This is a genomic window from Nocardioides sp. AX2bis, assembly GCF_902506435.1.
In the GTDB taxonomy this organism is placed as follows: domain Bacteria; phylum Actinomycetota; class Actinomycetes; order Propionibacteriales; family Nocardioidaceae; genus Nocardioides.
Genome location: NZ_LR733215.1, coordinates 2,519,509 through 2,603,541 on the forward strand (window position 1 = coordinate 2,519,509; position 84,033 = coordinate 2,603,541).

The following is an 84,033-nucleotide window of genomic DNA, read 5'->3' on the forward strand; positions in this document are numbered from 1 at the left end:
CAGCGAGGTCGTCGGCGACTCCCCCGCCGCGCCCGCCGCCGCTCCGGCCCCCGCCGCTCCCGCTGCCGCGGCTCCGGCCGCCGCCGCGGGCGGCCAGCGCCGCCGCCTGGTCGCGGTCACCGCCTGCCCGACCGGCATCGCCCACACCTACATGGCGGCCGAGGCCCTCGAAGCCGCCGCCGAGCGTGCCGGGGTCGAGCTGGCCGTCGAGACCCAGGGCTCGGCCGGCTCCAAGCCGCTGGCCCCCGGCGTCATCGCCGCGGCCGACGCCGTCATCTTCGCCGTCGACGTCGGGGTCCGCGACCGGTCCCGCTTCGCGGGCAAGCCGCTGGTCTCCTCGGGCGTCAAGCGCCCGATCGACGAGGGCGACGCCATGATCGCCGAGGCGCTCCGCGTCGCCGACGACCCGCACGCCTCCCGCGTCGAGGGTGCGGCCGGCAGCGGCGGCGAGGACCGCGGCAGCGCCGGCGAGAGCTTCGGCGGCACGGTGCGCCGGGTGCTGATGACCGGTGTCTCCTACATGATCCCGTTCGTCGCCGCCGGCGGCCTGCTGATCGCGCTGGCCTTCCTGCTCGGCGGGTACGAGATCGTCTTCGGCGGCACGAAGGACGGCGTCGCGGTCAACATCGCGCAGGACATGGTCCTGAACAACAGCCTGTTCAACCTGCCCGACCCCTCGGCCTACACCGACCTGCCCAACGGCGCGGAGCTCCAGAACGGCGCCCTGCTGAGCTACCTCGGCGCGCTGCTCTTCGTGCTGGGCGGGGCCGCCTTCGGCTTCCTGGTCCCGGCCCTGGCCGGCTACATCGCCTACGCCATCGCCGACCGCCCGGGCATCGCGCCCGGCTTCGTGATGGGCGCGATCGCGGTCACCACCCAGTCCGGCTTCATCGGCGGCATCATCGGCGGCGTGCTCGCAGGCATCATCGCCAAGTGGATCGCCGGCTGGTCGATCCCGGCCTGGGCCCGCGGCCTGATGCCGGTGCTGGTCATCCCGCTGCTCACGGTGATCCTGGCCGGCTTCGTGATGGTCGTCGTGCTCGCCAAGCCCCTGGCCCTGCTGATGACCTCGCTCAGTGACGGTCTGACCTACATGGGCGAGCGTCCCGGCCTCTCGGTCCTGCTCGGCGCGATCCTCGGCCTGATGATGGCCTTCGACATGGGTGGTCCGCTGAACAAGACCGCCTACGCGTTCGCCACCACGGGCCTGTCCGCCGCCGCGACCGCCACCGACGCCCCGGAGCTGCGGGTGATGGCCGCGGTGATGCTGGCCGGCATGGTCCCGCCGATCGCGCTGGCGCTGGCCACCGTCATCCGCCCGCGCCTCTTCTCGGCCCCCGAGAAGGAGAGCGGGAAGGCCGGCTGGCTGCTCGGCGCCTCGTTCATCACCGAGGGCGCCATCCCGTTCGCCGCAGCCGACCCGCTGCGGGTCATCCCCTCGATCATGGTCGGCAGCGCCGTCACCGGCGGGCTGTCACAGCTCTTCGGCGTCAGCCTGCGCGCCCCCCACGGCGGGATCTTCGTGCTCTTCGCCGTCGACGGCGTCCTCGGCTTCATCGTGTCGCTGGCCGCCGGCGTGGCCGTGGCCGCCGCCATGGTGGTCCTGCTGAAGTCCACCGCCAAGGTCAAGGACCCCGACGCGCTGGTCGCGGCGTGACCTGGGCCATAGGTTCGCACCCGTAGGTTCTGCACCACGTCCGCACCACGCGCGCACCACGCGTACCACGATCCGTGAAGGAGCTCCCATGCCCAGCAAGTCCGTCACCGTCGGCTCTGCCGTCGGTCTGCACGCCCGCCCCGCCGCCCTGATCTCGGAGGCGGCCGGCGACCTGGACTCGGACGTCTTCCTCGGCCTGCCCGGCGGCACCCCCGTCGACGCGGCGTCGGCGCTGATGATCATGACCCTGGGTGCCGGCAACGGCGACACCGTCGAGGTCTCCGGCGACGACCAGGGCGACGTCGACGCGATCGCCGCGCTGGTCGAGAAGGACCTCGACGCCTGACCGCACGCCAGCCACGACCCGCACGACCCGTACGACCCGCAGCCCCTGCTCCCGCCCCGACGGGTCAGGGGCTGCGGCGCGTCCGCAGGGCGAGGTAGACCGCACGCATCCCGACCGCGGTGCGCAGCTCGCTGACCACCGAGGCGAAGAAGTGCTCGCGGTAGGTCTCGTCGGTGACCGTCGAGACCGTCAGGTAGAGCGAGGAGAACGCGGCGAGGAAGAGCGAGACCTGGAACAGCGGCACCGAGACGTTGCTCAGGCCCGGGAGCTGGCGCAGGTCCGCCGGGTCGAGCCCGGTCCACGCCAGCTGGACCTCCTCGTTCATCGCCAGCGTGCCGAAGAGCAGGAAGAACAGCAGCACGGTGCCGGCCAGCAGCAGGACCTGAACGGCCTGGATGACCAGCAGCACGATCACGAGGTTCCAGCGCTCGAAGCCCTCGACCTGCGCCAGCGCCACCACCTCGGCGCCGCGCCCGTCGTCCAGCACCTCCTCGCACGCCTCCTCCAGCGGCGTCCCGGCGCACGCCCGGCGCAGGAAGGCGTCGTCGACCGCGTCGTCGACGAGGTCGACCTCCTCGGGGAGGCGGACCAGCAGGAACCCGAGAGCCAGGCCGACGAAGAGCAGCACCACGAGCCACAGCGTGCCGGTGGTGAGCGAGGCGGAGAGCTGCCACACCTCGGCGTTGATGAACAGGAAGGTGACGAAGACCAGGAGCAGCGGGAGGGCCCTCGTCATCATCGGCAGCAGGGACCGCAGGCTGCCGAAGGTGCGCCCGAGCGCCCAGGTCACGATCGGCCCGGCGCGCAGCACGGTCAGGGCGTACGCCGCCGCGCCCGCCGCGCCCAGCGAGAGCAGGACCGCCGGGGCGGTGCTGATCTGCCCGGTCGCCCAGGCCAACAGGCCGGCGGCGGCCGCCGAGACGAGCAGGACCAGCACCGCCAGCGGGAGGAGCCGTCGCGGCCGCAAGCCGTCCCGGACGCGGCCGCGCACCTCGGGGACGAAGTAGGTCAGCCCGTGCGCGAGGAACCAGGCGTCGGCCGCGGCGAGGACGTCGGGGGTGGAGCGGCGGGAGCGGCGGCGCGGCGTCGGCGCCACGTCAGCCACCGAGCAGGCCGCGGGCCTGCTCGACGTCCTCGGCCATCTGGACCAGCAGCTCCTCGACCGAGTCGAAGGCGGCCATCCCGCGGAGGTGGTGGGCGAGGTCGACCTCCACCTCCGCGCCGTAGAGGGACAGGTCGGTCCGGCCGATCACGTACGCCTCGACCCGCCGGGTGCGCTCGCCGGCGAAGGTCGGGTTCGTGCCGATCGAGACCGCGACGGCGAAGCCGTCCGGGTCGTCGGGACGGGAGGTGCCCGCCGGGCCGCCCAGGACCCGCATCCGGCCCGCGTACACGCCGTCGGCGGCGACCGCGACGTCCGGGCCGACCTCGACGTTGGCCGTCGGGTAGCCGAGCTCGCGGCCGCGCTGGTCCCCCTGCACGACCGGCCCGCGGACGGCCGGGGGCCGGCCGAGCGCCTCGGTGGCGCCGGCGACGTCGCCGGCGGCCAGGCAGGTCCGGACGTAGGTCGAGGACCACACCTGGGGTCCACCGTCCAGGACGACGCCCTCGGCGGTGAACCGGCGGTCCGCCTCCTGCTCGCGACCGAGACCGACGAGCGCCGCGGTGTCACCGGCGGCGCGGGCGCCGAAGCGGAAGTTGGCGCCGACCACGACCGCGCGGGCGTGGAGCCGCTCGACCAGGACGCGGCGCACGAACTCCTCGGGCGTCCAGGCCGCCATCGCCCGGTCGAAGGGCAGGGCCAGGACCTCGTCGACGCCGATCGCGCCGAGCAGCTCGGCCCGCCACGGCACGGGGGTCAGCACGGACGGGGCGTGGTCGGGCCGCAGGACCGCCATCGGGTGCGGGTCGAAGGTCACCGCGACCAGGGGCAGTCCCTCGCGGTCGGCCACGGCGCGGGTCCGGGCCACCACGGCCCGGTGCCCGCGGTGCACGCCGTCGAAGTTGCCGATGGTGACCGCGGTCGGCCCGAGGTCGTCGGGGATCTCGTCGAGGGTGCGCCACACGCGGCCCAGGGTAGTGGCCGTCTCAGACGAGGACGGCCACCGGGCGGGCCCGGCCCTCGCGCGGCTCGTAGAGCGCCAGCAGCCCGCCGGCACCGTCGAGCAGGGCGGTCAGCCCGGCCAGCTCGAGGTCCAGGGGGCGCCCCACCCGCACGTCGCGCTCGGCGTCCTCCCCCAGCTCCAGGACCGGGAAGGCCAGCCGCGCGGCGTCGCCGGGGGCCAGGACGTCGTAGGTCTCCGACAGCTCCTCGATCGTGCGGGCCTCACTGAGCCCGAACGGCCCGACCCGGGTGCGCCGGAGCGCGGTCAGGTGCCCACCGACCCCCAGGTCGTCACCGAGGTCGCGGGCGATGGCCCGGACGTAGGTGCCGCTGGAGCAGCGGACGGTGACGACGACGTCCACCCGCCCGCCCTCGGGCGTCGTCACGGCGGCGACGTCGTGCACCTCGATCGCGTGGATCGTCACCCGACGCGGCTCGAGGACGACCTCCTCGCCGTCGCGCACCCGGGCGTAGGCCCGGCGCCCGTCGACCTTGATCGCGGAGACCGTGCTCGGCACCTGGTCGCGCTCGCCCACCTGGGTCGCGAGGACCGCGCGCACGCGCTCGGGGTCCAGGGCCGCGACGGCCGCCGCCACGGCTTCCGGGTCCGCGGGCGGCAGCGGCTCGCCCTCGGCGTCGTCGGTCGTGGTGCCCCCGCCGAGCCGGATGGTGGCCTCGTAGGTCTTCTCGGTCAGCACGAGGTGGCCGAGCAGCCGGGTGGCCCGCCCGACACCGAGCACCAGCACCCCGGTCGCCATCGGGTCGAGGGTGCCGGCGTGCCCGACCTTGCGGGTGCCGGCCAGCCGGCGTACGCGGGAGACGACGTCGTGGCTGGTCATCCCGCCCGGCTTGTCCACCACGACCAGGCCCGGGACGGGCTCGGGCCGGGGCGTGCTCACCGGCGGTCGGCCGGGTCGTCCAGCCCGTCGGCGTCGTCGAGGCCGGTGTCGTCGGGGTCGGCGTCGTCGGTGTCGTCGGCGTCGCCCTCCTCGCGGGGCTTCTTGTACGGGTCGGCCTCGCCGGCGTACTGCTCGACGCGGCGGGCAGCGAGCTCGGCGTCGAGCTCGCGGGCGCGGGCGAGGACCTCGTCGAGCTTGCGCGCGGTCTCGGGGACCGCGTCGGGCACGAAGGTCAGCGAGGGCGCGTGGCGGGTGCCGAGCTGCTTGGCGACCTCGGAGCGGAGCAGGCCCTTGGCCGACTCCAGCGCCTCGGCGGTGCTCTCGAGGTCGGCGTCCTCGCCGAGGACGGTGTAGTAGATGGTGGCCTGCTGGCTGTCACCGGTGACGCGGACGTCGGTGATGGTCACGAACCCGAGACGCGGGTCCTTGACCCGGCGCTCGAGCATCTGGGCCACGACGACCTGGATCCGGTCGGCGATGCGCCGTACGCGGGGGTTGCTCATCCTCTGCTCCTTCGGGCCGGGGCGGCACCGGAGGCCGACGCACCCGCACGGCCGGAGCCGTGCGGGTGCGTCGTGACCTGCGGTGCTGCAGGGTCGTGCTGGTGGTGCGGTGCGCGTCAGGCGCGCGGGATCTCGCGCATCTCGAAGGACTCGATGACGTCGCCGATCTTGATGTCCTGGAAGTTGCGCAGGACCAGACCGCACTCGAAGCCCTCGCGGACCTCGGACACGTCGTCCTTCTCCCGGCGAAGCGACGCCAGGTCGAGGTTGTCGGCGACCACGGCGTTGTCGCGCAGCACGCGGACCTTGGACCGGCGCTGCACCGTCCCACCGATGATCATGCAGCCCGCGATGTTGCCGAGCTTGGAGGAGCGGAAGATCTCGCGGATCTCCGCGCGCCCCAGGGACGACTCCTCGAACTCGGGCTTGAGCATGCCCTTGAGCGCCGCCTCGATCTCCTCGATGGCCGAGTAGATGACCGAGTAGTAGCGGATCTCGACGCCCTGCTTGTCCGCCAGCTCCGTCGCCTTGCCCTGGGGCCGGACGTTGAAGCCGATGATGATGGCGTCGGAGGCCGCGGCCAGGTCGACGTTGGTCTCGGTGATCGCACCGACACCGCGGTCGATGACCCGGATCCCGACGTCGTCGCCGACGTCGATCTGGGACAAGGCGTCCTCGAGCGCCTCGACCGAGCCGGACACGTCGCCCTTGAGGATGAGGTTGAGCTCCTGGCTCTCGCCCTTCTCCATGGAGGCCATGAAGTCCTCGAGCGTGCGACGGACGCGACGCTTGGCCTGCATGGCCGCCCGCTCGCGCGCCTCACGCTTCTCGGCGATCTGACGGGCCATCCGGTCGTCGTCGACGACGATGAAGTTCTGGCCCGCGCCGGGGACGGCGGAGAGACCGAGCACCATCACCGGGCGCGACGGGTCGGCCTGGGCCAGCTCGTTGCCGTGCTCGTCGAGCATCGCCCGGACGCGGCCGTGGGCCGGACCGGCGACCAGGGAGTCGCCCACGCGCAGCGTGCCGCGCTGGACCAGCACCGTGGCGACCGGACCGCGACCGCGGTCCAGGTGCGCCTCGACGACGAGGCCCTGTGCGTCCTGCGTGGGGTTGGCCCGCAGGTCGAGGGAGGCGTCCGCGGTGAGCACGATCGCCTCGAGCAGCCCCTCCATGTTGAGGTTGGCCTTGGCCGAGACCTCGACGAACATCGTGTCGCCGCCGTACTCCTCGGGCACCAGGCCGTACTCGGTGAGCTGGCCACGGACCTTGGTCGGGTCCGCGTCGGGCTTGTCGATCTTGTTGACCGCGACCACGATCGGCACGCCGGCGGCCTTGGCGTGGTTGAGCGCCTCGACCGTCTGCGGCATCACGCCGTCGTCGGCCGCGACGACCAGCACCGCGATGTCGGTCGCCTGGGCACCACGGGCACGCATGGCGGTGAACGCCTCGTGGCCCGGGGTGTCGATGAAGGTGATCGGACGCTCGTTGCCGTCGACCTCGGTGACGACCTGGTAGGCCCCGATGTGCTGGGTGATCCCACCGGCCTCCTTGTCGACCACGTTGGCCGAGCGGAGGGCGTCGAGCAGCTTGGTCTTTCCGTGGTCGACGTGACCCATGACGGTCACGACCGGCGGCCGGATCATCAGGTCGGCCTCGTCGCCCTCGTCCGAGCCGAACTCGAGGTCGAAGGACTCCAGCAGCTCGCGGTCCTCGTCCTCGGGCGAGACGACCTCGACGTTGTAGTTGAGCTCCTCACCGAGCAGCTCCAGCGTCGCGTCGTTGACCGACTCGGTCGACGTCACCATCTCGCCCAGGTGGAACAGCATCTGGACCAGCGCCGCGGCGTCGAGCCCCACCTTGTCGGCGAAGTCGGTCAGCGAGGCGCCGCGCGCCAGGCGCACGGTCTCGCCGTTGCCCTTGCGGACGCGCATCCCACCGAGGGTGGGAGCCTCCATCTGCTCGAACTCCTGGCGACGCGCCCGCTTGGACTTGCGCCCACGGCGCGAGGGACCACCGGGACGCCCGAAGGCACCCTGCGTGCTGCCCCGCTGGGGCGGACGGCCACGGCCGCCGAACCCACCGGTGCGCGGCGGCCCACCGGGCGCACCGCCCGGTGCGCCACGACCCGGGGCTCCGCCCGGACCGCCGCGACCCGGGGCACCGGCGCGGCCGGGGGCACCCGGACGACCGGGGGCACCGGTACGACCACCGGGGCCACCACCGAACGCGGCCGGGGACTTCGGCATCATCGCCGGGTTCGGGCGAGGCATGCCCGGGCGCGGCGGAGCGCCGTCGCGACCGGCGGGCGGACGCGGCGGACGGTTGTCGCTCTCGGTCCCACCGGCGGCCGGGGGTGCGCCGGCGGCCGGGGGTGCGGCAGGCGGCGCGGCGGGCTTGCGGCCCATCCCCTGGTTGGAGGAGAACGGGTTGTTGCCGGGACGCGGCGAGCCGCTGCGGCCCACCGGACGCGGGGCCGGGGCCTTGGGCGTCGGGGGAGCGATGCGGGGGCCGGCGCGGCAGCCGGCGCTGCGGGGGCGGCGGCGGGTGCGGCCGGGGCCTCCGACGTCGCGGGGGCCGCTGCCTTCAGCGAGGCGCCGACCTCCTTGCGGAAGCGCACCTCGGCAGGCATCTCGACGGTCGAGCTCGCCGACTTGACGAACTCACCCATCTCCTTGAACTTCTCGAGAACGAACTTGCTCTCGACTCCGAACTCTTTGGCGAGCTCGTGGACTCGGGTCTTAGCCACGTTTCTCCTTCTGGCCCGACCCGCGTCCTGCGTGCGTCGGACCGTTATTGGCGGTGCAAACTCATCGGGAGTTACTCATCGAGTGCTCATGAGCTGCTGCTCCAGTTCCTGGTCGGTCCTTCTCTGGTCTGTGCCGAGCTGGTGAGCCACTCCCCCACCGGCGCCGCGTCCAGCCCCGCCGGGGCCCGGAGGGCCCTGGCGAACGCCTTGCGCCGCACCGCGAGGTCGTAGCACCGGGTCGTGGGGTGGAGGTGCGCCCCGCGTCCCGGTGCGGTGGCGTCCAGGTCGGGCACCGCGGCCGGTCGGCCGACGGGGTCCGAGCCGGTCGTCACCCGCACCAACTCGCGCTTGGCGGCCCGCTCCCGACAGCCGATACAGGTGCGGACCGGGCCCTCGGAAGGGTCCGGACGTGCCTGTGCTGTCGATCGACGTGCCACCGTTGCACCACCCTACCTCCCTGCTCGGCAGGGGAGAAACGACGTCGCCGCGAGCCCTACGACCTGGCCGGGTCCGCCGGCGTCTCCGCGGCGGCGGCGGCGGGCGGAGCGACGGGCGGAGCGACGGGCTCCTCGTCCTCGGCCGGCTCCTCGTCGGAGTGGATGTCGATGCGCCACCCGGTGAGGCGGGCGGCCAGGCGGGCGTTCTGGCCCTCCTTGCCGATCGCCAGCGACAACTGGTAGTCCGGCACCACGACCCGTGCCGAGCGGGCGGCCAGGTCGACGACCCGGACCTCGCTGACGCGGGCCGGCGACAGGGCGCTGGCCACGAGGCGGGCGGGATCCTCGGCCCAGTCGACGATGTCGATCTTCTCGCCGTCGAGCTCGGCCATCACGTTGCGCACCCGCTGACCCATCGGGCCGATGCAGGCGCCCTTGGCGTTGATCCCGGGCACCTTGGTGTGCACCGCGATCTTCGTGCGGTGCCCGGCCTCGCGCGCGATCGCGGCGATCTGCACGCTGCCGTCGGCGATCTCAGGCACCTCGAGGGCGAAGAGCTTGCGGACCAGGTTGGGGTGCGAGCGCGAGAGCGTCACCTGCGGCCCACGCATCCCCTTGCGCACCGACAGCACCAGGCACTTGATCCGGGTCCCGTGCTTGTAGGTCTCGCCCGGGGAGCGCTCGGCGACCGGGAGGTGCGCCTCGAGCTTGCCGAGGTCGACCAGCACGTCGTCGGGGTTGCGGCCCTGCTGGATCACCCCGGAGATGACGTCGCCCTCGCGACCGGCGAACTCGCCGAAGCGGCGGTCGTCCTCGGCGTCGCGGAGCCGCTGCAGCATGATCTGCTTGGCGGTCGTGGTCGCGATCCGGCCGAACCCCTCGGGGGTGTCGTCGAACTCGCCGACCTTCGCACCGTCCTCGTCGAGCTCGGGGGCCATCACCGCGACGTGGCCGCTCTTGCGGTCGAGCGCGACCCGCGCACCGGTGCTGGCGCCCGGTGACTTCAGGTAGGCCATCAGCAGCGCCTGCTCGATCGCCTCGACGAGCACGTCGAAGCTGATCTCCTTCTCGCGCTCCAGCATCCTCAGGATGCTCAGGTCGATGTCCATCAGTCGTCCTCCTCGCTCGAGGCGACGACGTCGTCGCCCTCGTCGTCCGTGCCGTCGTTCTCGTCGTTCTCGTCGTTCTCGTCGCCCTCGGGGTCCGTGGGCCTGGCCCGGCGGTTCAGCTCCACCTGCACCAGGGCGCGGGCCACGTCGGCGTACGCGAGCGTGGTGGGGGTGCCGTCGACGTCGAGGTCGACCGAGTCGGGGCCGGCGGCCACGACCCGCCCGGTGACCGGGTCGCCCTCGTGCAGGGTCACCCTCACCAGGCGGTCGACGTTGCGGCGCCAGTGACGCTCGAGGGTCAGCGGGCGGTCGACGCCGCGCGAGGTCACCTCGAGGGTGTAGGGGTGCTGGCCCATCACGTCGGAGGCCTCGAGCACCTCGTCGACGCGACGGGTGGCCTCGGCGACGTCGTCGAGGGTGACGCCACCGTCCTGGTCGACGGCCACGCGCAGCACGCGGCGCTTGCCGGCCGGCGTCAGCTCCACGGCCTCGAGGTCGAGCCCGAGCTCGAGCAGGGGGCCTGCGAGCTCGTCGGCGATCCGGTCCTGGGGCGCGTTCACGGTGCCGTCCTCCTGTGCTGTTGTGGTCGAGCCCGCGGCGCGCGCGGGCAAGGGACGATCCTAGGGCATGGCGACGTCCTCGCCGGCCGGGCCGTGGAGCCGGCGCGGGTAGGCTCACCGCCCGTGACCCCGACCGCCGCCCCGACTCCGGCACGGGTGCCGGCACGGGTGCCGGCCTCCCGCCGGGGGCTGCTGCTCGGCGGCGCGGGCCTGAGCCTGCTCCTGGTGGGCTGCAGCGCCGGCAGCGACGCCCCGGCCTCGCGGGAGGGTGCCCTGAGCCCCGCCACGACGGGGACGCCGGACGGGGCCCCGAACGGCGCGCAGGAGCCCACCGACGACGCCGACCTGGTGGGCACGGCCCGCGAGGCGCTGGCGGCGGCGGCCACGCTGGTGACGGTGGCTCAGCGCTCGGTGCCGTCCCTGCGGGGCGTGCTCGCCCCGCTCCTGGCGCTGCACGAGGCCCACGCGGAGGCGCTCGGCCAGCCGCTCGACCTGCCCCGGGCCACCCGGCGGGCCGCCCCGGCCGACCCGCTGCTGGCCCTGGTGCGCGACCGGGAGGAGCAGCTGCGGATCCGTCTCGCCGACCTCTCCGTCGCCGCCGACAGCGGTGCGCTGGCCCGGCTGCTGGCCTCGATGTCGGCCGGCCTCGCCCAGCGGTTGGCGGTGCTGCCGACCACCGCGCCCGCTGCTGCACCCGGCGCCGGTCGCCGGGGCCGGTCGTGACGCCCCGCGAGGCGCTGCAGGACGCGCTCGCCGCCGAGCACGCCGCCCTGTGGGTGCACGGTCTGCTCGGGGCGCAGACCTCGCGGACCACGGACCCCGCGCTGGCGGGCCTGCTCGACGAGGCCTACGCCGCCCACCGGGAGCGGCGCGACCGGCTCACGGAGCTGCTGGTCGCCGACGGCGCCGAGCCCGTGGCCGCGCTGGCGGCGTACGACGTGCCGGGCGACCTGGGCACGGCCGCCGGCATCGAGCGGGCGGCGCTCGACCTGGAGCGCGGGTGTGCCGCCGTCTGGGCGACGGTGGTGGAGAGCACCGTGGGCGAACGACGTCGCCTGGCGGTGGCGGTGCTGACGGAGACAGCGGTCCGCGAACTCGACTTCCGGGGAACGCCCGAGATGTTCCCCGGATCGTCGAGCACGCGGACCGCTGAGGGCCCGGGACAGGAGCCATGAGGTCCGCGGCCGGTGTGGGCTCCGACCGCTTCCCTCGAGGAAGACTGTGCCCCAGGACGAGGCCCCCCGCGAGAGCCTCCGCTCCTCACGTCTTCGCATTGCAGGAACCTGCAGAGACGGGGTCGTGGCGGCCGCGGAGCCAGGACGCCGGGGCTCAGGCCCGGTAGGCGGCGAACGCCGACCGCATCCGGGCGACCTGGCCGTCGCTGAAGCGCTCGTAGCAGGCGTCGTCGCTGTAGTCCATGTAGTTGTGCACCGGGTCGTTGCCCGGCAGCCGGCAGGAGTCGCGCCCCACGGGGCAGCCGCTGCTCTCGCTGCGCTGCGCCGGGGTGTCGCGGACCAGGTCGTTGCGGCGCGTGCAGCCGCCCTGGAACGTGTGGTAGAGCCCCAGCCAGTGCCCCACCTCGTGGGTGGCGGTCCTGCCCTGGTCGAACCGCTCGAGGTCGCCCCCCGGAAGGGAGCCGACGTTGACCCGCACCCCGTCGATCCTCGGTCGGTCGGCCTGGTCCCAGGGGAAGGTGGCCACCCCGAGGTACTCGAAGTCGACCAGCCAGATGTTCAGGGCACGGGCCCCGCCGCGGTGGGTCTCGGCGCGGTACTCCTCGCTGAGGCGGTCCTGGTGGTAGCGGTCGTCGTAGGTCCGGTCGATGCCGGACAGGTCGAAGTCGAACCCGGAGCCGGCGTACGTCCGGTCGAGCACCCGGACCTGCCGGCGGACGGCGTCGCGACCGACGTCGCCCTCGCCGTCCTCACCGGCCATCACGTGGACGTAGGTCGGCACGTCCCGCGCTGCGGCCGCGCCCGGGGCCCGCTGCGCCAGGAGCAGGTCGGTGCGCGCCTCGATCGCGCGCTGCTCGGCCGGCGTGACCTCGCGGTGGTCGGGACCCTGGGTCGCCCGGCTCGTCCGCGCCGCCGGGCCTGCGGAGGCGTCCGCGGACGTCTCGCGCCCGGGACCCTGCTGGTGCCCACCGGCGCGGCAGCCGGTCTCCGTGGAGCTCGCGACGGCCGAGGACGGCTCCGGGGACGGGGAGGGCGCCGGCGCCGCGGTGGCGGCCGGACCGGTGGCGATCAGGGCCGCGGTCGCGAGGGCCACGGCGGCGAGGGGGCGCAGGGAGCTGGTCAGGCGCACGAGGTGTGCCTCTCCGTCGGGCCGCGGGGGCGGCAGGGGCTCCCGGCGGCGCCGGGAGCGGACCCGCTCAGCCTGCCTCACGGGTGGCCCCCGCGGCCAGGACGCCCCGGTCCGGGCCGGGCGGGAGGACGCCGAGGGCGTCCGCCAGGACGCGGGCCACGGCCGGCACGCCCAGGTAGAGCTCGGCGCCGTGGCGTGCCGGCGGGAGCCGCACCGGGAGGTCGACCGCTGCGGGGAACAGGCGTGCGCTGCCCCGGCCCAGCGGGACGAGGTCGCGCGGGCTGTGCAGGTTGACCCAGGACCCGACCCGGTCGTAGGGGAAGGACGCCTGGGTGCGTCCCGGGCCGCGGTGCAGCGACGGCCAGCCGGCCGGGCTGCCCAGGGTGACCAGGCGCGGCACCCGGACACCGGCGGGCAGGTGCGGCAGCAGGTCCAGCGCCACCAGCGAGCCGAGGCTGTGGGCGAGGACCACCACCTCGTCGTCGTCGCCGGTCGCCGGGCGGGCGCGGGCATCCAGCCCGGTGAGCACGCGGTCCAGGACGCGGTGGCGCAGGGCCGGGTCGCGCCGGTAGTGCTCGACGTGGCGCATGGAGGCGCTCACCGCGCCCCACAGGTGGCGGCCGGCCTCGTAGACCGGCGACGGCACGAGGTGCCGACCGGCCACCGGCGCTCCCAGGACGTCGGCGAGCCGCTGCCGCTCGACCATGAAGGCACCCCGCGCCGCGGCCGCGCCGACGGCGTCGTAGGTCGGTTCGCACGCGGGAGGAACCGGCAGCACGCGGTCCCCGGCGAGCAGGTCGACGTAGTCCGGCACCAGGAGGTCCTCGCCCTGCCGGAGCGGGGCGAGGCCGTGACTCGCCAGGGCACGGTCGAGCGCGGACCGCCACCGCCCGCCGCGTACCCGCTCCCCCACCCCGTGCAGGTAGAGGACCCTCCGGCCCATGCGTGCCCTCAGCCGCGGACGAGGGCGACGAGGTGGTCGACGACGTGCTCGGCCGCGACGTCCTCCCGCACCCCGGTACGCCGGTCCTTGACCTCGATGGTGCCGTCGGCCAGGGACTTGCCGACCACGACGATGGTCGGCACGCCGATCAGCTCGGCGTCCTTGAACTTCACCCCGGGGCTGACCTTGTGCCGGTCGTCGTAGATCACCTCGACGCCGGCGGCGTCGAGCGCGTGCGCGACCCGCTCGGCGGCGGCCTTGACCGCCTCGTCCTTGCCGGCCGCGACCAGGTGGACGTCGGCCGGGGCCAGCTCGCGGGGCCAGCACAGGCCCTGCTCGTCGAGGGTGCCCTCGGCCACCACGGCCACGGCGCGGGTGATGCCGACGCCGTAGGAGCCCATGGTGACGGTCACCAGCTTGCCGTTCTCGTCCAGCACCTGGAGGTCCAGGGCGTCGGCGTACTTGCGGCCGAGCGCGAAGATGTGGCCCATCTCGATGCCGCGCGCGGTCTCCAGGACGCCGTCGTCGCACACCGGGCAGGCATCGCCGTCACGGACCTCGGCGGCCTCGATGGTGCCGTCGGGGGTGAAGTCGCGCCCGGCGACGAGGTCGACCACGTGGCTGCTGTCGACGTTGGCGCCGGTGACCCACCGGGTCCCCTCGACGACCCGGGGGTCGACCAGGAAGCGGATGCCGGACTCGCTCTTCTCGCCGAGCACGGGCGCACCGGTGGGCCCGGCGCCGGGGCCGATGTAGCCCTTGACCAGGCTGGGGTGCCGGGCGAACTCGGTCTCGTCGAAGGCGTGGACCTCGATCGGCTCGAGCTGGCCCTCCAGGCGCTTCTGGTCGACCTCGCGGTCGCCGGGGACCCCGATCGCCAGGGGCTCACGGGTGCCGTCGGGGTGCTGGAGGGTGACCAGGACGTTCTTCAGGGTGTCCGCGGCCTCCCAGGCCCGGTCCTCGCGGGGGAGGGCGGCGTTCAGGTGGTCCACCAGCGTGGCGATCGTGGGCGTGCCGGGCGTGTCCTCGGCGTGGGCGGCGGGCGCGTCGTCGTACGCGACCGCCTGCGGCGCACGGACCTCGACGGCCTCGACGTTGGCGGCGTAGTCGCAGGTCGTGCAGCGGACGTAGGTGTCCTCGCCGACCGCGGCCTTGGCCAGGAACTCCTCCGAGCGCGAGCCGCCCATGGCACCCGAGGTGGCCTTGACCACGACGTAGTCGAAGCCGAGCCGGTCGAAGATCCGGACGTAGGCGTCGCGGTGGGCCTGGTAGCTGACGTCGAGCCCGGCGTCGTCGACGTCGAAGGAGTAGGAGTCCTTCATGATGAACTCGCGTCCGCGGAGCACGCCGGCGCGAGGACGCGCCTCGTCGCGGTACTTGGTCTGCACCTGGTAGATCGACAGCGGCAGGTCCTTGTAGGAGGAGTAGAGGTCCTTCACGATGAGGGTGAACATCTCCTCGTGCGTGGGCCCGAGCAGGTAGTCGGCGCCCTTGCGGTCCTTCAGCCGGAAGATGCCGTCGCCGTACTCGCTCCAGCGCCCCGAGGCCTCGTAGGGCTCCTTGGGCAGCAGCGCGGGGAAGGACAGCTCCTGGGCGCCGATGGCGTCCATCTCCTGGCGCACGATCCGCTCGACCTTGCGCAGCACGCGCAGGCCCAGCGGCAGCCAGGTGTAGATGCCGGGGGCGGCGCGGCGGATGTAGCCGGCGCGGACGAGCAGGCGGTGGCTCGGCACCTCGGCGTCCGCGGGGTCGTCCCTCAACGTGCGCACGAACAGGGTGGACATCCGCGTGATCATGCGCTCAGCGTAGGTGGCGGGGACCTCGCCGCACGAACCAGTTCCCGCCGGGCTCAGCGTCCGCGGGCCACCCGGAGCGCGACGCCGACCAGCGGCGCCTGGAGCGGGACGCGGGCGAGCGTGCCGATCCGCCAGGCACGGCTGCGGGCACGGCGACCGTCCAGGGCCATCTGGACGTTGCCCGGCAGGATCGCCAGCAGCAGCGCGGCGGTGGCCCAGCCACCTGCCTGCCGGGTGGCGGGGTGCAGCACCGCGGCGGCGCAGGCCAGCTCGGCCACCCCCGAGAGGTGCACGGTCCGCCGCGGCCCGACCGGCACCCACGAGGGCACCAGCGGCTCGAAGACCTGCGGGCGCGCGAGGTGGAGCACGCCGCTGGCGGCGAACGCACCGGTCAGCGCGCGGGCGGGCAGGGTCAGCGGAGCGGCGGTCACGCGCCCACCGTAGGGGGCCGGTCCCGCGCCCGGGTCCCGGCTCAGAACATGACGGTCGAGAACCGGGCGGTCTCGACGAAGCCGGCGCGGGCGTAGGCGCGGCGGGCGGTGGTGTTCCACTCGTTGACGTAGAGCGAGACCGTCGGGGCGATCTCGGCCTGGACCAGCGCGGCCACGGCGGCCATCCCGGCGGTGGCCAGGCCGCGACCGCGGTGGGCGGGCGGGACCCACACCCCCTGGACCTGCGCCGCGGCGCCGGTCGCGCAGGCGACCTCGGCCTTGAAGACCAGCTCGTCACCGTCGTAGCGGGCGAAGGACCAGCCGCGGCTGACCAGCTGGGCCACCCGGGTGCGGTAGAGGTCGGAGCCGCCCTGCTCGGGCGAGATGCCGACCTCCTCGGTGTACATCGCCACGCACGCCGGGTAGAGCGTCTCGAGGTCGTCGCGCGTGGTGCGCCGCACCCCGGGGTCGGGCTCGACGGCGGGAGCACCGCGCAGCTCCAGGTGCGGCTGGAGCCACCGACGCTCACGGGGCCGGCCCCAGGTCCGGGCCGCCTGGTTCCAGAACGCCCGGACCGGCTCGTGCCGCCCGACCAGCGTCGAGGCGGTGCGGTGCACGCTCAGGGCCTTCTCGGCGAAGACCCGCGCGTCGTCCTCGTCGGCCTGCACCGGCACGATGTTGGCCCCCGCGTGGCAGGCCGCGACCAGCTCGCCGTCGCGGTAGCGGCCCCACATCTCCCCGCCCAGCCAGCGCGGCTCGAGGCGGGTGGTCGCGGCCCGGTGCAGGACGAAGACGTTGACGACGGGGTCGCGGCCCGCGAGCGCGCCGAACTCCTCGAGGTCGTCGGACCCGAGCACGCGGACCCCGTGACGGGTGGACACGCGTCCGAGCCTAGTGGGCGCCGCCCGGGCGGCGCCCACCGAGTCGTACGGGACGGGTCGGGGCTAGCCCGCGGTGGACGGGGTCGTCGCCGAGGACCCCACCCGGCCGGCCGGCGAGGAGCGCTCGGCCTCGTACTCGTCGTCGACCATGTCGCTCTCGTCGAACGGGTGCAGGCCGTCGAGCACCTCGTTGAGCCGCTGCTTGTCGAGGCCGCCGGTCCACTGCCCGACCAGCAGGGTCGCGATCGAGTTCCCGGCGAAGTTGGTGACCGCGCGGGCCTCCGACATGAACCGGTCGATGCCGACGATGAGGCCGACGCCGTCGAGCAGCTCGGGCCGGTGCGAGGCGAGCCCGCCGGCCAGGGTGGCCAGGCCGGCGCCGGTGACGCCGGCGGCGCCCTTCGAGGCGATGATCATGAAGACCAGCAGGGAGATCTGCTCGCTGATGCTCAGCGGCAGGCCGAGCGCGTCCGCGACGAAGATCGAGGCCATCGTCAGGTAGATCGCGGTGCCGTCGAGGTTGAAGGAGTAGCCGGTGGGCACGACGACGCCGACGGTGGTCTTCTCGACCCCGGCGTGCTCCATCTTGGCGATCAGGCGGGGCAGCGCCGACTCCGAGGAGGACGTCGAGACGATCAGCAGGAACTCGCGGCCGAGGTAGCGGAACAGCTTCAGCACGTTAACCCCGGTGACGGCCTTGAGGATCGTGCCGAGCACCAGGAACACGAACAGGAAGCAGGTGACGTAGAACCCGATCATGATCGTGGCCAGGCTCTTCAGCGCGTCGACGCCGGTCTCGCCGACCACGCCGGCGATGGCGCCGAACGCGCCGATCGGGGCGGCCCACATGATCATCGCCAGCACCTTGAAGACCACGCGCTGCAGGTGGCCGATGCCGGTCAGGATCGGCTGACCGGCGCGGCCCAGGCCCTGGATCGCGAAGCCGACCAGGAGCGCCACGAGCAGGGTCTGGAGGACCTCGCCCTCGGTCAGCGCCGAGAACAGCGAGGTCGGGATGATGCCGAGGACGAAGTCGGTGGTGCTGCTGGCCTCCCCGGCCTGCTCGGCGCCCGCAGCCGCGGTGTCGGGCGTCAGGTTGAGGCCCTCGCCCGGGTCCAGGATGTTGCCGACGACCAGGCCGATGGCCAGGGCGACCGTCGACATCGACAGGAAGTAGACCAGGGCGAGGATGCCGACCTTGCCGACGTGGGCGGCGCTGCGCACCGAGCCGATGCCGAGCACCAGCGTGCAGAAGATGACCGGCGAGATCATCATCTTGATGAGGTTGACGAAGGCCTCGCCGATGGGCTTGAGCTGGACGGCGAACTCGGGGGCGACGAAGCCCACCACGATGCCGAGCAGGACCGCGGCGATCACCGCGAGGTACAGGTAGTGCGAGCGGTCGCGACGCTTCGTGGGCGTCGCGGTGCTGTCGGCCCGCGGGGACGCGGTCGGGTCGTGGCTCATGGCTCTCCTCTGGTCGGGCGCTGCCGGCCCAGTCTCGGGCGGCCTGTGACCGGCGTCACCGTTGTGGTCGTTGTGGTCGCCGCCACGGCGGGTGGGACAGGATGGGCGGGTGGCCGGCGACCTGAAGGACCCCGACGGGTCCAGCCCGGTCGCCCGGCAGATCCTGGCGCTCCAGGTCCTCGTGGTCCTCCTGGTCGTCGTCGGGGCCTGCGCCCTGGCCTGGACCGACGCGCGACGGTCCCAGGTCGAGGACGCCCGGACCCGGGCACTCGCCGTGGCCGAGACCGTGGCCGACAACCCGCTGGTGGCCCGGCTGCTGGCCGGTCCCGGGGTGGGTGCCGACCCGGTGGCCGACGCCGGGGTGGTCGCCCGGCTGCAGCCCTACGCCGAGGTGGTGCGCGCCGACACGCGTACCGACTTCGTCGTGGTGATGGACACCGACCGGACCCGCTTCACGCACCCCGACACGACGTTGATCGGCCAGGAGTTCATCGGCGACCTCGGCGACGCCCCGGCCGGTGGCACCTTCACCCAGGAGTACACCGGCACGCTCGGGCCCTCGATGCGGGCCGTCGTCCCGGTCGTCGACGTCGGCGGGAGCATCGTCGGCCTGGTCGCGGTGGGGATCACCACCGACCGCATCCAGGACGACCTGCTCGCCCGGGTGCCCAGCATCCTGCTGGCCGGCGCCGCCGTGCTCGGCGTCGGCCTGGCCGGCGCCTGGCTGATCAGCCGTCGCCTGCGCCGCCAGACGCACGGGCTGGGCGAGGGCGAGATCACGCGGATGTACGAGTACTACGACGCCGTGCTGCACGCGGTGCGCGAGGGCCTGCTGCTGCTCGACCCGGACGGGCGGGTGCGGCTGTTCAACGAGGAGGCGCGGCGCCTGCTCGACCTGCCGGACGACGCGGTCGGCCGCCCCGTGGCCGAGCTGGTCCCGCCGGGCCTGGCCGGGGCCGCGGTCGACGCGGAGCCGGGCACCGACGAGATCCACCTCGCCGACGCCTCCGTCCTGGTCGTCAACAGTGCCCCGGCCCGCTGGGACGGGCGCGAGGTCGGCCGGGTGGTGACCCTGCGCGACCACACCGAGCTGCGGGCGGTCACCGGCGAGCTCGACACCGTGCGCGGCCTGGCCGAGTCGCTGCGCTCGCAGAACCACGAGGCGGCCAACCGGCTGCACACGGTGGTCTCGCTGGTCGAGCTCGGCCGGACCTCGGAGGCCGTCGCGTTCGCCACCGAGGAGCTGGCCCAGGCGCAGCTGCTCGCCGACCGCGTCGTGGCCTCGGTCGAGGACCCGGTCCTCTCGGCACTGCTGCTCGGGAAGACCGCGCAGGCCGCCGAGCGCGGGCTGACCCTGGTGATCACCGACGAGACGCAGGTCGAGGCGCTGCCGCTGGACTCGCGTGCCGCCGTCACGGTGGTCGGCAACCTCGTCGACAACGCGCTGGACGCCGCCGCCGGCAGTGAGCGACGTCTGGTCGAGGTCGCGATCAACGCCGACGCGGACCACCTGCACCTGCTGGTCGGCGACTCCGGCCCTGGCATCGAGGACGACGTCGTCGAGCGGGTCTTCGAGCGCGGCTGGTCGAGCAAGGAGCCCCACGACGGCACCGGGCGGGGTCTGGGCCTGGCGCTGGTCGTCTCCACCGTGCGCCGGGCCGGGGGCGACGTGCGGGTCGGGCGCTCCGCGCTCGGGGGCGCGTCGTTCGAGGTCCGGATCGGGGACGGGCGGTGAGCGGGGCGGGTGACGTCGCGGTGCTGGTCGTGGAGGACGAGGAGCTCGCTGCGGCCGCCCACGCGGCGTACGTCGGGCGCACGCCGGGCTTCGCCCTGGCCGGTGTCGCCCGCTCGGCGCGGGACGCGCTGGTGCGGCTGCGCCAGGGCGGCGTCGACCTCGTCCTGCTCGACCTGAACCTCCCCGACGGCCACGGTCTCGACCTGGTCGGCCGGATGCGCGCCGAGGGCCTGTGGTGCGACGTGATCGCGGTGACCGCGGCGCGGGACGTGGAGGTCGTACGACGCGCGGTCTCGCAGGGCGTCGTGCTCTACCTGCTCAAGCCGTTCGCGTACGCGACCTTCCGCACCAAGCTCGAGCAGTACGCCGACTACCGCTCGCGGATGGCCGCCGAGGCGACCGGCGCGGGCCAGCTGGGCCAGGAGGAGGTCGACCGGGCGCTGGGCACCCTGCGTCCGGGCTCGGACTCCCCCGGCTCGCTGCCGAAGGGGATGAGCGCCGACACCCTGCGCGAGGTGGTGGCCGCCCTGCGGGCCGCGGGCACGGCGCGCTCGGCCTCCGAGCTCGGCGAGGTCACGGGCGCCTCGCGGGTCACGGTGCGCCGCTACCTCGAGCACCTCGCCGCGGAGGGGCTGGTGCGACGCGGGACGCGGTACGGCGGCAGCGGCCGCCCCGAGGTGGAGTACCGCTGGTCCGGGGCCTGACCCGCTGTCGGTGCCGGGTGCTTGGCTGGGGTCATGAGCAGCCCCGTCTCCGGTCCTCCCGTCGCCCTCGTCGCCGGGGCGACCCGGGGCGCCGGTCGTGCACTCGCCGTCGAGCTGGGCCGGGCCGGTTTCCACGTCTACGCCACCGGCCGGTCGAGCCGGGCCGGCGGGCCGTCGGAGATCGGGCGGCCGGAGACGATCGAGGAGACCGGCGAGCTGGTCGAGGCCGCCGGGGGGTCTGCGAGCGCGGTGGTGGTCGACCACGAGGACGCCGAGGCGGTGGCCTCGCTCGTGGGCCGGGTCGAGGCCGAGCACGGGCGTCTCGACGTGCTGGTCAACGACGTCTTCGGCGGCGACCGCTACGCCCAGTGGGACACGCCGCTGTGGGAGCACGACCTCGCCGGTGGCGCACGGATGCTGCGGATGGGCGTGTGGACCCACCTCGTCACCGCCCACCACGCGCTGCCGCTGCTGCTGCGGACCGCGGCGGCGACCGGACGCGACGGGCTGCTGGTCGAGATGACCGACGGCACCGCGGAGTTCAACGCCGCCTACCGCGAGTCGGTCGGCTTCTACTACGACCTGGTCAAGGCCGGGGTCGGCCGGATCGTGCTGGGGCTGACCCACGAGCTGCGCGACCACCCGGTCACCGCGCTGGCCGTGACCCCGGGCTGGCTGCGCTCGGAGCAGATGCTGGAGGGCTTCAAGGTCACCGAGGCGACCTGGCGGGACGCGCTCGTCCAGGTGCCCGGCTTCGCCATCTCGGAGTCACCGACCTACGTGGCGCGGGGAGTGGCTGCGCTCGCCGGCGACGCGGCTCACGAGCGCTTCGCGGGGCGGACGCTGACGTCGTACGACCTCGCGACCACCTACGGGCTCACCGACACCGACGGGTCCCGGCCCGACTGCTGGGGCTACCTCGCCCGGCACGGCCTCAGCGAGCAGAGCGGGGCGGGCGTGGCGGAGTTCCGCTGAGCCGGCTGGTGCCTCGGAGTCAGCTGACGGAGACCTGGGCGCCGGCGCCGTCGACGGCCTCCATGCCCTCCGCGATCCGCATGGCCTCCTCGATCAGGGTCTCCACGATCTGCGACTCGGGCACGGTCTTGACGACCTCGCCCTTGACGAAGATCTGGCCCTTGCCGTTGCCGGAGGCCACCCCGAGGTCGGCCTCGCGGGCCTCGCCGGGGCCGTTGACGACGCAGCCCATGACGGCCACGCGCAGCGGGACCTCGAGGCCCTCGAGCCCCGCGGTCACCTCGTCGGCGAGCTTGTAGACGTCGACCTGGGCGCGGCCGCACGACGGGCAGGAAACGATCTCGAGGCGGCGGGGCTTCAGGTTGAGCGACTCCAGGATCTGCAGGCCGACCTTGACCTCCTCGACCGGAGGCGCGGACAGGGAGACCCGGATGGTGTCGCCGATGCCCTGCGAGAGCAGGTGGCCGAAGGCGACCGAGGACTTGATCGTGCCCTGGAACGCAGGCCCGGCCTCGGTCACGCCGAGGTGCAGCGGCCAGTCGCCCTCGGCGGCGAGCAGCTCGTAGGCGCGGACCATGATCACGGGGTCGTTGTGCTTGACCGAGATCTTGAAGTCGCGGAAGCCGTGCTCCTCGAAGAGCCCGGCCTCCCACTTGGCCGACTCCACCAGCGCCTCCGGGGTCGCCTTGCCGTACTTCTCCAGCAGGCGCTTGTCGAGGGAGCCGGCGTTGACACCGATCCGGATGCTCGTGCCGTGGTCCTGCGCGGCGCGGGCGATCTCCTTGACCTGGTCGTCGAACTTGCGGATGTTGCCCGGGTTGACCCGGACCGCGGCACAGCCGGCCTCGATGGCGGCGAAGACGTACTTGGGCTGGAAGTGGATGTCGGCGATCACCGGGATCTGCGACTTGGTCGCGATCGCGGTCAGCGCGTCGGCGTCGTCCTGGCTCGGGCACGCCACGCGGACGATGTCGCAGCCCGACGCGGTCAGCTCGGCGATCTGCTGCAGGGTCGCGTTGATGTCGCTGGTCAGCGTGGTGGTCATCGACTGAACCGAGATCGGGTGGTCGCTGCCCACCCCGACCTTGCCGACCTGGATCTGGCGGGTCTGACGGCGCGGCGCGAGCACCGGCGGTGGTGCTGCGGGCATGCCCAGGCTCACGGTGCTCATGTCTCCGAGCGTACTGCCCGACCGTCGCCACCCCTCCCCCTGCGGCGGACGTCATACCCGCCGCCGGACGTCATCCCTTCCGCAGGGACGTGTCCTCGATCTGGATGACGTCCTGCGACGACCGACCTCAGGCCGCGGCCCGGACCCAGCCGCCGTGTCGCAGGGCGTCCTCCACCTGGTCGAGGAACTCCTCCGGCTGCAGCCGGAGACCCAGCAGCGGGATCCGCAGCACCGAGTCACCGCTCAGCACCAGGGCGTTCTGGCGCAGGGCGTCAGCGGCGACCTGGTCGACCCAGGTGTGGTGGATGCCGTCGACCTCGACCACCACGCGGAAGGTCGTCCAGTACAGGTCGAGGTAGTAGCGACCACGGGCGTCGCGTCGCAGCACCTGGCGGTCGGGTGCCGGCAGGCCACGGGCCCGCAGGGCTCGTACGACGTCCAGCTCGCCCAGCGACCGCACGCCCTCCAGCAGCTCGAGGACCACCTCGTGGAGCAGCAGGCGTCGTCGGTCGCGTCGGACCCGGAGCGCCTCGCGACCGAGGAGCTCGGGCGTGGTGAGGCCCTGCTGCACCGTGGCGGTCAGCAGGTAGGTCGCCTGACGCTCGGTGGTCGCCCACAGCGCCGCCCGGACCGCGGCCACCTCCGGCCGGGTCCGGGGCGGCCCGCCGCGGGTGATGACGTCCTCGGCGCACCACCGGCGGGTCTGGCGGACGTCGTACGCCGCGGAGCGCCGCACCCGGGCACCGCGCGGCACGGACACACGGACGCGCTCGACGTCGAACCGCTCGAGACCCGAGGCGACGAGGGAGGCAGCCCCGTCCAGGCAGGCGCGCGGACCACCCTGGAACACCGCGGCCCAGTGGTGCGCCGTGACCTCCATCGGCCCGGTGTGCAGGCACACCGACTGGTCGCCGACGGCCACCCAGCGCCGGGCGCGTACCTCCCCCTCGACCTGCCAGCGCGTCACGCCGAGGCGGTAGAGGTCGCGCCGCGAGACCACCCCTGGTTGCCGTGCGGCCAGGGCGCGCGCGTCGCGGAGGGCTCGGGAGTCGAGGCGGGAGGTGAGGACCATGCCGGCAGCGTCGCCGCCGGTGGGCGGCCCCGGCAGTCGTCGGCACCCCACCTGGGGACGACGTCGGCGTACGGCCCACTGTGGACACCTCCCGGCCGGTCCATCACCCGGCGCGACCGCAGGACGTCATCCGTCCCGCGGACACGGGTCCTCGATACGGATGACGTCCCGGGCGGGCCCGGAGCAGGACTCAGCCGGCGAGGGAGATCGGGGCCACCACGTCGCCGAGGATCAGCACCACGCCCATCACCATCAGCACCAGCCCGAAGCCGTACGCGATCGGCAGCATCCGGGCCACGTCGACGTAGCCGGGGTCGGGGCGACGGCGCAGCCAGGCGAGCCGGCGGCGTACGGACTCCCACGCCGCGCCGGCGATGTGGCCGCCGTCGAGCGGGAGCAGCGGGACGAAGTTGAAGACGCCGATGAACAGGTTGAAGCCGGCCACCAGCGACAGCAGGCTGAACGCCCGGTCGCCCGCGGGCACCTCGGTCGTCGATGCCGTCTCCCCCGCGATCCGGCCGCCGCCGACGATGCTCACCGGGCTGTCGGCCTGGCGCTCCTCGACCCCGACGATGGCCTGGCCGACCTCGAAGACCTTGATCGGGAGGGTGCCGATCGCCTGCACCGTGTCGACGGTGAGCGAGCCCATCCGCTCGATCGTGTAGAGCGGGCCGCCGGTCGGCACGACCAGCTCGGCCTCCGGCGAGACGCCGAGGAAGCCGACCTCGGTCAGGGTCTCGTCCTCGCCGGTCAGGTCGTCGGGACGCAGCTCGACGGTGGTGCTGGTGCGCCCGACCTCGCGCTGGCCGTCGCGCTCGAAGCCGATCACCGCCGCACCGGAGGCGTTGTCGCGGATCAGCCCGCGCAGCTGATCCCAGCTGGTCACGGCGGTGCCGTTGAAGTCGGTGATGGTGTCGCCCGGGAGCAGGCCGGCCTCGAAGGCCGGCGCGTCCGGGTCGCCCTCGCGGCAGTCCGTGCGCTGCTCGGAGTACGGGATGACGCAGCGCGACACCTCGGCGACCACGGGCCGACCCGGGGCCGGCTCGGCGCTCGCGGCGCTCATGTCGCCGTAGGTGCTGAAGACCGTCCAGAACAGCAGGAACGCGATCAGGATGTTGACGCTCGGCCCGCCGGCCATCACCACGATCTTCTTCCACGGCGGCATCTTGTAGAACAGCCGGTCCTCGTCGGCGGCGGTGATCGTCTCGTACTCCGCGGAGCGGGCGTCGGAGACCAGCTGGGTGAAGAGCCCGGTGTTGGACTTGCGCACCTTGTGGACCTCGCGGCCCTGCTCGTCGAGCTCGACCGGCCCGGCCAGCTCCTCGGCCCCGGGCGGGAGCATCCCGACGATCTTGACGTAGCCGCCGAGCGGGATCGCCTTGACGCCGTACTCCGTCTCGCCGACCTGCCGGCTCCAGACGGTCGGGCCGAAGCCGATGAAGTACTGCGTGACCTTCCCGCCGAACCGCTTGGCCGGGATCATGTGACCGAGCTCGTGCAGGCCGATCGAGACCAGGATCGCGCCGACGAAGAAGACGACCCCGGCGGTGTACAGCAGCACGGTCGTCACGTCGCGCTCCTCTCGATGACCCGGGTGGCCTCGGACCTCGCCCACGCGTCGGCGGCGAGCACGTCGTCGAGGGTGAGGTCCGCCGCTGAGCCTACGTCGTGGCGCGTGACGACCTCGGCGACCGCATCGACGATGCCGGTGAAGCGCAGCCGCCCGTCCCGGAACGCCGCGACGCACACCTCGTTGGCCGCGTTGTACGCCGCCGGCGCGGTCCCCCCGCGGCGTCCGGCCTCGCGGGCCAGCGCCACGGCGGGGAACGCCTCGTCGTCGAGCGGGGCGAAGTCCCACGTCTGCGGGCGGGTCCAGTCGACCGGGGGCGCGGCGTCGGAGACGCGCTCGGGCCAGGACAGTCCCAGCGCGATCGGGATCCGCATCGTCGGGGGGCTGGCCTGGGCCAGGGTCGAGCCGTCACGGAACTCCACCATCGAATGCACGACGCTGGTCGGGTGCACGACCACCACGATGTCGTCGTAGGGGACGCCGAAGAGCAGGTGCGCCTCGATCACCTCGAGGCCCTTGTTGACCAGGGTCGCCGAGTTGATGGTGATGACCGGGCCCATGTCCCAGGTGGGGTGGTCCATCGCCTGCGCGACGGTCACGTCGTGGAGGTCGGCGCGGGTGCGCCCGCGGAACGGCCCCCCGCTCGCGGTCAGCACGAGCCGTCGTACGTCGGCCGCGGTCCCGGCGCGCAGGCACTGCGCGAGCGCGCTGTGCTCGGAGTCCACCGGGACGACCTGGTCGGGCGCGGCCCGGTCCAGGACCAGCGGGCCACCCATGACCAGCGACTCCTTGTTCGCCAGCGCCAGCGTGCGGCCGGCCTCGAGCGCGGCCAGGGTGGGGCGCAGGCCGACGGACCCGGTGATCCCGTTCAGGACCACGTCGCACGGCAGGGTGGCGGCCTCCACCGAGGCCTCCTCCCCCAGGCCGGCGAAGAACGTCCCGCCCAGCTCGGGCGCCGCGGCCCGGCACCGCGCGACCTGCTCCTCGAAGAGCTCGGGGTTGCTGCCCCCGGCGGTCAGCCCGACGACCCGGAAGGCCTCCGGGCTGGCGGCGACCAGGTCGAGCGCCTGGGTGCCGATGCTGCCGGTCGAGCCGAGGATGACCACGTCGCGTCGCACGCGCCCAGTGTCGCAGCCTGCCCGCAGCGGCGGATCGGCCGTAGCATCCGACCATGACGCAGACGATCACCGGCGGACCGGGTCTCACGCAGGAGCGCAACCTCGTCACCGAGGTCCCCGGGCCGCGCTCGCGGGAGCGGCTGGCCCGCAAGAAGGCCCACGTGGCCGACGGCGTCGGCACGGCGCTGCCGGTGTTCGTGGAGGCCGCCGGCGGCGGGGTCCTGCGCGACGTCGACGGCAACACCCTCATCGACCTCGGCTCCGGCATCGCGGTGACGACCGTCGGCAACAGCGCCGAGGCCGTCGTCCGCCGGGTGCGCGAGCAGCTCGACGCCTTCACCCACACCTGCTTCATGGTCACGCCGTACGACGCCTACGTCGACGTCTGCGAGGCCCTCGCCGAGGTCACCCCCGGCGACCACGCCAAGAAGTCGGCCCTGTTCAACTCCGGCTCCGAGGCCGTCGAGAACGCCGTCAAGATCGCGCGCGTGGCCACCGGCCGCGACGCGGTCGTGGTCTTCGACCACGCCTACCACGGGCGCACCAACCTGACGATGGCGATGACGGCGAAGGTGATGCCCTACAAGCACGGCTTCGGGCCGTTCGCCGGTGAGGTCTACCGCGCCCCGATGTCCTACCCGCTGCGCGACGGGCTCAGCGGCGAGCAGGCCGCCGCCCGGGCGGTCGAGGTGATGGAGAAGCAGGTCGGCGTCGACAACCTGGCCTGCGTGGTCATCGAGCCCGTCCAGGGGGAGGGCGGCTTCGTCGTGCCCGCCCCCGGTTTCCTGCCGGCACTGGCCCGCTGGTGCCGCGAGCACGGCGTCGTCCTCGTCGCCGACGAGGTGCAGTCCGGCTTCTGCCGCACCGGCGACTGGTTCGCCTGCGACCACGAGGGCGTCGTGCCCGACCTGGTGACGACCGCGAAGGGCATCGCCGGCGGGCTGCCGCTGGCCGCGGTCACCGGTCGCGCCGAGCTGATGGACGCCGTGCACACCGGCGGTCTCGGCGGCACCTACGGCGGCAACCCGCTGGCCTGCGCCGCCGCCCTCGGGGCGCTCGAGGAGATGCGCACCCACGACCTCGTCGGCCGGGCCCGTGAGGTCGGCGTGATCCTGCACCAGCGGCTCGGCGCGCTCGCCGCCGCGCACCCGGTCGTGGCCGAGGTGCGCGGGCGCGGGGCGATGGTCGCGGTCGAGCTGTGCGTGCCCGGCACCACCGAGCCGGACGCCGCACGGACGGCCGCCGTCGCGGCGGCCTGCCACGCCGCCGGCGTGGTCGTGCTGACCTGCGGGACCTACGGCAACGTGATCCGGGTGCTGCCGCCGCTGTCGACGACCGACGCGCTGCTGCACGAGGGCCTCGACGTGCTCGCCGAGGCGTTCGCCGCCACGGCCTGACCCCACCCCACCCGACACCTGACGTGTGTCGGTCGTCACGGCTAGCCTCGGGCCACCGTCGGCGACTCCCCGCCGGCGCACGACCCCCGGGGGACCCATGCTCCGCACCCTGGCCGCGACCGCCACCGCAGCCCTCGCCCTGACCCTCCTGCCGGCCGCCACGGCGACCGCGGCCGCACCGGGCGCCGACGACCGGGCGCAGCGCACCGCTGCCCGGGCGGCGACCGCCGCGGCCGTCGCCGGCGGCTTCTACACCCCGCCCGCCGACCTGTCCGGGCCTCCGGGCCGGGTGCTCAAGCAGCAGCCGACCGAGACGGTCCTGACCCCCGGCGACGTCCCCGCCCGGGCCCAGCGGCTGATGTACACCAGCCGTGGTGCCCACGGCGAGCGCACCGCGGTGACCGGCACGCTGCTCACCCCGGCTGCGGAGTGGGTCGGGCCGGGCGAGCGGCCGCTGGTCTCGTTCGCCGTCGGCACCCAGGGCATGGCCGACCGGTGCGCGCCCTCACGGCAGCTGCAGGCCGGGTCGGAGTACGAGTCGGCCTTCATCGGCGGGCTCGTCGCCCGCGGCTACACCGTCGTCGTGACCGACTACGAGGGCCTCGGCACCCCGGGCACCCACGCCTACGTCAACACCGTCGCGCTGGGGCGCAACGTGCTCGACGCCGCCCGGGCCGCGACCCGCGTCGAGACCGACGCCGTGCCGACCTCGGCCCCGGTCTACACCGCCGGCTACTCCGAGGGCGGCAACGCCTCGGCCGGCGCACTCGAGCAGGCGGCCGACTACGCACCCGGGCTGAACCTCGCCGGCGGGTACGCCGGGGCGGTCCCGGCCGACCTCGCGAAGGTCGCCGGCCCGCTGGACCGCTCGATCTACGCCGCGTTCCTGCTGTACTCCGTGGCCGCGCTCGACGCCGACTACCCGCGGCTGGGCATCTCGGACCTGCTCAACGCCGAGGGGCGTCGTACGGTCCGGGCCGCCAAGCAGACCTGCACCTCCGACGGGATCGGCGAGCTCGCGTTCACCGACTCGCGCGACCTGACCCGCAGCGGCCGGCCGATCACCGAGTTCCTCGCCCGCCCCGACATCGCCCGGGTGCTCGAGCGGCTGCGCGTCGGCGACCAGGCGCCCGAGGTCCCGGTCCTGATGGCCCACACGCGCCTCGACGACGTCGTCCCCTTCGCCCAGGCCCGCACTGCCGCCACGCAGTGGTGCGCCGGGGGTGCCACCGTCGCCTTCCGGGCCGGGATCGCCCCGACCCACGTCGGCGGCGCGGTCGAGTCCTACCCGAAGGCACTGGCGTGGCTGGAGGGCCGGGTGCAGGGCCTTCCGTCCCCCAGCACCTGCTGACCCAGCACCTGCTGGACGGGCCGCGATAACCCGTTGCGCCGCGCGCCCGGCCGGCCCCACCCTGGGGTCGAGCCGGGCGCGTGGTGCGCCCGCCCGAGAGGAGCACGACATGTCGACGACTGCCCGCGGCCTGCCCGCAGACCCGACCCTCCTCTCCCGACGGAGCACCCCACGCGATGACGCACGACCACGCAGCACCGGCGGCACCCGCCGCTGACCCCCGCTTCACCTTCTCCTTCACCGCCTACGACGACCTCCCCGACGGCGCCCGCTGGTCGACCTGGCTCGACGTCGACCCGCTCTGCCGCGGACCCGAGCCACGCCCCGGCTGGGTGGTGACCTCCCAGGGCGCCGTCGACACCGAGCTCGGTGTCCTGAAGACCGGCAAGGAGGCCGACGTCCACCTCCTCGAGCGCGCCGACCCCCACGACCCGGCGCAGTCGGTGGTGATGGCGGCCAAGCGCTACCGCAGCCCGGAGCACCGCAGCTTCCACCGCGCGGCCGGCTACACCGAGGGCCGCAGCGTGCGGCGCTCGCGCGACGAGCGGGCGCTCAAGCGGGGCAGCACCTGGGGCCGCCAGGTCGCCGCCGGCGAGTGGGCGACCGCCGAGTGGGACGCGCTCGTGCGCTGCCACCTGCTCGGGCTCCCGGTGCCCTACCCGGTCCAGGTGGACGGGACCGAGCTGCTGATGGAGTGGGTCGTCGTCGACGGCGAGGACGGCCCGGTCACGGCGCCGCGGCTCGCCCAGGCCCGTCCCTCCCCCGCCCTGCTGGCGTCGTACTTCGACCAGCTGCGCGAGGTCATGACGACCCTGGTGCACAGCGGCCTGGTGCACGGCGACCTGTCGGCCTACAACCTGCTGGCCGCGGGCGATCGCCTGGTCGTGATCGACCTGCCGCAGGTGGTGGACCTCGTCGGCAACCTGAACGGCGCGGACTACCTGATGCGCGACTGCACCAACGTCTGCACGTGGTTCCGGGCCCGCGGCCTCGAGGTGGACGAGCACGCGTTGTTCGGCGACCTGATGGCCCACGCCTTCTAGCCGGTCGGACGGTGTTGGGCGGGCGTTCACCCGGGGGCGGTGGGATCCGCGCGTGACCCTCTCCTGTCCCCGGCCCCGTCCCGTGCTGCTCGCCGCGGCGGCCGTGCTCGCCCTGTCCACCGCCGCCCCGGCGCTCGCCGCCCCGGCCGACGACGGGGTGGCCCTGACCCCCCGCGGCACCCACGTGACCGGCCAGTTCGACGAGTCGGCCGCCGAGATCGTCGAGCACGACCCCCGCACGCAGCGGTACTTCGTCGTCAACGCCCTCTCCGGCGCCGTCGACGTGCTCGACGCCCGTGACCCCGACCGGCCCACCCGGGTCGGCGGGGTCACCGTCGCGGGTCTCGCGTCGGCGGACGGCTCCACGATCGACGCCGACGCCCAGGTCAACTCGGTCGCGGTGCAGGACGGGCTGCTGGCCGCGGCGGTCGAGGCCGGCGACAAGGTCTCGCCGGGCTGGGTCGCGTTCTTCCGCACCCGCGGCGACGTCGCCTTCCTGGGCGCGGTCCGCACGGGCGTGCAGCCCGACAACCTCACCTTCACCCCCGACGGCGCGCAGGTCGTCACGGCCAACGAGGCCGAGCCGGCCGACGACTTCTCGGTTGACCCGGCCGGTTCGGTGGGCGTGGTCGACGTCGAGCGGGCCCTCGCCGGCAGGCAGGGTGCCTCGCGCCTGGCCGGCTTCCGCGCCTTCGGGGGCGACGCCCTGCCCGACCGTGTCCGGGTCTACGGCCCCGACGTCGCGGTGCCGGAGGGCCAGCGGCCGGCCGGCCGCGTCGCCCGCAACCTCGAGCCGGAGTACGTCACCGTCGATGCCTCCTCCCGCACCGCCTACCTGACCGTGCAGGAGGCGAACACCGTGGCCGCCGTCGACCTGCGCCGGGCGCGGGTGCGCGAGCTGATGCCCCTGGGCACCAAGGACTGGACCGCCTCGGGGGCAGGCCTCGACGCCAGCGACCGCGACGGCGCCGTCAACCAGCAGCCGTGGGACGTCAGCGGGCTCTACCTGCCCGACTCGATCGCGTCGTACGAGGTGCGGGGCACGACCTACCTGGTCACCGCCAACGAGGGCGACGCCCGCGAGTGGGGCGACTACGTCGACTCCGAGCGCCTCGCCGACAGCCGCTACCCGCTGTGCGCCGACGCCTTCCCCGACGCCGAGGAGCTGCTCGCCGACGAGGCGCTCGGCCGCCTGAACGTCTCCGAGGAGGACGGCATCCGTGGCGAGGGCGAGGCCGCCTGCCGCGAGGAGGTGGTCACCCTCGGTGGCCGGTCCTTCAGCATCTGGACGACCGACGGCGAGCAGGTCTACGACTCGGGCAGCCGGTTCGAGTCCCTCCTGGCCGGCGGCGCCGGGGGCGTCGACCCCGCGGTGGCCTTCAACGCCACCAACGACGACAACGACTCGTTCGACAACCGCAGCGACGACAAGGGCCCCGAGCCCGAGGGCGTCACGCTCGGCAAGGTCGGCGGCCGGACGTACGCCTTCGTCGGTCTCGAGCGGGTCGGCGGCGTGATGACCTTCGACGTCACCACGCCGCGTCGCGCCCGGTTCGTGGACTACGTCAACGCCCGCGACTTCTCCGCGGCTGCTGAGACGCCCGAGGCCGGCGACCTCGGTCCCGAGGGCCTGGCCTTCGTCTCCCGCAAGGACAGCCCCGTACGCCGGCCGCTGCTCGCGGTCGGCAACGAGGTCTCCGGCACCACGACGGTGTTCTCGGTGGGCCGCGGCCGCTGACCGGTCCGGGGCCGAGTGGTCCCGGGCCGAGTGGTCCGGGGCCGAGCGGACCGGGGCGTCTAGGGAGTCATCTCCTGGACGCCCCACGGGGCGCCGTACTCGGTGAGCAGGTCCAGGAACGGCACCGCGTCGAAGGCCTCGGGGCCGAGCACGCCGGCGCCGCTCCAGGTGCCGCGCGCGAGCAGCTCGAGGGCGACCACGGGGTTGACCGCGGTCTGCCACACCACGCACTGGTGGCCGTACTCGCGCATCGTCCACTCGTTGTCGACCACGTGGTAGAGGTAGGTCGAGCGGGGCTCGCCGTCCTTGCCGGTGCCGGTGACCCAGAGGCCGGCGCAGGTCTTGCCGGTCATCAGCGGGCCGATGGTGGCGGGGTCGGGCAGGCAGGCGGCGACCACGTCGCGCGGGGAGACCTCGACGCCCTTGACCCGGACCTTCTCGGTCGAGTCCAGGCCGAGGGTGTGCAGGGTGCGCAGGATGGTGATCATCTCCTCCCCCAGGCCGTACTTGAAGGTCGCGCGACGGCAGTCGACCCAGCGCGGCATGAGGAGCACCTCCTCGTGCTCGACGTTGACGCACTCGACCGGCCCGATGCCCTCGGGGAAGTCGAAGACCTCGGGCTCGCTGAACGGCGCGGTCGTGTGCCAGGCGCCGTCCTGCCACACCACCGGCGGGTTCAGGCACTCCTCGATGGTCGTCCACATCGAGAACGACGGCGCGAACACCTCCGCCCCGCTCTCGTCCCGCACCACGAGGTTGGCGCCGTCGCGGGTGCCGAGCTCGTCGATCTCGGAGAACAGGTGGTCCGCGGCGTAGCGGGCGAAGACGTCGGAGAGGCCGGGCTCGACCCCGATCCCGACCAGCGCGAGCCGGCCCGCGTCCTCCCACGCGCCCGCCCGGGCGAACTGCTCGTCGCCGAGCTTGACCCCGGGGGTCTCGTACGGCGTCTCGGGGTGCGGGCGCGAGAGCGACATCGCCATGTCGAGGTAGTCGGCGCCGGCAGCCAGCGCGCCCTCGAAGAGCGGCATGTCGAAGACGGGGTCGACGGCGTTCATCAGGTGCGTGACGCCGTGCTCGCGGCACAGCGCCGTCACGGCGTCGGCGTCCGAGGCGTCGAGCTGCGCGGCGGTGAACCGCGCGTCGACCGCCGCGGCGCGCTCGGCGCGGGCGAGGTCGTAGTCGGCGACCACGATGGTCTCGAAGAAGTCGCGGCGCGCGGCGATGGCCGCGAACGCCCCGCCGACGCCCCCGGCGCCGGCCAGCAGGATCCTCATGCGTCCGTCTTCCTCACTCGCCGATGTAGGACATGACGTGCTTGAGGCGCGTGTAGTCCTCGAGGCCGTACATGGACAGGTCCTTGCCGTAGCCGGAGTGCTTGAAACCGCCGTGCGGCATCTCGGCCACGATCGGGATGTGGGTGTTGATCCACACCGCACCGAAGTCGAGCCGCTTGGCCATCCGCATGGCGCGGCCGTGGTCGCGGGTCCAGACCGAGGAGGCCAGGCCGTACTTCACGCCGTTGGCCCAGCGCAGCGCCTCGCCCTCGTCGGAGAACCGCTGGACGGTGATGACGGGGCCGAAGATCTCGTCCTGCACCTGCTCGTCGTCCTGGCGCAGCCCGGAGAGCACCGTGGGCTCGTAGAAGTAGCCACGGTCGCCCTGCCGGCTGCCGCCGGCACGCACCTCGGCGTGGTCGGGCAGCCGGTCGACCATGCCCGAGACGCGGTCGAGCTGGTCGGCGTTGTTGAGCGGTCCGTAGAGGACGTCCTCGTCGTCGGGCATGCCGGTACGGGTGCCTCGCGCCTGCTCGGCCAGGGCCGCCACGAAGTCGTCGTGGACGCCGGGCCCGGCCAGCACCCGGGTGGCGGCGGTGCAGTCCTGGCCGGCGTTGAAGTAGCCCGCGGCGGCGATGCCCTCGGCGGCGGCCTCGACGTCGGCGTCGTCGAAGACGATCACCGGCGCCTTGCCACCGAGCTCGAGGTGGACGCGCTTGAGCTGGTCGGCCGCGGAGTGGGCCACCTGCATGCCGGCGCGGACCGAGCCGGTGATCGCGACCAGCTGCGGCGTCGGGTGCTCGACCAGGGTGCGCCCGGTCTCGCGGTCACCGGTGACGACGTTGAACACCCCCGGCGGCAGGAACTCCTGGCACAGCTCGGCGAACAGCGTGGTCGAGGCCGGCGTGGTGTCGCTCGGCTTCAGCACGATCGTGTTGCCGGCGGCGAGCGCCGGCGCGATCTTCCAGACCATCATCATCAGCGGGTAGTTCCACGGCGTCACCTGGCCGACGACGCCGATCGGCTCGCGGCGCACGAACGAGGTGTGGTCGGCGAGGTACTCCCCGCCCGACTTCCCCTCGAGCACCCGGGCCGCGCCGGCGAAGAAGCGCAGCTGGTCGATCGCCGGCGGCAGCTCCTCGGTGGTGGTGAAGCCCAGCGGCTTGCCGGTGTCGCGGCTCTCCACCCGCACGAACTCGTCCGCGCGGCGCTCCAGGGCGTCGGCGATGCGCAGCATCGCCAGCTGCCGCTCGGCCGGGGTCGTGTCGCCCCAGGTCTCGAAGGCCGTCTCGGCGGCGCGGAAGGCACGGTCCACGTCCTCCGCGCCGGAACGCGGCGCGGTGGCGTACACCTCGCCGGTGGTGGGGTCGAGGACGTCGGAGGTCTCGCCCGAGGCGGCCTCGACGAGCTCGCCCCCGACGACGTTGCGGAAGGTCTGGTTCGCCATGCTCCGACCCTAGGGCACTTCCCCACGGATTCGGTAGGGCGAAACGTGGTCGTCAACCGATTCCGTCGTCATGCGGCGTGCGGCCGTGAGTATCGACCCGCGCCCTCAGGTCGGCAGGAGGGCCTGCAGCTCCACCAGCCGGGCCCGGGGGTCGGACCACCGCACCAGCCCGAACACGTCCGTCAGCCGGTCCAGCGCCGCCTGCTCGGAGCTGCTCAGCTCCTCGTCGGCGTCCGGACCGTCCGCCAGCTCCTCGGCCGTCTCGTCCCGGTCGTAGGCGAGACCGCCGACCTGGGCGCCGTTGCCGTGGAGCAGCAGCCCGAGGAACTCCCGCAGGTCCGCCCCCACGACCACGTACGGATCGTCCGAGAGCGGCGTGTACAGCAGGACGGCTCCGTTCGGGAGGAGGCAGAACTCGTGCTCGCTGCCGTCACGGGCGAACGGTTCCCCGACGCGTGGTGCGGCATCGACCCAGGGGGCGAAGTCGTCCGCGTCCGCGACCAGCACGCAGTACTCGTCCAGCCCCTCCTCGACCACGGGGTCGGAGCGGAGGAGCGCCTTGAGCGCCCCGAGGTCGGCCTGGCTGCTCATGCCCCGGACCCTACCGACGGCCCCTCCCCGGTGCGGTCCGGCGGACCGTAGGGTCGACGCATGACCGAGCAGGCCCCCGCGGGGCCCCAGGGACGCGTCGAGACCAACGGCATCAACGTGATCGCGGAGGGCGAGCGCAAGGGCCGCCCCCACGACCTGTTCTGGCCCTGGACGGCCGCGTCGATCTCCGTGTTCGGGATCAGCTACGGCGCGTTCGCGCTGTCGTACGGGATCAGCCTCGGCCAGGCCGTGGTCGCCTCGGTGGTCGGGATCGTGGGCGCCGGGCTGCTGGCGGGCCTGGTCGCCACGGCCGGCAAGCGGGGCTCCGCGCCCACGCTGGTGCTCTCGCGCGCGGCGTTCGGCGTCGAGGGCAACCGGGTGCCCTCCGCGGTGTCGTGGCTGCTGACCGTGGGCTGGGAGACCGTGCTGACCTCGCTGGCGGCCCTGGCCACGGCGACCGTCTTCCGCGAGCTCGGCTGGGGCGGCGGGGACGTCACGCTCGCGATCGCGCTGGCCGTCGTGGTCGTGCTGATCGTGGCCGGCGGCGTCATCGGCTTCGACCTGATCATGCGGGTGCAGACCTGGATCACCGGGATCGGCGTCGCCCTGACCGCGGTCTACCTGGTGCTGGTGCTCGACCGGATCGACCTCGGCGCGGCCACCGCACTGCCCTCCGGCACGACGGCCGGGGTGGTCGGTGCGATCGTCCTCGTCGCCACCGCCACGGGGCTCGGCTGGATCAACGCCGCCGCCGACTACTCCCGCTACCTGCCCCGGGGCGCGTCGACCTTCGGTGTCGCGGCCTGGACCACGGCCGGCCTGTCGGTGGCCAACCTGGTCCTGATCGGGCTGGGCCTGCTGCTCGCCGGCTCCGACCCCGCGCTGGGCGAGGCGATCGGTCTCGACCCGATCGGTGCGCTCGCGAGCCTGCTGCCGACGTGGTTCCTGGTCCCGTTCGTCGTCGTGGTCGTCCTCGGCCTCGTCGGCGGGGCGCTGCTGGACATCTACTCCTCGGGGCTGTCCCTGCTCGCCCTGGGCCTCCCGGTCTCACGACCGGTCGCCGCCGGGATCGACGGGCTGCTGATGGTGCTGGGCTCGGTCTACGTGCTGTTCTTCGGGGAGGACTTCTTCGGCCAGTTCCAGGGGTTCCTGATCACCCTCGGCGTCCCGATCTCCGCCTGGGCCGGGATCATGCTGGCCGACCTGCTGCTGCGTCGCGGCGACTACGACGAGGCCGCGCTGAGCGACCGGAGCGGCCGCTACGGCGCCGTCCGCTGGCCGACCCTCGGCGTGATGGTGGTGGGCACCGCCGTCGGGTGGGGCCTGGTCACCAACACCTACGCCGGCTGGCTGTCCTGGCAGGGCTACCTGATGGGCCCGTTCGGCGGCAAGGAGGGCGAGTGGGCCTTCGCCGCGATCGGGGTGCCGGTCGCGCTCGCGATCGGGTTCGCCGGCTACCTGCTGCTGCAGCGCGGCGCGGTGGCCCGCACCGAGGGGCGCTGACGGTGCCGGCAGGGCGTACCGGCCCGCGCGACGAGCCGTGGCTGGTCGTCATCGACCTCCAGCACGTCTTCGCCGACCAGGTCAGCCCGTGGTGCGTACCCGGCTTCGCCGAGGTCGTGGACCGGCTCCCCGGCCTCGTCGAGCAGCACCGCGGCCGGGTCGTGGCGACCCGGTTCGTCCCGCCGGTCGCACCGCAGGGCTCCTGGGCCGAGTACTACCGCACCTGGCCGTTCGCCCTCGACCCGGCGCACACCGGGCTGTGGGAGCTGGTGCCGGAGGTGACGGCGCTGCTGCCTGCGACCGTGCCGGTCGTCAGCCGACCGACGATGGGCAAGTGGGGCGAGGAGCTGCTCGCGGCGACCGGGGGCTCCCGCCACCTCGTGCTGTGCGGCGTCGCCACGGACTGCTGCGTCCTCTCGACCGCGCTCGCCGCGGCCGACGCGGGCGCCTGGGTGCGGGTCGAGTCGTCGGCCTGCGCCGGCGGCACCACCGCGGACCACGAGCGCGCGCTCGCTGCGATGGCGCTCTACGCCCCTCAGGTCGAGGTGGTCTGAGCAGCCGTCGTCGCGGCGATCCGGTCGCGGACGATGTGCTCGACCAGGAGCGGGACGTAGGTCTGGATGCGGGCGCCGGTGAACCCCGTCGACGCGTCCTCGACCCACCGCTCGACGGTGGCGATCCAGTCCGGGTCCCGGTCCGAACCATGGGTGGCCAGACGGGTCGCCACAGCACGCAGGCGGTCGCCGTCGGTCGCGCGCGCGGGGTGGGAGAGGGTGCTCACACCGTCACGCTCCGGGACCCCGGGCGTGCCGTCCAGGGCCGAACGGCACCTGGTGCTCGTCCCGGCAGGATCGGAACCAGGACGGGCCCGTGGCCGTCCCACCGGCACCGACCCCCCGAGGAGGACCCGTGCGACACCGCTCGTCCCGCACCGCCGTCCCGGCCGCCCTGACGGCCCTGCTGCTCGCGACCATGTCCGCCTGCGGTGCCGACACCGGCGCCGACACCGGCGGCGACGCGCCCGACCCCGGCGGCACCACGACCGACCTGGCCCGCACCGACCCGGCCGTCGACGAGCTCGCGGCGCAGGACGGCCGCCCCTGCCCCGCCCGGCTGCCCGGCCGGGACGACGACGCCTTCGGCGGCACCGACCCGGCGGCCTCCGCCCCGGACCTCGCAGCACCGGACCGCGCCTGGGTCTGCCGCTACCAGCTCGCGGACGGCGCGGAGGGCGCGGCCTGGACCCGGCAGACGCGCCCGCAGCAGGTCGCCGCCGACCGGCTGCCGGACCTCGCGGCCGCGTTGGCCGAGCTCGCGCCGGCGGACGACGGTCGGCTGTGCACCGAGGAGCTCGGCCCGCGCTACCTGCTCGTGCTCGCCGCCGACGGCGACGCCGGCACGGACCTGACCGGTGTCGCGGTCGACGGCTTCGGCTGCCGCGACGTGCGGCTGACCGACGACCCGTCCACGACTGCGCCGGGCGAGGCGTCGGCGCCCGGTGTCGTCCCGGGCGTGCTCACCGCGCCCGACGACCTGGTGGAGGTGCTCACGTCGGGCGGGCTCACCGGTCGTTGACGGATCAGGATCCGAAGACCCGCTCCCCCGCCACCCACGTCCCGACGACCTGCGCCGCACCGATCTCCGTGACCGGACCGGCGAACGGGTCCCGGTCGAGGAGCACCAGGTCGGCCTCCCTGCCCGGGGCCAGGGTGCCGACCTCGGCCTCGCGGCCGTTCACCCAGGCGCTGCCCGAGGTGTATGCCGCCAGCGCGGTCACGAGGTCCACCGCCTGCTCGGGCAGGAACGCCTCGGTGCCACCTCGCCCGTGCTCGCCGTAGGACGTGCGGTTGACGGCGGTGTGGATCGCCTCGAACGGCGCCGGGCTGCTCACCGGCCAGTCGCTGCCCATCACCAGCCTCGCGCCGTGGCGGACCAGCGCGCCGAACGGGTACTGCCACCGGGCCCGCTCCGCGCCGACGAACGGCAGCGTCAGCTGAGTCATCTGCTCGTCGAGGCACGCCCACAGCGCCTGGGCGTTGGCGGCGACGCCGAGCTCGGCGAAGCGCGGCAGGTCGACGGGGTCGACCATCTGCAGGTGGGCCACGTGGTGCCGCCCGACGCCCCGGCGTCCCACGGGGACGTCCGCGAACGCGTCCAGCGCCTCGCGCACCCCCCGGTCGCCGATGGCGTGCACGTGGACCTGGAACCCCGCCGCGTCGAGCGCCACGACGGCCTCGCGCAGCGCCGCCGGGTCGACGAAGGAGTGCCCGTGGTTGGCCGTCGCGTGACCGCAGCGGTCGAGGTACGGCGCCCCCAGCGCCGCGGTGCCGTTCTCGGCCACCCCGTCCTGCATCACCTTGACGCTGGTCGCCCGGAACCGGCCCTGGGAGTAGGAGTCGCGGCGGGCCAGCAGGTCCGGGAGCTGCTCGACGCCGCGCTCCCGGTCCCACCACAGCGCCCCGACGACGTGGGCGGTGAGAGCACCGCGCCCGGCCGCGCGCCGGTAGGCCGGGCCGGGGTCGTCCAGGCCGGCGTAGTCGCCGACGATCGCGTCCTGCCAGCCGGTCACGCCCAGGGAGTGCAGGTAGGCCTGCCCGGCCAGCAGCGCCGCGTCGTACTCCGCGTCGGTCGTCGGCGGGACCAGTCGCGACACCAGCGCCATCGCGCCCTCGTGCAGGGTCCCGGTCGGACGCCCGCGGTCGTCCCGCTCGATGCGTCCGTCGGGCGGGTCGGGCGTGCGCTCGTCGACACCGGCCATCGCCAGGGCGCGGCTGCTGACCCAGGCGCCGTGGTGGTCGCGGTTGGGAAGGAATACCGGCCGGTCCCCGACGACGGCGTCGAGGTCGGCGGCGGTGGGCGTACCGCCCGGGAAGGCCGACATGGACCACCCGCCGCCCAGGACCCAGGGAAGGTCCGGGTGGGCCGCGGCGTACGCCGCGACCGCGGCCAGGGTGGCGGGCCGGTCGGTGTGCGCGGTGAGGTCGCAGCGGATCCGCTCGAGCCCGCCCTGGACGGCGTGGACGTGGGCGTCGACGAGGCCGGGGAGGACCAGCCCGCCCCCGGCCTCGACGACCTCGGCGTCGTCCGCCCACCGCTCGGGCTCCCCCGGGCCGAGCAGGGCGACGATCCTGGTGCCGCGCACGACCACGGTCCTGGGCCCGCGCAGGCGGTGTCCGTCGAAGACCCGCCCGTCCCGGATGACGAGGTCACGCATGCGACAGGTATACACCGACGAGACAGCCCTCAGCGACGGATTTCGTCACAAATCGATCGGATCGCCACGAATCCGCTTGCATCCGGGCCGGACCAGCGCGCACCATGGACCCATGCACCCGGACTACGACCACCTCCAGCAGGCTGCCAAGGACCACCTGTGGATGCACTTCACGCGCCACGGCTCCTACGACCACGCAGACGTGCCGATCATGGTCCGGGGCGAGGGGGCGTACCTCTTCGACGCCCAGGGCAAGCGCTACCTCGACGGCCTGGCCGGGCTGTTCGTCAGCCAGCTCGGCCACGGACGCGAGGAGCTCGCCGAGGCCGCGGCCAAGCAGGCGCGCGAGCTGGCGTTCATGCCGCTGTGGTCCTACGCGCACCCGACCGCGATCGAGCTCGCCGAGCGGCTGGCCGGCTACGCCCCCGGCGACCTGAACCGGGTCTTCTTCACCTCCGGCGGCGGCGAGGCCGTCGAGAGCGCCTGGAAGCTGGCCAAGAACTACTTCAAGCTCACCGGCAAGCCGATGAAGCACAAGGTCATCAGCCGCGCCATCGCCTACCACGGCACCACCCAGGGCGCGCTGTCCATCACCGGGCTGCCGCTGCTCAAGCAGCAGTTCGAGCCGCTGGTCCCCTCGACCTTCCGGGTGCCGAACACCAACATCTACCGCGCCGCCGAGATCACCGGCGGCTTCCTCGACGGCAGCGACCCCGAGGCCTTCGGCCGCTGGGCCGCCGACCAGATCGCCGTCGCCATCGAGAACGAGGGCCCCGACACCGTCGCCGCGGTCTTCCTGGAGCCGGTGCAGAACGCCGGCGGCTGCTTCCCGCCGCCCCCGGGCTACTTCGAGCGGGTCCGCGAGATCTGCGACGAGTACGACGTGCTGCTGGTCTCCGACGAGGTCATCTGCGCCTTCGGCCGGCTGGGCTACTTCTTCGGCGCCGAGCGCTTCGGCTACCAGCCCGACATCATCACCTGCGCGAAGGGCATCACCTCGGGGTACGCCCCGCTCGGCGCGATGATCGCCAGCGACCGCCTGATGGAGCCGTTCCTGGCCGACAAGGTCTCCTTCGCCCACGGCTACACCTTCGGCGGGCACCCGGTCTCCACCGCGGTCGCGATGAAGAACCTCGACATCTTCGAGGACGAGAAGGTCTTGGAGAACGTCCGGGACAACACCGACGCGCTGCGCGCCACCCTCGAGCGGCTCAAGGACCTCCCGATCGTGGGCGACGTCCGCGGCGACGGCTACTTCTTCGGCATCGAGCTGGTCAAGGACAAGGACACCCTGGAGTCGTTCACCTCCGAGGAGTGCGAGCGCCTGCTCTACGGCTTCGTCTCCAAGCAGCTCTTCGCCGAGGGCCTCTACTGCCGCGCCGACGACCGCGGGGACCCGGTCGTCCAGCTCGCGCCCCCGCTGGTCTGCACCCAGGAGCACTTCGACGAGATGGAGCAGATCCTGCGCGTCGTGCTCGACAAGGCCGGCTCGCTCATCTGAGACCGCGCCGAGGCGCGGCGTGGGCGGGCATGATGGGGCGATGACCTCCCGACCGCTCCGCTGCCGCCTCGGCCTGCACTCGTTCCGGCGCAACCAGCGCGACGCCGAGGGGCGCTACTTCTGCCGCCGGTGCGGCGAGCAGGGGCGGGACGAGCACTTCGACGCGGAGCGGATGCCGCCCGGCAACGGCGGCAACGGCGCCTGACCGACTGACGAGGGAGTCCTCCGCGCGATCCAGGGGTCGGGCCGGATCGGCCGCGCCGGCAACCCGTACCGGGCGTGCCGTGACCGACCGCTCAGGGCTCAGTGCAGCGGATCGGTGCCGGATACGCGTACCGATCCGCTGCACTGCTCACGCCCGCGACGCGGACCGCCTCACGCCCGGTCGGTCCGCGGCAGCGGCAGCTCGTCGGCGACGTACCAGTGCACCCAGGTGAGCGGGAAGACGAGCCCGGCGAGCACCGCCAGGGCCCACGGGTTGCCGCGGCGCCGCGCACCGAGCGCCGTCAGCGGACCGAACGCCACCAGCGGGACGACGAACCAGACGAGGACCTCGGTCACGCCACCAGTGTGGACCCGGGCAGCCCGCGACGGAAGAGTCGTCGCGACGCACCGCACCGGACACCGCTAAACCGAACTAATCCAGTAGCCTTTGTCGAGAACCGACCTGAGGAGGCCTGGGTGACCACGATCTCGATCATCGGGGGCGGGGCGAGCGGCACGCTCACCGCCGTCCACCTGCTGCACGCCTCGCGCGGCAGCGACCTGCGCGTCGTGCTCCACGAGCGCGGCGCGGCCGTCGCGCGCGGGGTGGCGTACGGCACGACCGACGAGCGGCACCTGCTGAACGTGCGCAGCCGCGACATGAGCGCCTTCCCCGACGACCCCGGGCACCTCGTGGAGTGGGCGCTGGGCGCCGGCCGCCCGGTCGACCCGCTGGGGTTCCTGCCCCGCGCGACCTACGCGGCCTACCTCGACCACCTCCTCGCCGAGGCCGACGACGGCCGCCTGACCGTGCGTACCGAGGAGGTGGCCGACGTCCTCCCGGCACCGGTGGGACCCGGCTACTACGTCCGGGGCCCGCAGGGCACGACCCGGGCCGACGGTGTCGTCCTGGCCTACGGCAACCTCCCGCCCCGCGCGCTGAGCACGACCGACGGGCCGCTGCCGGAGACCTCCTGGCACCTGCCGAGCGCCTGGGACACCGCGGCCCTCGACGCGCTGGCCGACGACGCCACCGTCGTCCTGGTCGGCAGCGGCCTCACCGCGGTGGACGCCGCCATCACCCTGCTCGACGGCGACACCCGGCGGCGCGTGGTGATGCTGAGCCGGAACGGGCTGCTCCCCCGCGCGCACCTGCCCCTGCCCTGCTCCACCAGCTGGGTCACCCAGGCACCGACCGGCCCGCTCAGCGCCGACGGCCTGGCCGCGCTGGTCACCGCGCAGGTCGACCGGGCCCGGGAGCGGGGCGTCTGCTGGCGCTCGGTCGTCGACGGGCTGCGCGGGACCACCCAGCGGCTCTGGCTCCGGCTCGACACCGCGGAGCGCGCGAGGTTCGTGCGCGAGCACGCCCGCGGCTGGGAGGTGCTGCGCCACCGGATGGCGCCCGGCGTCGCCGAGAGGATCCGGTCGTACGCCGACCAGGGCCGCCTCGAGGTCGTCGGCGGCGGCCTCACCGCCGTGGAGGACCTCGGTACGCAGGCGCGGGTCGCCCTCGCCGGCGGGCGCAGCATCGAGGCCGACGCGGTCGTCAACTGCACCGGCCCGTTGACCGACCTCGACGCCACCGCCGTCCCGCTGCTCGCGGCACTGCGCCGTCGCCGGCTGCTGGCCCGGGACGCCCTCGGGCTCGGCGTGGCCTGCCTGCCCGACGGCACGGTGCTCGACGACCAGGGCCTGGTCGTCCCTGACCTCCACGTGGTCGGCCCCCCGCGCAAGGGCGCGCTGTGGGAGACCACGGCGGTGCCGGAGATCCGTACCCAGGCCGCCGAGCTGGCCGAGCGGCTGGCGGCTCGCCACGTCAGGGTCGCCGTTCCGGCCTGACCGCCCGCCGTCTGGCTGTCTGGCCGGGCGGCCGGGCGGCCCGCCGCCCGGCCGCAGGTCCACCTCAGCGGCGCAGGAGCTCGATCTCCTCGAGCGTCCCGTCGTCGTCCAGGTCGACCTCGACGACCTCGGTGCCGACGGTCAGGTCGGCGGTCGAACCCTCGTCGTCGCGGTCCTCGTCGCTGTCGCGGTCCCCGTCGCTGTCGCGGTCCCCGTCGTCGTCGCGGTCCCCGTCGTCGTCGCGGTCGTCGCGGTCCTCGAGCTCGATCTCGGTGTCCGCGGTGACGATGAAGCTCAGCGTGTTCTCGCCCGCGGCGATCTGGAGCTCGCCGGTGGTCTCGTCGAAGGACGTGACGAGCCCGAGCAGGTCGCCGTCGTCCTCGCCGTCGTCGAGCGAGCAGTCGTCCCCCTCCTCGTCGTCGTCGTCCTCGTCGTGCTGACCGTCGCCGTCGTGGTCCTCGTCGCCGTCGAGGACACCGTCGTCGTCGGAGTCGTCGTCGTCGGCGCGGTAGCCGAAGTCGTTCTCGTCCTCGTCCGAGACGTGGTCGTCGTCGGCGTCGTCGTCGTCCTCGCGGCAGGACTCGGAGGCGTCGTCCTCGTCCTCGTTGTCCACGCCGTCGCGGTCGGAGTCCTCGTCGCCGTCGCGGATGCCGTCGTCGTCGGAATCGCGGTCGTCCACGTCGGTGTCGCGGTCGTCGTCGAGGACCTCGTCCCCGTCGTCGTGGCCGTCCCCGTCGGAGTCCTCGTCCTCGGGCAGCGCGCCCCGGCGGAGCTCGGCGAGGTTGCGCAGGCCGTCCCTGTCGAGGTCGGCGCGGGCGTCGGCACGCTGCGGGTCGAGCCCGTGACGCGCCTCCCAGCGGTCGGGCATCCCGTCGTCGTCCCGGTCCGCGCCGGCGGCGTAGGTCGGTGCGGACGCGAGGATCAGGGAGGACAACGTCAGGGCGCCGGACGTGGCCAGGAGGGCGGCGCGGCGGGTCGGGTTCTGGTGGAAGACGGACATGGGGGGATGCCTCTCGTCGGTGCTGGGGGGACGGTCCTCGGGCAGGACCGGTCACATCATCACCAGCGCCGCGGCCGCGCACGACGCATCGCCGAACATTCCCCGGGGTCCGTTGGTCCCGGTTCGTTGCTCCCGGTGGGTCAGGAGTCGAAGCCGAGCCCGGCCCGGTCGAGCCCGCGCAGCCACAGGTTGCGGCGCCCGCCCCGGGCGTCGGCTGCGGCCAGGGAGTGCCGGGTGGCGGTGATCCCGCCCCAGCGCAGCGGCTCGGGAGGGAAGGGCAGGGGCTTCTCACGCACCATCCGCAGCGCGGTCCGCTCGGTCTCCTCCCCCGCCAGCAGGTCGAGGACCACGTCGGCGCCGAACCGGGTCGCGGCGACGCCGAGCCCGGTGTAGCCGGCGGCGTACCCGACGCGCCCACCCAGCGCGGTGCCGAAGAACGCGGTGAACCGGGTGCAGGTGTCGATCACGCCGCCCCAGCGGTGCGAGATCCCCACGTCGGCCAGCGCGGGGAACGTGTCGACGAGCTGCTCGGCCAGGAGGGCGTGCGTCCGGCCCTGCTCCAGCGACCGGTCGATCCGGCTGCCCCAGTGGTAGACCGCGTCGTAGCCGCCCCACAGCAGGCGGTCGTCGCGGGTCAGCCGGGAGTAGTGGAAGAGGTTGCCGGCGTCGGCCAGGCCCTCCCGCCCGGCCCACCCGATCGCCGCGCGCTGCTCGGCGTCGAGCGGCTCGGTCATCAGCACGTGGTCGTAGACCGGCACCGTCATCAACCGTAGTCGGCGCAGCAGCGACGGGAAGGCGTTGGTGGCCAGCACGACGTGCCGCGCCGTGACGCTCCCGCGGACGGTACGCACCCGTACCCCGGCGCCCTCGCGCGCCAGCCCGGTGGCGGGACTGCCCTCGTGGACCACGCCGCCCAGGCCACGGACGGCCTCGCGCAGGCCCCACGCCAGGCGGGCCGGCTCGACCAGGGCGGTCCCGCCGGGCTCGTGCAGCCCGCCGAGCCAGGTCGGGGAGTCGACGCGCGCCCGGGTCGCGGCGGCGTCGAGGACCTCGACGTCGTGCCCGGCCGCCGCCATCGCCTCCCCCAGCGCGGCCAGCTCCTCGACCTGGTGCGGCGCGGTGGCCGCGGTGAGCTCGCCCGAGACGCGGAAGTCGCAGTCGACGGCGTACCGCTCGACCGTCTCGCCGATCGCGGCGAGGTTCTCCGCCCCGAGCCGGTCCAGCTGCGCGAGCTCCTCGGGCCACCGCTCGAGGCCGTTGCCGAAGCCGTGGGTGAGGCTGGCCGAGGCGAAGCCGCCGTTGCGCCCGCTCGCCTCCTGGCCGCACGAGCCTGCCTCGAGCACCACGACCGTGCGACCGGGGTCGCGCTCGAGGGCCCGCAGCGCGGCCCACAGCCCGGCGTACCCGCCGCCCACGACGACCAGGTCGGCGGTGACGTCCTCGAGCAGCGGCGGCAGCGGGTCCGGGCGGGCCGGGTCGTCGAGCCAGTAGCAGCGGGGGGCGGCGTCGGCGAGGGTGTCAGGCAACGGGGACCTGCCGCCTCCGGTTGCGGACCTCGACGCCGATCACGACCGCGATCGACAGCACGAACATCAGGGTCCCGATCACGTTCACCTGCATCGGGATGCCCACCCGGGCGACGCCCCAGACGTACATCGGGAACGTGGTGGTGTTGCCAGAGTTGAGGTTGGTGACGATGAAGTCGTCGAAGCTCAGCGAGAAGCTGAGGAGCGCGGCAGCCAGGATGCCGGGCAGGACCAGCGGGAAGGTGACCCGCCAGAAGGTCTGCGCCGGGGTCGCGTAGAGGTCCATCGCGGCCTGCTCCAGCGCGTCGTCCATGCCGGCCAGGCGGGCGCGCACCGTGACGACGACGAAGGACAGGCAGAACATCACGTGCGCGATCAGGATGGTCCAGAACCCCAGCTGACCGGCCAGGCCGGAGGCGACGAAGAGCGCCAGCAGCGAGCTGCCGAGCACGACCTCCGGGGTGGCCATCGGCAGGAAGATCAGCAGGTTCGAGGCCGAGCGACCGCGGAAGCGGTGCCGCACCAGGGCGAAGGCGGCCAGCGTGCCGAGCACGGTCGACCCGGCGGTGGCCAGGGCACCGATCCGGATGCTGACCCCCAGCGCGGAGCACAGGTCGGGGTCGGCGCAGGGGTTCAGCCAGTTGTCGAGGGTGAACCCGTCGAAGCTGTAGACCAGCCGCGAGTCGGGGGCGTTGAAGCTCATCAGCACCACCACCGCGATCGGCACGAACGTGTAGACCAGCACCGCCAGCCCGAGCAGCAGCACGAGGTTGTCGCGGACCCACCTCACAGCAGCTCCTCCGTCCCGGCGCGGCGCACGTAGACGAGCACCATCACCACGATCAGCACCGACAGCAGCACCGACAGCGCGGCGGCGACCGGGTAGTTGTTGGCGTCGGTGAACTGGCTCTGGATGACGTTGCCGATCACCCGGTTGTTGGTCGAGCCCAGCAGCTCGGCGTTGATGTAGTCGCCGGTGGCCGGGATGAAGGTGAGCAGGGTCCCCGAGACGACGCCGGGCAGCGAGAGCGGCCAGGTCACCTTGAAGAACCCGGCGACGGGGTTGGCGTAGAGGTCGCTGGAGGCCTCCACGAGGCGCGGGTCGAGCTTGTCGAGGCTGGCGTAGAGCGGCAGCACCATGAACGGCAGGAAGTTGTAGGTCAGCCCCGCGATCACCGCGAACGGCGTGGCCAGCAGCCGGCCGTCGTCGCCGAGGAGCTGCAGCACCTGCAGCGTGTTCACCACGAACCCGTCGTCGGCCAGGATCAGCTTCCAGCTCAGGGTGCGGATCAGGAAGCTGGTGAAGAACGGGGCGATGACCAGCACCAGCATCAGGTTCTTCCACCGCCCGGCCTTGAAGGCGATCGCGTACGCCAGCACGTAGCCGAGCACCAGGCAGGCCGCGGTGGCGGCGGCGCCGTACGCCATCGCGCGCAGCAGCGGGCCCCAGTAGTCGCGCACGACGTCGACGTAGTTGCCCCACGCGTAGGTCATCTCGTAGCCGCGGAAGTCCGAGCCCGACGGGTCGAAGAGGCTGGTCGCGACCAGCGAGTAGAACGGCACCACGAAGAAGGCCAGCAGGAAGATCCCGGCCGGCGCGAGCAGCAGGTAGCCGGTGACCGACCCGCGGGGCCGGCGCGAGCGGCGGGCGGGGCGGTCCGCACGTCCGCCCCCGGGCGTCCGGGGTGGCGCGGGCGCCTCGACGCTCACCCGACGACCCGGTCCGCCCCGGCCGCCACGTCCTGCGAGGCGTCGAGCAGGAAGGCGTACTCGGGGCGCCAGGACAGCTCGACCTGCTCGCCGTGGGCGAACATCCGCTGCCGGCCGGTGTTCTGGGCGAAGACCTGCAGCTCCTGGCCCCACGGCATCCGCACGAGGTACTGCGTGCTCACTCCGACGAACGACACGTCGGTGATGACGCCGCCCGGCACGGTGTTGCCCGGTGCGTCGAGCTCGGCGCCGACCTCGCCGATCAGCACCTTCTCCGGACGGATGCCGACCCAGCCGCGGTCGCCGTCGGTGTGCACCCGGTGGGCCGGCACGCTCACGGTCACGCCGTGCATGTCGACGGTGACCAGGTCGGCGTCGCGGCGCCGTACGGTGCCCTCGATCAGGTTGGACTGGCCCAGGAAGTTGGCCACGAAGGTGCTGCGGGGGTTCTCGTACAGCTCCGAGGGCGCGCCCATCTGCTCCACGACGCCGCCGTTCATCACCGCGACCGTGTCGGCCATGGTCATGGCCTCCTCCTGGTCGTGCGTGACGTGGACGAAGGTCAGCCCCACCTCGGTCTGGATCCGCTTGACCTCGATCTGCATCGAGCGGCGCAGCTTCAGGTCGAGCGCGCCGAGCGGCTCGTCGAGGAGCAGCACCTCGGGCCGGTTGATCAGCGCCCGGGCCAGCGCGACCCGCTGCTGCTGGCCGCCGGAGAGCTGCGCCGGCTTCTTGGACGCCTGCGTCTCCAGCTCGACCAGCGCCAGCATCGCCTCGACCTGCGCGGCGACGTCCTTGACCTTGCGGCGCTTCAGGCCGAAGGCGACGTTCTCGGCGACGTCGAGGTGCGGGAAGAGCGCGTAGCTCTGGAAGACGGTGTTGACCGGGCGCCGGTACGGCTTGGTCCGGGTGATGTCCTCCCCGGCCAGCGTGATCGTGCCGGAGGTCGGCTGCTCGAGTCCGGCGACCATCCGCAAGGTGGTGGTCTTGCCGCACCCCGACGGACCGAGCAGCGCGAAGAAGCTGCCGCGCGGGATGTCGAGGTCGAGGGAGCGGACCGCGGTGTAGGAGCCGAAGGACTTCGTGAGCGCCCGGATCCGGAGCCCGTCGTACGGCCCCTCCTCACCGCTCGCCGGAGCGCCCAGCGCGTCCCCTGCCACCTCCTGCTCAGCCAGTCGTGACATCGGCCCACTCCCTCTCGTACTGAGACTGCTCACGGTCGTCGAGCGCCTTGAAGTCCCACGTGGTGCGGAGCAGCTCGGCGTCGGGGAAGATCAGCGGGTTGTCCACCAGCGAGGGGTCCACCTGCTCCATCGCCTCCTGGGCGCCCTGGACGGGGCAGATGTAGTTGACCCACGCCGCGAGCCGGGCGGCGACCTCGGGGTCGTAGTAGTAGTCGATCCAGCGTTCGGCGTTGTCCTGGTGCGTGGCCTGGTTGGGCACCAGCATGTTGTCGCTCCACAGCGACAGGCCCTCCTCGGGCGCCACGAACCGGATGTCGGGGTTCTCCAGCTGGGCCTGCAGCACGTCGCCCGACCAGGCCTCGCAGGCCAGGATGTTGCCGGCCGAGAGGTCCTGGAGGTAGTTGTTGCCCGCGAAGCTGCGCAGCTGGCCGTCGGCGATGACCTGGCGCAGCCGGTCCATCGCGTCCTCCCACTGCGTGGAGGTGAAGTCGCCCGGGTCGGCCCCGACGACCTTGAGCATGAAGCCCATGGTGTCGTACATCTCGGTCAGCAGCGTGATGCGTCCCTTGAGGTCCTCCCGCGTCAGCAGCTCGGTGAAGGACCCGACCTCGTCGACCTCGGCGGCGTTGTAGGCGATGCCGGTCAGGCCGCTCTGCCACGGCGCGTGGAAGGTCTCGTCGGGGTCCCACGCCTTGCCCTGCAGGTCGGGGATGAGGTTCCGGTGCAGGTTCGGCACCGCGCTCCGCTCCAGCGGCTGGACCCAGCCCAGGCCGATCATCCGGGCCGCCATCCAGTCGGTGAGGACGATCAGGTCGCGGTCGATCGGGTCGCAGGAGCCGAGCTGGTTCTTGACCTTGGCGTAGAACTCCGCGTTGTCGTTGACGTCGACGTTGTACTCCACCTCGATGCCGGTGGAGGAGGTGAAGTCGGCCAGCGTGGAGCCCGGCTTGTTGCGCGGGTCGATGTAGCCGGTCCAGTTGGAGATGACCATCCGCGCGTCGCTCGCCGACACGTCGGCGGCCCGGCAGGCCATCGGGTCCTGCGCGGCGCCGGCGACGGAGAAGAAGGGCAGGTCGAGCGCGGCGACGCTGACCCCGACGCCGGCGGCCACTCCCCCGGCGGTGAGGAACCCGCGACGGCTGAGGGTCGAGCGTCGGGCGGGCTCGGGGGCCACGGGTCCTGCGGAGCTGTTCTCGGGCGGGCGGGGCGGCATGCACTGTCCTCCGGTCACCGGTCGGGGTGTGGTGGATCGTGTCACGGCACGGGGTCCCCGACAAGGGATCGAGTCGTCACGAAACGTGAACGCAACGAAATCCTTCGTAGTAATGCAGGCCGGGCGCGGCTGTCACCACCAGGTCGGGCGGGATACGTTGCCGTCATGACGACGCGACGCGACCCGCGCCCCACGCCGCTCGACGAGACCTCGAAGGCCATCATCGCCGAGCTCCAGACCGACGGACGTCGCTCCTTCGCCGCGATCGGCAAGAAGGTCGAGCTCTCGGAGGCGGCCGTGCGCCAGCGCGTGCACCGCCTGGTCGAGACCGGCGCGATGCAGATCGTGGCGGTCACCGACCCCCTCCAGCTCGGCTTCGCGCGCCAGGCCATGGTGGGGATCACCGTCGACGGCCCGATCGAGCCGGTCGCCGAGGCGGTCGGCGCGCTGGAGGAGGTCGACTACGTCGTCGTCACCGCCGGGCGCTACGACATCCTGGCCGAGCTGGTCTGCGAGAGCGACGACCACCTGCTGGAGATCATCTCGGGCTCGATCCGCGCCATCGAGGGCGTCGCGGGCACGGAGACGTTCATGTACCTCGGGCTGCGCAAGCAGACCTACTCCTGGGGCGTGCGCTGAGCATGCGGTCCTCCCGGGGCCGCACCGTCGACGTCGGGTCCGTGGCCGACCTGGACGAGCGTCTCGCGGCGGGCGCGCGGTCGCTGTCCGGGTGGCGGGTCCGCTCGCTCGACCTCACCGGTCACGGCGCGGCCCTGCGCCGCTGCCGGCTGGCGGGCGCGACGTTCCTGGGCTGCACCTTCGCCGCGGGTGACGCCGCTGCCGCCGAGGAGGCCGGGGCACTGGTGCTGCCGGGGCTGCCGGACACCCCGCTGGACGTCTACCGGGCCGACCTCTACTCCCCCGCCGAGCTCTACGACACCCTGCACTGGGCCGACAGCCTGGACGGGCGTGCCTACGCCTGGGTCCAGGACGGTGGTGAGGGGGAGGGCGCCCACGCGCTGGCCGAGACGCTGCACGACCACGCCGTCGACGAGGCCCTGGCCCGGTGGCGCGAGGGCCGTCGCCTGGTCGGCGTGATGGGCGGGCACCGCGCCGAACGCGGCGACGCGACCTACCGCGACGCGGCCCGGCTCGGACGGCTGCTCGCCGACCCCCGGGGCGCCGCACTGACGGTGGCGACCGGGGGTGGACCCGGCGCGATGGAGGCCGCGAACCTGGGGGCGCGGCTCGCGTCGTACGACGCCACGGTGCTCGACGAGGCGCTGCAGCAGCTGGCCCGGGTCCCCACCTACCGGCCCTCCATCGACGCCTGGGTGCTGGCGGCCTTCGACGTGGTGGGCCGCTGGCCGGAGGCGACGCCCTCGCTGGGGATCCCCACCTGGCACTACGGGCACGAGCCGCCGGGGGCCTTCGCCACCGCGGTGGCCAAGTACGTCCGCAACGCCACCCGCGAGGCGATCCTGCTCGAGGTCTGCGACGCCGGCATCGTCTTCCTGCCCGGCGCCGGTGGCACGGTGCAGGAGGTCTTCCAGGACGCCTGCGAGAACTACTACGCCGACGAGGCGTCGGTCGCACCGATGGTGCTGGTCGGCGCTCGGTACTGGACCGACGAGCTCCCGGTCTGGCCGCTGCTGCGGGCGCTGGCCCGCGGCCGCCCGATGGAGCCGCACGTGCACCTGGTCGACACCGTCGAGGAGGCCGTGGAGGTCGTCACCCACCCGCCGAGATGACGCTCGCGGACAGCCGAGATGACGCTCGCGGCGCCTCGAGGTGACGGTTGCGGCGCCTCAGGCGGCCGTACGCACCTCGCCTGCGGCGCCGACGACGCCGCGGTAGTGCTCGACCAGGGCGGCGTTGACCGCGGCCCAGGACCGCCCCCGGACCGCCCGCCGCGCAGCGACCCCGAGCAGCCGACGGCGCAGGGGGTCCTCCAGCAGGTCGCCCACGTGCGCAGCCATCGCGGCGGCGTCCCCGGGCGGGTAGAGGAACCCGTCGACGCCGTGGTCGACCACGTCGAGCGGTCCGCCCTGCGCCGGCGCCACCACCGGCACCCCGGAGGCGAGGGCCTCCTGGGCGGACTGGCAGTAGGTCTCGTGCCGGCCGGTGTGCACGAAGACGTCGAGGGAGGCGTAGGTCCGGCCGAGGTCGTCCCCGTGGAGCACGCCGAGGAACCGGGTGTCGGGCAGCAGCGCGCGCAGCCGGTCCTCCTCCGGTCCGCCGCCGACCACCACCAGCTGCAGGCGCGGGTCCCGGTCGAGCACGGCCAGCAGCTCGAGCTCCTTCTCGGGCGCGAGGCGGCCGACGTACCCGACCAGGGGCCGCCCCTCCGGCGACAGCGTCGCGCGCAGGCCCGCGTCCCGTCGTACGGGGTGGAAGGCGCACGAGTCCACGCCGCGACGCCACAGCGCGACCCGGTCGACGCCGAGGCCGAGCAGCTGGTCGCGGCTGGCCGTCGAGGGTGCGAGCGTCAGCGCGACGTCGCCGTGGATGCGCCGCGTCAGGTACGTCATCGCGCGCACCCCACCGGCCAGGTCGTAGCGCTGCGCGAAGCCGACGAGGTCGGTCTGGTAGACCGCGACGACCGGGATGCCGAGCTCCTCGGCGGCCCGCACGGCGGTCAGCCCGAGCACCGCCGGCGACGCGACGTGGACGACGTCGGGCCGGAACCGCTGCATCACCGCGACCAGGCGGCGCCGGCTCTCCAGCCCGATCCGGAAGTCGCGGTAGAACGGCAGGGCGGCGCCCCGCGCGTGCGTCACCGGGAAGCCGGCGTAGGTCGGCGGCCCGGTGGGGGCGACCAGCTCGGCGACGTGACCCTCGGCGGCGAGGTGCTCGAGCACCCGTCTGACGGAGTTGGTCACGCCGTTCACCTGCGGCAGGAACGACTCCGCGACGACGAGCACGCGCAGCGGCTGGACGGGATCGAGGGGACCGCGGGTCGGGGCCATGGCGCTGACGCTAGGAGCGCGGGCGTACGCCTGGCGCCGCGAGCCGTGGACGTCAGGTGAACAGGTGCGGACGAGTCCGCGGCGGCCTCACAGCGCGAGGGTGCAGGAGACCTCGCGTCCGTAGACGGCGAACCCGGCGCGCCGCAGGATCGGCCCGGAGGTCTCGACGCGGCCCTTGACCAGGGCCAGGCCGGCGCCCTGCCGCACACCCTCCGCGAGCCGCTCGGCGAGCATCGCGCGGTAGATCCCGCGCCCGCGGGCCTCCTCACGCACCCCGCCGCCCCAGAGCCTCACGTCGCCGTCGACGATGCTGACGCCCCCGGAGCCGACCGGGTGGCCGCCGTCGTAGGCCACGACCTGGCCGCCTCGCCCGGCAGCCCGCGTCTCCCGCCAGCGGGCGAGGGAGGGCTCGAGCTCCTCCTCCGGCACGGGTTTCCCCCCGAACACCTCGACGTTCACCGCCGCGAGGTCCCGCAGGCCCTGGACGTCGTCGACCCACCGCACGTCCACACCGTCCGCGGGGCCGCCGAGGGCGGGCGGGCCGTCCGCCAGGTCGAGGGCGAGCACGTCGAGCGTCTCGTCGACGACGCCGCCCCGGTCGACGTACGCCTCGAGCAGACCCTCCGGCGCACCGAGCCGCACCCAGGCGGTGAGCGCCGCGTCGGCGGGGAGGTCGAAGCTCCGAGCCGCGGCCAGGGCGGCGTCGAGGGCCTGCTCGACGTCGCCGCTGGGGTCGAACCTGGCCAGCTCCAGCGGGTGGAAGAACCAGTCCGGGTAGCGCACCAGCAGGAAGTCGTCGGTCTCGATCGAGCGCGCCTGATCGGGCACCCAGATCCAGGCGGCGCTCGCGGCGGCCACCCGGGCGGCGTCGGGCGGGGTCGTCCGCGTCATGACTCCAACCTCGTGTCCGGAACCGTCATCTCGAGGCGCCGCGAGCGTCATCTCGGCTGTCCGCAAGCGTCATCTCGGCTACTCGGTGGCGGCGAGCTGGCCGCAGGCCCCGTCGATCTCGGAGCCTCGGGTGTCGCGGACCGTGGTCGGGATGCCCTTGGCCTCGAGGCGGCGTACGAACTCGCGCTCGTCGGCCGGGTCCGAGGCGGTCCACCTGCTCCCCGGGGTGGGGTTCAGCGGGATCAGGTTGACGTGAACCCAGCCCCAGTTGCCGAACCCGTTGAGGACGTCACCGAGGAGGTCGGCGCGCCAGGCCTGGTCGTTGATCCCGCGCATCATGGCGTACTCGATCGAGACGCGACGCTTGGTGACGCGGGCGTAGTCCCAGGCCGCCTCGACGGTCTCGGCGACCGAGGAGCGGGTGTTGATCGGGACCAGCTCGTTGCGCAGCTCGTCGTCGGGAGCGTGCAGGCTCAGCGCGAGGGTGCAGGCGATGCCCTCCTCGGTGAGCTGGCGGATGCGCGGGACGAGACCGACCGTCGACACCGTGACACCGCGCGCCGACATGCCCAGGCCCTCGGGCGCCGGCGAGGTGAGCCGGCGTACGGCGCCCACGACCGCCTTGTAGTTGGCCAGCGGCTCCCCCATGCCCATGAAGACCACGTTGGAGACCCGGCCCGGACCACCCGGGACCTCGCCGCGCTGCAACGACCGCGCCCCGGCGAGGACCTGCTCGACGATCTCCGCGGTCGACATGTTGCGCTGCAGGCCGCCCTGGCCGGTGGCACAGAACGGGCAGGCCATGCCGCAACCGGCCTGGCTGGAGACGCACATCGTCACGCGGCCGGGGTAGCGCATCAGCACCGACTCGACCAGCGCGCCGTCGAAGAGCTTCCACAGGGTCTTGCGGGTGGTGCCCTTGTCCGCCTCCAGCGTGCGCAGCGGCGTCATCAACGTCGGCAGCAGGCCCGCGACCAGCGGCTCGCGCTGGGCGGCCGGCAGGTCGGTCATCAGCTCGGGGTCGTCGACCAGCCGGGCGAAGTAGTGGTTCGAGAGCTGCTTGGCGCGGAATCCCGGCAGCCCCTTCTCGGTCGCCAGGGCGACCCGCTCGTCGAGCGTCAGGTCGGCGAGGTGGCGCGGCGGCTTGGCCCGTCCGCGCGGCTCGTCGAAGACCAGCGGGAGGGCGGCGCGGCCGGCCGGCTCGGCGGGAGCGACGGCGGCGGCCGCCGGGACGGCAGGGGCGGAGGAGGGGGCGGGGTTCTCAGGCATGGCTCCCCCAGTGTCGCACCGCGGCGGGTGCCGGGCCGAACCCGCGGCCCGGACCTGCTCGGGCCGGCTCGGGCCGCTCAGCTCGTGCGGACCAGCACGAGCAGCACCAGCGCAGCCACGACGGCCACCACGACCGCGGTCGAGACCATCCCGAGCAGCAGGTAGAGCCCGAACCGGCGGGTCCGGGGCGCGACGCTCAGCCCGATCGGCACCAGGAGCACGAGCAGCACGAACGGGAAGAGGGTCTCGGTCGTGTCGGTGTCGGTCAGGGTGCTGAGCAGGCCGGCGTACAGCCCCGGCACGACGATGATCGTCACCAGCCCCGCGAAGAACCCGGCGAGCGCGGTGAACGTGGGGTGGTCGCGGTGCCACCACCGCGGATCGGGTGCGGCGTCGTCGTCCTTCCCGGCAGCGGTCGGGGTCGACGGCGCCTCGGCGGCGGACGGTGCGTCACTCATCCGATGATCGTAGGCACCTCGAGGCTCGCGACGAGGTCCGGCATGCCGAGCACGCGCCAACGATCCAGGTCGGGCTCCCGCCCGGTCAGGGTCGCGACGACCACGGTCCACGCCGTGCCGTGACCGACCAGCACCAGGTCCTCCCCCGGAGCTGCGGTGAGGAGCCCACGCACCGCCTCGAGCACCCGGTCCCGGCAGTCGTCCAGCGGCTCCCACCCCGGGGCGGCCGGCCGGTCCGACGTCGCGAACGCAGGTTCCACGGTGCCCGGGAAGTCGCTGATCCACCCCGCGTCCCGACGGTGCTCGGCGAGGCCCTCGACGACGTCGAGCGGCCCGGGGTGCAGGAGCGCGGCCGTCGCCCGCGCCTTCGGCTCGGGCGAGGTCGCCCAGCGCGCGCCGGCCGGGAGCCCGTGCGACCAGCCGACCACCTCGTCGTACGCCCCCGCGGCCAACGGCCAGGTGGACGCCGGTGTGGCCGGGTCGACGGCGGGCCGCCCGTGGCGCACCAGGTGCAGGGCCGTCATGCCGGGGGCCGGGTCAGAAGACGGCGTAGTGCAGCAGCAGCCAGATCGGCGCGACCGTGGCCAGGATCGAGTCGAGCCGGTCCATCAGCCCGCCGTGCCCGGGGATCACCTGGCTCATGTCCTTGATCCCGAGGTCGCGCTTCATCACCGACTCGCACAGGTCACCCAGGGTGGCCATCACGACCGCGATCAGGCCCAGGGCGATGCCGACCCACCAGTCGCCGTCGAGCAGCAGGACCACCAGCGCGACACCGGCCGCGGCGGTGAACACGAACGACCCGGCGAAGCCCTCCCAGGACTTCTTCGGCGAGATGACCGGGGCCATCGGGTGCTTGCCGAACAGCACGCCGGCGACGTAGCCGCCGATGTCGGAGGCGATGGTGACCACGATGAAGACGATGACCCCGGCCACGCCGTCGTCGCCGAGACCGTTGCCGGTCAGCCCGCCCTCGCGAAGCAGCAGGGCCACGAACGAGCCGAGGAACGGCACGTAGACGACGGTGAAGACGGCTGCGGTGGCGTTCTGGACGTAGCCGTCGATCCCCCGGCGCAGCAGCCACAGCATCACCACGAGCGCGGTGACGGCCGTCGCGGTGACCAGCGCCTCGGCACCCCAGACGAAGGCCACCACGACCATGACGCCGCCGCCGAGCATGATCGGCTGCTCGGGGATGTCGATGCCCTTGGCCAGGAGCCCCCGGTGCAGCTCCCACACGGCGACGACCACGGCGGCCACCACGACGAGCATGAAGACCGGCTTGACGAAGTACAGCGTGCCGCCGACCAGGCCGAGGAGCAGCACGGCGGAGCCCACGGCCGCGGGCAGGTTGCGCCCCGCCCGCCCGTGGTCCTTGCGCTGCGCCGGGGTCGGGTAGGGCCGACCGGGCACCTGCCCGCCGGAGGGCGGGCCGGGGCTCGTCGGGGACGGGGTGTCGGGTGGGGTGCTCATCCCGGCGGCGGTCGCGTCGAGGTCCTCAGACCTCGATCAGCTCCGACTCCTTGGCCTTGAGCATGTCGTCGATCGCGTCGGTGTGCTTCTTGGTGACGCCGTCGAGGCGCTTCTCGGCCCCGGTGACGTCGTCCTTGCCGACCTCGCCGTCCTTCTCGAGCTTCTCGAGGTTCTGCTTGGAGGTGCGGCGCAGGTTGCGCACGGCCACCCGCCCGTCCTCGGCCTTGCCGCGGGCGACCTTGATGTACTCCTTGCGGCGCTCCTCGGTGAGCTCGGGGAACACGCAGCGGATCATCTTGCCGTCGTCGGCGGGGTTCACGCCGAGGTCGGAGTCGCGGATCGCGCGCTCGATGCCCTTCATCGCGCCCTGGTCGTAGGGCTGGATCAGGATGACCCGGGCCTCGGGGGCGGTGAAGGAGGCCAGCTGCTGCAGCGGCGTGGGCGAGCCGTAGTAGTCGACGAGGATCTTGCTGAACATGCTGGGGTGCGCCCGACCCGCACGGATCGCGGCGAAGTCCTCACGCGTCGCTTCGACCGACTTGGCCATCTTGGCGTCGGCCTCGTTGAGGATGTCGTTGATCACGGGGAGCTCCTGGGGATCGGTGGTGCGAGGACGTACGGGTGCGACCGCCGGAGACTGCCCGCGGTCAGCGGGGCGTCAGCCGGGGTGCACCAACGTCCCGATCTTCTCACCCCGCACCGCCTTGAGGATCGCACCCTCGTCGGCCATGCCGAAGACGATCATCGGCAGCTTGTTCTCGCTGCACAGCGTGAAGGCCGTCTGGTCCATGATCTGCAGACCTCGGCTGATGGCCTCGTCGTAGGTGAGCTCGTCGAACTTGGTGGCGCTCGGGTCCTTCTTCGGGTCCGCGGAGTAGATGCCGTCGACGCCGGACTTGTCGTAGAGCACGATGTCGCAGCGGCTCTCGAGCGCGCGCTGGACCGCCACGGTGTCGGTGGAGAAGAACGGCATGCCCATCCCGGCGCCGAAGATCACCACGCGCCCCTTCTCCATGTGGCGGATGGCGCGGCGGGGGACGTACGGCTCCGCGACCTGGCCCATGGTGATGGCGGTCTGGACCCGGGTGTCGATGCCCAGCTTCTCCAGGAAGTCCTGGAGGGCCAGGCAGTTCATGACGATCCCGAGCATGCCCATGTAGTCGGCACGCACGCGGTCCATGCCGCGCTGCTGGAGCTCGGCGCCGCGGAAGAAGTTCCCGCCGCCGGTCACCACCGCGACCTGGGTCCCGGTCTGCACGACCTCGGCGATCTCCTGAGCGATCCGCTGGACGACGTCGGGGTCGATGCCCACCTTGCCGCCGCCGAAGACCTCGCCGGACAGCTTGAGCAGCACACGGTTGTATCCGGTCACGGCCGGGTCCTCCTGGGGGTGGAGCGGGCAGGGGCACACGAAGAGGCCGGCCCGATGAGTCGTCTCCTCCTCATCGAACCGGCCTCCTGCGTGTTCGGGCAACCTAGCCGATCAGGCGCCGACCTCGAAACGGGCGAACCGCTTCACGGTGGTGCCGGAGGCGTCGAGGACGGCCTGCACGCTCTTCTTGTTCTCGGTCACCGACGGCTGCTCGAGCAGCACGACGTCCTTGAAGAAGCCGTTGAGGCGGCCCTCGGTGATCTTGGCGATCGCCTGCTCGGGCTTGCCCTCCTCGCGGGAGGTGGCCTCGGCGATCTCGCGCTCCTTGGCCACGACGTCGGCCGGGACCTCGTCGCGGGTCAGGAACTGCGGACGCATCGCGGCGACCTGCATGGCGGCACCGCGGGCGGCGTCGGCGTCACCCTCGTACTCGACCAGGACGCCCACGGCGGGGGGCAGGTCGGCGGCACGGCGGTGGAGGTAGGTCACGACGGGGCCCTCGAAGTAGGCCACGCGGCCCAGCTCGATCTTCTCCCCGATGGTGATCGCGAGCTCCTCGACGACCTCCCCGATGGTCTTGCCGTCCAGCGGCACGGCCTTGACCGCCTCGACGTCGCCGGCCTGGGCGGACTCGGCGGCCTCGACGATGCGCTGGGCGGTCGCGACGAAGTCCTCGTTCTTGGCCACGAAGTCGGTCTCGCACTTGATCTCGACGAGCGCGCCACCGGAGGTGACGACGAGGCCGGCGGAGGCCTCGCGCTCGGCGCCGCGCTTGGCGGCCTTCGCGGCGCCCTTGACGCGGAGCAGCTCGACGGCCTGGCCGTGGTCGCCCTCGGCCTCCTCGAGCGCCTTCTTGCAGTCCATCATCCCGGCGCCGGTCTGCTCGCGCAGCTTCTTGACGTCGGCAGCGGTGAAGCTTGCCATCAGTTCGTCTCCCTCGACTCTTTACGTGCTACGTGACCGCACCACCCCGCCACGCGGGCGCGGCGGGGTGGTCCGGTCGTACGGGTTGGTGCGGGTGAGGCTCAGGCCTCGGTGGTCGACGCCTCGGCGTCGGCGGGGGCCTCGGCGGCGGGGGCCTCGGTCTCGGCGGGAGCCTCGGCGGTCTCGCCCTCGGCGGCCGGGGCCGGCGCGGCCGGGGTGGCCTCGGCGGCGGGGGCCGCGGCAGCGGCGGACTCGGCGGCCTCGGAGGAGGCACCCGTGCCCTCGGCGGCCGGGGTCGTCGCGGCGGCGTCGCCACCGGTCGCGGCCACGGCGGCCTTGTCGGCGTCACCGGCGAGCAGCTCGCGCTCCCACTCGGCCAGCGGCTCCTCGGTGGTGCCGGTGCCGGCGGAGGCCTTGCCACCGGAGCGGGCCATCAGGCCCTCGGCGACGGCGTCGGCGATCACGCGGGTCAGCAGACCGACGGCGCGGATGGCGTCGTCGTTGCCCGGGATCGGGAAGTCGACCTCGTCGGGGTCGCAGTTGGTGTCAAGGATCCCGATGATCGGGATCTTCAGCTTGCGGCACTCCTCGACGGCGAGGTGCTCCTTCTTGGTGTCGACCACCCAGACCGCGGCGGGGACGCGGGTCATGTCCCGGATCCCGCCCAGGGTCTTGTCGAGCTTGTCGCGCTCCCGCTTCATCTGCAGGAGCTCCTTCTTGGTGCGGCTGGAGCCGGCCACGTCGTCGAAGTCGACGTCGTCGAGCTCCTTGAGGCGGTTGATCCGCTGGTGCACCGTCTGGAAGTTGGTGAGCATGCCACCGAGCCAGCGCTGGTTGACGTAGGGCATGCCGACGCGCGTCGCCTGCTCGGCGATGGCCTCCTGGGCCTGCTTCTTCGTGCCGACGAACATGATCGCGCCGCCGCGGGACACCGTCTCCTTGATGAAGGCGAACGAGGTGTCGATGTAGGACAGCGACTGCTGCAGGTCGATGATGTAGATGCCGTTGCGCTCGGTCATGATGAAGCGCTTCATCTTGGGGTTCCAGCGACGGGTCTGGTGCCCGAAGTGGACGCCGCTCTCGAGGAGCTGGCGCATGGTGACGACTGCCATGGTGATGTTCTCCTGTGTGGAGCGCACCCCGTGCGTCCGCCCTTGGCACAGGACGGACCGGGACGTGCTCCGGTCGTGTTCAGAGTTGATGCGCCCGGCTGGTGCCGGTCGCCCTGACGCCCACGTGCGACCCCACCCGTCCGACGCCTCGCGGCGAGCGGCTGGGACCTGGGGACCGACACCCACGGGAGGTCGGGGCTCCGGGGAGCACCGTCGTGGTCGGTGGACGTGCGAATTTCGGTCCGGGGACCGATCCGCTCCAGGGTAGTCCAGGCCCGCGCACGCGGCCAATCGGCCCGGCCCCGTCCACAGCGGCCCCGTCCGGCGACCTGGTCCACCGGTGGCAGGCGGCAGGACTCCCCCGCTCCCCCGGGTCCCCTTCGATGAGGCGGTGACCCCGACCCGGTACCGACGCCTCGCCCCGCTGCTGCTCGCCCTGCTGCTGCTCGTGACGTGCCCGCTGCCGGGGAGCGCGGCGGAGCAGGTGCCGGTCGGCACCTGGCCGCTGCGCCCGCAGCCGGCGGTCGCGCACCTCTTCGCACCGCCGCCCACGCCGTACGCCGCCGGTCACCGCGGCGTCGACCTCGCCGCCGCCGCGGGCCAGCCCGTGCGCGCCGCCCTGCCCGGCACCGTCACCTTCGCGGGCAGCATCGCGGGGCGCGGCGTCGTGGTGGTCGACCACGGGGACACCCGCACCACCTACGAGCCCGTCGACGCCTCGGTCCGGTCCGGGGCGGAGGTGGACGCCGGCGATCCGGTGGGCCGGGTACGCCCGGGCCCGGCCTCCCACTGCTTCCCCGCGACCTGCCTGCACTGGGGCTGGATCGCCGGGCAGACCTACCTGGACCCGCTGCTGCTGGTGGGTGCCGGGCCGGTGCGGCTGCTGCCCCTCGTCGCGGGGGCGTCGCTGGTGGTGGCCACCGCTCCCCCCGGCTACCGGCCGAACCCGTCAGCGGCGTTCCAGGTGAGCCTCTCGCCCTGACCGCCTCGCCAGGTGGCGGTGCCGTCCACCGCGGCCAGGTCGGTCCACCCGTCGAAACCCTCGGTGCTGTCGACGTCCCACTCGGTGAGGTCGCCGTCGCTGGCCAGGGCCAGGGACTGCTGCGGGGGCTCGCCGTCGTAGCAGTACAGACCGAAGTCGGCGACAGCGGCGACGAGACCGTCACCGTCGGTGGTCAGGTCGATGCCCTGGCAGGGGTCGGGCTCCGTCGACTCGACCAGGACCTGCGGGCTCGTCCAGGCGTCGTCCTGGGGCGAGTAGTGCTGCTCGAGCAGACTGCCGCCCCCGGGCGCGTAGCGCAGCAGCACCGCCCGCCCGTCGGGCAGCTCGAGCAGCGCCTCGTAGTCCTCGCGGAAGCGACGGTCGAAGGACGCCGTGGCGCGGACGTCGTCGTAGACCGAGGTGTCGTCCTGCGCGGGCGGCGACCCCTCGTCGGAGCGCCCTGCGCCGCAGGCGACGAGCGAGGCGAGCAGGACCGGGACGAGGAGCGGGGCGAGGAGCAGTGCGCCGGCTCCCCGCCTGGTCTCACGCACGGGGGTGCGCCTGCTGGTAGGCGCGGCGGAGCCGCTCGGTCGTCACGTGCGTGTAGCGCTGCGTGGTCGCGAGGGAGGAGTGGCCGAGGATCTCCTGCACCGACCGCAGGTCCGCGCCACCCTCGAGCAGGTGCGTGGCTGCGGAGTGGCGCAGGCCGTGGGGACCGATGTCCGGCGCCCCGGGCACCGTCGCCGCCTGCCGGTGGACCACGGTCCGCACGGCGCGCTGGTCGAGCCGACCGCCGCGGGCCCCGAGGAACAGGGCGGCACCCGAGCCCGGCACGGCCAGCACCGGGCGTCCCCTGGCCAGCCAGCCCTGCAGGGCCAGGGAGGCCGGCCGGCCGTACGGGACCGACCGCTCCTTGCGTCCCTTGCCCAGGACCCGGAGCAGCTCCCGGTCGCGGTCCACGTCGTCGACGTCGAGACCGACCAGCTCCCCGACCCGGATGCCGGTGGCGTACAGCAGCTCCAGCAGCGCCGCGTCGCGCAGCCCGACCGGGGACGCGACGCCGTCGACGTCGGCGGCGTCCGCCACCGCGGAGCGCGCCATCGCCTCCGCCTCGTCGGCACGGAGCACGGCGGGCAGGGTGCGGTGCGGCCGCGGGGACCCCAGGCTCGCGCCGACGTCTCCCGGTGTACGCCCGGTGCGCGCCAGCCAGGCGGTGAGGACGCGAGCGGCGGTGGCCCGGCGGGCCAAGGTGGACCTGGACCGCCCCTGCGACTGCTGCCGCGCCAGCCAGCTGCGCAGCGTCCGCAGGTCCAGGTCACCCGGTTGCGTGGCCCCGCGGCGGGCGGCGTGCTCGAGCATCCCCGCGACGTCGGCGAGGTAGGCCCGCACCGTGTGCGGGGCGAGGTCCCGCTCCGCCACCAGGTGCCGCTCGTAGTCGGCCAGCACGCGCGCGAACGGCTCGGGGAGGTCCTCGTCGGGCCCGGGCGCACTCATCGCGCCATGCTAGGTGGACGGTGACCCGCGGGCCGTGAGGCCGACCGGCGGGCCGCCGGGGTCTCACCGCAGGTCGTCCCGCGCCGTGGGGCTGAGCCGCCATCCCTCCGGGGCGGTCTCGACCAGGCCGGCCGCGGCCAGCCGCCGCAACGCGGACCCGACCTCGAGCACTCCCATGCCGGCCCCGCGTGCGACCTCGTCGGTGGGCGCCGGCCCGGCAGCCGGGACGCCGTCGAGCACCTGGCGCTCCCGCGCGGTGAGCCGGTCGCGCCGGGTCGGGGCCGCCCTCGGCTCGGGGACCAGGCACTCCCCTGCTGCCCCCACCAGCTCCAGGACGTCCTCGCCCGAGGTCACCAGGCTGGCCTCGCCGCGGCGCAGCAGCTGGTGCACGCCCTGGGACTGGACGCTGGTCACCGGCCCGGGCACCGCCATCACCACCCGCCGGAGCCGCTCCGCCCAGGTCGAGGTGTTCAGGGCCCCGCTGCGCACCGCCGCCTCGACGACCACCGTGCCCTGGGAGAGCGCCGCGATCAGGCGGTTGCGCGCCAGGAACCGGACCCGGGTCGGGGGGTCGTCGAGCGGCGCCTCCGAGACGACCGCCCCCTCCGTGGCGATGGCGGCCAGCAGCTGCTGGTGGGCCTTCGGGTAGTCCCGGTCGGCACCGCAGGCCAGGACCGCGACGGTGGGTCCCTGGCCGACGAACGCGCCCCGGTGGGCGGCCTGGTCGATGCCGAACGCCGCCCCGGAGACCACGACCCGGCCGGCCCGGGCGACCCGCACGGCGACGTCGGTGGCCACCTCGGTCCCGTAGGTCGTGGCCGAGCGGGACCCGACCACGGCGACCGAGGACTCCAGCGCCCGCAGGTCGAGCGGGCCGCGCACCCAGAGCCCGAGCGGCGGCCCGCCGCGGGCGTGCAGCGGCGGCACGGACCGCAGGTCCTCCAGCGCGGTCGGCCACTCGTCGTCCCCGGGCACCACGAAGCGGATGCCGAGGCGGTCCGCCTTCTCCAGGTCGGCCTCCGGGTCACATCCCTCGACCCGCCCGGACGCGTCGATCGCGAGCCCGTCCAGCGCGCCCTGGCCGCCCTGCTCGCCCAGCGCCTCGCGCAGCCGGCAGGCGCCGAGCTCGGCCACGAGGTCGAGCAGCCGGGGGTCCCCCGGCTCCGTCAGCCGGCCGAGGGCGACCCGGGCCAGACGTTCCTGCTCGTCGACGCGTCCCGACGCCGCGGCGGTGCTCACCCCGCCCTCCGCGACAAGGTCTCGACCAGCAACGGCTGGCCCGACCGCAGCCGGAGCGCGACCGCCACGTCGTCGGCGCCCGGCGGGCCGTCGTCGGCGCCCGGGGCTGCGGCCAGGTCGGCGACGGTGAGGGCGAGCCGGTGCACCCGCACCGCGCCGCGACGGGTCAGCCGGCCGGCGTAGACCGCGTCCTCGACCAGGCGCGACGCCTCGGGACCGAGCGGCCAGCGCTCGTTGAGGGCCGTCGCCGGCGCGTGGGCGTTCAGCCGCCAGAGGTCCGCGGCGTACCGGCGACCCTGCCGCTCCCGGGCAGTCGTGACCCGGCCACGCACCGTGGCGGAGGACTCGTGGACGGCCATCGGGTCGCGCTCCGCGCCGAGCCGGGCAGGCTCGACGTGGCGCACCACGTCGATCCGGTCCTCGACGGGGCCGGCGACCCGGGCCCGGTAGTCGCGACGGCGCACCTCCGAGCAGGTGCACCGGTTCTCGCGCGCCAGGACCCGGTACTCGCCGCACGGGCACGGGTTGCACGCGAGCACGATCATGCACCGGGCGGGCAGGCGCACCATCTCCTCGCGCCGGGCGATGCTGACCTCGCCCGTCTCCAGGGGCTGGCGCAACGCGTCGATCACGTCGGAGCGGAACAGCGGGAACTCGTCCAGGAACAGGACGCCGCCATGACAGCGACTGATCTCCCCGGGGCGCACCTGCCCCGACCCGCCCCCGATCAGGGCGCTCTTGCTGGCGTCGTGGTGCGGGGCGGCGTAGGGCGGGTCGACCATCAGCCCGGTGGCGGGGTCGAGCGTGCCGGCCAGGCTGTGGATGGCGGTGAGCTCGAGCGACTCCGACGCGCTCAGCGGTGGCAGCAGCGACGGGATCCGCTCGGCGATGCTCGTCTTGCCCGACCCCTTGGGCCCGGACAGCATCAGGTGGTGGCCACCGGCGGCGGCGACCTCGACGGCGTACTTGGCGTCCTCGATGCCACGCAGGTCGGCGAGGTCGAGCGCCTCCATCCGCTCCTCGCCCCGCCACGAGAGCAGCCGTGAGCCCGACAGCGCGGCGACCGGGGCCGCGTCGGGCACCGGGTCGCCACGCAGCTCGGCCACCACCTGCGCCAGGGAGCGCAGGCCGAGCACGCTCATGCCGGGCACCATCGCCGCCTCCCGCGCCTGCGGCTCCGGGACGACGACACGGCGCACGCCGCGCTCGGCGGCCGCCAGGACCATCGGCAGCACCCCGGTGACCGGGCGCAGCTGACCCGCCAGCGTCAGCTCGCCGATGAACGCGGTCGCCGCGAGCCCCGCACGCGGGAGCTTGTCGTCCGCGGCCAGCACCGAGACGGCGATCGCCAGGTCGAAGTGGGTGCCGCGCTTGTGCAGGTCGGCCGGCGAGAGCAGCACGGTGATCCGCTTGGTGGAGGGCCACGGGAGCTCGGAGTTGATGACCGCCATCCGGCACCGGTCCCGGGCCTCGTTCAGCGAGGCGTCCGGGCGACCGACCAGGGTGGTCCCGACGAGGCCTGGCGAGACGTCGGCCTGGACGTCGATCAGGTGGCCCACCGCGCCGTGCAGCGAGACGGTGCGGGCCGTGGCGAACGGCATCAGACCACACCGCGGACGTGCTCGACCCGGGCGGCGCCGCGGGGTGCGCGCAGCACGGCGACCAGGTCGATCCTGACCTCCGGCGGATGCACCCCGTGCTGCTCACGCCATCGCTCCGCCAGCCGGACCAGGCGCTCCAGCTTGTCCGCCCCCACCGCCTCCTGAGGCGAGCCGCACGCCAGGCTCGACCGGGTCTTGACCTCGCACACCACCAACGCCGGGCCGTCCCGCAGGACCAGGTCGATCTCGCCCTCGCTGCACCGCCAGTTGCGGTCCAGCAGGACCATCCCCTGCTCCACCAGGTGGCGCAGGGCCACCTGCTCGCCGTAGGCACCCAGGGCCTGCTTGCTCGCTGCCGTCGTCGTCATCACGCCTCCTCCGGACAGGCTCGCCTGCGGTGGGACGGACCCGCCGGGTCGGAGGCCGTGGTTGTGGAGGAGCCTGCGGACGGCGGGTCTGTGGACGGTTCGCGGCCGGTGCGGCCGGTGCGGCCGCGAGAGGTCAGCCGGTCAGCCGGGGGTTCGCGCAGACGGCGTTGACGGCGTACACGTCGGCCCCGGCGAGCCGGAGGCCGAGCAACCGCGCGACGGGGCCGACGAGGTACCGGTCGATGTTGGCGGCCAGCGGGCCCACGGTCTTGGTGGTGAAGCCGCCGGCACCCGTGGTGAGGTCCGCGACCACCGCGTCCACGATGCCGGCCTTGAGGTCGCCCAGGCTGATCCCGAGGCCCAGCGGCAGGGTCACGTCGACCGAGCTGCTCAGGACCTGCGGCACCACGGCGCCGAGCAGCACGGCGTTGCCGCCCGTCTGCCGGGGGACGGTGTCGTTCGGCGGGATCGAGAGCGCGACGTCCGTACCGGTGGGCCCGCTCCCGGTGCCCATCGTGAGCCGCACCGTCATGTCGACCAGCGCGTCGACCTTGAGGAAGCCGGACCCGACCTGCACCTTGCCCTGGACCCGGACGTCCGAGGTGAGCCGGTACGAGGCCAGGGCGGTGGCCACCCGCACCGTGAAGGTGTCGGGCGAGCCCGCGGTCCCGTCCCCGCACGTCACCGGGGGCGGCGAGACGAGCTCGCCCGTCGCGCCGCCGAGCTGGACGGCCAGCGACCCGGTCGCCTTGGTGGTCTGCAGGGTCCCCTTGGCCAGTCCGAGGACGTCGATGCCGATGCTCGGCAGGTTGGCGAAGTCGACGTCCAGGGTCCCGTCGAGCTGGCTCGACGTGGCCCGCGACTCGATCGACCCCGGCGTCCCACAGGCCAGGCTGAGCCCCTGCTGCACCCCGAGCGTCGTCCGCGAGACGTTGCCGATGCCGGGGACCCCGAGCTGGAGGTTCGGGATCTCCAGGGCGCGCCGGCCGTTGGCCACCGCCAGGGACCCGGCCAGGATGTCGAGCACGTTCATGTTCGTGTCGAGGGCGGCCGAGTCCCCGGCACCGACGCTCAGCGCGCGACCGACGGTGACCGCGGGCAACCCGGCGGAGGCGCGCAGCAGCACGCCCAGCCCCTGGATCGCGGCGCTGTTGGTCGGGCTGTTCTCCTTGCCCAGCGCGTCGATGCTGGCCTGCACCAGGTCGCCGAACGCGATCGGCGAGCTCAGCAGACGCGTCTCGCTGCCGATGCGCGGCTCGGCGGCGAGCTGGGCCAGCCGCAGGTCGGCGCCGGCGATGCCCCGGTAGCTGAGCAGGTCGAGGTTCAGCCCGAGCAGGCTGTTGAGGGGACCCAGCAGGGTCGAGTCCCCCGAGCGGATGGCGGCGGCCCACGAGCCGAGCCGGTAGCAGGCGGTCGAGTCGGCCTCGGCGTACGCCGTGCGCGTCGCGCTCCCCTCCCCCGGCGCGAAGGCGAAGTCCGTCGTGGCCGAGGCGACGACCCGGACCGCCGACGGGGGGTCCACCGTGGCGTCGAAGGTCTCGCCGTCCCAGGCCCCCCAGCTCACGGTGACCGTCAGGTCGTCCCCGATCGTGTCGCCGTTGCGGACCAGGCTCAGCGCCAGTGCGCTGCTCGGGCTGGTCTGCTGCCCCTCCGCCGCCAGCTGCGCCCGTGTGCGCCCGTCGATCTCGCGTGCGAGGTCGAGCGCGACCACGTCGGCCAGCGCCTGCATGTCGCGCCGCACGACGCGCTGGACGCCGAGGTCGACGGCGAAGGCCGCGATCACGACGATGACGGTGAGGGCCGCACCGACGATGGCGAGCACGGCGCCCCGCTCGTCGCGCTCGCGACGACACCTCGGACCCGGGACCACGTCAGTTCACCTGAGCCTCGGTCGAGTAGGACAGCTGCTCGGGCAGCACGATGCCCAGCCCGGGGAACGAGGGCAGGAGGGGGTCGTCGCGGTAGGTGTAGGCCAACGAGACCTCGACGCACTGCGCGGTCGCGGCGTTGCTGCACGGCTTGCGCGCGCTGATCGTGCAGGTGCCCGCCGGGTCGGTCCCCTTCATCAGCGTGCCGTTGCTCCCGCAGGTCACGCCGCAGCTCCCCAGCGCCCCGTTGACGGCGTCCCGGGCCTTGCCGACGACCGCCGGGTCCGACGACGACAGCACGGCCGCCGTCCGCGCGCCCTCCGCAGCGGCCTGGCTGATGCCCTGCCGGAAGGACAGCATGTAGCCGTAGCCGATGATGCCGAACAGCAGCACCAGGAGCAGGGGCAGCACCAGCGCGAACTCCACGGCGACCGCACCACGCTCCCCGCGCAGGCCAGGGTGGCGGGACCGGGCGCGGGCACGTGTCGGGTGAAGGCGCATGGGGGACCTCGGGGGCGGCGGAAGCGAGGCGTGGGTGGCACCTCGGACCCGAGGCTAGGTCCGGCGGCCGGTCGTGGCCGCGGAACCGGTCAAGCGAGGGCAGCCGAAGGTCCCGCCGTCGGGTACACCCACCCTGACCTGCGAGGACACGATCACGACCACCAGGCGACTGTCTCGTCCCGCAGACCCGCGCGCCTGCGACGCCGGCTCAGCCGACCAGCCGGACCAGGGGGCGCCCGAGCTCGGGGCGGTAGGAGGTCGTCGGGGAGCGTTCCGCGACCGGCAGCGCGTCCTTGTTGAACGCGAAGAGCCGGATGACCTTGACGGAGTTCCCGTTGACCTCGACGCCGTTCTCGGCGGGGGTGGAGGCGCCGTTCACCGTGGTCGTCTCGCTGGTGATGAAGGCCGGCACGAAGTCGAGGATGGGCTGGAAGTCCTTCTGGGCGCGGTCGGTGGCCACGACCAGGGGCAGCCAGACGAAGCGGGGCGAGTCCAGGACCCTGGCGTCGAGCATGTCCGTGGTGACCCCGGAGTCCTGGGAGATGGTCGCCAGCGAGGCCCCGCCCCGCAGGAAGCACGAGAGCAGGTCGTTGTTGACCGCCCGCCCGCCGACGACCCGGTCCGAGCGACCGGCGCAGGTCGTCGGACCGTTGACGACGTCGAGGCGGCCCGGATGACCACCGGTCCCGGTGACCAGGCCGTCGAAGAGACGGGGGCCGTCGTTGCCGGTGTCGCCCTCGATGCAGTTGTTGCCGTCGCGGGAGACGGAGTCGGGCACCGCCCCGGAGATCAGGCCGCCCCCCGCCGTGCACGACTTGGTGGGGGTACGGGCGGTGAAGTCGAAGGGCACCAGGACGTGGTCGAGCCCGAGGGCCATGTTCAGCGCGAGCGACTGCTTGGCCCCGACGTCCTTGCGGGGGCTCAGCAGCTGCCCGAAGTTCCCCCGGTCCTGCCCCGCGCACCCGACCGGCACGCTCGTCGGGCTGGTCGACGCCGACGGGGCCGGTGTGGTGGCGGTGGCGCCGGGCGAGGGTGACGGCGCCGCGGACGGCCTGGCAGACGGACTGGCGGACGGGCTCGGCGTCACCGGGGCGGAGACGACGACCTCGACCGAGGTCCGCGAGTACTCCAGCCGACCGTTGCCGTTGGCCTCGAGCAGGCCGTACGCCCGCCACGTCCCGGAGGTCGACGAGACCTCGGGCCCGATCTGGAAGGTGGGCACGGTCAGGGTGCCGCTCGGCCTCGACTCCGACACCGCGTAGTCGACGAAGAACGAGCCGTCCGGCGCCACCAGGCGCAGGGAGGCCTTGCGGGTGTTGTTCGGGACGCTGCCGATGCTCCACCCGGTGACGGAGACCTGACCGCCGCGGGCCACCGCCTTCGCCGGCCCGCTCAGGGTGTGGCTGCCGATCGGCGAGACCGTGAACGGCGTCGTCGGAGTCGGGGTGGGGGGTAGAAGGGACAGGCCCTGGGTGGTGTCCCCGTCGACCGCCCCGTACCCGCACCCGCTCGGGAGCCACAGCGGGATCACGTCCTCGGTCGGGGGCAGCTCGGAGAACGCGCGCACCGTGGCACGACGCTGGACGTCGGTGCCGTCGAAGCCCAGGACGCCTGCGAAGGCGAAGTCGACGACCGCGGGCGGCGCGAGCACGCTCATCTGCACGCACTGGTCGGCACAGCTCGTGCCGTCCGCGTGGGTGAAGGTCACCTCGCCGTCGGTCGTGTCCCCGTCGACGAGGTCGGCGCCGCTCACCGTCGGGCTGCCCGAGGGCTGGTTGCGGTTGAGGTAGGTCGCGACCTCGGCCGCGACCGATCCCCGGTTCGCCGAGGTCATCGGGAGGAGGTGCCCCGCGCTCATCGCGCTGACGTCGGCCTGCAGCTGGACCGCGCGGGCGCGGGCCCAGGCGTTGCCGAGGTCGAAGGCGAGCGCCGCGCACCCGACCAGCAGCACCAGGGTCACCGCCGCGATCACGGCGACCGCACCCGACTCGTCCCGCTCCCGGCGGGGGGTCACGCGCAGCCGCCGGGGACGCCGGTGACGTAGTCGACCCGCGCCTGGGCGCTCTGGGTGACCCGGCCGTCGTCGATGAAGGGGACCAGACCGCTCAGCCCCAGGTCGGTGCTGTCGAAGGCGACGGTGACGGTGACGAGGTCACCCACCTCGACGGCGGGGTCGGAGTTCCCGGGGCCGTTGGTGTAGCTCCGGGTGATCGCGACGTCACCCTGGGAGGCGGCGAAGGCGCCGACCTGGGCGCCGACGAGGGCGCGGAACTCGGTGCACCCGGCCGGGTCGCTCACCGCGGCGAGCCGGGCCGCCGACCGGGTGATGTCGGACCCGCCCTGCATGGCCCAGAAGTAGAAGCCGTACTGGATGGTGCCGAAGACGACCAGCAGCAGCACCGGCACGACCAGCGCGAACTCCACCGCCGCGGCGCCGCGCTCCCCGCCCCGGTGCGCGTCGGCGGCCCGCCGCGGGGCGGGACGGGCGCAGTCGCGAGGCAAGGGGGGTCCTCAGGGGGTCGGGCGTGAGCTCTGCGGCGGGGGCGCCGTCCGGGGGGAGCGGACACCCCGCAATCTAGGCCGCCGGGTCCAGTCCCCGAGACCGAACGCGGAGGCACGCCTCCCCCGGTCTGGACCAGCACCGCTCGTCCTCGGGCCCGTTCAGGGCAGCGGCTGCTCGGTCTCCGCGCCGCTGAGCTCCTCGACGTTGACGTCCTTGAAGGTCAGCACCTTGACGTTCTTCGCGAAGCGCGCCGGGCGGTACATGTCCCACACCCAGGCGTCGGTCATCGAGACCTCGAAGAAGACCTCGCCGGCCTCGGTGCGCGCCTTCACGTCGACCTGGTTGCAGAGGTAGAAGCGCCGGTCGGTCTCCACGACGTACTTGAAGATGCCGACGACGTCGCGGTACTCCCGGTAGAGCGTCAGCTCCATCTCGGTCTCGTACTGCTCGAGCTCCTCGGCGCTCATCGGACCTCCTGGTACGGCGCGGCGGACGGGTGGTCGACGACGTCCTCATTGTGCACGTCCGGCCCGGCCGGTCCTCCCGCGGGCGGCTCGAGCCCGGCGGCCCGACGCACGTTGACGAAGCGCATCCGGTGCACCGGCGAGGGGCCGTGCTGCTCGAGGGCGGCCGCGTGCACGTCGGTGATGTAGCCCTTGTGGGTGCGGAAGTCGTACTCGGGCCAGTCGGCGTCCAGGTCGGTCATGATCCGGTCGCGGGTGACCTTGGCCAGCACCGAGGCCGCCGCGATGCAGGCCGCGACCCGGTCGCCCTTCCACACCGCCAGACCGGGTGTCCCGAGCCCGTCGACGGGGAACCCGTCGGTCAGGACGTACGCCGGGGGCAGCGTCAGCAGGGCGACCGCGCGCCGCAGCGCCTCGAGGTTGGCCACGTGCATCCCGAGCCGGTCGCACTCCTCGTGGCCGACGACGACGACCGACCAGGCGACGGCCCGGCGCACGACCTGCTCGTAGCAGCGCTCGCGGGCGCGCGGGGTCAGCAGCTTGGAGTCGGCCAGGCCGGGGACGATGCCGGCACGGCCCTCGGGAAGGATCGCGGCGCCGGCGACCAGGGGGCCGGCGCAGGCGCCGCGGCCGGCCTCGTCGACCCCCGCCACCGGGCCGAACCCCTGGCGGCGCAGGGCGCGCTCGTACCCGTAGAGGCCCGCGTCGCGGCGGACCGTCGACCCGCGTGGGAGCAGCGACACCTCAGGGGGCCGTGACCGGGTCGGGCACGTCGTCGAAGGAGGAGGCGCTGCCGCCCTGGAGACCGAACCGGTCGAAGGGCCAGACGGTCGCCAGCACCGTGCCGACGACGAGGTCCTCCTCGACGAACGGGTCGTCGGTGCAGTCGGTCTCCATCTCGGTGCACAGGTGCGTCGTGGAGTCGCCGGAGGCGTCCCGGTTGTCGCCCATCACGAAGATCTCGCCCTCCGGCACGGGTCCGGCGGTCCAGTCGCAGTTGCCCGTCATCGGGCCGAGGCACGTCAGGCCCTCGACGTCGACGTACGCGGTCTCCTCCAACGGGTCGCTGCCGTTGATGGTCAGGCGCCCGTCGTCGCAGCACTCGATGACGTCGCCCTCGACGCCGACGACGCGCTTCACCAGGTGGCCGCCCTCGGGGTAGAGCCCGACCGCGCCGAGCGTGGAGGTCAGCGCGTTGCCCTCGGGCTCGCCCTGGGCGCCGAGCCAGCCACCGGGGTCCTCGAAGACGACGACGTCACCGCGGTCGGGGCTGCCGACCCAGGTGGAGACCTTCTGGACCAGGATGCGGTCGCCGACCTCGAGGCCGGGCTCCATCGACGTCGACGGGATGTAGAACGCCTGCAGCAGGAAGGTCTTGACCAGCAGCGCCAGCAGGACGGTCGTGACGAGCAGGCCGAGCAACCACCGGCCCAGACCCTGGCGTGAGCCGGAGGGGCCGTCGGTGTCCTGGTCGGACCGGTCGACGGTGGTGTCCTCGGTGCTCACGCGAAGAGCCTAGGCGGGTGGCCCTGGCTGGGTCAGCGACGCTCGCGGATCTTGGCGGCCTTGCCGCGCAGGTTGCGCAGGTAGTAGAGCTTCGCGCGACGCACGTCACCGCGGGTGACGACCTCGATCTGCTCGAAGATCGGGGAGTGCATCGGGAAGGTCCGCTCGACGCCGACGCCGAAGGAGACCTTGCGGACGGTGAAGGTGCGGCCGATGCCGGAGCCGTGGACGCGGATCACGACGCCCTGGAAGATCTGCACGCGGGCACGGTTGCCCTCGACGACCTTCACGTGGACCTTGACGGTGTCGCCGCCGCGGAAGGCGGGGAGGTCGTCGCGCTTGCCGGCCGTGCCGAGCTCGGTGATGAGGTGGTTGGTCATGGGTGTCTCCTCGCGGGTGCCACAGGTCAGCCGCGGTCGATGGTTCTCGCAGGAGGCCAGTGCTGGGTGCCGGTGGCGTCCTCATCCCCCTGTGGCAGGAGAACGACGCAGACCCCCCTGCCGGAGCAGGTCCTCGGGAGGGTCCTCATTTGGCCGACTGGCCGATCGGTGATTCTGCCACAGCGCGTTCAGCGCCGGGAAATCCGCCGGGTCAGCACGACCCCGGCGGGCGGGGCCTCGAGGTCGGGGCGCTCGCGGTAGCCGGCCCGGCGGTACATCCGGATGTTCGCCGCACTGGCGGCGCCGGTGACGAGCGAGCACGTGGTGGCCTCCGGCGGGGCCAGCGCCTCGGCGTGCGTGAGCAGGGCCCGCCCGAGGCCACGACCCTGCAGGTCGGGCGCGACCATCAGGCGCCCGACGTGCCAGGTGGTGCCGTCCAGGCGTCCACGCACCGAGCCCACCAGGCGCCCGGCGACCCGGACCACCCGGGTCTGCCACTGCTCGAGCCCGGCCAGGACGTCGTCGACGGACTCGTGCAGGGCGGGGACGACCTCCATCGACCCGATCGCCAGGGCCTCCTGCACCCAGCAGGCACGCTGCAGCGTGAGCAGCTCCCCGGCGTCGGCACGGGTCGCCGGCACCGCCGCCCACTCCCCCGCGCCGGCCAGCACCTCGCCCGGGTGCAGCAGGTCGGGGCGGCGCTGCGCCGTACGCCGTCGGGACTGCTCGGCGCGCCAGGCCGCCACGGCCCCGTGGTCGCCGGAGAGCAGCACCGGGGGCACGTCGAGGCCGCGCCAGGAGGCCGGCTTGGTGTAGACGGGGTATTCCAGCAGGCCGTCCTCGTGGCTCTCCTCGTCCAGCGACGCCGCGTTGCCCATGAAGCCCGGCAGGAGGCGTACGACGGCCTCGGTCACCGCGAGCGCGGCGACCTCGCCGCCGTTCAGCACGTAGTCGCCCAGGGAGACCTCGCGCACCTCGACCCGGTCGGCGGCGTGGTCGAGCACTCGCTGGTCGATGCCCTCGTAGCGCCCGCAGGCGAAGACCAGGCGCTCGCGCGTGGCCAGCTCCCGGGCCGCGGCCTGCGTGAACGGGGCGCCCGAGGGCGTCGGCACGACCAGCGTCGTCCCGCCCGCCCCCGCGTCACCGACCCCGAGCGCGTCGAGGGCCTCGCCCCACGGCTCGGGCTTCATCACCATCCCGGCGCCGCCGCCGTACGGGCTGTCGTCGACGGTGCGGTGCCGGTCGTGGGTCCACTCCCGCAGGTCGTGGACGTGCACCTCGACCAGGCCGGAGGCGGCCGCCCGGCCGGGCAGCGAGAGCCGCAGCGCGTCCAGGTAGCCCGGGAAGATCGTGAGGTAGTCCAGCCTCACGCGTCGTCCTGGGCCTTTCCGGGCTCCTCGGGGAAGGGCGTGACCAGGCCGGGCCGGTCGGCGACCACGACCCGCCGGGCGTCCAGGTCCACCTCGGGCACCAGGGCGGACACGAAGGGGACGAGCGCGTCGCGCCCGTCGGGGGTGCGGACCACGAGCAGGTCTTGTGCGCCGTGCTGCAGGCCCGTCACCTCGCCGATCCGGGTGCCGTCGAGGTCGTGCACCGCGAGCCCGACGAGCTGGTGGTCGTAGAACTCCTCGGGGTCCTCCGGCCGCTCGGACGGGTCGACGTCGGCGCGCAGCAGGACGCCGCGGGCCGACTCCGCCGTCGTCCGGTCCTCGATCCCGGAGAACGTCGCCAGCAGGACGCCCTGGTGCCACCGCGTGGCGGTCACCTCGAGCGCCCGGTGCGGGAACGACCCGCCGCGCGGGGGCTCGGTACGCAGCCGAGCACCCACGGCGAACCGTCGCTCCGGCTCATCGGTGCGCAGCTCCACGGTCAGCTCGCCGCGCAGGCCGTGCGGCTTGCCGAGCCGACCGACGACGACCTCGATCTGGTCCACGGGTGTCCTCCTGTTGGGGCTGCTGGCGGGACTGCTGGTGGGACGCGACAGGGTGCCGCCCCGGTGGGGCGACACCCTGTCGTCTGCTGCTCGGTCGTGCTGCGCTCAGCGGCGACGGTCGACGTCGACGAAGTCGATCCGTGCGCCCTCACGACCCGCGAGGGCGCTCACGACGGTACGGAACGCGGTCGCCGTGCGTCCGCCGCGACCGATCACCTTGCCGAGGTCGTCGGGGTGGACCCGGACCTCGAGCAGGGGACCACGGCGGAGCTGCTTGTCCGAGACGACGACGTCGTCAGGGTTGTCGACCACACCGCGCACGAGGTGCTCGAGAGCATCGGCGAGCATGACGTCAGTTCTCCGCCGGGGCGTCGCTCGGGGTCTTCTCGGCCGGCTCGTTGGCCTCGGCCTCGACGGTGGCGCCCTCGGGCGTCTCCGACTCCGGGGTCTTGGCCTCGGCGTCCGCCTTGGCCTCGGCCTTCTTGGCGGGCTTCTCCGCCTTGTCCGCCTTGTCGGACTTCTCCGCCTTGGTCGTGGCAGCGGCACCGCCGGAGCCGTGCGCCTCCTTCAGGGCCTCGTTGAAGATGTCCTGCTTGGCGCGCTTCGCCTCCTTGACGCGCAGCGTGCCCTCGGTGCCCGGCAGGCCCTTGAAGGTCTGCCAGTCGCCGGTGACCTTGAGGATCGCCTCGACGGCCTCGGTCGGCTGGGCGCCGACGCCGAGCCAGTACTGCGCCCGCTCGGACTGCACCACCATGACGGAGGGCTCCTCCTTGGGCTGGTACCGACCGATCTCCTCGATCACCCGGCCGTCGCGCTTCTTACGGCTGTCGACGACGACGATGCGGTACTGCGGGACCCGGACCTTGCCCAGGCGCTTCAAACGAATCTTGACGGCCACGTCTGTGGTGTCTCCTCGGAACTCGTGGTGTGGTGGGGCGGGCCGCAGCGGGTGGGGAAACACCAGGCGGGACGCCCCGGAGGGCCAGCGCGTCCGGCGAGAGGGTCCGCACGCGTGGACTCAGCGGGTCAGTCTGCCACGGCGCGGGTCTGCAGCCGAATCCGGCTCCACGGGTACGGCCCTCGCCGCTCGGGAGCGAGCCCCGGCGCCGCCGGTGGTCGAGGAGGGGGCGCCAGCGACACCGCTGGTCGAGGAGGGAGCGCCAGCGACCGTCTCGAGACCCGCTCCGCCCGCACCGTCGATGGGTGACGTGCGCTCACCAGGTGAAGGTAAGTCACCCATCGACACCGGGCCTGGTCTCGTGACGCTCGCTGCGCTCGCTCCTCGACCACCGGGGTCGGCGCTCGCTCCTCGACCACCGGTCACCGGGCCTGGTCTCGTGACGCTCGCTGCGCTCGCTCCTCGACCACCGGTCACCGGGTCTGGTCTCGTGACGCTCGCTGCGCTCGCTCCTCGACCACCGGGGTCGGCGCTCGCTCCTCGACCACCGGGGCGCTAGCGCGAGCCGACCACGACGCCCCGCAGCACCACGCGGGAGGGGGTGTCGAGCACGGAGAGGTCCGTACGGGGGTCGCGGTCGTAGACGACGAGGTCGGCCGGGGCGCCCTCCTCGAGCCCGGGGTGGCCGAGCCAGGTCCGGGCGTCCCACGAGGCGGCACCGAGCGCGGCCTCAGGGGTGAACCCCAGCCCGGCCAGGGCCCGCACCTCCCCGGCGATCCCGCCGTGCGGCAGCACTCCCCCGGCGTCGGTGCCGGCGTAGATCGCCACGCCGGCCTCGTGCGCGGACATGATGGTCTCGCGGCGGCGCGCGTACAGGTCGCGCATCGTGGTGGCGTAGCGGGGGAACTTCTCCTCGCCCGCGTCGGCGTAGCCGGGGAAGTTCTCCAGCTGCATCACCGTCGGCACCAGGGCGGTGCCGCGCGCGGCCATCGCCTCGACCAGGTCGGGCGTGAGGCCGGTGCCGTGCTCGATGCAGTCGATGCCGGCCTCGATCAGCTGGGGCAGGACGCTGTGGCCGAAGCAGTGCGCGGTGACCCGGGCGCCGTGCTCGTGCGCGACCGCGATCGCCTCCGCGAACGTGTCGGCGGGGAACGACGGGGCGAGGTCGCCCTCGTCGCGCGAGATCCAGTCCCCGACCAGCTTCACCCAGCCGTCACCGCGACCGGCCTCGGTGGCGACGTACGCCGGGAGGTCCTCGGGCTCGACCTCGTGGGCGTAGTTGCGGATGTAGCGGCGGGTGCGGGCCAGGTGGCGCCCGCAGCGGATCAGCCGGGGCAGGTCGTCGCGGTCCTGGACCCAGGCCGTGTCGGCCGCGGACCCGCAGTCGCGCAGCAGCAGCGCCCCGACCTCGCGGTCGGCCAGGGCCTGCCGCTCCGTCGTGGCCTCGTCGACCGCGCCGTGGCTCTCGAGCCCGACGTGGCAGTGCGCGTCGACCAGCCCGGGCACGACCCAGCCCTCCCCGGCGGTCTCCGCGCCGGCCTGCGGCTCGTAGGTGACGTGCCCGTCGACGACGTAGAGCGTGCGGGTCTCCCCGTCGGGCAGGACGGGGCCGTGGAAGCGCAGGGCGGGCGGGCGGCTCATGGGCGCCGAACCTACCGCCCGGCCTCCTAGGCTGGGGCGCATGACCACGACCGGCGCGCTGGCCCGCCTGCGCGCCGGCAACGCGCAGGCGATCACCGTCGTCCTGGCCCGCGAGGGCGCCCTCAGCCGCGCCGACCTGGTCCGTGGCACGGGGCTGTCCCGGGCGACGGTCTCGAGCCTGGTCGCCGAGCTGATCGAGGCCGGCCGCGTCGTGGAGACCAGCGAGCGGGTCCGCCCGCACCGCGGCGGCAGCGGCCGCCCGCCCGTCCTGGTACGTCTCAGCGCCCCCACCGGCATCGTCGCCGGCGTCGACCTCGGCCACCGCCACGTCCGGGTCGTCGTGGCCGACCGGGCGGGCGAGGTGCTCGCGGAGGAGCGGCGCGTCCTCGACGTGGACGGCCTCGGCGTCCGCGCGCTCGAGGAGGCGGCCACGATGGTGCGCGAGGCGGTCGACCGGGCCGGTGAGGACCTCGACCGGCTCCGGGCGGTCGGGGCCTGCCTGCCCGCACCCCTGGCCCGCGGCACCCGGGAGCTCGACGTCGCACTGATGCCGGCGTGGAGCGGTGTCGACCCCGAGCGCGTCCTCGCCCGGCTGATCGGGGTGGCGGTGCACGTCGACAACGACGCCAACCTCGGTGCCCTGGCCGAGCTGGGCCGCGGCAGCGCACGGCTCGTCGCCGACGTCGTCTACGTCAAGCTCGCCAGCGGCGTCGGCGCCGGGCTCGTGCTGGGCGGCCGCCTGCACCGCGGTGCCGGCGGTCGCGCCGGCGAGCTCGGCCACGTGACGTCCGTGCCCGACGGCCTGGCGTGCCGCTGCGGGCGCAGTGGCTGCCTGGAGACCGAGGTCTCCACCGACCACCTCCAGGACCTGCTGCGCCCTGTCCACGGCGCGGCCGTCGAGGACCTCGTCGGGCTCGCGGAGCAGGGGCACGAGGACGTACGCCGGGTGCTGCAACGCGCCGGGCAGCAGGTCGGCCGCGTGCTGGCCGATCTCGTCACCGCCCTCGACCCGTCCGTGGTGGTCGTCGGCGGACCGCTAGGTCGCGCCGCCCCCGTGCTGGACGGCGTCCGGGCCGGGCTGCGCGACCACACCGACCCCGACGTGGTCGCCGGGCTCGAGGTGCGCGCCGGCGCGCTCGGGGAGCGTGCGGAGGTGCTGGGCGCGGTGTCGCTGGCGCTGTCCCGGGTCGCCCAGGCCTGACCCCGCGGGAAGGCGGCTCAGAGCAGGTCGAGCAGCCAGGACGGGCTGATGGTCTCGGCCCCGGCGTGCAGGGCCCGGCCCTGCAGGATGCGGTCGGCGGTGCAGACGGTCACGCGGTGACCGGCCTCGACGGCCCGGCGGGCCTCCTCGACGATCTTGTCGTCGCCGACCTTGGCGGCGTGCACCGTCGTGACGTGGGCGTCCCGCCCGGGGCGCACACCGGCCTTGGCACCGCCCTCGAGCACCAGGACGACCTTCTCCTGCGGCACGTCGGCGACGAGCAGCTGCTCGTGCAGCCGGGTCGCCGCGCCGGCGCGGTCCTTCCACCAGCCGTCGGGGCGGGCCCCGACGACGTTGGCGCCGTCCACGACCAGGACGGTCGTCGGGCGCACCATCAGCGCCCGCTCACTTCAGGAACTTCGCGAAGTCCTGGGGCAGGTCCAGCGCGGCCGCGGCCTGCTCGTAGTCGGTCTCCTGGCCACCGGGGGTGCCGAAGGGGTTGGCGCTGGCCGCCTTCTCCTTGGCCGCCTGGTCGGCTGCGACCTTCTCCTGCGCGGCCTTGGCCGGGTTGCCGGAGACGCGACGCCCGCCCTTGGCCTTCTTCTGCGGCTGCTTCTTCTGCCGCTTCCCACCGGCACCCGGCATCCCGGGCATCCCGGGCATGCCCGGCATCCCGGGCATGCCGCCCCCGCGTGCCATCTGCTGCATCATCTTGCGCGCCTCGAAGAAGCGGTCGACGAGCTGGTTGACGTCCATCACCGCACGGCCCGACCCCTTGGCGATCCGGGCGCGGCGCGAGCCGTCGATCATCTTCGGGTTGGCCCGCTCGGCGGGCGTCATCGACTGGATGATCGCCTGGATGCGGTCGATCTCGCGCTCGTCGAAGTTCTCGAGCTGCTCGCGGAACTGCCCCATCCCGGGCAGCATCCCCATGATCTTCGACATCGACCCGAGCTTGCGGACCTGCTGCATCTGCTCGAGGAAGTCGTCGAGGGTGAACTCCCCGCCGCCCTGGCCGGACAGCTTCTGCGCGGCCTTGAGCGCCTGGTCGGAGTCGAAGGTCTTCTCGGCCTGCTCGATCAGGGTCATCACGTCGCCCATGTCCAGGATGCGCGAGGCCATCCGGTCCGGGTGGAAGACGTCGAAGTCGGTGAGCTTCTCGCCCGAGGAGGCGAACATGACCGGGCGACCGGTCACCGAGCGGATCGAGAGCGCGGCGCCGCCGCGGGCGTCGCCGTCGAGCTTGGTGAGCACCACGCCGTCGAAGCCGACGCCCTCGAGGAACGCCTGGGCGGTGGTGACGGCGTCCTGGCCGATCATCGCGTCGACCACGAACAGGACCTCGTCGGGCTGCACGACGTCGCGGATGTCGGCGGCCTGCCGCATCAGCTCGGCGTCGACGCCGAGCCGTCCGGCGGTGTCGACGATGACGACGTCGTGCAGGGTGCGGCGGGCCTCGGCCATCGCGTCGCGGGCCACCCCGACGGGGTCGCCGACGCCGTTGCCGGGCTCCGGGGCGAAGACCGTGACGCCGGCCCGCTGGCCGTTGACCTGGAGCTGGTTGACGGCGTTCGGTCGCTGCAGGTCGGCGGCGACCAGCATCGGCGAGCGCCCCTGCTCCTTCAGCCACAGCGCGAGCTTGGCGGCGAGCGTGGTCTTGCCGGCGCCCTGGAGCCCGGCGAGCATGATGACGGTGGGGCCGCTCTTGGCGAAGCGCAGCCGTCGGGTCTCCCCGCCCAGGATCCCGACGAGCTCCTCGTTGACGATCTTGACGATCTGCTGCGCCGGGTTCAGCGCACCGCTGACCTCCTCGCCGCGTGCACGGTCCTTGACCGCGGCCACGAACTCGCGCACCACGGGCAGCGCCACGTCGGCCTCGAGCAGCGCGATGCGGATCTCGCGGGCCGTGGCGTCGATGTCGGCCTCGGAGAGGCGTCCCTTGCCCCGCAGGTTCTTGAAGGTGTCGGCGAGGCGGTCGGAGAGTGTGGCGAACACGGAGCTTCCTCAAACGATCGGTGGGGAGGTCCCGGGGCCGGGGACGGCCCGCCGGGGCGGAGGCCCCAGCCTAACCGGGCCGGGTCAGTGCGGCCCGGACGGCGTGGGCCGCCTCGGCCGCCCTGGTCTCCGAGAGCACCCCCGCGGACTCCTCCTGGAGGTAGAACACGTCCACGGCCTGCGGCCCGAGCGTGTCGAGGTGGGCCGAGCGGACCGTGACGTCGAGCGTGGCCAGCGCCCGGCAGACCAGCCAGACCACGCCGGGGCGGTCGGCGGCGCGCACCTCGAGCACGGTGGCGTGCTCGCTGGCCTCGGGGCGCACGACCACGGCCGGCTCCAGGGCGCTGCCCGCATCGGGGCGCAGCCGGGCGACCGGGTCGATCCGACCGTCGACGATGGCCTCGTACCGCTCGCGGAGCACGGCGGGGTCGAGGTGCTCGTCACCGACCTCCCACACGCACACGCCGTACTCCCCCTGCGACCAGATCCGCGCCGCCCGTACCGGGGCCCGCTGCAGCGCCAACGCCGCGGCCACGTCGGCGAGCAGGCCGACCCGGTCCCGGGCGATGGTGGTGAGGCGACAGCCGTCCGCGACGACGGTCTTCGAGACGACCAGCTCGCCGCGGACCGCCTCCTCCGGTACGGCCACCTCGTCGGTGGTGATCGCCGGCGGGGCGGTGCCGGCATCGAGGGCGGCCAGGCCGCGGCGGGCCAGGTCCTGGATCAGCCCGGCGCGCCACGAGCTCCACGCCTTGGGCGAGGTGGCCTTGGCGTCGGCCTCGGTCAGCGCCCGCAGCAGCTGCAGCGACTCGGCGTCGCCCATCCGGTCGGTCACCAGCGCCACGGTCGCGGGGTCGTCGGGGTCGCGGGTGGTCGCGGTCTCGGCGAGCAGCAGGTGCCAGCGCACCAGCCGGGCGACCAGGTCCACGGCGTCGGGGGCGAAGCCCATCCGGGCCGCGACCTCCCGGGCGATCGGCTCCCCCGCCACGCTGTGCTCGGTCAGCCCACCCTTGCCGATGTCGTGCAGCAGGGCCGCCACCACCAGCACGTCGGGACGCGAGACGAAGCGGATCAGACCGGCGGCCTCGACGCACGTCTCGACGACGTGCCGGTCGACGGTGAACCGGTGCACGGTCGAGGCGTGCGGGAGGAGACGTACCCGCTCCCACTCGGGCAGCACCCGGGCCAGCGCCCCGGTCTCCTCGAGCGTCTCCCAGACCCCGAGCATGCCGCGGCCGGCCGCGAGCAGCCGGACCAGGGACTGGCGGGCCTCCGCGGGCCACGGGTCCGGCAGCGCCGCACCCTCGCGGGCCAGGCGGGCAGCGGTCGGCGGTGCCAGCACGACGTCGCGCTCGGCGGCCTCGGCGGCGGCGCGCAGCAGCAGGGCCGGGTCGTCCTCGGGTCGGGCGCCCGCGGCCAGCACCACCTCGCCACGCGCCAGGGCCAGACCCGGCGCGATCGGGTGGAGGTCGGGCCGGCGGGCCCGACGGGTCGAGGTCGGCCGGGTGAGCACGTCCTCCACGCGGCGCCAGGTCAGGCGGGACAGGTGGGTGACGCGGCGGCCGAGCTCGCGCACGTGGTGCTGCGCGGCGCGGTCGTCGGCCAGCCCGAGACCCGTGGCGACCGCCGCCCAGGTCTCGGGGACCACCCGGTCGCTGGCCCGCCCGGCGGCCTCCTGGACCAGGTCGCGCACGTCGAGCATCGTGCGCCGGCAGCGCTCCAGGTCGGCGTGCGGCACGTCGACCAGCCAGGTGGCGCTCAGCGCCCGGAGCACCCCGGCGTCGCGCAGGCCGCCCTCGGACTCCTTCAGGTCCGGCACCGACAGGTGGGCCAGCTCCCCCATCAGCTCGTGGCGGGAGACCACCAGCCGCCGCAGGGCGGGCAGCCGCTCACGGGCCCCGCGTCGCCAGGCCGCGAGCAGCTCGGTGCGCAGCCGCACCGTGAGGTGCGGGTCACCCGCGACGTGGCGCAGGTCGAGCAGCCCCAGGGCCACCTTGAGGTCGGCCCCGGCGGCCTCGAGCATCTGGCTCACGCCGCGCACGGAGTGGTCCAGCGCGGTGCCGGAGTCCCACAACGGGTACCAGACGCCGGAGGCGACCTCGCCCGGGTCGATCGCGTCCTCGTGGACCAGCACCACGTCCAGGTCGGAGTACGGCGCGAGCTCGCCGCGGCCGTAGCCGCCGACGGCGACCAGCGCCATGCCCTCCTCCGGCCCGCCGACACCCTCGTAGGCCTCCCGGCAGCGCCGGTCGGCGGCCTCGGTACGCGCGGCGCGGTCGGCCGCGGTCACCGGGGCCGGCGCGCCGCGGCGGGCGCGGTGGGCATCGCGGGCGAGGTGCCCGCCGGTCCGGCTGGGCTCACAGGGCCTCGCCGTCGCGCTCGCCGGTGCGGACCCGCACCACCGAGTCGACCGGGGAGACCCAGACCTTGCCGTCGCCGATGCGCCCGGTCTGGGCGCCCTGCTCGACCGCACCCATGACGGCCGCGACGTCGGCGTCGTCGACCACGACCTCGATCCGGATCTTGGGCACCAGCGCGACGTCGTACTCCGCACCGCGGTAGACCTCGGTGTGGCCCTTCTGGCGGCCGTAGCCGCTGACCTCGCTGACGGTCATCCCGGTGACCCCGACGGACTCCAGGGCGACGCGGACGTCCTCCCACTTGTGCGGCTTGACGACGGCCGTGACCAGCTTCATGGCAGTGCTCCTGTCGGGTGGGGCGGGGG

The 84,033-nt window shown here is 73.9% G+C and carries 84 protein-coding genes and 1 pseudogene; 21 read left to right on the forward strand and 64 right to left on the reverse strand.

The features are described 5' to 3' along the window. Both GV155_RS12035 and GV155_RS12040 read left to right on the forward strand, forming a co-directional pair. Positions 1-1,657, forward strand: a 1,657-nt coding sequence (locus GV155_RS12035; protein ID WP_160008232.1) for a PTS fructose transporter subunit IIC, incomplete at its 5' end; no start/stop codon positions are given. Positions 1,658-1,745: 88 nt separating this feature from the next. Beyond that, positions 1,746-2,003 carry an HPr family phosphocarrier protein gene (locus GV155_RS12040; RefSeq protein ID WP_160008234.1) on the forward strand — a complete coding sequence of 86 codons (258 nt, stop codon included), beginning with the start codon at positions 1,746-1,748 and terminating at the stop codon, positions 2,001-2,003. 64 nt (positions 2,004-2,067) lie between these two features. On the opposite strand, the gene GV155_RS12045 is transcribed toward GV155_RS12040, so the two are convergent. The 9 genes from GV155_RS12045 to rimP all read right to left on the reverse strand — a co-directional run bounded on the left by GV155_RS12045 (position 2,068) and on the right by rimP (position 10,364). Continuing rightward, positions 2,068-3,099 (reverse strand): hypothetical protein, encoded by a 1,032-nt coding sequence (locus GV155_RS12045; protein WP_160008236.1) that lies wholly within the window; start codon positions 3,097-3,099, stop codon positions 2,068-2,070. 1 nt (position 3,100) lies between these two features. Then, positions 3,101-4,069: a bifunctional riboflavin kinase/FAD synthetase gene (locus GV155_RS12050; protein WP_236554286.1), complete on the reverse strand. Its 969-nt coding sequence runs from the start codon at positions 4,067-4,069 to the stop codon at positions 3,101-3,103. A gap of 22 nt (positions 4,070-4,091) precedes the next feature. Next, positions 4,092-5,006 (reverse strand): tRNA pseudouridine(55) synthase TruB, encoded by a 915-nt coding sequence (gene truB / locus GV155_RS12055; protein ID WP_268892604.1) that lies wholly within the window; start codon positions 5,004-5,006, stop codon positions 4,092-4,094. After that, positions 5,003-5,509: a 30S ribosome-binding factor RbfA gene (rbfA, locus tag GV155_RS12060; protein WP_160008238.1), complete on the reverse strand. Its 507-nt coding sequence runs from the start codon at positions 5,507-5,509 to the stop codon at positions 5,003-5,005. Before rbfA ends, truB begins: the two co-directional genes overlap by 4 nt. Positions 5,510-5,625: 116 nt before the next feature. Then, positions 5,626-7,467, reverse strand: coding sequence for a translation initiation factor IF-2 (infB, locus tag GV155_RS12065; protein ID WP_236554287.1), 1,842 nt, complete (start codon positions 7,465-7,467; stop codon positions 5,626-5,628). A 290-nt stretch (positions 7,468-7,757) separates the two neighbouring features. Further along, a complete protein-coding gene (locus GV155_RS21140; RefSeq protein ID WP_442938843.1) occupies positions 7,758-8,258 on the reverse strand; it encodes a translation initiation factor IF-2 N-terminal domain-containing protein in 501 nt (166 codons plus the stop codon). An 86-nt stretch (positions 8,259-8,344) separates the two neighbouring features. Continuing rightward, complete coding sequence (locus GV155_RS12070) at positions 8,345-8,695, reverse strand: YlxR family protein (protein ID WP_160008240.1); 351 nt, start codon at positions 8,693-8,695, stop codon at positions 8,345-8,347. Between the two features lie 56 nt (positions 8,696-8,751). After that, positions 8,752-9,804: a transcription termination factor NusA gene (gene nusA, locus GV155_RS12075; RefSeq protein WP_160008242.1), complete on the reverse strand. Its 1,053-nt coding sequence runs from the start codon at positions 9,802-9,804 to the stop codon at positions 8,752-8,754. Then, positions 9,804-10,364 (reverse strand): ribosome maturation factor RimP, encoded by a 561-nt coding sequence (rimP, locus tag GV155_RS12080; RefSeq protein WP_160008244.1) that lies wholly within the window; start codon positions 10,362-10,364, stop codon positions 9,804-9,806. The genes nusA and rimP overlap by 1 nt, the downstream gene beginning before the upstream one ends. Positions 10,365-10,487: 123 nt before the next feature. Between rimP and GV155_RS12085 the strand changes: the two genes are divergently transcribed. Further along, positions 10,488-11,087: a hypothetical protein gene (locus GV155_RS12085; RefSeq protein ID WP_160008246.1), complete on the forward strand. Its 600-nt coding sequence runs from the start codon at positions 10,488-10,490 to the stop codon at positions 11,085-11,087. Continuing rightward, entirely contained in the window at positions 11,084-11,539 is a 456-nt protein-coding gene (locus tag GV155_RS12090) for a ferritin-like domain-containing protein (protein WP_160008248.1), read from the forward strand. The genes GV155_RS12085 and GV155_RS12090 overlap by 4 nt, the downstream gene beginning before the upstream one ends. Before the next feature lie 154 nt (positions 11,540-11,693). On the opposite strand, the gene GV155_RS12095 is transcribed toward GV155_RS12090, so the two are convergent. The 6 genes from GV155_RS12095 to GV155_RS12120 form a co-directional block, all read right to left on the reverse strand. After that, positions 11,694-12,668: a zinc metalloprotease gene (locus GV155_RS12095; RefSeq protein WP_160008250.1), complete on the reverse strand. Its 975-nt coding sequence runs from the start codon at positions 12,666-12,668 to the stop codon at positions 11,694-11,696. A gap of 67 nt (positions 12,669-12,735) precedes the next feature. Beyond that, positions 12,736-13,611 (reverse strand): hypothetical protein, encoded by an 876-nt coding sequence (locus GV155_RS12100; RefSeq protein ID WP_160008252.1) that lies wholly within the window; start codon positions 13,609-13,611, stop codon positions 12,736-12,738. Positions 13,612-13,619: 8 nt separating this feature from the next. Continuing rightward, a complete protein-coding gene (locus GV155_RS12105; protein ID WP_160008254.1) occupies positions 13,620-15,407 on the reverse strand; it encodes a proline--tRNA ligase in 1,788 nt (595 codons plus the stop codon). 53 nt (positions 15,408-15,460) lie between these two features. Beyond that, a complete protein-coding gene (locus tag GV155_RS12110) occupies positions 15,461-15,838 on the reverse strand; it encodes a DoxX family protein (RefSeq protein WP_236554289.1) in 378 nt (125 codons plus the stop codon). 41 nt (positions 15,839-15,879) lie between these two features. Then, positions 15,880-16,719 (reverse strand): GNAT family N-acetyltransferase, encoded by an 840-nt coding sequence (locus GV155_RS12115; RefSeq protein ID WP_160008256.1) that lies wholly within the window; start codon positions 16,717-16,719, stop codon positions 15,880-15,882. Positions 16,720-16,782: 63 nt separating this feature from the next. Further along, complete coding sequence (locus GV155_RS12120; protein ID WP_160008258.1) at positions 16,783-18,186, reverse strand: cation:dicarboxylate symporter family transporter; 1,404 nt, start codon at positions 18,184-18,186, stop codon at positions 16,783-16,785. 109 nt (positions 18,187-18,295) lie between these two features. Between GV155_RS12120 and GV155_RS12125 the strand changes: the two genes are divergently transcribed. Genes GV155_RS12125 through GV155_RS12135 form a run of 3 tightly spaced genes read left to right on the forward strand, consistent with a single transcriptional unit; the run spans position 18,296 to position 21,600 of the window. Then, entirely contained in the window at positions 18,296-19,921 is a 1,626-nt protein-coding gene (locus GV155_RS12125) for a sensor histidine kinase (RefSeq protein WP_236554290.1), read from the forward strand. After that, positions 19,918-20,625: a response regulator gene (locus tag GV155_RS12130; protein WP_160008260.1), complete on the forward strand. Its 708-nt coding sequence runs from the start codon at positions 19,918-19,920 to the stop codon at positions 20,623-20,625. The genes GV155_RS12125 and GV155_RS12130 overlap by 4 nt, the downstream gene beginning before the upstream one ends. Positions 20,626-20,658: 33 nt before the next feature. Further along, the gene (locus GV155_RS12135; protein ID WP_160008262.1) at positions 20,659-21,600 is read left to right on the forward strand and encodes an SDR family oxidoreductase; all 942 of its coding nucleotides are present in this window, start codon (positions 20,659-20,661) and stop codon (positions 21,598-21,600) included. 19 nt (positions 21,601-21,619) lie between these two features. Here GV155_RS12135 and ispG read toward each other — a convergent pair whose 3' ends face one another. The 4 genes from ispG to dxr form a co-directional block, all read right to left on the reverse strand. Next, entirely contained in the window at positions 21,620-22,771 is a 1,152-nt protein-coding gene (gene ispG, locus GV155_RS12140) for a flavodoxin-dependent (E)-4-hydroxy-3-methylbut-2-enyl-diphosphate synthase (protein ID WP_160008264.1), read from the reverse strand. Positions 22,772-22,898: 127 nt separating this feature from the next. Then, on the reverse strand, positions 22,899-23,843 hold the full coding sequence (locus GV155_RS12145; RefSeq protein WP_160008266.1) for an endonuclease domain-containing protein: 945 nt from the start codon (positions 23,841-23,843) through the stop codon (positions 22,899-22,901). A 190-nt stretch (positions 23,844-24,033) separates the two neighbouring features. After that, complete coding sequence (locus GV155_RS12150; RefSeq protein ID WP_236554291.1) at positions 24,034-25,413, reverse strand: M50 family metallopeptidase; 1,380 nt, start codon at positions 25,411-25,413, stop codon at positions 24,034-24,036. Continuing rightward, positions 25,410-26,531, reverse strand: a complete 1,122-nt coding sequence (gene dxr / locus GV155_RS12155) for a 1-deoxy-D-xylulose-5-phosphate reductoisomerase (protein ID WP_236554292.1) — start codon at positions 26,529-26,531, stop codon at positions 25,410-25,412. Before dxr ends, GV155_RS12150 begins: the two co-directional genes overlap by 4 nt. A 53-nt stretch (positions 26,532-26,584) precedes the next feature. Here dxr and gabT point away from each other — a divergent pair, with 53 nt between their 5' ends. From gabT to GV155_RS12175, 4 genes are all read left to right on the forward strand, one after another. After that, entirely contained in the window at positions 26,585-27,928 is a 1,344-nt protein-coding gene (gabT, locus tag GV155_RS12160) for a 4-aminobutyrate--2-oxoglutarate transaminase (RefSeq protein ID WP_160008268.1), read from the forward strand. Between the two features lie 97 nt (positions 27,929-28,025). Further along, positions 28,026-29,279, forward strand: coding sequence for a lipase family protein (locus tag GV155_RS12165; protein WP_160008270.1), 1,254 nt, complete (start codon positions 28,026-28,028; stop codon positions 29,277-29,279). Between the two features lie 176 nt (positions 29,280-29,455). Continuing rightward, positions 29,456-30,322 carry a serine protein kinase RIO gene (locus GV155_RS12170; protein ID WP_160008272.1) on the forward strand — a complete coding sequence of 289 codons (867 nt, stop codon included), beginning with the start codon at positions 29,456-29,458 and terminating at the stop codon, positions 30,320-30,322. Positions 30,323-30,374: 52 nt separating this feature from the next. Continuing rightward, positions 30,375-32,060 (forward strand): choice-of-anchor I family protein, encoded by a 1,686-nt coding sequence (locus GV155_RS12175; protein WP_201300153.1) that lies wholly within the window; start codon positions 30,375-30,377, stop codon positions 32,058-32,060. Between the two features lie 59 nt (positions 32,061-32,119). Here the strand turns inward: GV155_RS12175 and GV155_RS12180 are convergent, their stop codons facing one another. The 3 genes from GV155_RS12180 to GV155_RS12190 form a co-directional block, all read right to left on the reverse strand. Next, a complete protein-coding gene (locus GV155_RS12180) occupies positions 32,120-33,334 on the reverse strand; it encodes a saccharopine dehydrogenase family protein (protein WP_160008274.1) in 1,215 nt (404 codons plus the stop codon). A gap of 13 nt (positions 33,335-33,347) precedes the next feature. After that, positions 33,348-34,781, reverse strand: coding sequence for a gamma-aminobutyraldehyde dehydrogenase (locus tag GV155_RS12185; protein ID WP_160008276.1), 1,434 nt, complete (start codon positions 34,779-34,781; stop codon positions 33,348-33,350). A gap of 105 nt (positions 34,782-34,886) precedes the next feature. Continuing rightward, positions 34,887-35,372 carry a hypothetical protein gene (locus GV155_RS12190; protein WP_160008278.1) on the reverse strand — a complete coding sequence of 162 codons (486 nt, stop codon included), beginning with the start codon at positions 35,370-35,372 and terminating at the stop codon, positions 34,887-34,889. A 60-nt stretch (positions 35,373-35,432) separates the two neighbouring features. Between GV155_RS12190 and GV155_RS12195 the strand changes: the two genes are divergently transcribed. Together GV155_RS12195 and GV155_RS12200 are read left to right on the forward strand one after the other, a co-directional pair. Beyond that, positions 35,433-36,875: a purine-cytosine permease family protein gene (locus tag GV155_RS12195; RefSeq protein WP_160008280.1), complete on the forward strand. Its 1,443-nt coding sequence runs from the start codon at positions 35,433-35,435 to the stop codon at positions 36,873-36,875. A 2-nt stretch (positions 36,876-36,877) separates the two neighbouring features. Continuing rightward, positions 36,878-37,429: a cysteine hydrolase family protein gene (locus GV155_RS12200; protein WP_236554293.1), complete on the forward strand. Its 552-nt coding sequence runs from the start codon at positions 36,878-36,880 to the stop codon at positions 37,427-37,429. On the opposite strand, the gene GV155_RS12205 is transcribed toward GV155_RS12200, so the two are convergent. Next, entirely contained in the window at positions 37,411-37,656 is a 246-nt protein-coding gene (locus GV155_RS12205; RefSeq protein WP_160008282.1) for a three-helix bundle dimerization domain-containing protein, read from the reverse strand. The two genes, GV155_RS12200 and GV155_RS12205, sit on opposite strands and share 19 nt — an antisense overlap. 128 nt (positions 37,657-37,784) lie before the next feature. Between GV155_RS12205 and GV155_RS12210 the strand changes: the two genes are divergently transcribed. Next, a complete protein-coding gene (locus tag GV155_RS12210; protein WP_160008284.1) occupies positions 37,785-38,450 on the forward strand; it encodes a hypothetical protein in 666 nt (221 codons plus the stop codon). Between the two features lie 4 nt (positions 38,451-38,454). Here GV155_RS12210 and GV155_RS12215 read toward each other — a convergent pair whose 3' ends face one another. After that, positions 38,455-40,089 (reverse strand): amidohydrolase, encoded by a 1,635-nt coding sequence (locus GV155_RS12215; protein WP_160008286.1) that lies wholly within the window; start codon positions 40,087-40,089, stop codon positions 38,455-38,457. A 112-nt stretch (positions 40,090-40,201) separates the two neighbouring features. On the opposite strand from GV155_RS12215, the gene GV155_RS12220 reads away from it, so the two are divergent. Both GV155_RS12220 and GV155_RS12225 read left to right on the forward strand, forming a co-directional pair. Next, a complete protein-coding gene (locus GV155_RS12220) occupies positions 40,202-41,590 on the forward strand; it encodes an aspartate aminotransferase family protein (protein ID WP_160008288.1) in 1,389 nt (462 codons plus the stop codon). A 40-nt stretch (positions 41,591-41,630) separates the two neighbouring features. Beyond that, a complete protein-coding gene (locus GV155_RS12225; protein ID WP_160008290.1) occupies positions 41,631-41,795 on the forward strand; it encodes a hypothetical protein in 165 nt (54 codons plus the stop codon). 170 nt (positions 41,796-41,965) lie between these two features. On the opposite strand, the gene GV155_RS12230 is transcribed toward GV155_RS12225, so the two are convergent. After that, positions 41,966-42,151 carry a hypothetical protein gene (locus GV155_RS12230; protein ID WP_160008292.1) on the reverse strand — a complete coding sequence of 62 codons (186 nt, stop codon included), beginning with the start codon at positions 42,149-42,151 and terminating at the stop codon, positions 41,966-41,968. 120 nt (positions 42,152-42,271) lie between these two features. Here GV155_RS12230 and GV155_RS12235 point away from each other — a divergent pair, with 120 nt between their 5' ends. Then, positions 42,272-43,633 carry an FAD/NAD(P)-binding protein gene (locus GV155_RS12235; protein WP_236554294.1) on the forward strand — a complete coding sequence of 454 codons (1,362 nt, stop codon included), beginning with the start codon at positions 42,272-42,274 and terminating at the stop codon, positions 43,631-43,633. A gap of 64 nt (positions 43,634-43,697) precedes the next feature. Here the strand turns inward: GV155_RS12235 and GV155_RS12240 are convergent, their stop codons facing one another. The 6 genes from GV155_RS12240 to GV155_RS12265 all read right to left on the reverse strand — a co-directional run bounded on the left by GV155_RS12240 (position 43,698) and on the right by GV155_RS12265 (position 50,266). After that, complete coding sequence (locus GV155_RS12240; protein ID WP_160008294.1) at positions 43,698-44,633, reverse strand: hypothetical protein; 936 nt, start codon at positions 44,631-44,633, stop codon at positions 43,698-43,700. A gap of 140 nt (positions 44,634-44,773) precedes the next feature. Beyond that, entirely contained in the window at positions 44,774-46,159 is a 1,386-nt protein-coding gene (locus tag GV155_RS12245) for an NAD(P)/FAD-dependent oxidoreductase (protein ID WP_160008296.1), read from the reverse strand. After that, positions 46,152-46,949: an ABC transporter permease gene (locus GV155_RS12250; protein ID WP_236554295.1), complete on the reverse strand. Its 798-nt coding sequence runs from the start codon at positions 46,947-46,949 to the stop codon at positions 46,152-46,154. The genes GV155_RS12245 and GV155_RS12250 overlap by 8 nt, the downstream gene beginning before the upstream one ends. Continuing rightward, positions 46,946-47,869, reverse strand: a complete 924-nt coding sequence (locus tag GV155_RS12255; protein ID WP_160008298.1) for an ABC transporter permease — start codon at positions 47,867-47,869, stop codon at positions 46,946-46,948. Before GV155_RS12255 ends, GV155_RS12250 begins: the two co-directional genes overlap by 4 nt. Next, positions 47,866-49,053, reverse strand: a complete 1,188-nt coding sequence (locus GV155_RS12260; RefSeq protein ID WP_160008300.1) for an ABC transporter ATP-binding protein — start codon at positions 49,051-49,053, stop codon at positions 47,866-47,868. The genes GV155_RS12255 and GV155_RS12260 overlap by 4 nt, the downstream gene beginning before the upstream one ends. Next, positions 49,037-50,266 carry a polyamine ABC transporter substrate-binding protein gene (locus GV155_RS12265; RefSeq protein WP_236554296.1) on the reverse strand — a complete coding sequence of 410 codons (1,230 nt, stop codon included), beginning with the start codon at positions 50,264-50,266 and terminating at the stop codon, positions 49,037-49,039. Before GV155_RS12265 ends, GV155_RS12260 begins: the two co-directional genes overlap by 17 nt. Positions 50,267-50,431: 165 nt before the next feature. Between GV155_RS12265 and GV155_RS12270 the strand changes: the two genes are divergently transcribed. Further along, a complete protein-coding gene (locus GV155_RS12270) occupies positions 50,432-50,905 on the forward strand; it encodes an Lrp/AsnC family transcriptional regulator (RefSeq protein ID WP_160008302.1) in 474 nt (157 codons plus the stop codon). A 2-nt stretch (positions 50,906-50,907) separates the two neighbouring features. Beyond that, positions 50,908-52,017 (forward strand): LOG family protein, encoded by a 1,110-nt coding sequence (locus GV155_RS12275; RefSeq protein ID WP_160008304.1) that lies wholly within the window; start codon positions 50,908-50,910, stop codon positions 52,015-52,017. Between the two features lie 57 nt (positions 52,018-52,074). Here the strand turns inward: GV155_RS12275 and GV155_RS12280 are convergent, their stop codons facing one another. The 10 genes from GV155_RS12280 to rpsB all read right to left on the reverse strand — a co-directional run bounded on the left by GV155_RS12280 (position 52,075) and on the right by rpsB (position 60,734). Continuing rightward, positions 52,075-53,235 (reverse strand): glycosyltransferase family 4 protein, encoded by a 1,161-nt coding sequence (locus GV155_RS12280; RefSeq protein ID WP_160008306.1) that lies wholly within the window; start codon positions 53,233-53,235, stop codon positions 52,075-52,077. Between the two features lie 87 nt (positions 53,236-53,322). After that, positions 53,323-54,126, reverse strand: a complete 804-nt coding sequence (locus GV155_RS12285; RefSeq protein WP_160008308.1) for a GNAT family N-acetyltransferase — start codon at positions 54,124-54,126, stop codon at positions 53,323-53,325. A gap of 78 nt (positions 54,127-54,204) precedes the next feature. After that, positions 54,205-55,395 (reverse strand): 23S rRNA (adenine(2503)-C(2))-methyltransferase RlmN, encoded by a 1,191-nt coding sequence (rlmN, locus tag GV155_RS12290; RefSeq protein WP_160008310.1) that lies wholly within the window; start codon positions 55,393-55,395, stop codon positions 54,205-54,207. 77 nt (positions 55,396-55,472) lie between these two features. After that, the gene (locus GV155_RS12295; protein WP_201300154.1) at positions 55,473-55,853 is read right to left on the reverse strand and encodes a hypothetical protein; all 381 of its coding nucleotides are present in this window, start codon (positions 55,851-55,853) and stop codon (positions 55,473-55,475) included. Continuing rightward, complete coding sequence (locus tag GV155_RS12300; protein ID WP_160008312.1) at positions 55,850-56,377, reverse strand: histidine phosphatase family protein; 528 nt, start codon at positions 56,375-56,377, stop codon at positions 55,850-55,852. The genes GV155_RS12295 and GV155_RS12300 overlap by 4 nt, the downstream gene beginning before the upstream one ends. A gap of 13 nt (positions 56,378-56,390) precedes the next feature. Then, the gene (locus GV155_RS12305; RefSeq protein ID WP_160008314.1) at positions 56,391-57,326 is read right to left on the reverse strand and encodes a phosphatidate cytidylyltransferase; all 936 of its coding nucleotides are present in this window, start codon (positions 57,324-57,326) and stop codon (positions 56,391-56,393) included. Between the two features lie 25 nt (positions 57,327-57,351). Beyond that, positions 57,352-57,906: a ribosome recycling factor gene (gene frr / locus GV155_RS12310; protein WP_201300311.1), complete on the reverse strand. Its 555-nt coding sequence runs from the start codon at positions 57,904-57,906 to the stop codon at positions 57,352-57,354. A gap of 78 nt (positions 57,907-57,984) precedes the next feature. Continuing rightward, positions 57,985-58,698 carry a UMP kinase gene (pyrH, locus tag GV155_RS12315; protein ID WP_160008318.1) on the reverse strand — a complete coding sequence of 238 codons (714 nt, stop codon included), beginning with the start codon at positions 58,696-58,698 and terminating at the stop codon, positions 57,985-57,987. A gap of 111 nt (positions 58,699-58,809) precedes the next feature. Beyond that, positions 58,810-59,622 carry a translation elongation factor Ts gene (gene tsf, locus GV155_RS12320; RefSeq protein WP_160008320.1) on the reverse strand — a complete coding sequence of 271 codons (813 nt, stop codon included), beginning with the start codon at positions 59,620-59,622 and terminating at the stop codon, positions 58,810-58,812. Between the two features lie 101 nt (positions 59,623-59,723). Next, positions 59,724-60,734, reverse strand: coding sequence for a 30S ribosomal protein S2 (gene rpsB / locus GV155_RS12325; protein WP_160008322.1), 1,011 nt, complete (start codon positions 60,732-60,734; stop codon positions 59,724-59,726). Positions 60,735-61,125: 391 nt separating this feature from the next. Between rpsB and GV155_RS12330 the strand changes: the two genes are divergently transcribed. Continuing rightward, positions 61,126-61,716 carry a M23 family metallopeptidase gene (locus GV155_RS12330; RefSeq protein WP_160008324.1) on the forward strand — a complete coding sequence of 197 codons (591 nt, stop codon included), beginning with the start codon at positions 61,126-61,128 and terminating at the stop codon, positions 61,714-61,716. Here GV155_RS12330 and GV155_RS12335 read toward each other — a convergent pair. From GV155_RS12335 to GV155_RS12420, 19 genes and pseudogenes are all read right to left on the reverse strand, one after another. Further along, on the reverse strand, positions 61,668-62,267 hold the full coding sequence (locus GV155_RS12335) for a hypothetical protein (RefSeq protein WP_201300155.1): 600 nt from the start codon (positions 62,265-62,267) through the stop codon (positions 61,668-61,670). The genes GV155_RS12330 and GV155_RS12335 overlap by 49 nt on opposite strands. Beyond that, positions 62,260-63,210, reverse strand: a complete 951-nt coding sequence (locus GV155_RS12340) for a tyrosine recombinase XerC (protein WP_160008326.1) — start codon at positions 63,208-63,210, stop codon at positions 62,260-62,262. Before GV155_RS12340 ends, GV155_RS12335 begins: the two co-directional genes overlap by 8 nt. Before the next feature lie 63 nt (positions 63,211-63,273). Beyond that, positions 63,274-64,449, reverse strand: coding sequence for a DNA-processing protein DprA (dprA, locus tag GV155_RS12345; protein ID WP_160008328.1), 1,176 nt, complete (start codon positions 64,447-64,449; stop codon positions 63,274-63,276). Continuing rightward, positions 64,446-66,050, reverse strand: coding sequence for a YifB family Mg chelatase-like AAA ATPase (locus GV155_RS12350; protein ID WP_160008330.1), 1,605 nt, complete (start codon positions 66,048-66,050; stop codon positions 64,446-64,448). Before GV155_RS12350 ends, dprA begins: the two co-directional genes overlap by 4 nt. Then, positions 66,050-66,418: a YraN family protein gene (locus GV155_RS12355; RefSeq protein WP_160008332.1), complete on the reverse strand. Its 369-nt coding sequence runs from the start codon at positions 66,416-66,418 to the stop codon at positions 66,050-66,052. Before GV155_RS12355 ends, GV155_RS12350 begins: the two co-directional genes overlap by 1 nt. Positions 66,419-66,551: 133 nt before the next feature. After that, a complete protein-coding gene (locus GV155_RS12360) occupies positions 66,552-68,240 on the reverse strand; it encodes a hypothetical protein (protein WP_160008334.1) in 1,689 nt (562 codons plus the stop codon). Between the two features lie 49 nt (positions 68,241-68,289). Then, positions 68,290-68,712 carry a TadE/TadG family type IV pilus assembly protein gene (locus tag GV155_RS12365; protein ID WP_160008336.1) on the reverse strand — a complete coding sequence of 141 codons (423 nt, stop codon included), beginning with the start codon at positions 68,710-68,712 and terminating at the stop codon, positions 68,290-68,292. Between the two features lie 283 nt (positions 68,713-68,995). Next, on the reverse strand, positions 68,996-70,801 hold the full coding sequence (locus GV155_RS12370; protein ID WP_160008338.1) for a hypothetical protein: 1,806 nt from the start codon (positions 70,799-70,801) through the stop codon (positions 68,996-68,998). Continuing rightward, entirely contained in the window at positions 70,798-71,289 is a 492-nt protein-coding gene (locus GV155_RS12375) for a TadE/TadG family type IV pilus assembly protein (RefSeq protein ID WP_160008340.1), read from the reverse strand. Before GV155_RS12375 ends, GV155_RS12370 begins: the two co-directional genes overlap by 4 nt. Positions 71,290-71,448: 159 nt before the next feature. Further along, on the reverse strand, positions 71,449-71,757 hold the full coding sequence (locus GV155_RS12380; RefSeq protein WP_160008342.1) for a DUF2469 domain-containing protein: 309 nt from the start codon (positions 71,755-71,757) through the stop codon (positions 71,449-71,451). Beyond that, on the reverse strand, positions 71,754-72,497 hold the full coding sequence (locus GV155_RS12385) for a ribonuclease HII (RefSeq protein WP_160008344.1): 744 nt from the start codon (positions 72,495-72,497) through the stop codon (positions 71,754-71,756). The genes GV155_RS12380 and GV155_RS12385 overlap by 4 nt, the downstream gene beginning before the upstream one ends. Before the next feature lies 1 nt (position 72,498). Beyond that, the gene (gene lepB / locus GV155_RS12390) at positions 72,499-73,260 is read right to left on the reverse strand and encodes a signal peptidase I (RefSeq protein WP_160008346.1); all 762 of its coding nucleotides are present in this window, start codon (positions 73,258-73,260) and stop codon (positions 72,499-72,501) included. A gap of 32 nt (positions 73,261-73,292) precedes the next feature. Then, a complete protein-coding gene (gene rplS, locus GV155_RS12395) occupies positions 73,293-73,640 on the reverse strand; it encodes a 50S ribosomal protein L19 (protein ID WP_160008348.1) in 348 nt (115 codons plus the stop codon). Between the two features lie 188 nt (positions 73,641-73,828). Continuing rightward, the gene (locus GV155_RS20750) at positions 73,829-74,197 is read right to left on the reverse strand and encodes a GNAT family N-acetyltransferase (protein WP_236554493.1); all 369 of its coding nucleotides are present in this window, start codon (positions 74,195-74,197) and stop codon (positions 73,829-73,831) included. 129 nt (positions 74,198-74,326) lie between these two features. Then, positions 74,327-75,010, reverse strand: a pseudogene (gene trmD / locus GV155_RS20755) (tRNA (guanosine(37)-N1)-methyltransferase TrmD); the annotation flags it as partial. Next, complete coding sequence (gene rimM, locus GV155_RS12405) at positions 75,007-75,573, reverse strand: ribosome maturation factor RimM (RefSeq protein WP_160008352.1); 567 nt, start codon at positions 75,571-75,573, stop codon at positions 75,007-75,009. The pseudogene trmD and the gene rimM, both read right to left, overlap by 4 nt. A gap of 105 nt (positions 75,574-75,678) precedes the next feature. Next, positions 75,679-75,921, reverse strand: a complete 243-nt coding sequence (locus tag GV155_RS12410) for an RNA-binding protein (protein ID WP_160008354.1) — start codon at positions 75,919-75,921, stop codon at positions 75,679-75,681. 4 nt (positions 75,922-75,925) lie between these two features. Further along, positions 75,926-76,471, reverse strand: a complete 546-nt coding sequence (gene rpsP, locus GV155_RS12415) for a 30S ribosomal protein S16 (RefSeq protein ID WP_160008356.1) — start codon at positions 76,469-76,471, stop codon at positions 75,926-75,928. 555 nt (positions 76,472-77,026) lie between these two features. After that, positions 77,027-78,112: an amidohydrolase family protein gene (locus tag GV155_RS12420; protein ID WP_160008358.1), complete on the reverse strand. Its 1,086-nt coding sequence runs from the start codon at positions 78,110-78,112 to the stop codon at positions 77,027-77,029. Between the two features lie 40 nt (positions 78,113-78,152). Between GV155_RS12420 and GV155_RS12425 the strand changes: the two genes are divergently transcribed. Next, positions 78,153-79,313 (forward strand): ROK family transcriptional regulator, encoded by a 1,161-nt coding sequence (locus tag GV155_RS12425; RefSeq protein WP_160008360.1) that lies wholly within the window; start codon positions 78,153-78,155, stop codon positions 79,311-79,313. Between the two features lie 17 nt (positions 79,314-79,330). On the opposite strand, the gene GV155_RS12430 is transcribed toward GV155_RS12425, so the two are convergent. The 4 genes from GV155_RS12430 to GV155_RS12445 all read right to left on the reverse strand — a co-directional run bounded on the left by GV155_RS12430 (position 79,331) and on the right by GV155_RS12445 (position 84,004). Further along, complete coding sequence (locus tag GV155_RS12430; protein WP_160008362.1) at positions 79,331-79,708, reverse strand: NYN domain-containing protein; 378 nt, start codon at positions 79,706-79,708, stop codon at positions 79,331-79,333. 10 nt (positions 79,709-79,718) lie between these two features. Then, positions 79,719-81,308, reverse strand: a complete 1,590-nt coding sequence (gene ffh / locus GV155_RS12435) for a signal recognition particle protein (protein WP_160008364.1) — start codon at positions 81,306-81,308, stop codon at positions 79,719-79,721. A 70-nt stretch (positions 81,309-81,378) separates the two neighbouring features. Beyond that, positions 81,379-83,598, reverse strand: coding sequence for a [protein-PII] uridylyltransferase (locus GV155_RS12440; RefSeq protein WP_160008366.1), 2,220 nt, complete (start codon positions 83,596-83,598; stop codon positions 81,379-81,381). A 67-nt stretch (positions 83,599-83,665) separates the two neighbouring features. Beyond that, positions 83,666-84,004: a P-II family nitrogen regulator gene (locus GV155_RS12445; protein ID WP_160008368.1), complete on the reverse strand. Its 339-nt coding sequence runs from the start codon at positions 84,002-84,004 to the stop codon at positions 83,666-83,668. Between the last annotated feature and the right edge of the window lie 29 nt (positions 84,005-84,033).

Bases quoted from the DNA above. Each gene is read 5' to 3' on its own strand.
- GV155_RS12410 (WP_160008354.1), bottom strand. From the start codon at position 75,921: ATGCTCGCCGATGCTCTCGAGCACCTCGTGCGCGGTGTGGTCGACAAC.
- GV155_RS12275 (WP_160008304.1), top strand. From the start codon at position 50,908: ATGCGGTCCTCCCGGGGCCGCACCGTCGACGTCGGGTCCGTGGCCGAC.
- GV155_RS12145 (WP_160008266.1), bottom strand. From the start codon at position 23,843: ATGGTCCTCACCTCCCGCCTCGACTCCCGAGCCCTCCGCGACGCGCGC.
- GV155_RS12105 (WP_160008254.1), bottom strand. From the start codon at position 15,407: ATGATCACGCGGATGTCCACCCTGTTCGTGCGCACGTTGAGGGACGAC.
- rplS (WP_160008348.1), bottom strand. From the start codon at position 73,640: ATGACCAACCACCTCATCACCGAGCTCGGCACGGCCGGCAAGCGCGAC.
- GV155_RS12165 (WP_160008270.1), top strand. From the start codon at position 28,026: ATGCTCCGCACCCTGGCCGCGACCGCCACCGCAGCCCTCGCCCTGACC.
- GV155_RS12120 (WP_160008258.1), bottom strand. From the start codon at position 18,186: ATGAGCCACGACCCGACCGCGTCCCCGCGGGCCGACAGCACCGCGACG.
- GV155_RS12350 (WP_160008330.1), bottom strand. From the start codon at position 66,050: ATGCCGTTCGCCACGGCCCGCACCGTCTCGCTGCACGGCGCGGTGGGC.
- GV155_RS12285 (WP_160008308.1), bottom strand. From the start codon at position 54,126: ATGACGCGGACGACCCCGCCCGACGCCGCCCGGGTGGCCGCCGCGAGC.
- GV155_RS12225 (WP_160008290.1), top strand. From the start codon at position 41,631: ATGACCTCCCGACCGCTCCGCTGCCGCCTCGGCCTGCACTCGTTCCGG.
- GV155_RS12300 (WP_160008312.1), bottom strand. From the start codon at position 56,377: ATGACGGCCCTGCACCTGGTGCGCCACGGGCGGCCCGCCGTCGACCCG.
- GV155_RS12265 (WP_236554296.1), bottom strand. From the start codon at position 50,266: ATGCCGCCCCGCCCGCCCGAGAACAGCTCCGCAGGACCCGTGGCCCCC.
- infB (WP_236554287.1), bottom strand. From the start codon at position 7,467: ATGGAGGCTCCCACCCTCGGTGGGATGCGCGTCCGCAAGGGCAACGGC.
- GV155_RS20750 (WP_236554493.1), bottom strand. From the start codon at position 74,197: ATGGAGGTCGTCCCCGCCCTGCACGAGTCCGTCGACGACGTCCTGGCC.
- GV155_RS12305 (WP_160008314.1), bottom strand. From the start codon at position 57,326: ATGAGCACCCCACCCGACACCCCGTCCCCGACGAGCCCCGGCCCGCCC.
- GV155_RS12195 (WP_160008280.1), top strand. From the start codon at position 35,433: ATGACCGAGCAGGCCCCCGCGGGGCCCCAGGGACGCGTCGAGACCAAC.
- GV155_RS12270 (WP_160008302.1), top strand. From the start codon at position 50,432: ATGACGACGCGACGCGACCCGCGCCCCACGCCGCTCGACGAGACCTCG.
- GV155_RS12215 (WP_160008286.1), bottom strand. From the start codon at position 40,089: ATGCGTGACCTCGTCATCCGGGACGGGCGGGTCTTCGACGGACACCGC.
- rlmN (WP_160008310.1), bottom strand. From the start codon at position 55,395: ATGCCTGAGAACCCCGCCCCCTCCTCCGCCCCTGCCGTCCCGGCGGCC.
- rpsB (WP_160008322.1), bottom strand. From the start codon at position 60,734: ATGGCAGTCGTCACCATGCGCCAGCTCCTCGAGAGCGGCGTCCACTTC.
- rbfA (WP_160008238.1), bottom strand. From the start codon at position 5,509: ATGAGCAACCCCCGCGTACGGCGCATCGCCGACCGGATCCAGGTCGTC.
- GV155_RS12100 (WP_160008252.1), bottom strand. From the start codon at position 13,611: ATGGGCCGGAGGGTCCTCTACCTGCACGGGGTGGGGGAGCGGGTACGC.
- GV155_RS12420 (WP_160008358.1), bottom strand. From the start codon at position 78,112: ATGAGCCGCCCGCCCGCCCTGCGCTTCCACGGCCCCGTCCTGCCCGAC.
- GV155_RS12355 (WP_160008332.1), bottom strand. From the start codon at position 66,418: ATGACGACGACGGCAGCGAGCAAGCAGGCCCTGGGTGCCTACGGCGAG.
- GV155_RS12185 (WP_160008276.1), bottom strand. From the start codon at position 34,781: ATGGCGAACCAGACCTTCCGCAACGTCGTCGGGGGCGAGCTCGTCGAG.
- GV155_RS12180 (WP_160008274.1), bottom strand. From the start codon at position 33,334: ATGAGGATCCTGCTGGCCGGCGCCGGGGGCGTCGGCGGGGCGTTCGCG.
- GV155_RS12380 (WP_160008342.1), bottom strand. From the start codon at position 71,757: ATGAGCGCCGAGGAGCTCGAGCAGTACGAGACCGAGATGGAGCTGACG.
- GV155_RS12425 (WP_160008360.1), top strand. From the start codon at position 78,153: ATGACCACGACCGGCGCGCTGGCCCGCCTGCGCGCCGGCAACGCGCAG.
- ispG (WP_160008264.1), bottom strand. From the start codon at position 22,771: ATGAGCACCGTGAGCCTGGGCATGCCCGCAGCACCACCGCCGGTGCTC.
- GV155_RS12430 (WP_160008362.1), bottom strand. From the start codon at position 79,708: ATGGTGCGCCCGACGACCGTCCTGGTCGTGGACGGCGCCAACGTCGTC.
- GV155_RS12445 (WP_160008368.1), bottom strand. From the start codon at position 84,004: ATGAAGCTGGTCACGGCCGTCGTCAAGCCGCACAAGTGGGAGGACGTC.
- GV155_RS12190 (WP_160008278.1), bottom strand. From the start codon at position 35,372: ATGAGCAGCCAGGCCGACCTCGGGGCGCTCAAGGCGCTCCTCCGCTCC.
- GV155_RS12260 (WP_160008300.1), bottom strand. From the start codon at position 49,053: ATGTCACGACTGGCTGAGCAGGAGGTGGCAGGGGACGCGCTGGGCGCT.
- nusA (WP_160008242.1), bottom strand. From the start codon at position 9,804: ATGGACATCGACCTGAGCATCCTGAGGATGCTGGAGCGCGAGAAGGAG.
- GV155_RS12280 (WP_160008306.1), bottom strand. From the start codon at position 53,235: ATGGCCCCGACCCGCGGTCCCCTCGATCCCGTCCAGCCGCTGCGCGTG.
- gabT (WP_160008268.1), top strand. From the start codon at position 26,585: ATGACGCAGACGATCACCGGCGGACCGGGTCTCACGCAGGAGCGCAAC.
- GV155_RS12240 (WP_160008294.1), bottom strand. From the start codon at position 44,633: ATGTCCGTCTTCCACCAGAACCCGACCCGCCGCGCCGCCCTCCTGGCC.
- GV155_RS12340 (WP_160008326.1), bottom strand. From the start codon at position 63,210: ATGAGTGCGCCCGGGCCCGACGAGGACCTCCCCGAGCCGTTCGCGCGC.
- tsf (WP_160008320.1), bottom strand. From the start codon at position 59,622: ATGGCAAGCTTCACCGCTGCCGACGTCAAGAAGCTGCGCGAGCAGACC.
- GV155_RS12040 (WP_160008234.1), top strand. From the start codon at position 1,746: ATGCCCAGCAAGTCCGTCACCGTCGGCTCTGCCGTCGGTCTGCACGCC.
- GV155_RS12170 (WP_160008272.1), top strand. From the start codon at position 29,456: ATGACGCACGACCACGCAGCACCGGCGGCACCCGCCGCTGACCCCCGC.
- GV155_RS12220 (WP_160008288.1), top strand. From the start codon at position 40,202: ATGCACCCGGACTACGACCACCTCCAGCAGGCTGCCAAGGACCACCTG.
- GV155_RS12295 (WP_201300154.1), bottom strand. From the start codon at position 55,853: ATGAGTGACGCACCGTCCGCCGCCGAGGCGCCGTCGACCCCGACCGCT.
- GV155_RS12135 (WP_160008262.1), top strand. From the start codon at position 20,659: ATGAGCAGCCCCGTCTCCGGTCCTCCCGTCGCCCTCGTCGCCGGGGCG.